We start from the raw sequence: 113913 nt of genomic DNA, 5'->3' as shown, positions 1-113913 counted from the left end.
TTCTATCCTTCCGGCAAAACTGGTGGTGCGCAGCTCGACGGGTATCGCCGGTCAGCAGCAGCGGGATTTGAAGCAGATTGCTGAGCAGCTGCGGCTGCTCGCCAGTCGTCTTGAGTAGCAGAGAACCGGAAGAAGATAAAAAAAGCATAAGAACGCACCGCTGCTATGCTCAGATCAGGATAACGCTTCTGCATGCCGGAAAAATTATCCGATCACTAAATCGGTCAGTGAATGGGCATTCTGCTTCGCGGTAATGCAGCCGACACGTTCAGCCCGGTTTCTCTACCTTCAGGGAGTGACATTATGTTGTGGCTTGAACAGGGGCTTTACCTCAGGATTGAAGAGTTAGCGCATGGCCCCAGGCCACTGCCGCTTTCCAGCGGTTTTACCCCGCAGACGGCTTATCGCGCGCTGGGCTGTTTTAACCCCTCTGAAACATCAGATGCTTACTACATTCTTTCAAATGACCGCGATGAAATATGGTTCATCTGTAACCGTCATCTGAGAACCGTTTTCCTTGATGCCAGCAACACGGCGTTTCGGGTGAAAATGCAGGAGCCAGCAGAGAGTCTGCCGGTACTCGCTGCTGCACCCGATGGTCAAATCGTCTCCTTTGAGCGCTCTGTCTGATGTAGCCTGTTACGCATCAGATAATAAAAAAGCCGCCATCGCTGGCGGCCCTGATTACGTTTAAGTCGATGCGTTATCTGTAAATCTGCCAGTAACGTTTTTTAACTCGCCGTGGCGGTCTTGATTGCCGGGCGCTGGGGCAGTATCACCAGAAGAGCGATGATGATTAGCGCCAGTGTCAGCGAGGCACCGTAGCGGCTTAGAGCGAGTCCGCCTGAGGCAAGGGGTTTGTCCAGAAAGTCGCCGACCACGGCACCCAGTGGTCGGGTCAGGATAAAGGCCGCCCAGAAGAGCCCCGTACGCGAAAGTGATGTAAAGCGACTGGCCGCCCAGATGATTGCCAGCGCGCCAACAAATAGCAGTATCCCGCCATTGTAGCCCAGCCCTTCAGTGTCTGCCGTCCAGTCACCTAAGGCCGTGCCCAGGGTTTGTGAAAACATAATAGTGACCCAGTAAAAACTCTCTGTGACGCCGTTGCTCACTGAACTGACCGCAACCGTACCGCAGGTGATTTTCCACAGGAAAAGCGAGAGGATAAGCAGGGTGCTCAGCAGCAAGGTGCCACCTAAATACCCTATGCCCAGTGAGCGATCGGCAAAATCTGCCATCGTCGTGCCGACCGTGGTTGTGGCCACCACGGTGAACCAGTAAATCCATTTGTTAAAACTGTGGCGATTTATCTGCACAACCACCGCGATCAGAAAGATGATGGCGAAGATCAATGTCCCGGTCAGGTAACCGAGATTCATCGACATGGTCACCGCATCGCCGCCGGTTTCACCCAGGGTAGTCGCAGCGATTTTGGTTAACCAGAAAGCCGCGGTAACGGCCGGAACTTTACTGAGAGCGTGAGAAGCTGTGTTGTTATTTTGCATAGGGTGAGACTCCGGAACAGCCCAACATGGGCTAATACAGAGACGATGTTATAAGATTAATCTTAAGAAAATGTTAAGCTAAAGAAAACTATGACAGGCATTTTGATCACAGCTTGTCACTCACTAAACCGGCATTTACCCTTTGATTTAATGTAATATTTGCTCTGTCGGAGTGCAGTGTTTGGGCTGTTTTCCCTGTTAACCTATAAGAATTAATTCTGAGTTACTCTGTTTTCTTCTTAATTTTCACGCGATGCAAATAGTGATAGCCCGGCGGCTTAATCAGGTAAAAATTGCAGAAAAAGTAGCATCAGGGCGTGCGAGCCATGCCGGGGCAGTATTGCCCTGATAATCAGCATCAGGACAGAGTGGATGGCGTGGCAACCCCGACGCTGTTATCCGGATATCACCAGTTTTGTCTGGTGGGAGAGACGATGAGGTCGTTGACGGTAACGTTCTGCGGCTGATTTAGTGCATACACCACCGCATTAGCCACATCCTGTGGGCTGATAGCTAATTTATTCAGTTCCTGAGCCACTTTACGGCCTTGAGGATCGCCGACTTTATCGGCCCAGCCGGTATTGATTACGCCAGGGCTGATAGTGTTGACGCGTATCCCGTTATTAACCCCCTAAGTCTTTGCGCATCGATTCTGTCATGGCATGGACGAAGAATTTTGTTGCACTGTAAACCCCTGCACCCGCATCCACCTGATGACCTGCAACCGATGCCATATTCAGGATCTGTCCCTCATTTTTCTTCAGCATAACGGGTAACACAGAGGCAATGGCATTCAGATAGCCTTTGATGTTGACGTCGACCATTTTGTTCCACTCTTCCCAGGCAACGTCACTCCAGCTTGAGAACAGCATCAGGCCCGCGTTGTTAATCAGTATGTCTGTCGAGCCGAAGGTGTCACTGGCAAACTTCACCAGCGCCTGGGTATCTTCCAGACGCGTAACATCGGTTACCTGGCCGACAGCGCGTCCCCCCTTCAGCTTCTATCTGGCGTACCAGCGTATCAAGACCATTCTGGTCCAGTGCTGCCGCCACAATATTCACGCCATGACGCGCAAGTTCAAGCGCGGTAGCCGCGCCGATCCCGGAGGATGCACCTGTAATAATGGCTGTTTTCTGTTGCAGGTAATTCATTTTAATTCTCCTTCTGGTGAAAGGGGCGGCTAGTCACCCGCCATAAACCGTTATCAATAGCTGGCTTCCGGCCAGTCGGTGTAACCCTTTGCACCACCGCCGTAATAGGCTTCTTTCGGCGCGATGGTCAGCGCGGCACCGTAACGCAGACGCTTAACCAGATCCGGGTTGGAGATGAACAGGCGTCCAAAGGCAACCGCATCAATAATTCCGGCGTTGCGGCGGCTGATGGCCATCTCAAGGTCATAGTTGTTATTGCCTATAAACGGACCGTTGAACTGTGCGCTCAGCGCGTCCATGTCCACATCGGCAGGCACATCACGAGAGGTGGCCGTCGCGCCTTCAACGAAGTGCAGATAAGCCAGGCTGAACCGGTTAAGTTGCTGAATGAGGTAGCCGTACATCGCCATAACATTGCTGTCTGGCGGGGTGTTACCGGCATCAGGCGTGACCGGAGAGAGGCGGATACCGACTTTGTCATTGCCCCAGATGTTGATGATGGCTTCTGTCACTTCCAGCGTCAGGCGGGCGCGGTTTTCAATAGAGCCACCGTAGGCGTCGGTACGGTGATTGGTGGAATCACGCAGGAACTGATCGAGCAGGTAGCTGTTGGCAGAGTGGACCTCAACGCCGTCGAAACCGGCACGCAGGGCATTTTCAGCTGCACGTTTGTATTGCTCAATGATGCCGGGGATTTCTTCTGTTTCCAGCGCACGCGGCGTCGATACCGGCACAAAGCCGTTTACGGTATAAGTCTGTCCTTCAGCTTTAATGGCAGATGGCGCAACCGGACGCTGGCCGTCAGGCTGCAGTTCCACGCTTGAAAAACGGCCCACGTGCCATAACTGGCAGACGATTTTGCCGCCTTTGGCGTGGACTGCCTCGGTGACCTTTTTCCATCCAGCTACCTGCTCTTCGCTCCATATCCCCGGTGTCGCGGCGTAGCCGCGTCCCTGCGGAGAGATGTTGGTGGCTTCAGAAATAATCAGGCCAGCCCCGGCACGCTGTGCATAGTAGGTAGCATGGAGTTCATCAGGCACACCCTCTTCACCGTAACGGCTACGCGTGACCGGCGCCATGACAATGCGGTTTGACAGCTGAAGGCTGCCCATCGAAACAGGTGAAAATAAATCGGTACGGGTACTGTTGTCAGTCATATAAACCTCTTAATAGTTGACCGGTCGTCTAGTAATCGGATAAAAAAAACCGGCTACCCGAGTAGCCGTGTTGTTGCGTTCATTGCCTGACTGAACGCTTTGTCAGGATCGTGGATTTTCGCCATCAGGGAAGCCCCCAGCCAGAGCTGATAGAGTTCTTCTGCCAGTTCAGTGGCATCCGTTACGGCGGGCAGGGAGCCATCTTCCTGACCGAGCCGGAGACAGGCAGCAATTTTGAGCACAATTTCATGGGTGCCCGTGGCCAGCACATGCCGCATGTTCTCATACTGGTCGCAGACTTCCGCCCCCAGCTTGACCACGAGACATTTGCTTTCAGGCAGGTCTGCACCCTGGGTCGTTTTCCAGAAGGTAAAATAGCGCAGCAGTCGCTCTCTCGCCGTTCCTGTTCCGCCTAACTGATGCTCTACTTCCAGCAAATAGTGGCTGAAGTAGTGCTCCAGCAGCGCCTCTGCAAACGCTTCTTTCGAGGGAAAGTAGTAATAGAACGAGCCTTTTGGGATATCTGCCGCTTTTACAATCTCGGAAATCCCGACGGCGCTGTAGCCTTTGTGAGTAATGATCGCCCTGGCCACATCAATGATGTGCTGCCGCATATCTGTCACGTTTCTTTTCATAATGTGCACACTCTAGTGAAAAACTGACCGGTCGTCTAGTAACTTTTAACCTGTTGCATGCTATCAGTTTCTGATTGTGAGCGGGTGAAGCAGTCGGGTGGCGTGCTGGCCGATCAATTTCAGGCTCTGAAGCGTCGCACCATCTTTCGCCTCTATCGACATGCCTTCCAGCAGCGTATTCAGAACGGTAGCCAGCGCGACGGTATTGGTATCTGCGGGCAGTTGTTTCTCCTGAACCGCTCTGGCCAGCCGTTTTTCAAACAGATCTTTCCCTTCCTGTCTGAGAACGCTAACCGCCCTGACAACGTCCGTCGATTCTGCTGAAACATTGATGGCTGCCAGCACCACCATGCAGCCGCAGGGCGCTGAAGGGGAGAGCAGAATATCGGCTGCTTCGCTAAAGAAACCGTCAATCGCTTCACCAATATCCTGCCTCTCCTCAAGCCGCAGCCAGGTCGCTTTCCAGTACTTCGTTTCGTAGTAGTTCACGGCCTCCAGAAAAATTTTTGCCTTGTTGCCAAAGGCGGAATAGAGGCTGGGTGGGTTGATTTCCATGGCGGCGCATAGTTCGGCAACCGATGCCGGCTCAAAACCTTTGCGCCAGAACAGATCCAGCGCCTTCAGCAACGCTTTATCACGGTCAAAGCTTCGTGGCCGGCCTTTCGGCTTTTCAGTCACGGCAGGCTGGTCAGGCATTTTCATAGACGGCCTCAATCATTCTCTTGACATATTACATAGTGGTCACTATACAATAATAATATTACGTAGTGATCACTACATAATTAAATCGACACAGTGGCTCGCCCTGTTCACGCCTTCGCTCCCCCGGCAGGCTGCTGTCGCGCTGAGTCGGTACATGTCTGTGTCAGAAAATGTCACCCAAAAGCGGGGTGTCTGAAGGGATACCTTGTTAATCAGAACGGAGAGAAAACAGATGAATAACACGACCTATGTGCAGGACTATAACGCCATCGTGGCAGTGCTGAATCAGTATAACGAAGGAGGTAAGCAGGCGAAAAGTGAGCTCATGAAGCCCGCTTTCAGCGACAGGGCGACCATTTTTGGTCTCGACAGTGACGGCAACCTCAGCGGCGGTCCAATTCAGGGATTGTTTGACACCATCGACACCGCATTCCGTCCTTCACCCGAAGCAAAAGCGGCTATCGTGCGCGTAGATATTGTTGGGACTGCCGCCAATGCCCGCATCGACACTGACGACATTTCTGGTTTCCGTTTCACTGATTTTTTTAACCTGCTGAAAGTGAACGATCGCTGGACCGTGGTCAGCAAGATCTATCACACACATACGGCAGACTGATCCAGGTCTGGTCAGTTGACCCTGACCGTTGCAGCCTGCGTTTGCTGCGGGCTGCAAAAAGGTATTAAGAAGACTAAAACAGTAAAGTGATTTTACGCCTGATTATCCGGTTGCTATTAATCAACATAATCATACCCCAGCGCTTTTGGCAGAGGTGGCATCATTAAAGATTCTGGCCCGATCGGCCGATAAACACTGGCTCGTACTTCTGACACTGAATCCCGGGTTCGCTCACTCTTGTGCGGGCAGGGCGGCACCTCAGCAGCTGCAGACGGACAAGCGCAGCGTCAGCCGCCGTCAATGGCGGGTATTCTCGCAATGATGAACCTGTCTCCGGATCCTCCTTCAGCTACAGGCGGACATTAACGGTTATAATCAGGTCTGTAGCGACGAGTACTGAGCCTGTTTAATATCGTCAGCCACGTCGGAGCCGGCCGCCATGAACACAATGATCAAACCCTCTTTTACCGCTGTCTGGTCTACAGACGCCCAGGGTATCTGCGTCGCCAGTCAGGAAAGCCCTGCTGGTCTGATGCCTGAACTGAAGGGTGTGACGCTGAGTTCATGGCTGAGACTGGCACAGGCCGACGACGATGCAAAGATCGCGCTGCAATTGACCGCAGCGCTTGATTTCCTGACGCCTTTTCATATTGAAGTGCCGATCAACTGTCTGGATGGCAAGACGCGTCGGGTCATTGTATCTGGCCTGCCGGATCGCCAGCCTGGCACGTCCCGTCTGCAGTATAACGGCTTCATTCTGGATGTGACCGGACAGCGTAAAGCGCTGGAAGATGCGCTGCGCACGGCGGCAGAATATCGTCTGTTAATTGAAAACAGCACCGATCTGATTGCCCATTGCGACGCGGATGGCCGGTACGTTTCAATCTCGCCCTCTTATAGCGAAATGATTGGCTGGACAGCCGAAGAAGTTGTCGGTCAACTGGTGGTGGATTTCCTGCATCCCGATGACCGCGGCCCCGCTTCTGAAGCTCTCGCCTGCATCTTTAACGGAGGAGTGCTGCCGGACGTCGTTGAGGTGCGCAAGCTGCATCGTGACGGCCACTACATCATTCTGGGCACCAAAGCCTGTGGCGTCATAAATCCCTCTACCGGCAAAAATATCGGTGCAGTTCTGGTGTCGCGCGACATTACGCGAGACAAAGAGAGGATGCGCAATCTGGAGAAGCTGGCAACGCTGGACACACTGACCGGGCTGCATAATCGTACCTGGATCAACGACCAGGTCGGGCGCATGCTGGCGAAGGTGGATGATGAGGCCTACACGACGGTGATGTTTATCGATCTTAATGGCTTTAAGGCGGTGAACGATTTGATGGGCCACGCGACAGGGGATGCCTTGCTGCAGCAGGTCAGTGAACGGCTGCAACGCTGTATGCGTCCGGGCGACTCACTGGCGCGACTGGGCGGAGATGAATTTGTTGTGGCGGCAAAGTGCAGAAATCGCGACACAGCCGCTGCCATTGCCCTGCGTATTATTGAAAGTCTGCACGCGCCATTCGCCATTGATAATATGGACGTGCGCATAGGCGCGGCTATCGGTATCAGCCTTGCCCGCTTTGGGACGGCATCGGCCAAAATATTATTCGAAAACGCGGATAAAGCGATGTACCAGGCCAAAGCCCGACGTGATGGGTCGTATCAGTTTTTTGAGTCAGAAGAGCCTTAGTCGATGCAAATGATTGCTGGTATGACCTTCCGGTTTAACGGTAATGGATCTTACGTTTAACGCTTTGCCGACTGTTCCCGCAAGGACACATTTCCTGAACGCCTGATTAACCCGCCTTATATTCTGAAACCGCGTGCCACGGCAGAAAGGTTTTCTGTTTCAGGCACAAAAAGAAGTCTGTTGCTGATGACCAACATCTATGTGCGAGACAGGCTACTGAATTCCCTCAAACGTCTGTGATGAACTGGCCTGAGTGACTTCGCGGAACTCCGCGTACGGCAATTCATTGTTCCTGCTGAACTCATCTTCTCATTAACCTGACGCTATTGACAGGCAGGAACGCCACCCTGGCGGAGTTCATACAGACTCATCGATATCCCATCCATTATCATAAACCGTCTGCGCCTGTTCCATCGCTCCCCCATGTTGCTTTGCCCAGCTCACCAGCGCAATAAAAGGATCCTGCAACGTTCGGCCCAGCGGCGTAATCGCATATTCCACCGCCACAGGGGAGGAGGCAATCACGTGGCGGCTCACTAATCCGTTGCGTTCCAGCCGTCGCAATGCCTCCGTCAGAGACTTATGTGTGATGGGGTCGAGCCTGCGCTTGATGGCGTTAAAACGTGAGGGCTGGGAGCACAACACGGTCAGGATCAGTACTGACCACTTGTTTGCCACCTGTTCCAGGATAGGGCGCGTGCTGTTGATCTCGGCCAGCACTACGGTGATATCAGTGGTCATTTGGTTTCCTTGAGGATATCTGGTGTACATCAGGTGCGTAATTGACACTAAATATAATAAATATACCATCTGGTGTCTAACCCCTATCCGGAGTTGTAATGATGAAACTAAGTGGAAAGATCGCCCTGGTCACCGGAGGTAGTAGCGGTATTGGCCTCGCTGTTGCTCGCCGTTTTGTTCAGGAAGGCGCACGGGTTTTTATAACGGGTCGACGTGAAGCACAGCTGGCAGAGGCTGTAGCGCTGATTGGCGGTGAGGTCGAGGCGATTGCGGGTGACATCACCCACACAAGCGACCTTGAGCGTCTGTTTGAAACCCTCAATGCCAGGGCTGGCAGACTTGATATCCTCGTCAACTCGTCTGGCGTGTCAGAACCTGCGAGCCTGGAAGCGACCACGGAGGAGCACCTTGATCGCATCTTTGATCTGAATGTGCGTGCCATGGTGTTGACGGTGCAGCACGCGGTACGGCTCATGAGGGAGGGCAGCAGCATCGTACTGGTGGGGTCGATCGCGGGAAGCATTGCTAATCCTGGCTATGCTGCTTATTCCGCCAGCAAGGCTGCGGTGCGATCCTATGCCCGCACCTGGAACAGCGAGCTGGCACCGCGTGGCATCAGAGTTAATACACTCAGCCCTGGCCCAACTGATACACCGATGTTTAGCCAGGCCAGCGATGAAGTCAGGCAGACACTCAGCGAACGGATCCCGGCAAAGCGGCTGGGTAATCCTGATGAAGTAGCGGCTGCGGCCCTGTTTCTGGCCTCCGATGAAAGCAGTTACGTCAGCGGTACCGAACTGGTGATTGATGGCGGGATGACTGCATAGGGGATTAGCGGCGGACGTTGCGGGATAGCTCGATGGCATGGCGGGGAGGGTTTTGACTCATTGAGAAGCTCTCCCCCTGCTATTACAGCTAAGAACATTTCTAAGACTGGTATTTCATTCCTGGGTTTGTTCTGGTCCCCCTTTATTGTTCAGACTCAGAAATAACTTCGCAGCGTAAAATCATATTGCGTCAGTTTATTATTTCTGTTGGTTTTTCACTTTCGGGAGACCAAAATTTAGTACTCATTGTATTCATTGTGAGGCAGAACGCCGGTCCATGATTTCTTTCACGTAATGCTCTATAACAATGTGATGTTCATGGCTTATCTGAGAAATGAATGTTTGCAGGAAATCGGGTGTGGAGTGAAGGGTGTTCGTGACCAGTTTATCGAAGTCTTTCTGGGTAAAGCGGTCATAGCCTGTTAGCGTCGAACGCTGGAGCAAGGTATGCGCAGTAATTTCGAGCACGGCACGTCTGTAATCATCGGAAAGCAGAATATCCAGATCGTGCCGGCTGATCTCAAAGGCAAATTCATAGCTGATAAAACCAGAATCGACAGGCAGTGAGTAGATCTGTTTACCTTCCTCCTGTGTCACATGAGGTTCGTATCCGTCACCCATGAGGCGAACTGATTGCATATTAATCTCCCGCTCTTTCAGACCTGAGTTGTGACTTCAACAGTCTAAACCACCGAAATCGATATTATTCCGCTTCTGACGACGAGCGCAAATACTCACAACATCAGATTGGTCGATAGCGGAAGTTCCCGGTTGTTCACCTGTTCACCTGTTCGCTAACGGCAAAACTGACAAAGTGGTATGCCTGTTACGGAGGGTCATGTCAACCGTGAGCAGTGAGCTAAAGTTTTCCAGGTGACTTTATGAGCCGGTCGCCTCTCCCCACTATTTTCGAGACAAAAAATAGCAGAGAGGAAGTCGTCGCTTACACGTCCTGGAAAAATCATCAGGCGATGCTTCTGAAAGGTCTTTAGCGCCCAGCCCATACCTCCGGTTTTCTTGTCTGCCACGGATAAGCGCTTTCAAGCTGACCCGCCAGTGCCAGCAATAAATGCTCCTGATTAAACCCTGCACAGAACTGCATGCCAATCGGCAGATTATGGGAAGAAAGGAAGCCCAGAGAAACAGACATCGCGGAAGTTCCGCACACGTTCGCCAGCGCAGTAAACGGTGACTGATTGAAAACGTGATGTTAGCGCATCGACTGGCTGCTTTGAGCGAGGAGCGGACATGACATCCATAGGATGGTTTGAATAAGTGTTGTCCCATCACCCGTTTTAGGCTGATGCTTTCTTTAACAGGATGCTTTAAGTTGGTCACATTTATCCTGCAGGATATGACCATGATAACAGTAGAAAAATCAGATCCATTTTCTTCAGAGTCCCATCGCTTAGTCGAAGTTCTATCAGCAGAACTTGCCGCTATTACTGGTGATAACGGCAAAAGCAATTTCACCGTCGAAGCAATGAATGATGACAATGCTTTATGGGCATTAGCAAAGAATTCTCAAGGCAAAGCTGTGGGATGTGGTGCTATACGGCCATTAACCAAAAATATAGCCGAGATTAAAAGGATGTTTTCAGACCGAAGTGCGTCAGGGATTGGCGGTGCTTTACTCACTTTTCTTGAAAAATCTGCAAAAGAGATGGGACATATCGAAATTAGGCTGGAAACCCGACACATCAACTATCGTGCAGTAAATTTCTACATGAAAAATGGTTATGTCCCTATCGAGAATTACGGCCCATATATAGGCAGGGCAGAAGCTGTCTGTTTCTCAAAGGCATTGCGCTGACTATATTAATTGGAACTGATGTCCGCTTCTGGCACAAAGCGTACTGACGGCAGCCCTGGGTCCGCTATGAGCGAGAAGCATCAGTCGCTGCTGCGTAAGCCGGAATAGAGCTTTGGTGGTGCGGCGGGCGAGAAGAACAGTCCGCATTCAAAAAGCTTTCTCGATGGCGTCAAAAAGTTCTTCGACGATTTGACTCGCTAAGCGGAAACGCTGCGGTAAACATAAAAAGCCCCTGCTGTGCGGGGGCTTTTTTTATTGCTGTGCTGTTCAGCAAAACGTATCCGTTAGGCGTACTTAAAAATCTTTCTCATGTTTCCGCTTTCGTTGTCGATAACCTGATTGCTGGCTGAGTGATGATTTCACTCAGCATTTATTTTTTTATTTCAGGCGATAAGGATATTTATGAACAAGCTTTGTGTTGCGGCGTTGTTGGCTCTGAGTTTAACCGGCTGTGCGCAGCAGACTTTCGTAATGAAACAGAATCAAGTTGGCGCGGCGACGAAAACCACCAGCCAGCCGTTCTTTGTTTCAGGTATCGGTCAGCGTAAGAGCATTGATGCGGCGCAGGTGTGCGGCGGCCAGGAAAAAGTTAACCGGGTTGAAGTGCAGCAGACGTTTGTTAATGGCTTACTGAGCGTGGTGACGTTTGGTATCTACACGCCACGTGAAGCGCGCGTTTATTGCGCCATCTGATAATGCCTCAGGCCGGTTCGCCGGCCTAATCCTGCACCTGTTATTAAAATATTGTAACTATTAAATTCTGCTGTCGCACCGCTGCGCGGCTCGCCTGCTGACGACATTACCCGAAACGAGTTCAGGCAACGTCGTCCAGCCTGGTAAAGCAGTGGTAAGCTGTTGAGGCATGTCAGTCCGCTTTGAGCGAGTAACGGACATTGCTAAAAGCGTTCTGTAAGAATTAACAGGGAGCAGGTCAGTCGCCTTTATCACTTATACGCATAAAAAGATCAAGCCTAAGGCATGCATCTGCGCGGGCATCCAGATACGGTTTTCTCACCTCCTCCAGCTAACTCCTCCACACCCCGACTTCAATGATGACGTCGCGTAGCCCCGCACTGGTTAAATCTGACGATAGAGAAAGTAATGTTTTCACTGATGATATGTCCTAAAATCATGATCGTTGAGTAAAAGCGATGACTGCAATCCGATTCATAGCATCATAAGCCGTGAAACAGTAAATCTGCATTTCAATTATTTCTACAAAATGAGCTCAAATTGAGGCCTTTAAGACAAACTGCTACGGAGTGACTGGCATGAGTGAGTTAGTGACAATGGCCTTGAGGGTCCCACCTGATGACGAATAAACAGGGTGTTTTGATTGTTAACCTTGGAACACCAAAAGAACCAACGCCTGTTGAGGTAAAGAAATTTTTATCTAAATTTCTGCATGACTACAGAGTGGTTGACTTACCAAGAATCATCTGGTGCCCCATTCTACATGGCGTGATTATCCCATTACGTGCAAGGCGAGTGGCGAAATTATATTCTTCGATTTGGATGGAGGAAGGTTCTCCTCTCATGGTTTACAGCGTCAGGCAAGCCCGTGCGCTTGAAGAAGTGACAGGTATGCCCGTCGAGCTGGGGATGAGTTATGGCGAGCCGGGTATAGGTGGTGCAATTGACAGGCTACTGGAAAAAGGCGTCGATAAAATTATCGTCATTCCTTTGTATCCCCAGTTTTCATCTTCGACCGTTTCTTCTGTTTGGGATAGCGTGAGCCGTCACCTGCAGATAATGAAGAACCGGTATACTCCCTCCATAAACTTCATCAATGACTATGCCGATCACCCTGCCTACATTGAAGCGTTAAGAGCATCCGTTCAGGCATCTTTCGAAGCTAACGGCATTCCAGATGCATTGTTGATTTCATATCATGGTATACCGGTGAGGTTTGTCAAAGAGGGGGACCGATACCAGGAAAGATGTGAGTTAACGACAAAATTACTCATTGAAGCAATCAATATGCCGTCATTGAAAATATTGATGACGTTCCAGTCAAGATTCGGCAGAGAGCCATGGTTAACGCCTTTTACTGATGAGACAATTAAAAATCTACCGAATGAAGGAATAAAAAGCCTGCATGTAATCAGCCCGGGGTTCGCATCAGACTGTTTAGAAACGCTTGAGGAGCTTGATGAGCAGAACAGGGAGATTTTTATGCATGCGGGTGGTACATCGTTTACTTACATACCGGCGCTTAATGATAAACCGATTCATATCGAGATGCTGCGACAACTTGTGAACCTTAATCGGTTTCAGGGATGATTTTCACACTCTTGTGAGCGGATGTTGCAGGTGTCAACATTCATAGTGAAACCAGAAGTGAGCCCTCCCGGACATGTATGTGATAGGTGCCGGGGCGGCGTTATAGGGGCCGCCTGGAAAACCAGCCACTCCAGCTGCAAGCAACTGTCTTGTACGTGGGTATGAGTCGGAAATTATTCGTGGGCAAGTCAGCTATGAGCGAGAAGCGGACGTTTAGTATTTACGGGTACGCCTGCGCTGGCGCACCCGGTTACACTCAGGGCTTCCAGCGGCGCAGAGAGGTATGGTCTTCATACGGCAGCTTTGAAGGTAAAGAAATCAGTTCAATGACGCTACCCCACGGCGTGCGGCCGTAGCAGAAAAAGTTATTCTCTCCCACCTCAGTTGGAAACATCAGGGGCTGAGGAGAAGTAAACATTTTCCCGCCAGCCTGCTCGAACAGGCTGATAGCCTCATTGATGTCATCAACGTAAACAGCAAAATGCTGCAGGCCATAATCACTGGGTCGCACGGGCTGACTTTGCTCTGGCCCCTTCATTTCAAAAAGTTCCAGTCCCGGGCCGTGCTTCAGCTTCATCATTCTGACCTTGGTAATTTTCGTTCCCGGGAACAGGTTCAGAATATTTTCCGTTTCTTCGCCTTTTACGTCATCGTCTGAAGGCGAGACGGAGTCATAAATAACTTCTGCACCAAAGGCGTCAGAAAAGAAGCGGGTAGCCTCATCAATATCAGAAACGGTAATGCCGACGTGGTCCATACCGCGAATAACGTTGGTAGACATAGTTTTCTCCCTGTGGTTGTTCAGATGTGAGTAATGTTATTAATCAGCCCTGGCGGGCCGCCATTGTCGCGAGCGCACTAAGCTGAGCCGAAATATGGTCACGGGTGTCCGCATCCGTTATGTGGCCGGATTTTGGATCAAGCCGGGATGAGGCCTGTCCAATCATGACTTCTGGCTTGTTAAGCACTCTGCCGTCGAGAAAGACCAGAATCTGGCGCAGGTGATACTGCGCCCTTGCGCCACCTATGGCACCGGGTGACGCAGTGATTATGGCGACGGGCTTACCGGCGACTGGGGTATCCGGAAGACGTGAAAGCCAGTCCAGCGCATTTTTCAGGGCACCCGGCACAGAATAGTTATATTCAGGTGTGACAATAATCAGGCCGTCTGCTGCCGCTATCGCTTGTCCCATTTCCACAACCGATTCAGGAAATCCCTGAGCCTGCAGGTCAGCGTCGTAATGCGGTATTTCCCCGACAGAGCTGAGCGCGCTGACATCCACGCCTGCCGGCGCCAGCAGGCTAAGATTGCGGGCTACGACGGCGTTAAAAGAATCCGCGCAAAGACTGCCCAGCAGTGAGACAAATTTCAAAGGTCTTGCCTGTGACATGACTGCTCCCTGTTTTTTTAATATGGATACGCCGACAGGTGCCGGCACTTTGTTTTCGAACTGACTTAAGCCTGGTATAGAATTACACATCGATAAACACGCTATGAGTCGCCAGAGAGTCAACTTTATGTCTACCGGGTTTACAGCGGAATCCTTGCGAGGAATCACAACTTTTGTCACAACGGCCAGGTCCAGGAGCTTTACTGAAGCTGCGGAGCAATTGGGCATTACAAAATCTGCCGTCGGAAAAAGCGTGGCGCGGCTTGAGGAGAGGCTGGGAACGCGGCTGTTTCACCGCTCAACCCGTAAGCTAAGCCTGACCAGTGACGGAGAGGCCTATCTCACCAGTTGCCTCTCTGCACTGGAAATTCTGGACTCGGCTGAAAATACGCTCAGCCGGCGGCAGGACAATCCTGCCGGAACGGTGCGTATAGACATGCCGGCATCATTCGGACGCAACCTGATGATGCCGGTGCTGCTTGAAGTGATGAATCGTTATCCAGCCCTGCGTCTGGTGTTGACCTTTAACGACCGTCTGATTGATCCGGTTGAGGAGGGCGTTGACCTGGTACTGCGCCTGGGCGAACTGCAGAGTACCGATGAGCTGATTGCGCGTCGTCTGAGCCGACAGCGCCTCATGCTCTGCGCATCTCCCGCTTATGTTGAGCGGCATGGTCAGCCCTTTGATGTCGAAGCGCTAAAAAAACACTGCTGCATTATGGGGTACCGGCGGGGGGCACCGCTTGCCTGGCGGCTACGGCCAGCCGGGGAGCGGGAAATAAAGTTTATCTCGGCCTCGGCACACCAGATAAGCGACGGAGACGCCATGCTTCAGGCCTGCCTTGCAGGAGCAGGTATTGCCCAGTTTCCGGAATCGATGGTGAACAGCCATATTGATGAGGGCAGGCTTGTTGCTGTTATGCCCGATCATATGCCCGTACCCGTCGGGCTGAACGTTGTCTGGCCCCGGACAAGGCATCTGATCCCCAAGGTCAGGCTTATTGTCGATGAACTGCTAAGTAAGGCCGAAAAAGGATACTTTGGCACTCTTAAGTAGAATTTTTGTCACCACTCAGGCGATTTCAGGGCTGTTTATCAACTCTAAGCAAACTTATATCCTGTCTGTCCTGCTGCCATCACCATGTCATGTGCCGGTTCTCTAAACGAAAGCCGGCACGTGTTATGCGCAGCTCAGACAAAAAAATAGGTTAACTGACAGGATATTTGTTATGCCACTTGCTCTCTGGGCGCTGGCGATTGGTACATTCGGTATCGGTACGACTGAATTCATCATTGCCGGCCTGCTTCCCGTTATTGCCGCTGATTTCAACGTTACTATTCCCGTGGCCGGAAATCTGGCAACGGCTTATGCGCTGGGTGTTTTTGTCGGCGCGCCGGCCCTGATTATTCTGGGCTCAAAAGTGCCCCGAAAAGCCATGCTGGTTTTCCTGATGCTGCTGTTTGTAGCGGGTAACCTCGTTACGGCCTTTGCGCCCACGCTGGGCATTGCCATTCTGGGCAGGATCATCACGTCTCTGACTCACGGCGCCTTCTTCGGTATTGGTTCGATCATTGCTGCCGATATGGTTGCGCCGTCTAAGCGGGTAAGGGCGATTGCATTCATGTTCATGGGACTGACCGTAGCAAATCTTATTGGTGTTCCCGTCGGAACCTGGATCGGGCAGCATCTTTCCTGGCGGGATGCTTTTATGGTTATTGCCGCAATTGGAGTTGTTACGGTTATCAGCGTCGGCATGCTTATCCCGCATCAGCCCCGTCCGGAGAACCATAATTTCGCACACGAGTTTAATGCCTTCCGCAACGTCAATGTTCTGCTGGCGATGGGCATAACGGTCTTTGGGCCGGGTGCATTTTTTACCTCCATTACCTATATCGCACCCATGATGATCGGGCTGGCCGGATACAGCGAAAGCAGCCTGGCATGGCTGATGCTGCTGTTCGGTCTGGGGCTATTTGTCGGTAATCAGCTGGGCGGCAGATATGCCGATCGCGCGCTGATGCCGATGCTTTACGTCACCCTGGCCGCTCAGGCCATCGTCCTGCTGGTATTTAACTTTACTGCCCACAGCCAGGTCATGTCAGCGGTCTGTATTTTTCTGATGGCTGCGTTTGGGTTTGCGACCGTGTCCCCCATCCAGAAACTGGTGATGGACAAAGCGCGGGCGGCAGGGGCTCCGACGCTGGCTGCAGCCGTTAACATAGGTCTCTTCAATCTCGGTAATGCCCTGGGTGCATGGCTGGGAGGGGCAGTTATAGCGGCCGGCTTTGGTCTTCAGTCGCCTGACTGGGCAGGCGCGATACTCTCGGTTATAGCGCTGATTCTGGCGGTTATATCCGGACTGACTGACCAAACCGGGCATAGCGCTGCTATGCGTTCTGCTTCTCACAGTGAGTAACGTCCGCTTCTGGCCCGGTACAGACGTGGATGAGTTACAGGCACTGCCAGATGGAGCGGAAAGAAACAGTTTACTGGTAATCCCGTCATTGACAGTGAGATGGTAAAACACCTCACTTAAAGAGCAGCAAGAATAGCGGATTCCATTTTCTCCGGGGTAGTGGTCGGGGCAAAGCGTTTGAGCGGTTTGCCGTTGCGCCCGATCAGGAACTTAGTGAAGTTCCACTTAATACGACCACCCAGCACGCCGGGTAATTCATCTTTCAGGTAGCGAAATATCGGGTGCGTTGAGGTGCCATTGACCTCAATTTTCCCGAACATCGGAAAACTCACACCATAGTTAATGTGGCATGTCTGCGCGATTTCTTCGGCACCGCCGGGTTCCTGCTTTCCGAACTGGTTGCAGGGAAAACCCAGCACTACCAGCCCCTGAGCGGCGTACTTTTTATAGAGCGATTCAAGACCTGCGTATTGTGGCGTGAATCCACAATGGCTGGCGGTATTTACCACCAGAACCACCTTGTCAGTGTAGTCGGCCATCGGGATAAGCTGGCCATTCAGGCTGGTGGCAGTAAGTTGATAAAAGGGAGACATGTCGCAATCCTCAGAGCAAAACCGTATGACGTTAACATTAACACAGAGTGCATAACGACAGCGGGGTCTGGGAAGCAGATGCTTAGTTAGCAGGCCAGCATTCTGACTTCAGGCGCTACCGCCAGGGTTAATGATTATTTTCCACGTCAGATCTGGTTGTTATTCCTGATGAATTTTAACCACGACTTTACCCTTTGCATGTCCCTGTTCAAGGTAAGCCAGGGCATCTTTTGTGTCTGCAAATGGGAACACCCTGTCGATCACCGGTTTGATGTGTTCTGCTTCTATAAGTTTGCCGATTTGGGTGAGTTGATCGCCATCAGGACGAACAAAGAGAAATGAATAATCCAGACCGCGCTTTTTTGAAAGGCGCATAATTTTGCGACTCATCAGGGCAAATATCATCCGCAGGAAGATATTCAGTTGCCTGGCTCGCGCGAAATTAACGTCTAATGGACCGACCAGAGAAAGTATCTTTCCGCCAGGTTTAAGAATCTGCATGGCTTTTTCAATGGAATCCCCCCGCAGCGTGCCGAGTACGAGATCGTAGCCACTTAGCACCTTTTCAAATCCCTGCTTTTTATAGTCAATTACTTCATCTGCGCCCAGCCGACTCACCCACTCTACGTTGGCTGAACTGGTCGTCGTCGCTACCCTGGCGCCAAGATGTTTCGCCAGCTGAATCGCAATAGTGCCAATCCCTCCCGAACCTGCCGGAATAAATACTTTTTGTCCTGGCCGCAGATGTGCTCTCTCTGTAAACGCCTGCCAGGCGGTGAGGCTAACCATCGGCAGCGAAGCAGCCTCAATGAAATCCAGATTTTCGGGCTTAAAAGCCGCGAGACGTTCAGGAATGCGTGCAAAATCGGCGAGTGAACCTGTTCCAATGTCGAAAATGCTGGCGAAGACTTCATCGCCCGGCTTGAAACGTGTCACCCGACTTCCTGTTGCAATAACCACGCCTGACAAATCACTGCCCAGCGTCGCCGGAAGTTTAAAATGCAGAATCGGTTTGAATATTCCGCTGGGGATAATGTTATCAATGGGATTCAGACCAACGGCATAGACTTTTACCAGGATTTCATCGGCACCGGGGGAAGGGTAATCTACATTTTCAAATCCCAGCTCAGGTGATTTCCCGTAGCGTTTAAACGTAAAGGCTCGCATCGTCCTGGTTTTCATTTGGTGTTTATCCTCTGATTTTTAGCACTGAAGTCTTCTCAGGTGCCTCTGTTACTGAGCAAAAAAAGCTCCCGGGAGCAACGTAATAAATAATGGAATAAGGATTTGCCGGTTAATATGCTCATGCCTTCATTCAACGAAACCGGACACGACTGAAATAACAGATAGCGGATACCGGCGGCCAGTCGCGAAAATGTGATTTTTTAATTTCTGGCATCCAGCTGAAGGCTGTTCCGCACGACCTTATCCAGGAGTTTTGCCGGGGCAAATCGGAGGATGAAATTCAATTTTGCGGCCAGCGTTCCTGCCGTGTAGCGTACCTTTGGGCGTAAAGTCTGAGCCGCTTTGACCACCACCTCCGCTACTACCTCCGGACTTTCCGCCTCAGCCATTGCCTTACTGACCACCTTCGTTAACTTAGCGCGGATACGGTCGTACTCTTCAAGTTTTGCATCCGGTTCAATATTGTGAGCTTCGAACTGCGTTTTTATGTATGCCGGTTCGATGACAGAAACCCTGATGCCCAGCGTGCGCAGTTCATGGTCAAGTGCGCCTGTATACCCTTCGACTGCATGTTTGCTGGCCGCATAGAGGGCCACATACGGCAACGGCACGATCCCCAGAATTGAACCGATATTGATGATGCGCCCGCTGCCCTCACGACGCATGTGAGGCAGCACGGCGCGCGTCAGCCTGACAATCCCCAGAAAATTTGTGTCGAAGATCTGCTTCGCCTGTTCAACTGAACTCTCTTCCGCCGCCGCTGGCGCTACCCCAAAACCGGCGTTGTTCACCAGGAGATCGATTCGCCCCTCCAGCCGAATCAACTCCTCAATGGCACTCTTCACCGAAGTGTCATCCGTGACATCCAGCGCCAGTAGTGGAAAGGCGTATTGACCTGGTTGTGGGCCACGCCGGCTGGTGCCATATACCCTGTAACCCGCGGCTAAAAGTTTATTGGCAGAGGCTTCACCGATACCTGAAGAGGCGCCGGTTACCAGTGCTACACGTTGTTGACTCATTAGGGATACGCTCGTGTGATTGGGTTCAGTTTCCCTTCAGAGAAGAGAGACGCATTAAGAGATTCATGGTCGATTTACCGCTCAGCTGAACCCTGAAAAGGTTCTGCTGAGCTGTGCTTAGCTAAAGGGTCTTGTATCGCTCTGCGGCCTCTTCCTGCCTGATGTCCGAGAGGAGACCCTGACGGGAGGCATCAAGAACATCCCAGCGCTCAGCATTATGTAATGGCGGAATCGTCACGCGCTCGCGGCGGTCAAAACCCGCCAGAGCGGCGTCAACCAGTTCACCCACTTCCATCATTTTTGAAGCGTTACTGATGTCGATACCGGCACGATCCCAGATTTCGGTGTATGTACCTGCAGGGAGCACCGCCTGGATATAGATGCCTTTTTGAGAGAGCTCAACGTTCATTCCCTGAGAAAGGAAAAGAACAAAGGCTTTTGTTGCGCCGTAAACCGTCATTGCAAATTCCGGGGCGAGACCGACTACGGAACCGATATTGACGATCGAACCTTCTCCGGCTTCTGCGAACCGGCCCGCTGCAGCAGTGGCCAGTCTCGTCAGGGCAGTGACGTTAAGCGCGATAAGGCGTTCGATGGAATCAGGCGTCTGCTCGGTAAACGTGCCGGACTGAGCGATACCTGCGTTATTGATAAGAGTGCCTATCCGCGTGTCTTCCCGGAGGCGTGCTTCAACAGCAGCTAAATCACTCGCCAGCGTGAGATCGGCAGGCAGCACATCGACGGAAATATGACATTCCTGCCGCAGCCGTTCTGCCAGCGCCTCTAATTTCAATTTGTCGCGAGCAACCAGAACAAGGTCATGTCCACGACGCGCAAAACGCTCAGCGTAAACAGCACCAATACCCGTTGAAGCGCCTGTAATGAGGACTGATGTACGAGTCATAATTTTATCTTCTTCATTTGTTTTATAAAAATCGCCGTTAGCGATGCAGGGTTAACCGTGATATCTAAAGAGTTATTAACTGTTACCGCTAAGCGATGGATAGTCTGTGTAGCCCTCCGCACCACCGCCATACAGTGTTTCAGGATTAAGCGGGGCCAGAGGCGCTCCCGACTTAAGTCTTTGGACGAAATCGGGGTTAGAAATGAAGGGGCGACCGAACGCGAAAAAATCGGCTTTGTCCTGTGCAAGATGGTCAGACGCCAGCGCCAGGTCATAGCCATTGTTACCAATGTAGGTGTTTTTAAAGCGGCGACGCAGCGAAGCGTAATCGAACGGTGAGGCATCACGGGGACCTCCCGTCGCGCCTTCAACGACATGCAGATAAACGATACCTGAAGCATCAAGTTGCTCTGCCAGGTAGTCATATTGTGGCTGCGGATCGCTGCATGAAATTGCATTAGCAGGTGAGACCGGTGAGATGCGAACGCCCGTCCGCGCGGCGCCGATCTCATCTTTCACGGCCTCCACGACCTCTAATAGCAACCGCGCACGATTCTCAACTGAACCGCCATATTCATCGGTACGCTGATTGGCACCATCTTTCAGGAACTGTTCAAGCAGATAGCCATTCGCACCGTGTATCTCTACACCATCAAAACCTGCGGTAATGGCATTGGCTGATGCCTTTCTGAAATCGGCAACAATGCCTTTTATTTCCTTCAGCTCAAGCGCTCTGGGTTCTGAAACATCAACAAAATGGTTGTTCACGAAGGTTTTGGTTTCAGCACGGATAGCTGACGGCGCGCCTGGTGCGGCACCCTCTGGCTGTAAATCGACATGTGAAATTCGACCTGTGTGCCATAACTGCACAAATATACGTCCGCCTTTGTCATGTACCGCATCTGTGACTTTACGCCAGCCCTCAATCTGGGCCTGCGTGTAGATCCCCGGCGTATCCTGATAGCCCTGCGCCTCTGCTGAAATCTGCGTAGCTTCGGTAATCAGTAACCCTGCTGTGGCACGCTGACCGTAGTAAGTCGCTGCCAGTTCACCTGGCACCAGGCCTGCGCCTGCCCGGTTACGTGTCAGCGGGGCCATCACGATGCGATTCGCAAGCGTGACAGATCCCAGTTCATAGGGCTGAAATAAGGATTGATTTGTCATGGTTATTCCTTTGCGGATTAGCGGGTCAGTAAACTGATTTAATGATGATGACCGTAATCATTAAAGTCAACTGGTTTGATTATGATCATCATCAATGTATACTTAAGCTCAGTTTCAGGAGGAAAAGATGAAAGTGTCAAAAGAGCAGGTTCGCGAAAACAGGAACCGAATCGTTGAAACGGCGTCAGAACTTTTTCGTGAGCGGGGTTACGATGGGGTAGGCGTCGCTGAACTGATGTCAGCCGCAGGGTTAACGCATGGCGGGTTCTATAAGCACTTTGGGTCGAAAGCCGATTTGTTAGCCGAAGCGATGAGCTGCGGCTTCGCGCAATCGGCGGAAAAAACTCAGGGTGTGAGTCGGGAAAAGTTCGTTGAATATTACCTTTCCCGGCAGCATCGCGATGATATGGCAAAGGGGTGTGTCATGTCGGCTTTGGGCACCGATGCAGCGCGTCAGTCTGAATCCATCCGCGAGACCTTTGCGGCCGGAATTGAACGACAGCTTGCCGTTTTAGAAACGGAACAGGTCACGCGTGCGGATCTCATCAATACGCTCGCGCATCTTGTGGGTGCCCTGATGCTTTCGCGTGCCTGCCCGGATAATTCCGGGCTTGCTGATGAAATTCTGGAGGTCTGCCGCACGCGTCTGCTTAGCCCGGATAGCTGTAAAGATTGAATCGATGCTCTTCCCGTTCAACCTTACTGAAGCGATTGCGGCATGGACTGAACGCACCAGCCCGCTGGCGTTTATTATGAACGGCGAGAATGCGTAATCCGGACTTCCCGTTTCGGATACCATTCCCATCAACGGGCTATCAATCAGTCGGCCACCCACCAGGTACAGTGACGCATCACTCAGCCGTTGTCGCGGAATCCGGGATAAAGGCTCATTCCACCATCGATAAAAAGCGTGGTGCCATGAACGTAATCAGAGAGATCACTGGCAAGCCAGACGACGGCATTCGCCACATCTTCAGCCGCACCGATACGCCCGTAAGGGATGAGCTTTAACAGCGCTTTGCCCGCTTCACCCTGGGTGCTTTCCTCGTTGATGGCGGTAGCGATAGCGCCGGGTGCCACTGCATTGACACGAATACGTTCTTCACCCACTTCCTGAGCCAGCGTTTTCATCAGCAAGTCAACGCCGCCTTTTGATGCGGCATAGTTGACGTGTCCGGCCCAGGGAATGAGCTGGTGAACCGAACTCATATGAATAATCTTACCGACAGCTTTGCTGATGTCCTTGCGATGCTCCTGACGCTTGAACTGACGCAACGCAGCGCGCGCGCAGAGGAATTGGCCAGTCAGGTTTACGTCCAGAACGGTATTCCAGTCCTCAAGCGTCATCTCTATGGACGGGGCATCTTTCTGAAGTCCTGAGTTCGCCACCAGGATATCCAGCCTGCCAAATTCCCTGATCGTCTGGTCAAAAAGATTCTCTACATCCGCCTCTTTAGACACGTCTCCTTTGACAGCAATTGCACGGCCTCCATCGGCGCGGATTTTCTCAGCCAGCTCCCCGGCCGGTTCCGCCTGGCTATGGTAGTTAATCACCACACAGGCACCTTCTTTAGCGAGTGCTTCTGCGCAGGCATAGCCGAGACCCGAGCTGGCACCGGTAACCAGCGCAACCTGATTCTTGAGAGAAAAGATCATGAGGCATCCTTATTTCTGTAAATGATGAGCGTCTTAAACCCGGCCGGTATCATCCGGGGAGTGAATATCGATGTATCGCTGACACTACGACGTCCAGCCACCCCCTCGCTGATTAATCGGCTAGCCGGATCGGGCGCATGGGCCTGAGTGACTGAATTATAGATGTGAAGTACAGGGTTAGCCGCTAATGCGGTCTGTATTGGAATTGGCGGTTAGTGAAGTCCGTGGAGGTCATAAGTGTGCAGACTGTGCGAGCATCAGGGAGGGGAGGGATCCACAGGCAACTTAAACCGTACTCAGACCAACATGTCAAAGGGCGTAATCGTAACGTACTGCCGACATAACGACCTGTAATTCATACCGACAGCGACTCAATATCGCATTTGAAGGAGGATGCTTTTAGCATCAACTCTTTATATCCTGTCTGTAATAATCAACAAAGGGTATGGGCATGATAACTCTGGAAAAGGCCGATCCTCGCTCGGCTGAATCTCAGCTTTTAATAACAAAACTGTCAGCAGAACTCGCAGCGATTACGGGTGATAATGGCAAAAGCAATTTCACAATGGACTCAATGGATGAAGAGCGATCGCTCTGGGTGCTCGCCAGAAACAATAAGGGTGACGCGGTAGGGTGCGGAGCAATCAGACCGTTAACAGAGCATATAGCCGAACTGAAAAGGATGTTTTCGGATCGTAGTTCCCCGGCTATCGGTAATGCGTTACTTACTTTCCTCGAAAAATCTGCTTTGAGTATGGGATACGACCAAATCTGGCTTGCAACACGATCTGTTAACCATAAGGCTGTGAATTTTTATCAGAAAAATAGTTACGAGCGCATAGATAATTATGGGCCATACGTAAATCGCGATGAGGCTGTGTGTTTTGCAAAAATATTGTCCTTCCGGAGATAATATTTATTCAGGCCAGCCTCATCATGCTGATGACCAGCCTCAGCATCGAGTATTAATATTTTCTACGTATCTAACGTCCTCATGCGAAGGCGGTGTCAGCATAGAATCAGAAGTCAATATTCCCTGGCTATTTTCAGCTATGTGAACGGGCATTCCACTCGTCGCGGGTAATTTCCCAGATCTCAGAATCCAGCCTGCCACTGACATAGTCTTTCTTTTCTGTTCTGATGAGCCGCATGCCGCTTCGGGCTGATATCCGCTGGGATCGGCTATTGAGGGCTGCTTTTGGCGCTCGCAGGACCGTTTTATTCAGGGTGTTAAACCAGTAATCCGTCACTGCAATGCTCGCCTCACGCATATAGCCCTGACGCTGATATTCCGGTGCCAGCCAGAATCCGCGGTTATTATCTTCAACGTCATACAGACAGATTAAACCCATGACCTCGTCTGGCCTTTCATGACGTCTGATCGTCCAGAAACAGGCAACGCCTTTTGCCATATCGGGCAGGGCAACATTATTGACGTAATTCTGTGCCCCGTCTTCAGGGTAAGGCCATGGCACGGAGGCGACCATATAGCGAACAATTTCCCAGCGCGGATAAAGTTTCTGAATCTGAACTGCATCTTCAGAAATTAATGGCTTAAGTATAAGACGTTCAGTTTTGAGCAGGGGAGTCTTCATGCGATCCTCGCTTTGTTAATCATTATCTCCTGACCATTATTTGTCAGGTCGGTTACAAATGCGAATGCTGACTATGGATCTGTCATGCAGCAGCCCGCCATCGACGATGTACTGGCTGCCGGTAACGGACAATGCATCGTCACATAGCAGAAAAAGCGCTACAGCCGCAGTTTCGGCATCATCATGAAAGAGTGATGATACAGATAGTGCCATCGTCACTTCATTAAAAAGATCGCTGAACTCCACGCGTTAACGACATACTCGTCACATAAACCAAGGTAGAGGAATACTTTTTTGTGACAAATAACACAACCTGATTACATCTTCCGGCGGGAAAGAGTTTTTATCGTGATAATGGTTTTACTCAGTACATTACGGTTTTACAGAGTAAAACAAAGCGCTTTGCGGATTGCACGTAAAGCGATGACAAAATTGTGAGGATCATCATGTCTGAAAAACAGCACATCACGACTTTCTCTGCCGATATTGAGCAGCAGACCGTTAAGAAGGTGGTCTGGCGCATTTTGCCCTTCCTGATTGTTTGTTATCTGATTGCTATTATCGATCGCGGCAACATTGGGATGGCTTCGTTGCAGATGAACGAAGATTTAGGGTTGTCGAAAGCGGTATTTGGTTTTGCGAGCAGTCTGTTTTTTGTCGGTTACTTCCTGTTTGAAGTACCCAGCAATCTGGCCATGCAGAAAATTGGCGCAAAGATTTGGATCTCTCGCATCATGGTGTCGTGGGGTATCATCTCTGTCTGTACCGCCTTTGTTGAAAGTGCCAATACACTCTATATATTGCGCTTTTTACTGGGTGCCGCTGAGGCCGGATTTTTCCCTGGCGTCATTCTTTATCTGACTTACTGGATCCCCGGAAAGTACCGTGCACGCGTGATTGCTACCTTTATGGTGGCCATTCCTGCAGCGAACTTTATTGGATCGCCCATTTCTGGTCTGATTTTGTCACTGGATGGCTGGTACGGTATGCGTGGCTGGCACTGGTTATTTATCCTGGAGGGTATTCCGGCGGTCATTCTGGGAATTGCAGCCTTCTTTTTACTGAGCAATCGTCCCACTAATGCCAGCTGGTTAAATCAGGAACAAAAAGCGTGGCTGAACAGCACTCTTGAAGCTGAAAATGCGAAGAAGAAGGCGATAGGTCATATCTCTTTGTGGCAGTTGCTGCGCCACAAACATATCTGGGTGATGGCGCTGATTTATGCAGGCGCGTCTGCGGCGGGCTCAACGCTGAGCGTATGGTCTCCGCAACTGCTTAAATCGTTTGGACTGGATAACTTCACCACCGGTTTAGTCAATGCGATTCCCTACGGCCTGGCCTCCATTCTGATGATTATCTGGGGCAGAAGTTCTGACCGCAGCGGCGAGCGTCGCTGGCACACCGCGTTAACGCTGTTCTTAATTGCAGGTGGCCTGCTGTCAGCCTTTATCACCAATAGTCTGACCGGCAGTGTGGTGATCCTGTCGCTGGTATTAATCGGGGCCTACTCAATGAAAGGACCTTTCTGGGCGCTGGCATCGGGATGGATGTCATCGACTACCGCTGCAGCGGGTCTGGCGGCTATCGGTGCGATGGCGAACCTGATCGGCGGTGGGGTGATGGTCAACGTTTATGGCATTATCAATCAGGCGACCGGCAGCCATACGCTGGCCATGGTGCCTCTGGCTATCCTCTGTGGCATCGGGGGCATTGCCGTGCTGGTCATGGGCCGCAAAAAAGAGTTAACCATCGACGTTGAAAATAGCGCTTCATCAGTCAGTAAATAAAGTAATCTCGCCTGCAGACGCTTATCAGCGCGTCTGCAGGCGGCCTCTTCCGACTTTATCTCTGTCTCCGACAAATGAGAAGGCGATATGATTCAGCGCTTGAAAAATCCTGTGTCATCATCCTACTGGTACATCATTCCTGCTTTGTTATGCAGGCCTTAATCAGTGACATCAAGACAATAACCGTGATATTTGCGCTCATCAAACAAGCCTGGTTAGAATTGTTGCATAGCGCTGATAGCAAGAAAATGGGTCACGTCATGACAGATTTTGACAATAAACGACTGATTCCCTTACATGCGGTGCTAAAGCTAATTAATGTCGGTCAGTTTTGTCTGCAATCAGATATGTGAGTCCATAAACAATCAGGCCAACTATGAGTATGAGCAATGGTCCGATAATGCGCATGGCACCTTCATTCACGGTGACCGCCAGGAATATTCCAACCACCATAGCCATCAAGACAAAACCACCTGATACTTCTGCAATGAGCTTACGGAGCAGTTTAATAGTTTTCGATAGCATAAATAAACTCTCTGGAGGCTGAAGGGTTTTTACGCAGCATTTCGCCCATTTTGATAAAGTTCTGAAGAGGTTCTTCAAACATAAAATAAAGCATGTCGTAATCGTTGATCCGCAGCTTTCTCAACAATTCAGGATTTTGCAACTGTAATCTCCGTGATGCTTCACAGGCTCGTGAGATCATCCCCTGAACAATAACACCGCCGGTCAGACCGCCGGTAAGTCCGCGCAGTGCCACACGGGAAATGAATGACAGCATGACGCCACTAACGACTTAGAACCCAGGTAAGAGGAAAGTGACAGCTGTGTTGCCGTACGACTGGTCATTGAAGTTGCGCCACCAATGAGTGTGTCATAGACCTTTCGGAGCACGGGTTCTGGAAGGTATTGCAGCGAATCATCAATAATGATCTTTACGATTTTAGCTATCTCGTTCCTGTCTTTGAAAGCTTGATAAACAACACGACCTATCCGGATGTCATCATGCATATTACGTGATTGGGTACGTCGTCCACCATCAGAAAGATTCAAATCCTGAAAGGTGCGCTCCAGACCAGAATAGAAATCCATTGGTACAGAAGCAACGCCTGATACGATTGAGCGGGCCAGCATTGTTGCATTTATTCCATTTCTCTCGGTATCCTTTAACTGGTGCCTTCTGGGATATAAACGTTAAAAGATTTCAACTATAAGGACAAGCTATCAACGATTGAAAAACTGAATATTCGTTGAATGGTTCAATTAATGTGCTGCACCAATAGATTGAGATGAAAACTCATAGCAGACATATCTTCGTGAAATATAGACATCAATTAAACTTTTTGATCGTCATCAAACATAACTGCTCAATTCCACAGAGACATGCTTATTTCTGTATGTATTAGCGGGCATCAGGAAGTGTGGAGGCGTAAATGAGAGAGCAGTCAGCTCCAAAAGAGACGCGGAAGTGAGCCACCTCATTCAATACGCGAGAAGAGTCGTTAACGATTGAAGGATAATAAACCCATTAATGTGGGCGAAGGCAAGTAAGCCAGGACGGCATAGAAAAGAATAAGATTCTTATCGGAAACCCTGACAGCTAAGCATTACGCTCTAATGCAGCAGATTAAACCCATTAACCAGCCGACCAGACAGCGCTGTTGCCTGTCTGATCGGCTGGAGAGGGCGGTTCAGGCTACCGGACTTTCATTTTTCAGTGGTTCTGCCAGTACGCTTAATATGTTACTGGCCGCGACGGTACCCATCTTCACGTAGGAGTTATCGCTGACGCCGCCGATGTGTGGCGACAGAATCACATTTCCAACACTCTGCCAGATATGCGGCGCAGTCAGGGGTTCTGTGGCAAAACTGTCCAGTGCGGCCCAGGCGACAGTGCCATTATCCAGCGCCGCTAACAGCGCTTCTTCATCAATGAGACCACCGCGCGCCGTGTTTACCAGGATGGCGCCTTTTTTAAACAGAGCCAGTTTCTCAGCGTTAATCATCTGTTGCGTCTGTTCGGTTAACGGGCAGTGCAGCGAAATGACATCTGCCTGTTGCAGCAGGTCGTCAAGTGAGGAGGATTCACACTCATCAGGAAAGGTTCTGGCAAAAGGATCATAAGCGAGAACCTTCATGCCAAAAGCACGGCCAATGCGGGCAACACGACCGCCTATGGCACCAAGCCCTACCAGACCCAGCGTTCTGCCCTCCAGCTCCACCGACTTATGGGTCGATTTGTCCCAGTGTCCCTGGCGCATGCGCTGATCAAGCGGTATCACCGATTTTGCACAGGCTAAAATCAACGCCCAGGTATGCTCGGCCACGGCCGCTGCGTTGGCACCCGGCGCTGACTGAACACTGATATGACGTTCAGCCGCCGCCTTTTGGTCGATAACGTCAATGCCGCTGCCGTGTTTGGAAATAACCCGCAGGTCAGGCGCGGCATCCATAATGCGGGCGTTGATTTTTCCGTATCGAACGATAATCGCCACAGGGTTATGCTGCTGGCAGAGCTGGAACAGGCTATCTTCGCTGGGCTGTTTGCCGGCATAAACGATGCTGAAGTCACTAAGCAAGCTTACTGCCTGTGGTGCCAGGTCATTGCCCGTCACCAGGATCACGTGAGAAGAGGTTGTCATCAGAGCGTCTCCCCATCGACCAGCATGCCAGCGGTTTGCAGGGCTTTCTCTAACCACGGCGCGCGAAGGTCGCCATCACGAATGGCTGCGATACGGCTGGTTTCGAAATCGAGTTTTTTCTGCGCCAGTTCGAGCAACGCAGGAACGTCTTCACGCGGCAAAACCACCACGCCATCAATATCCCCGATGACGAGATCGCCAGGCTGAATGGCTGCGCCCGCCACAGAAATAGGGTAGTTGACGCGTCCCGCAATAGACTTGGTCGGGCCGCAGGGATTAAGGCCCGCAGAGAAAACCGGGAAGCCGTTTGCGCTCAGTGCATCGGCGTCACGCACCGCACCATCAATAATAATTCCGGCGATGCCGGAGGCTTCTGCCTGGGTGGACATTATCTCACCGATTAATGCACAGCTGATATCGCCTTTGCCATCGACCACAATGACATCGCCCGGCTGGGCAATCGCCAGCGCGGCATGGATCGCCAGGTTGTCGCCCGGTCTCACCTCGACAGTGATAGCCGGTCCGGCGACTTTCATTGTGGGGGACACAGGTTTTACGCGACCGTGCAGCGTTCCGCGTCGTCCGGCAACATCAGCAAGGATCGCCGCCTGAAACTGAGCAGCCTGTTTTACGCGCTCTGGTGCGATACGGATAATGTCACGATTGATGAAGGTATTCTCTGCATGGGGCATAGATTAATCCTCTTTGTTTTACCAGGCACAACTAAGTTGTACAATATAAAACTACTATATCGATGTTAATTGAGTTCGCACCAGTGTTAAGCATTCATTTGTGATGTAAATACGATGTGAATCACAAATTGCGCGGTAAACTGCCTGCCGTCGCAAACAGGAGAACGTACCGATGGGGAATGAAGGCGTAATTGCCGTAGAAAAAGCGCTGGCGCTGCTGGATTGTTTCAGGCCTGGTGAGGAATCACTGACGCTGACCGCGCTGGCGCAGCTTTCGGGGTACCATAAAACGACAGTTTATCGTCTGATGAACTCACTTGAGCGCATGAACTATGTCATTCGTCGCGACAATGGCGTTTATACCCTTGGGCCAAGACTGCTTTATCTGGGCAAGCTCTATGAACAATCCTTTCATCTGGCCAGTATCGTTCAGCCTGAACTTCACGCACTGGCGACTGCGACAGGCGAAAGCGCCACATGGTATGTGATTGAAAACGGTCAACGACTCTGTCTTTTCAGAGCGGAGCCCTCTGAAGGACTGCGTGAAACACGTCTGCCCGGCACTTATCTGCCGCTGGATAATTCTGCCATCGGACAGGTGCTTCGTTACTGGGGGCTGAATGAACCCCTGTTTGACTCTGTACCTGAACTCCCGCTGTTCACGTCAGGTATCCGCGATCCGCATATCGCGGCATTCTCCGTACCGGTGTTTGGTGAAGGTAATAAACTGCTCGCGGCGCTGGCATTAACCGGTCCGGCTTCACGTCTGACGCAGTCGATGCGCGACAGTGAGATGGGAAAACTGATGAAAGAGGCAGCCTGCAGGCTTTCGGTAAAATCAGGCGCACATAAAGTAATGTGTGATAACGTTTATAAAATTTAGTCGTCTTGCCTGGCCATGACCGGGATGTATCAGTTGCCGCATCCGTGCTGCGTTTTAACGCTCTGCGGGTGGGAACCGGTTGATTTCCGCTAAATGTCTAACAGCACGCTGGCGTGCCTGATTATGGGATCATGAAAGCCTCATCCAATAAGTAGAGATGAAAGGTCACGCCACCTCTGACATCTCTTGCTAAGCCCTCTTTATGCGAGGCTTTTTACACCCGGATTTTACCTCAGGTGTTAAAAGGCTCGCAGCCTCATGAGAATTTCCCCGCTTTACTGCCTCAACATGAATTTCCTTCATGTTCATTGAAATTTAATCACTTTTTTTCAACCGGGTGTTGAGGCATAAAGTAAGAATTGTTAATAACTTTGAGTCATATGAATAGTTGTAAAGGGATAGCCACGCTGGATAACCCTTAAAAGCAACAACGCATATCAGCGACCAGGATACCCGATAGCGATGAACAACTTAGCCTTTACCCTCAAGCGCATTCGTTTCGACGAAAACTATAATCCTTCGAAAAATACGCGGGCGACAACTAACTTCGCTAATTTAGCGCGCGGCGAAAAACGTCAGGAAAACCTGCACAACGCCCTGGTGATGATCGACAATCGTTTCAACTCTCTGGCGCACTGGGACAATCCAGAGGGCGACCGCTACTCAGTTGAACTTGAGATTATTTCTGCTGAGCTGAATCTTCGTCCCGGAAGCAGCGACGAATCGTTCCCGGCGATTGAGATTTTAAAAACGCATATCGTGGATCATAAAACCGGTGAGCGCACCGAGGGGATTGTCGGCAATAACTTCTCTTCCTATGTGCGTGATTATGATTTCAGCGTTGTTCTGTCAGAACATAACAAAGGTCAGACTGTATTCAGCCTGCCGGATGATTTTGGTCAGCTGCATGGCAACATTTTCAAAAGTTTCGTGAACTCAGCGGTCTATAAAGAGAACTTCAGTAAATCGCCGGTTATCTGCCTGAGTGTATCGAGCAAAAACACCTACGTGCGCACCGGTAATCAGCATCCGGTATTGGGCATTGAATATCAGCAGGATGAACCTTCCCTGACTGATTTCTATTTCGGAAAAATGGGTCTGAAAGTGCGTTTCTTCATGCCGCAGGGCAGTGTTGCGCCGCTGGCTTTCTATTTCCACGGTGACCTGCTCAGCGATTACACCAATCTCGAGCTGATCAGCACCATCAGCACCATGGAAACCTTCCAGAAGATCTATCGCCCTGAAATTTACAACGCGAATTCTGCAGCGGGACAGTGCTATCAGCCCACGCTGCAGCATCAGGATTATTCGTTAACCCGGATTGTTTACGATCGCGAAGAACGCAGCCGCCTGGCCGTCGAACAGGGTAAGTTTACTGAGACGCATTTTATTAAGCCGAATCAGACACTTCTCGCGCAATGGTCTGCTGAATCCGTTCTTTGATTAATTAAATATAGAAGGTCACCTGCTATGAAAACCTTATTACCGACATCTACTGCTGGCAGCTTGCCTAAACCCTCCTGGATTGCGCAGCCAGAGGTGCTCTGGTCACCCTGGAAACTGCAGGATGAAGAGTTAGTCGACGGCAAAAGAGATGCGTTGCGTCTGTGTCTGGACGATCAGGTTCGGGCTGGTATTGATATCGTCAGCGATGGCGAGCAGACCCGTCAGCACTTCGTGACGACGTTTATTGAACACCTTAGCGGTGTGGATTTTGAAAAGCGTGAAGTGGTTCGAATCCGTAATCGCTATGATGCGAGCGTCCCGACCGTGGTGGGTGAAGTCTCACGTCAGAAGCCCGTGTTTGTTGAAGATGCGAAAATCCTGCGTAAGCTGACCGATCGTCCTATTAAGTGGGCGTTGCCGGGTCCGATGACGATGATCGATACCCTTTATGACAATCACTATAAAAGTCGCGAAAAGCTGGCCTGGGAATTCGCAAAGATTCTGAATCAGGAAGCCAAGGAATTAGAAGCCGCTGGCGTGGATATTATTCAGTTTGATGAGCCTGCGTTTAACGTCTTTTTCGACGAAGTGAATGACTGGGGCATCGCCGCGTTAGAGCGCGCCATCGAAGGTCTGAAGTGTGAAACCGCGGTTCATATTTGCTACGGCTACGGCATTAAAGCGAATACCGACTGGAAGAAAACTCTGGGTACAGAGTGGCGTCAGTACGAAGAGGTCTTCCCAAAATTACAGCGTTCAGCTATCGATATTGTCTCACTGGAGTGTCAGAACTCGCGGGTTCCGATGGATCTGATCGAGCTGATTCGCGGTAAAAAAGTGATGGTCGGTGCCATCGACGTGGCAACTCATGCCATTGAGACACCTGAAGAAGTGGCAAACACGCTGCGCAAAGCGCTGCAGTTTGTGGATGCTGAAAATCTCTATCCTTCAACCAACTGCGGCATGATTCCACTGCCGCGTCAGGTGGCCAATGGCAAACTGCATGCGTTAAGTGCGGGCGCTGAGATCGTCCGCCGGGAAATTCTCGGCAAATAATACCCCTTTCTGCACATCTGAAAAGGCTCAGTCCGACTGTTTTAAAATGAATCGGACTGAGCTATGTAACCTGCGGTATTTTTACAGGATAGTAAATATGCTTTTGGCAAAAAACCTGTAAAACCTGCCGCAGCATTAATTTTTATTTCAGGTGACTATCTTCTAAACATCATTGATTCTTTTGAATGCCAAATAATATTCACCAGCCATCTTTTTCAACAAGCGTCCTATGTTTGCGTATTGGTATTCATTGAGGTTCGCTAATGAAACACGACCAGATGGGTGCTGGCTACCAAAACCTTTACCTGGCAGTAGCACAATTCCCGTCTCGGAAGCAATGCGGAAAAATAATTCATTTTTAGAGAAGTTGCTCCTTATCCATGAGGCGAAGTCGCTATCATAAAGCTCAGTCGCAATTTTTTCTAAATCGAGCAAAGTGTAATAATCTACTGAATATGAATCTTGAGGTACTGATACACCAAGCTCGCGATAAAGAGTAGCTTGACGCTGCCGAATAACCTTTTTAAGTGTATTTTTGTAATTATTATTTTCATCCATTAAGGCAAACAAAGAAAACAACACCATCTGGATTTGTTGCGGCAGAGATAAGCCGGCTGTATGATTTAAAGCCACGGCGCGACTATCAGCAACCAGTCTATCAATGAAATTTAAATCATCCACATTAGTGATAATAGATGAGTAACGTCTGTTTAATTCTTCTTTGTGCTCAAGTGGTAATCCCCTAATCTTATCATCTAAAATGTTGTTGTTATGGATGGCGATCGTTCCCAAACGCCAACCCGTTGCACCGAAGTATTTTGAGAATGAGTAAACTAAAATAGTATTGTTAGGGCATACAGAAAAAAGAGATTTAAAATCATCTGCGAACGTGCCATAGACATCATCTGTAATAATGATCAGATCCTTACGAAAGTCTTCAACTATTCTTTTGATCCTATTCAGGCAGCGTTCGTCAAGTTTTACTGATGCCGGGTTGCTTGGGTTAACACAGAAGAATACTTTGATTGATGGGTCCTTCAATTTATCAAGTTCTGCATCACTGTATTGCCAATTATTATCAGCGTCAGAGTTTATTTTCACTATTTCAAAAGCATACTCATCCAGTTGTGGAATTTCAATATAAGGTGTAAAAACGGGCATACCAATCGCAACTTTATCCCCTTTTTTGACCAGGTGGTTTTTCTTTAATGAATCAAAGATATATGCCATGGCAGCCGTTCCACCTTCAACGGCAAAAATTTTAACATCGTCAGTCGAAGCATCGCTACCTGACATTTCGCGTAGCAAATAATGACTAACAATTTTTTCGCTAATTTCCAACATCCGCGATGGTACCGGATAATTACAACCCAGAATACCTTCTACCAATTCCTGGAGATAGGTCTTGCCTGGCAAACCTAGTTGATCTTTAACATAGCTCAAAGTACTACGCAAAAAGCCCACTTCCGGAAGATGAATGTTTTCATTAGTAAAACGTTCAAAGCGCTCAACAATGCCTTCCCCGTCAGGGATACCGCCGATATCTTGCTTCATGTAGGAGTAAGATAGTTCAGATTCACTCGCGGCAAACAAACCTAACTGGAAAAAGGCACGGCGTGGCAACGTTGCAAGGAAATTAGGATTTCCACGTCCTGCGTTAAACATAATATGATTCTGATTATTCGAAGCCAACTTAATTAGTTCATCTTTAAGTTCAAATGGACTGAGCTGGGCAAGTTTTTTAAAATCGTTCATATTTAGGTCTCTTTATTGTTTATACAAAAGCAACAATTAATGGTCCTAACAGAGTCAGGAATACATTAGCGAGGGCATAGGTGATTGCGAAAGGCGTGGTAGGAACTGAATTACCGGCCTTTGCAAGAATTTCACCAAATGCTGGATTAGCACTACGTGCACCGGATAAAGCGCCAGCGAAAATAGCTGTATTGTCATAACGTAAAATATAACGACCAATTAGCATTGTGATAACTAAAGGAACAACTGTTACCACTAATCCAACCACAAAAATTGATAAGCCATGTTCAGCTATAGTGTGTATTGCTTGTTGCCCTGACTGTAATCCTACAACCGCAACAAACCCAGCCAGGCCTAAGTCTCTTAATAATCCAGAGGCTGCTGTAGGCATATTACCCCTGACCATATGGCGCGAACGATACCAGCCAAAAAGCAGTCCGGAAAACAGTGCTCCACCGCCTGCACCTAAGGTTAAAGGTATTTCGCCGAGATGAACTACACCAAGTCCAACTAATAAACCCGCAGCAATACCTAAACCATGATAGATAAAGTCAGTCTTTTCATTAACCGTAATGATCGGACCTACACTTTGAGCAAGTCTTTGTATATCTTCATCCAGACCATATACGGTGACAACATCACCTGGTTTCACAATAGTTGAGCTTAAGAGTGGAATTGATTTTTGACCTCTGCTTAGGCGCAAGAAGTAAACGCCGTGGCGCAGGGTTTTATTTGTTAAGAGTAATTGAGCAATTGTTTTTTCTGCGTATTCTTTACCAGAGATAATAATATCTCTGATTGCTATTACCATATCCATACCATCCCGGTCATTTGTTTCCGGGCCCATTGTTCCTTCAATTTGAATGATTCCAGAACGACGTCCTACTATTAATAAAACATCGTCTTTTTCAATGATAAGATTAGAGCTTAGGCCAATAATTTTACCATTACGTTTTATTCTCTCAATTGTAATTTTACCGAATGTGCTCAAACTCTCTATTTGTGCAACAGTTCGGCCTGCTGCTTGCCCAGCTTTATATACTCTTCCCACAAGTTCGGGGAGAGCTGACGTTTCTCCGGGACAGTAATTTCTTTGACTATTTAAAAGTTCAGCTTCAGCTTTGACGGCATCTTCTCGCAAGCCGCGCCGCATGAACCAGGGAAGAACATTCACACATAAGATGATGGCGCCGAGCGAACCAAAGATGTAGGTTACGGCGTACCCTATAGCAACATTTGATTGCAGGTTTTGTGTCACTGATGCGCTTAAACCTAATTTATCTATAGCAGAACTAGCGGTGCCAATAATTGCTGATTGAGTTAATGCTCCCGCCGTGATGCCAGATGCAGTCCCTTTGTCCAGGTCATATATCCTGGCCATAATTACGACAGTTGCGAATGCCGTAAGAGCCAGAACAGCAGCAAGAATTATTTCTTTAACCGACTTCAATCCCAATGAACTGAAGAATTGAGGCCCACTTTCGAAGCCAACTGCATAAATGAATAGTGCAAAAAGAACACCTTTGATGCCGTCATCTATAATAACTCCAAACTGACTAAGGATGACAGAAATGACCAATGCGCCAGCAACACTACCAAGCTGGAATTTCCCAAATTTGAATTTACCAATCCAGGCACCTAAAGCTAATGCGAGGAATAATGCTATCTCCGGGCTCATTTGGAAAATAGAATGTATAATAATCACAACGAGAAACCCCTATTAAAGAAAAGTCTGTTAGAAATAATTTAGATATAACACACACTTAAAGATGGAGGGTGGTGCAGCATATTAATATTAAGCAACACCCTGTTTCATAACCGCCGTTTTCGGGAGTGAGTATATTTCTTTGCGGGGATAATAAATTATGATCAGGATCAATTCAGTAGCATGGAATAATTACTAAATAATTGAATTCTTAAAATCATTCGGCTAGCCGGAATGAGTTTGGTTTTCTGGTTCGGAAATCCGAATTTCTATTTTTTTATAACAAAATGGTTTTATATTTTTAATGCTTTAGGGGTAGGGCTTTCCACCAGCGGGTTGGAATCATATGTTCATCCTATTTGTAAAGTTGCTTAATTTAATATGTGTTTAGACTATAATGGGCCGCTTCTACAAAATGATGAGGCGAGATAGGGTGAAAATCAAAATTGGAAAGTTTGACGTTCGCTCTGGATATTTCGTGCGCAGGAGATTTTTATCACCGGTGATAATGATTGTCATTATTATTTGCTCATTGACTATCACTTATTATAGTGTGCACAAACATATAAAATTTCTGAATACTGAACTACACCAGAAGAGTCTTGAGTTAACTTTGAGGGTTAAGCGTTATGAGTTCATACCATACTCTTTGGCGACTAATGAATATATCATCAACTTTTTAAAAAAAATCGATAAAAAAAATGATGATTATGTTGAATTAAATCAATATCTTAGCACGATAAAAAAACAAACACATGCGCTGGCTTTATATCTCTTAGATGAACATGGAGAGGTTGTTGCCAGTAGCGATGATGATGAAGATAAAAGTGCTTTAGGTTACAACTTATCTCACCGTCCTTACTTTAAGCAGGCTGAGCCCAATAAAACTATTGGCTATTTTGGGGTTGGAATATCAAGCTCGGTATCAGGGTATTATCAGGCGAATGGTATTTATATTAATGGCGTTAAAAAAGGAGTGGCAGTTACAAAAATAAATCTAAACAACCACATGAAGAATAACAATAATAACTATTACACAGTTTTGCTGGATAGAAGCAAGATCGTTGCTTATTCCTCCAATCCTGACTGGTCCTATCATGTGGTCAATACTCTATCACTAGAAGATAGTAAGAAAATCATCAATGAAAAAAGATATGATAATGCAGTAATTCAGGGGGAGGATGTGAAATGGGAGCTATCCATGGGTCATCGAGCCGGAATAGCTTTTGTAAATAACGCGCATTATGTTTATTGCTATAACTATATTCCGGAAATAAACATGATTATTGCTGGTCTGGTTCCGCTAAGCCAGATAGTATGGGATGCGCTACCATACATCATTGCTGTAAATTTAATGTTGGCTTTGATACTGATACTAATTTATACAATGAATCAAAGAGGACAGATTATTAAGCTTAAGTTAGAAAAACAGCAAGCACTAGAAATAAAAAAAGAAAAGCTTGAGTTTATTGTTAATCAACGAACGAATGAGTTATTTAAACGAAGTAAACAGCTCGAGGCGGAAATTCAGGAGCGGATGTCAACCGAAAAAGTCCTGAGAGATACACAAAATGAACTATTACATAAAGAAAAGCTAGCTACCATCGGAAAGCTGTCGGTTGGACTAGCACACGAAATTAATCAACCCTTGTCAGCTATCAATATGCTGTCAGCTAATGCGCTGAAACTAATTGATATAGGTGCCGCCGATGAAGCAAAAGATAACCTTTTGAGGGTTTTAAAATCCGTTGACTTTATTGGTCGGCTCAGTAATCAGTTGAGAACTTTTTCCAGATCAAAAGATGATTCAGTCGGACCGGTTTCTGTAAGCGCGAGTTTAGATAATGCAATGTTGTTAATAAGCCATCTTTTCAGGCAGCATGATTGCAGATTTACAAAACTTTCAATAGATGTCGATGTTTGGTGTATGTGTAATAATATAAGATTAGAACAAGTATTTGTGAACATCTTAAGTAATGCACTTGATGCTGTAATCGAAAATCAGACTGAAAAGATCGTAACTGCTGAGTGGGCTATTGAAAATAATTTTGCAGTAATTAAGATTGAAGATAATGGTGTTGGAATTGCAGAAGAAAATTCAGGGAAAATTTTTGATCCCTTTTTTACGACTAAACTAAATCGTGGTTTAGGCTTGGGTTTATCAATTTCTGCCGATATCATCCAGTCTTATAATGGCACTCTCAGTGCGGGGAATGGAAAGGCAGGTGCGTGCTTTGAAATACGTTTGCCGCTAGCTAATATTAACGAAGGTAATTGATTTATGGACAATATAGACGTGTTAGTCATAGAAGATGATTCGGATATTCAGTTAGGTTGTGTTCAGGCCTTAAAACTTGAAAAGTTGCATGCCGTGGGTGTTTCTTCCGTAGAAGAGTCTCGCTATCTTTTACCCGCTTTGCGCCTTCATGGCGTTATAGTGACAGATATGAAACTACCAGGTAAAAGTGGATTTATTTTTCAAAAAGAATTCAATGAGACTGATCCAGATGTACCGGTTATTATCATTACGGGACATGGAGATATTGAGACTGCTGTTGAAGCTATGCATAATGGAGCCTATGATTTCCTGACTAAACCCTTTACTCCCCAGCAACTAATTAATATTGTTACTCGAGCATTGGATAAGCGCCAGTTAATTCATGAGAATAATCAGTTACGTCGTAAACTCGCAGACGCAAATGCACTTGATAACAAGTTAATTGGAAACTCAGTTGCAATTCATGAATTGAAAGAGAAAATAAAAGACGTCGCTGTGACTCCTGCTAACGTAATTGTTTATGGTGAGACGGGAACAGGAAAAGAACTTGTTGCTAAATGTATTCATGAAATTAGCGAAAGGGCAGGCCCTTTTGTAGCATTAAATTGTGGAGCTTTACCCGAGTCAATTTTTGATATCGTTATTTTTGGCTGTGAATCAGGTGCCTTTCCTGGAGCACTAAATGTACGAGTTGGTAAAATTGAATATGCCGACAAAGGGACGCTTTTCCTTGATGAGATAGATAGTCTGCCATTAGCGATGCAAGTTAAACTTGTAAGAGCATTGGAAGAAAAATCTTTCGAAAGAATAGGTTCAAATCAAAATATTCCGGTAGATGTTCGAATTGTCGCTGCGAGTAAAACGAACCTTTCAGAGCTTGTACAATCTGGATTATTCCATGCTGGATTATACTTTAGGCTAAATGTCATAAATATTGAAATACCTCCTTTACGCGATAGAATTGAAGATATCCCCTTACTCTTTAATCTCTTTGTGAGTCAGTTTGCTCTATCCTTTGGACGTCCAGCCCCAGAAGTCAAAAACTACTACCTGCGTAAGTTAATGTCAGAAAATTGGCCTGGCAATGTGAGAGAGTTACGTAATCAAGCCGAAAGATTTGTACTTGGTTTTTATGACATTAATGATAATATCAGTCAAGAAAAGACATTAATGCAAATGGTTGAGGCTTTCGAGCGTAGTGTTATTCTTGTCGAATTGCATCAGCACGGCGGTAACTTAACAAAAACAGCGGATGCGCTAAAAATAGCAAAAAGTACCCTTTTCGATAAAATAAAAAAATATTCACTTAGATATTGAATCAGCTAATGGTTGGCCATGTCCTCAATACATTTATCAAAGTGAATGCCATGCGCTTTTCATAACGGGTTTACTTTGCAACGCTGTACCCAAGCGTCTGTTGAATTACTGTTTCTGAATCAGTATGTAAGCGATTTTGTTAAAGAAGGATCACTAACATTTATTTATTGAAGGGGTTTTAGTTGGTTTTTTTATTAAATATAAATTTTGATAGGGCTTGACGAAATAACTATCAGATCTGATTTTTATTTTTAACTTCCCCTTTCTTGATAGAAAATATGTGCGTTTACACACACTATACTTAAACTAAAGATATTACTGAAAATTGCTTCAGGTTCAGCAGGGGTGTGACTGGGATGTCTTATGGGTGCAGGTAACTTATTGATGTTTAATGGCGTTGTAGTTACAAGCGGCGTTATTATTTCACCAAATGTTGTTAAGAATGTTCAATTGCTTTTCTGGGCACCACCTCGTACTAAAAGTTTCTTTCCGAACGGTAAAAGTACATTCCTGGCTTAATAAGCGTTTGTGAAAAAATTATACCCTCCATTCTGGTCTGTAATATTACATCGTAGCAGCTTACCATTTATTTATACGGTAAGTTTACTAATGTGAGTGATTCCGATATGGGTTTTAACATAATATATAAATTCTGGATTTTCGTATGACAAATACCTGGACGTGCTTGATGAACGCATGAGAACACTTCTTATTCCTGGTATGGAAAGCCTGCAAAATGTTAACGAAATCCTCTTCACGTCAGGTCATCTCCTTCTCGGCGGTGCTGCTTTTGGTGTTGTTATTATCGCATTGCTCTTTTTAACTCCGCAACTTAGGCGTATTTTCATTGCATTCACAACGGGTACGTCACCGCATAACCAGATGGCTGACGTAATGAAGCTAGCATCAGTGAGTATTATTTAATGAATACTGCTCTAAAGAATTTATGCCGTCTGCCTGCTCAGGCAGGCCGGAGTACGATAACGGCATATCGACAGCCCTGAGTCGTTTTATTTCTGAACACGCAATCAGCCGGATCGCCCAGTTCCAGACAGTCGCCAGCAGTCATCTCATAGGTGCTGGAACCTGCTTCAAAAGTCAGTGTCCCTTCAATTACCCATATCAGCTGGCGTCTTGAAACGTATGATATTGCCGGCATCGGCACGGCGGTATTTGCCGGCAGTTCGACGCTGACCAGATCGACCGGCATCTCGCCCGGTGAAACGTGGCGACGCAGATAGCCGGTTTCCGGATCCTGCCACACCGGCTGGTTTTCATGCCTGACCAGCGTCCCGGTTTGCACTTCGGTCTGAGCAAGCAGTTGTGAGATGGTCATATCAAAAGAGCCTGAGAGGCGCGCTAACAGAACCGCCGTCGGGCTGCTCTCCCCACGCTCAATCTTATGGATCATCGCCCGTGAAACGCCTGAGTTATCAGCCAGCTCGGTAAGTGACCAGCCACGTTTTTCCCTTTCCTCTTTTACTTTCTGACCGATGCGGACATTCAGATTGTCTTCTTTGGTGGACTTTTGATCTAACATAATGGATAAGTATCATAGTGAACAATTCATCTACTTTAGTAAATTAGCAAAGGGGTGTCCACCATGATTATCCGTGCGGCTGTTGAAGGCGATGCTGAAATTATCGCAGAGATTTATAACGACGCGGTGCTTAACACCACCGCCATCTGGAATGAAAATCGTATTGATGTGGCTAACCGCATCGCGTGGATAAACAGCCGCCAGCAGGCCGGTTTTCCTGTGATTGTGGCGACAGACAATGATGATACTGTGCTGGGATATGCCTCTTATGGTGACTGGCGTCCCTGGGACGGATATCGTCATACGGTTGAGCATTCGGTTTACGTTCATAAAGATGCACGTGGTAAAGGCGCGGGTGCCGCCCTGATGCAGGGGCTTATCCAGCTTGCTCGCGAAGCCGGGAAGCACGTTATGGTGGCGGCGATTGAATCGGAAAATGCGGCATCCATTGCCCTGCATGAAAAACTGGGATTTATTGAGTCCGGCAGAATGACGGAAGTTGGAACTAAGTTTGGACGCTGGCTGGATTTGACATTTTTGCAGCTGCGTCTGGATGACCGTAAACGACCCTGAGATGTCCCTGAAAGGGAATCCATTGATGCTGCTGCCGACCCTCGCCGGGCAGTCCGCTATCTCTGGAAAACGTTTGATTGCTGCAGACCGTTTAAAGCGAGAAACGAAGCCGCAACGAACCAGGAGATAGCAAATTTGTACGTCAGCCGATATAACAGATTAATAACAATCCATCGCAGAGGACATCATGGCGCTTTCGCACGAATTAATCCTGATCTTCACCACCTACTTTGTCGCTACAGCCAGTCCCGGGCCAAGTAATATGGCGATAATGGGAACGGCAATGAAAAAGGGCAGAGGTGCCGCACTGGCGCTGGCTGCGGGTGTCGTGAGTGGTTCGATGCTCTGGGCGCTGCTGGCCGCCTGCGGTGTGCTGACCGTGCTGGCAACCTTTGCACAGTTGCTGATCGTGTTAAAAATTGGCGGAGGGTTATATCTGTTATGGCTGGCGTTTAAAGCCGGCAAATCTGCTTTACGCCGCACTGAGGCCAGCGATTTTAAAGCCAGCGATGAGCGGGTCGCGTATGGCAGACTGTTTCGTCAGGGTATCCTGATGCATATCGGCAACCCCAAAGCGATTCTTACCTGGGTGGCCATTATGTCGTTTGCACTGAAGCCGGATGTGGTCGCCGCCACGCTGCCGATAATCATCTGCGGCTGTGCGGTGATTTGCGTGGTTGTGTTCGGCGGTTATGCTCTGCTGTTCTCAACCGCCATGATGGGTGCATTTTACCGTCGCATTCGTCGCGGACTCGATGCGCTATTAGCCTGCTGCTTTGCGCTGGCAGGGCTGAAACTGGTATTCAGCCGCAGTTAGTACTGATGAAGGTGTACGAGGGGTTATCCGCTTCTGGCTCAAAACTGCAAAAGATCATGCAATGAGCCGGAGCGGCATTAAATTAACAGGGTTCCGGTAGCGCTTTAGCAGCCCCTTACCCAAACACCACTATGATCAGGCAAGTAGTCAGACAAACCAGCAATCTGAGTGAACAGGATGATGAAATGAAAGGCGCATGTCTGTGTGAAACCGTTGCTTTCGAAATATCAATAACCCCCACGCGCTATTACCGTTGTCACTGTTCTCTGTGCAGAAAACAGAGCGGAACCGGCTATAACCTGGCAACGATCGTAAAAGAGAGTGACTTCAGCTGGATTTCCGGTGAGAGCCAGATCGCGTCATGGCGCAAACCCACAGGTTATCGCAACGATTTTTGCGCCAGTTGTGGCTCCACAGTGCCTAACCGGTTGCGTGGCAGGCCTTATATCTGGCTTCCGGTTGGTTTACTCAGTGAGCCTGCTGATATGCAGTGCACAGGTGATTATTGTACTGATGACGCCATGCCCTGGGACACAACCCGTTCAGAGAAGAATCATGCCGGGTCGGTAGATTCGCTGGACTCTCTTCTGACAAGCTTAATGCTTTTTGATTGATGGCAGTGGTGCTTCTTTGTTTTTCAAAAAAGGTTACTGAGTCAGAGCGACCCCATTAACGGAAAACAGACGTTATTCCGGCAGCCTGCGTTCATCGATCATTATTCGTTAGCTGTAATTCCCAGTAGTCAGAACAGGCTTTAACATCGCGGGGAGAAGGAAGCAGAAGTTTTGGCAGTCTGACCTGGTCGAAAAGCTTTTTATGCCGCTTCCGATTTTGTGGGGCAGTACAGATCATATATTTCAGCATCTCAAGGGTCATCGGCTCTCTGCCAATCTTCAGACCGCCAATACGCGGCGTGGATGAGTAACATCGGCGAATATACCGCAGCAGTGCCACTGTCACTTTTACATCCAGCAGAATTAAGCCGGTGGCACGAGCGAATCGTTCTTCAATGCATTTGGTGTAATTACCCTCCATCACCCATCTTTCCTGACTCACCGCCTCAGCATGCAAACGGAGAAATTCTGCCGGTGCTCTGGGCATCCATTGACTGTCCGGAATATGGTGAAGTTGATCCAGATGAACTGCTGGTAGATCTGTTTTGCGAGCAATGGCCTCAGCTAAGGTCGATTTTCCACTGTTAGATGGACCCATAATACAAATGCGTGGCCCAAGCGCGTCTAATGGAAGTGCACTATTCACAACGTATCCTCTGAATTAACCCTGTCTGAAATGGATAAATGCGCGGCTGCCAATACGCAGACCGCTATGGATGAGTTTGCCGCTGCACTCCATGAGGTGCTGGCTGAAGGCCAGGTGGGCCGTAATCAGTACGACAATTCGGATACCTCGGAAGCCATGGCGCTAACCCTGACGCAGTCTAAGCTCCATAAACTGATAGAAAAATATGTCTCCGGCGATAACCAGAAGCAGGCGAATGAGATTGCTGATGAGATGATAAGCCTCAGAGTCGCCATTCGTGTACGTCAGACGTTGCTGGGAGCACAGGATACGCTGACGTTAGCCATGCGTCATGGAACACGCGACATGCAGGAGAGTGCACGTGACTATCTCAGCCAGGTTGAGAGCGCTACCGCACGGCCACAGGTGGAGCTGACCGGGATGATGGAAGCCATGAAGTCGGGCCGTGATATGGACTCTGTCTTCAGCACCTTTGCCGATTTGATTCGTGCCACGCCGAATCCTGACAACAAAGCACAGCCCTCCATTGATGGCGCACTCAGTCAACTGGAGGTTTATCGTCAGCAGTGGCAGGCGTTCACTGAAAAATACGCCTCCTGATGTTCTTATGATCCTGCAGGCAGCACCTCCGTGCCGGCGAAGCAATTTGCCTGAAAGGGGCGTCTGCAGGATCTCCTCCTGACATTACGCAGTCAGGCGCTGCGCTGAGAGGCTGTTAATCCACGCGCTGTCAGCACGCCACCCAGATAGTGACCTTCTGCCAGAAACCGCAGATACCGCTCCGGACAAAAAGCACAGATTACACATTTACAAATTTAAATGTGTAAATATAATATCGCCTCTTCACACATCAGAGGATTTTTTGTCATGCCGTCACTTTTTACCCCCTTGAGTCTGGGCGACCTTCAGCTTCGTAACCGCATTGTACTGCCGCCGCTGACGCGCTGCCGCAGTGAACAACCGGGCAACATTCCCGGCGAGATGATGGTGGAGTACTACCGCCAGCGTTCCAGCGCGGGACTGATGATCACCGAAGGCACCCAGATTGAGCCTCGCGGGCAGGGCTATGCATGGACGCCGGGGATCCACAGCGAAGCGCAGATCGCAGGCTGGAAAAAGGTTACAGAGGCAGTACATCAGCATGGGGCCACGCTTTTCTGCCAGCTCTGGCATGTTGGCCGCGTGTCGCATAATGAACTGCAGCCGGGCAAGCAGGCACCCGTTGCCCCTTCAGCCATCGCAGCCGATAACGTCCGGGTATTTATAGAAACCGGGCCAGGTGCCGGGATATTGACCGCACCCAGCGAGCCACGCGCACTGACTACAGCGGAAGTTAAAGAGATCGTAGAGCTTTACCGACGTGCGGCGGAGAATGCCAAAGCGGCCGGTTTCGACGGTGTGGAACTGCATTCCGCCAACGGGTATCTGATTAACCAGTTTATTTCTGAGCACACCAACTTCCGTACGGATGAATATGGCGGCTCTGCTGAGAATCGTCTGCGCTTCCTGCGTGAAGTCGTTGAGGCAGTCAGCTCAGTATTTGGCAGCCACCGCGTTGGCGTCAGATTTGCGCCTCTGTTTACCAGTACCGACGAAGAGCGCGTCTATCTCGGCCTGGTTGAAAGTGATCCACACGCGACCTACATCCGCGCAGCAGCACTGCTGAACGAGCTGGAAGTTGGCTATCTCTCCATTGCTGAAGCCGACTGGGACAACAGTCCGGAGATGCCAGAGAGCTTCCGTGTCGCGCTGCGGGAAACATTCCGCTCTCCGATCATCTATTCGGGTCGCTACACGGCTGAAAAAGCGCAGCATGTGCTGGAAAAAGGCTGGGGTGACCTGTTTGGTTTTGGCCGCTCATTCATCGCTAATCCCGATTTGCCCGCGCGGATTAAATCAGGATATCCGCTGAATGAGGTCGATCACGCCTCCCTGTATGGCGGCACTGAGAAAGGCTATACTGACTATCCATTTTACCCATCCTGATATTCTGTGAGGCGGCATGTCCCCCGAAAATGCCCTGAAGTTACTGTCCAACCCGACCAGAGTGGCAGTGCTGAAGTGGCTTAAAAATCCTGACGAAGCGTTTACGGGCTATACCCAGCTCTATCCCTTCGATCAGTATGGCGTCTGTGCCAGCCTCATACAGGACAAGGCGGGCTTATCACAGCCCGCCACCTCGTTATGCCTGAAAGCACTTCACAATGCGGGGCTGGTTGAAGCCAGCAAAGTCGGGAAATGGACTTACTATCGCCGTGCCGAACCGCGCATACGTGAAATAACCGACGCGGTAACCCAATCGCTGCAGGCGCTTTAAAAGCGACGGCGTACAGGGTAATGTAGATGTCTGCGCCATCCTTCTGAGGGTGACTTCACCGAACGCATTAACTCAGGGTCAGAAAATGTTTATGTCAGTTCAGTCTTTCACAACCGTCACCACCACCACCGCCCCTGGCGGCGGCGTGAGCGACTCTGTGACAGGCACCTGACACAACAGATTCTCACTCCCCGCCGAACCGGACGGGGAGCTGTTCTCCGTTCTTAAAACTGAATGGAGACAGGTCATGGTTACATCTGAAAGGGCACTTTTAATTATCGACATGCAGCAGGGCCTTTTTAATGGTCCCGAGGCTCCCTTTGCCGCAAATTCGATCTTGTCGAATATCTCACTTCTCATTACTAAAGCCCGGGCTTCTGCCGTCCCCCTCTTTTTCGCACGCCATATCGGCCCGGATGATTCCCCTTTTAACGAGCAAAGCCCGCTGACGCGCCTGATCCCGGAATTGCAGGTCAACCCGCAGAGTGATGTCATCTTCACCAAAAGATATCCCAGCTGTTTCAGGGATACTGGCCTGCAGCTTCAGCTGAGACAAAAGGGCATTAAGCAACTGGTGATTGCGGGAATGAAAACGGAGTTCTGTGTTGATACTACCTGTCGGGCAGCCCCGGAGCTGGGTTTTAGCGTTGTACTGATTTCCGATGCGCACACCACCGTCGATAATCCCCACCTCTCTGCGGAGAAGATTATTGCGCATCACAACCAGACGCTGGCGGGACCCTTTGTGACGCTGGCAACCGCAACTGACTGGCATTTCGGTTCTGCCGGTTAAGTCCGATTTTCTGACCCGGTTCTATGCAGTCTGCTTGACGAAGCTGTCTGCTTAACTTACAACTAAATCCGTCAGGGGAGTCTCGCCAGAGAGACTGAGAGGCTAATAGCGCACCGCGCGGCTTAGCGACCCTTAGAACCTGACCCAGTTGATACTGGCGTAGGAAGACGGGTATCTCATCAGATACTTGCCGCAGGGGCGCATTCGCGACGTTCCTGCCTTTTCCCTCTGTATCACGGGTCTTCGTTAACTGATAACGAGGCCAAATTGAAAAATCTCATCCTGAATCTTTCTTTTCCTGTCCGGTGGATACCATGAGCCGCTGGTCGGTGCTCGGCAGCGGCGTTGCCGGGCTTTGTGTCGCCACGCTGCTGCTGGAGCGGGGAGAAACCGTCGAAGTTATTACTCAGCCTGACTGTCTTGCGGCCTCGCACTGGGCGGGCGGCATGCTCGCGCCCTGGTGTGAAGCAGAAAGCGCACCGCCACAGGTGATCGAATGGGGCCAGCACGCGGCCAGCTGGTGGGCGAAACGCGTTGATGGCGTGGAACAGCAGGGCACGCTGGTAGTTGCTCCGCCGCGTGACAGCCGCGAACTGACGCGCTTCGCCAGCATGACGCAGCAGCATCAGTGGGTCTCTCCCGGTGACATTGAACCCGCGCTGGAAAACCGCTTTGCCCGCGGCCTGTTTTTCGCCGCAGAGGCGCATCTCGATCCGCGCCGCGCCTTGCAGCAACTGCGCGACAAACTGCAACAGGCTGGCGTCCCCGTTCACAGCGGTAAACCCGGCGGCAAAATCATCGACTGCCGTGGTATCCACGCCACCGATCGGCAGCCAGCCCTGCGCGCCGTGCGGGGCGAAATGGTGATCCTGCACACATCCGACGTACAACTCTCCCGTCCTGTCCGGCTGCTGCACCCGCGCTTTCCCTGCTATCTGGTGCCGCGCGCCGGAGGCCACTTCATGCTGGGTGCCACCATGGTGGAAAGCCACGACAGCAGCCCGATCAGCGCCAGGGCGATGATGGAATTGCTCAGCGCCGCTTACAGCCTGCATCCGGCGCTGGCCGAAGCGCGGATCGTGGAGAGCGGCACCGGTCTGCGTCCTGCTTACCGGCAGAACCTGCCGGAAGTCCGCTACGAAAATGGCCGTTTCTCACTTAACGGCCTCTACCGCCACGGCTTTTTGCTGGCCCCGATCATGGCTGAAAAACTTATGCTGCAACTGACTCAGGAGATAACTCATGCGCGTTGAACTGAATGGACGCACGATTGAAACCAGCGCAACGACGCTGGCGGAGCTTATGGCGGAGCAGCAGATCGATCCGCGGACCGTCGCCACCGCGCTGAACGGGGAGTTTGTACCGCGTAGCCGCTATACCAGCCAGCAACTTGAGGCGGGCAACCAGCTCGAAATCCTGTCACCGATGCAGGGAGGTTAACTATGTTCTATCAATTTACTCCGCAATCCCGATTTCTGCTTGGCACGGCCGGTTATCCGTCACCGGACATTCTGCATCAGGCGATCAACGCGTCTGGCGCGGAGATTATTACCGTCAGCCTGCGGCGGGAAGGCAGTGAAGGCGGCGCTTTCCGCACGCTGCTGCAACAGCTCAACAAACGTATTCTGCCGAATACGGCGGGCTGCCACACGGTGAAAGAGGCGGTGACGACGGCGCAGATGGCGCGCGAACTGTTCGACACACCGTGGATCAAGCTGGAAGTGATTGGCCATGCCGACACGCTGCAGCCCGATCCTTTTGCGCTGGTTGAAGCTGCGCGAATTCTCTGCGCTGACGGGTTCCAGGTGTTTCCCTACACCACGGAAGATCTGATTGTCGGCGAAAAATTGCTGGAAGCGGGCTGTGAAGTGCTGATGCCCTGGGGTGCGCCGATCGGCTCCGGCCAGGGGCTGCGGAATATCGAAGGACTGCGCGCTATGCGTGCGTGGTTTAAAGATGTGCCGCTGATTATTGATGCGGGCATTGGCGCGCCTGGTCAGGCGGCTCAGGCGATGGAGATGGGTTTTGATGGCGTGCTGCTCAACACGGCGGTGGCAAAAGCGCGCGATCCGGTGCGCATGGCCGGTGCCTTTGCTGCTGCGATCCACGGCGGACACGAGGCGTTTCAGGCGGGATTGATGGAGCAGCGCGACATGGCGTCTGCCTCTACGCCCATTTTTGGTCTGGCACAATTCAGTTAAGGAGCAGCGATGGAGCGTTATCAGCGACAGACGATGTTGCCAGAGATCGGTGAAGCGGGGCAGCAGCGGCTGAGCAGGGCAAGGGTGCTGGTCGTGGGAACGGGCGGGCTTAGTGCAACGTTGCTGCCGTTACTGGCAGGCGCGGGTGTGGGATTTATCCGTCTTTACGATGGCGATCGGGTTGAACTGCACAACCTCCACCGGCAGACGCTGTTTGGCGTCGACGATGTGGGTCAGCAGAAAGTATTTTGCGCTCAGCGTGCGCTGGCGCAGCGCAATCCTGACTGCCACGTTGAGGCGCATCCATACGCGCTAAGCGCCAGTCAACTGCCGCAGGCGCTGGAAGGAATCGATCTGGTGGTGGATGCGGCGGATAACTTCGCTATGACTTATCAGCTCTCCGACGCCTGTTATCCGGCAGGCCTGCCGCTGATCTGCGCCTCGGTGCTGGGACGCAAAGGCTATGTTGGCGGATTCTGCGGCGGTGCGCCTGGCTATCGCGCGCTGTTCCCGCAGTTGCCCACGGCCTCGGGTAACTGCAATACGGCAGGCGTAATGGGACCGGCGGTAGCAACGCTGGGCGCAATGCAGGCGCAGATGGCGCTGAGCGTATTGTTAAAACTGACGCCATCGCCGCTCGGCTGCATGATCCACTGTGACTTTGTTGACTGGCATATCAGGCAGTTTCGTTTTGATGACGCACCTGAACCTGACGCGCCCGGCACGCCCTTTATCGATCGGGCCATGCTCATGGAGGATGATTGCATAGTGGAGTTGCGCAGCCTGGAAGAGGCACCGGTCAGTGTGGCCGATCGGGTGGTGCGGATTCTGCCGCAGCAGATAGCGGACTGGCAGCCGCCGGTCGATCAGCGTGTGGTACTGGTGTGTGCCAGTGGCATGCGCGCAGCCCAGGCGGCTGAGAACCTCGCCGCGCGGGGGATTACGCGGCTGGCGCTGGTGGCGGCAAACACGCTGTAGCGTGCCGGTTTAGACTACCTCAACCAGCTGGAACGTCTCGAAGATCAGCTCCATTTCGCTGTGAAAATAGCCTTCACGCTCGAAGTAGCGCTGATGTTCCTGACGCCAGTGGTCGAGGCTCAGATCGCCTTCACCCTCCAGCATCGCCATCTCGGGCGTCACGCGGTCAAAGCGCGTCAGGAACAAGCCGGTGGTGCGGATCACGCAGACGGGTTGCTGTTCGCCGTTGAGAACAATGCTGTAACCGCCCGGTTGAGGCAATGCTTCCTGATCCTGCCAGCTCCGCAACGACCCGCAGGTGGCCACTTTCTTACCGGCAATAATCAGTGTTGCGAGCTCGCTGGCTAATTCCGGGGAGTCACCGAATGCATCTGTGAAGGCACCCGGATATTTGTCCTGCAGTTGTTGCAGTGTCATCGTCATCAGCAAATCCTCAATGAATTGGGCGTGCGGGCCCGGCGTAACGTCAGGTTATCGCCATGCAGGCCAGCGGTGCCGTTAAGATGAACAGCGGCAGCGGCTGTATTCCCACCGTCTGCTGCTGATAGCGGTACAGCTTACCCGGCCTCCACATAGGAAAACAGGCTTAATTATCAGGATATTGAGTTAACACGTGAGTGGGGTCGCAAAGGAGAGAGTCAGTCTGGCGCGGCCAGGCGCAGCCGCGCACTAAGATTAACGAATCAGAAAGCTCGCCCAGTGCGCTATGTCGTCACCGCTGCTGATTTCGGGCTGTACCAGACCGTTAACCATAAAAGTCGGTGAAACGTGAATACCGTTCTGACGCGCATACTTGCAGTGCCATTTAATGGTGTTCTGCAGGTCGGGCTGATCAAATGCGGCGCTGGCATCCACGCCGCTGTACTCTTTCAGGCGGGCGAGGATCTGATTCGGCGTGGTATCGCGGTTTGGACCGGTACAGTGATCGGTGAACTCAAACTCTTCACGGTGATCGGCTACCGCCTGCATGACCTTTTTCGCGGCCTCTTTACTTTCGCAGGCGGCGGCAAGGATATAGCGCACTATCAGCCCGGAATAGAGGTGCCACGGCTGTGATTGCAGACGGATCTTCAGGGTGATGTTCTTTTCACCCGCGTGCGCCAGTAACGCGTCGAATTTATTGAAGGCGCGCACCGAAAAAGGACAGGTGGGTTCCAGAAAGACTTCAAAGATCTCAGGGCCGTGGCCCCATACCAGTACATCAGCGTGCTGACTCATCGACAACTCCTTGAACATTAACGAGACGGGAAACCTGTTTACCCTGGCAAATCCCTCTGACATCAGCCAGTTAAGAATCAGCTGTAATTGTTACAAAAAACAGCAATCAGCTGATGAGTCGCGTGTAATACGCGACAGGCAGGTCCATTAGTCGTTAGAATTACCAACTTTGGCATTTTCAACTGCTGGCACGGCGTAGCCGCCCATGTACAGCTATAGTTGTCAGCAGTGTGCAATCTTTTGCAGGATACAGCCATTTAAGCTGCTTCACTGCTGTTTGTTTGCCCGGAGCTGATAAGCGTTAGAAGAGGTTAATTTTGCATACCGATCTCACCTGGAAAACTCTCCATCACGTCATCAATCAGACGATCTCTGACATGCTTGACGAGCAGCAGACGATTGATGTGTTATCACTGCGCGCCCGGCTGCATGAACTGGCTGAAAAAGAGGAGGATGAGGTCATGCTGCTCTGTTACTGGCAGGCGAGCAAAATTCTGATGCGATTACCTACGACCGTCACCGCCAGTCAGTTAATGACCGCGGCACGCCACGCTTTTCGTACTCCCATAGGTCACGATTTGCTTTGAGCTGACTGGCTCGCGGCATCAGTGAAAATCACGCACGTCAAAAACCTGGTGTGGCTGATGATGTAAAACCCGAGGTGAGCCGCTGCTAATCACCGCTGAGAACTTCCACTATCGCATAATTTCCCCGGCGGCCAACTTATATATTCGCATTCTGGAATGGTTGTATATTTAAGGTTTATATTAATTGTCTTCTTAGTAAAAATATTATTTTCAATAAATAATTTTTCACCTTCTTAAACTGATGTAGATCAAGGAAGACTGCCAATGTATATCTTCTGTGTAAGAACCTAAACGTCTCGTTTAATTTTTATATAGCCGTGAGAGGCTAATATAGCAGCAACATAATAAACCTCGGGTTGTTATGTTGGCGCATTTCTGTAAATGCATATTTATCCATCAGGTGACTAATTACAGCCACTTTGCATGTATTAAAAAGAGACAGGTTTGATGAATATCAGAAAACATATTCTGCCCGTGGCACTGGCTGGCCTTATGGTGTCCGGATCAGCATTAGCCACGCCTGCTGATGGTCCCTCACCGATTACTCCTAATCCGGGAGCAGCAGCCGGTACACAGGGTGCCGGTGGTGAAGTGAAATTTACCGGCGAAATTACCGATGTTTCCTGTGACGTTTCTACCGCCAGTAAAAACCAGAGCGTTGATTTAGGTAAATGGGCGAAATCGTATTTCGAAAGCCGTAACGAAACTACGGAAACGCCATTCACTATCTCTGTGAAGGATTGTCCTTCATCAGTTAAAACGGTGGCTGTCCTGTTTGATGGCGACAAAGATAGCGGTGACAACTCCCTGCTGAAAGTTACCAGCGGTGGCGCGTCCGGCGTGGGAATTAAACTTTATGAAGCTGACCGCAGCACGCCAATTGCGATTGGATCTGTCTCCAAAGCAGTCAACGTGGTGGCGGCTGAAGAGGGAGGTTCTGCCGACTTAAATTTCTTTGCCGATTATAAAAGCGATGGTGCGCCAATTGCCGTCGGTGCTGCCAACTCAGTCTCTAACTTTGTGATGATTTATAACTGATTAATAGCAGGGGTAACCCTGCTTCCCCTCCGAAATATCAATGGCACAAATATCTATGTTTAAGGTAATAAGACTTATTTCACTCTTTTCTGCGTGCATGCTTAGCATGGCTGCCCATGCGGGTGTGGTAATGGGAGGGACGCGTATTATTTTTGTGGAAGGCAAAAAGGAGGCAACACTTTCGGTCACCAATCAGGATAAAAATACGCCGTATCTGGTTGAATCCTGGATAGAGAACTTTGATCAAAATAATCATTCCCGGGTACCATTTATTGTTACGCCACCGCTATTCCGGCTTGATGCGGAAAAAGAGAATCTGTTAAGGATTAATTATCTGGGGATGCCCCTGCCGAAAGATCGTGAATCGGTGTTCTGGCTGAATGTGAAATCTATCTCACCGACGCCGCGCGAGAAAAGTAACCAGCTTCAGGTCAATATTAAATCGAAATTTAAGCTTTTTTATCGGCCAAAAGGATTGCCGGGTAATCCGGCTGATGCCTGGCAGCAACTCTCATTCCGCCATGAAGGCAATCAGCTGATTGTGCATAACCCAACGCCTTACTTTGTCTCATTTTATTCGCTCAGCGTTAATCATCACGAGATACAGGATCCTGGCATGATTGGCCCTGGAGAAGATCGGCACTGGCGCGTCGCTGATTCCGGCGCAGTGACCTGGTCTGCAATCAACGACTATGGCGGCATTACCGAACAACGTACGCGCTAGTTGTTATTTGTAATTTATTTTGTTTTAAACCCGGGACCATCATCAGTGAAAGTTAATCAGCACGCTCAGAGAGGAAACAGAAGGTACGCAAAGCCGCTTTATGCCTCTCCCTGGTTAATGCTGATTTTGTTCTGCCCGCCGCGTGGTGCTCGCGCGGATGACTATTTTGACCCGGCGGCGCTGGAATTTTCATCCGATCAACATCACGCCACCGATCTCCACTATTTTGCTCGTGAGGGCGGACAGCAACCCGGCACGTATCATGTCACGCTGTTGCTCAACAACAGAGTTATTGATAGCCGGGATGTCAGCTTCGTGCAGGGCAGAGCCGGGCTGGTTCCGCAACTGACGGTGGCAGAGCTGGCCGCGATGGGGGTGAACGTCAACGGTTTTTCCGCGCTCACCCATCTGAAGAGAGATGAGACCATCGAAGAGTTAGGCGATTTCATTCCCGATGCATCGACCCACTTTGATTTCGCACATCAGCAGTTAAACCTTTCAATTCCACAAATCGCGCTGATGGTGAAAGATCGCGATTATGTCGATCCTGCACGCTGGGATGAGGGTGTATCGGCTGCTTTTGTGAACTATACCCTTTCTGGCAGCAGCAGCCGCAATCAGCGTGACCGCTGGAACTCGACGCTACTCAGCCTGCGCAGCGGGGCCAATCTTGGTGCATGGCGGCTGCGTAACACGTCCACATGGCGCTACGATCAGGTCAGTCAATGGCAGTCTCAAACCACCTTTCTGGAGCGGGATCTTAAGGCACTGAAAAGCCAGTTTAGGGTAGGAGATACCTATACGACCGGCGATGTTTTTGACAGCGTGCAGTTTCGCGGTATGCAGATCATGTCTGATGACACCATGCTTCCGGAAAGCCAGCGCGGCTTCGCCCCGTTGATCCACGGCATCGCCCATAGCAATGCGCGGGTAACGGTAAGCCAGCACGGCTATGTGATTTATGAAACCGTGGTCGCACCCGGCGCGTTCGAAATCAAAGATCTCTATCCCACGTCCCAGAGCGGTGACCTCGACATCACTATCCATGAAAGTGATGGTTCAGTGCGCTCCTTCACTCAGCCTTACTCTGCCGTGCCTTATATGCTGCGTCAGGGGCATCTGAAATACAGCGTCAGTGGCGGTCGTTATCATTACTCAGGCAGCAGCAACCTGCGTACGCCTGAATTTGTGCAATCCACGCTGTTCTACGGACTGCCACATGATTTTACCGCCTTTGGTGGCCTGCAGGTTGCGCAAAACTATCACGCTGTGGCGGCGGGCCTGGGTAAAAGCCTGGGTGATTTTGGCTCGCTGGGAACCGATGTGACTCTGGCAAAAACCCGTATGCCTGAAGGACAAAGCCGGAGTGGTCAGTCGCTGCGTGCGCAATATCAGAAAAATTTCGCCTCCACCAATACCTCTTTCAGCATGGCAAGCTATCGCTACTCCTCCAGCGGTTTTTACGCCTTCAGCAAGGCCAATACGATGACCAGCCCGGCAAGCTATGTGGCAAATAAACGCAGTCGCTCAGAAATTTCAGTCTCTCAGGGTATCGGTGACTATGGCAGCCTCAGTGCCTCCGCGTATGTGCAGCGCTACTGGCGATCAGACAATGAAGATCGCACATTACATCTGGGCTTCTACAGCAATTACAAAGCCATTTCCTGGGGCTTTGCCTGGTTTTACACCGACTCGACCAGCGCCCGTAAAGCTGATCGTGCGGTCTCTTTTAATGTCTCCATCCCCTTCAGCGCGCTGCTGCCAGACAGCTCCGTCAGCTACAGCATGAATGCCACCAATGATGGCGATGTGTCTCAGCAGATCAGCCTTTCGGGCAGCGCGTTGCAGGACGATAACCTGCACTACAACCTGCAACAGGGCCATGACAGTCAGGGACAGAACGTGAACAGCAACGGCTCGCTGGATTATCGCGGCAGTCGCGGCAGCGTCAGTGTCGGGGTCAGTCACGATCGGCGCAGCAGCCAGTTTAACTATGGCCTGTCGGGCGGGATCGTCGCGCATGAAAACGGCATTACGTTGAGCCAGCCGCTGGGCGATACCTTCGCGATTGTCCGGGTACCGGATACGGCAGATGTGGGCATCCGGAGCGGCAGCAAAGTGGTCACTGATGGCCGTGGTTATGCGATTGTGCCTTCACTCTCGCCCTACCAGGAAAACGCTATTGAACTGGAAACGGATACGCTGCCCGACAACGTTGACGTCGAACTGGATGGGCAAAAGGCTATCCCTACGCGTGGAGCGATTGTGATGGCGGACTATGCCACCCACGTAGGTAACAGGGTGCTGTTCACCCTTACCTGGCACAACACATTTCCGCCCTTCGGTGCGGCTGGCCAGGTCGCACTTGCCGCCGCGGGTAAACAGAGCAGTACCAGCGGCATCGTGGCCGAAAAAGGGGAACTTTATCTGAGCGGTGTACCGGCTAAGGGCGTCATCGTGGTGAGCTGGCAGGATGAGGGAGGGCAGAAAAGCTGTCACGCACCATTCCGTCTGCCAGCAGCCACCGGTACTAATCCGGTCAGACTGGTCTCTGCGGCTTGTCAGTAATGCACAGGAAGTTAAGATGAAATCAGTTCAGCGACTAATGACAGGGATCATAGTGATGATCCCGGCGCTGGTTTGTTTGCAGGCGCTGGGGCAGGAGTCCTGTCAGGGTATCAGTCAGGTTGTGGTACAGGTGCAAAACGTCAACTATGTGCCGGGCGCAGCCGATGGCACGGCCATCTCGGCGCAGATGCCTCTGCAAAGCAGTAATGCCTTTACCTGTAATAAAAACAGCGGTGAGCAGGGCTATAACTACAAGGATCTGGGGTTTGAGATTAACGCCGAAGAGTCCGGCTTACAGACGAATATTGCGGGCGGTCATAATACGCCAATATATCGTGTGCCGGGAGCAGACAGCATCGGATTCGCTATCGGTTTCAGGGAGCCATCCTGGTGCGCCGGTACCTTCTCTGATACCAGCGGCAAGGGCAAAATCAGCTCGATCTGTAATTCACAGACCGGCCCACAGTTGAATTCTGCTCATGACATTACACTTCAGTCCTATGTGGTCTTCTATAAAATCCCGGGCCAGCAATCGCCGCTTAATCCAGGCAATCAACCGGCCAATGTCGGTCAGGTGAATATTGGCAATGCCAGCTTGAAGGTGGGGGATAGTGCAGCCAGTAGTCAGCCGATCAATGATAAGCCGCAGATCTTCCTCTCCAGCTTTACCGTGCAATATGGCAGCTGTGCTGTTGTCACCTCCCGGTCCGTGATTAATGTAGAGATGGGAAAAGTGAGTAAGGCGGAGTTTAGCGGTATCGGTAGCCGGGCGGAAAGTGAAAAAGGTTTTCAGATTCAGGTGATGTGTGAACACAGTGCAGCGGTTAAAGTGGGCTTCTTCGGTATGACTACCGCGGGTGATAAGGATGCCCTTAGCCTGACGCCACAGAGCAACTCTGCTTCAGGTGTGGGCATTGCCCTGACCTATGGGTCGGGCCTGCAGGTTCCTGAAGGCCAGCGGGTCCCTCTGAATGTGCCGACCGATCAACTGCCGGTGCTGACGACGATCTCCTCACCCAATCAGACGAAGTCGATGGCGTTTAACGCGCAATATATTCAGACCGACGGGCAGGTTATGGCGGGCAAAGCGGACAGCACAGTGACCTTTAACCTGGTTTATAACTAGGTTGTTCAGACTGTGCATTACAGGTGGGAACGGTGTGATGCATGCTGAATGCGCCACACTTTTCTACCCTGAGCGCTGACACAATCATTATCCGGGCTATCTCCTGCAGCAATCGTTAAAACCGGCACACCCGACCCGCTGTTTTCCCCAATCTCTGTTAAAATTGAACCTCTGCGCCACTTTGCAGGATGCATGTTCGGGAGAAACTATGTTGTGGATTTGGAATGCCCTGATTGTTCTGGTCACTGTTATCGGAATGGAGATAACGGCTGCACTGGCGCACAGATACATTATGCATGGCTGGGGTTGGGGCTGGCATCTGTCACATCATGAACCGCATAAAGGCTGGTTTGAGGTTAACGACCTCTATGCCGTGGTGTTCGCGGCTCTGTCGATTTTGCTCATTTATCTGGGCAGCACGGGTGTCTGGCCCTTGCAGTGGATCGGTGCGGGTATGACGCTCTACGGCCTGCTCTATTTTATTGTGCATGATGGCCTGGTGCATCAGCGCTGGCCATTCCGCTATGTTCCGCGCCGGGGTTATTTACGCAGGCTTTATATGGCGCACCGCATGCATCATGCGGTACGAGGCAAAGAGGGCTGTGTCTCGTTTGGCTTTCTTTACGCGCCGCCGCTGTCAAAACTGCAGGCGACGCTGCGAGAACGTCATGGCGTTAAACGGGGCGCTGCCAGAGGTCAGCGGGGCGTGGAGCGTGACGCGCCACCCGGGAAGTAACCGCCTGACCCGATGCCGCCACCAGCAGTGCCAGTTTCTCTGGCGTGCTGGTGGACTGGCGTTGATCCCACGCCTGTGAACCCGCCTGAACCACCTTCATACCGATTTTACGATAGACCTGCTGCGCGGTAGCAATCGCCCATGCTGAACGCAGCGGTAAACCCGGCAGGCCAGCCGACGCCGATCGATAATAGGGCTCTGCCGTTTCCACCAGCCGACGGGCGACGCGGCTTAGTGCCTGGCGATTTTGCGGATCGGCGAGATTCTCTCGGGTCAGCCCCTCTTCAGCCAGCCACGCAGCGGGCAGATAGCAGCGTCCCGCTTCAGCATCTTCAACGATATCGCGCGCAATATTGGTTAGCTGAAAAGCCAGACCGAGATCGCAGGCGCGATCCAGCGTGGCGTTGTCGCGTACGCCCATAATCTGCGCCATCATCAGGCCAACCACGCCCGCGACGTGGTAACAGTAACGCAGCGTATCATCCAGCGTCTGATAGCGTGTCTCATGCACATCCATCGCGAATCCCGCCAGATGATCAAAAGCGTAAGCAGGCAGAATATCGTGTGCCATTGCCACCTCCTGAAAGGCCGCAAAGGCGGGCTCATGCATCTGCGATCCGGCATAGGCCTGACGCGTTTTCATCTCCAGCTGCGCCAGGCGCTGTTCGGCGGATTGCAGCGATGGCGTATCGTTGCTGAATCCCAGGACCTGATCGTCAATCACATCATCACAGTGACGGCACCAGGCGTAGAGCATCAGCACGCTACGTCGGGTTTTGGCATCAAACAGTTTTGACGCGGTGGCAAAGCTTTTCGATCCTACTTCCATAGTGTCTACGGCATGATCGAGCAGTGACGGACTATTCAAGCCAGATCCTCCAGCATTAATCCTGCGGTAGCCTTGGCCGAGCCAATCACGCCAGGAATGCCCGCACCAGGATGGGTGCCTGCACCGACCAGATAGAGATTATTAATATTTTTATCGCGGTTGTGAGGCCGGAACCAGGCGCTTTGGGTCAGGATCGGCTCCACCGAGAAGGCCGAGCCCTGATACGCATTCAGCTCATCGCGGAAATCAAACGGCGTGAAGATGCGATGCGTCACCAACTGGCTGCGCAGGCCCGGCATGTAGTGCTGTTCCAGATAGTCGAAAATGCGATCGCGCAGGCGCGGACCTTCAACGGACCAGTCAATATCGGCGGTGCCGAGATGCGGTACCGGCGCCAGCACGTAGTAGCTGCCGCAGCCTTCCGGTGCCAGTGAGGGATCGGTCACGCAGGGCGCATGCAGATAGAGCGAGAAGTCCTCTGCCAGGCCATCTTTGTTAAAGATCTCATCAATCAACTCATGATAGCGCGGACCAAAGCAGACCGTGTGGTGCGCCAGCTGATCGTGATGATGATTCAGGCCAAAATAGATCACAAACAGCGAGTTGCTCATGCGTTTGTTCTGCAGTGACCGTCCCTGCGCTTGCGAAGCGGGATGCTGGCTCAGCAGTTCGCGGTAGGTGTGAACCACATCTGCGTTGGAGGCAACCGCGCGGGTCGGGAAGACCCGGCCATCTTTCAGGTGCACCGCGGTGATCCTGTTTTCCTGGGTCTCCAGCCGGGCAACGCTGGCATTAAGTTCCACTTCGCCGCCCAGATCTTCAAACAGTTTCACCATGCCCTGCACCAGCGCGCCCGTGCCACCGCGCGGGAACCAGACGCCCCATTCACGTTCCAGCGCATGAATCAGGGTATAGATTGAGGAAGTGGCAAACGGATTTCCGCCCACCAGCAGTGAGTGGAAAGAGAAGGCCTGACGCAGATGCTCATCTTCAATGTAGCTCGCCACTTTGCTGTAAACGCTGCGCCACGCCTGAAGTTTTGCCAGCTGAGGCGCGGCCCGCAGCATGTCGCGGAACGACAGAAACGGCACGGTGCCAAGTTTCAGATAGCCTTCAGCAAACACCGCTCTGGAATAGGCCAGAAAGCGCCGATAACCTTCAACGTCACGCGGATTAAACGCGGCAATCTGCGCTTCCAGCGCGGGCTGATCGTTGTCATAACTGAACACCTTGCCGGACTCCCAGCAGAGGCGATAAAACGGCTTCACCGGCATCAGCTCGACATAGTCAGAGAGCTTTTTACCCGCCAGGGTGAACAGCTCTTCAATGGCGCTGGGATCGGTGATTACCGTGGGGCCGGCATCAAACGTGAAGCCCTGATCCTGATAGACATAAGCCCGGCCGCCAGGCTTGTCACGCTGCTCCAGCAGTCGGGTGGGAACGCCTGATGCCTGAAGGCGAATTGCCAGGGCCAGACCACCAAAGCCTGCGCCAATTACTGTAGTTCTATTCATTGCATCGCCTGTTGACGGTGAGGAGTCATAATAGCCTGTAACGCCGCCAGAACGGGGACCGGGGGCTTGCCGCTTAAGATGCGCAGCCGATCAGGCAAAGTGAGTTTTCCCGCATAAAAACGGGCGATCAGACCTTCGGGAAGGCCGTAAAAACGTTGCATCACCTGCCAGCGCTGGTCAGCCGGGCCCGCCAGAAACAGCATACGGTTCAGCATGCGGAAGAAGCGCTGTTGCTGCCAGGCCTGACTGGCGAATTGCTGAATGGTGGCGTGCAGGGTCTCAGAGGTAAACGTCTGCATCTGCGCCAGCCGGTCAGCCAGCGCGACCGCCAGCGGCAGAGAGTAGCCGGTAGTGGGATGGAATAAACCGGCACGCAAACCGCTGCAGGGCAGATCGCGTTCCTGCCAGAAGGCGGCCACGTCGCCGGTCAGCGTAATCGGCAATGCGCCTTGCTCTTCGCGTAGCAGCCGGTCTAATCGCCACCCCTGCTGCGTGGCATAGTCGCGGATATTCTGACGGGCGCGATCGCCTTCCAGCGTGGCGTTATCAATGTAGTGGGTATCTTCAATCAGCAGGGTGTCTGCAGAAAAGGGCAGGCTGTAGACAAAGCGATAGCCTGCCTGCTGATCTACCGTGGCATCCATGATGATAGGCGCGGTCAGGCCATGTGGCTCGCTGAGCTGCCACTCCTGTCCGACAAACGACTGGAAGCCCATGCGCAGTGCGGCATCGGGCTGGTAGCCACGGCCATCAATCACTGCGTCACTCTCCAGCACCCGGCCATCGTCCAGCGTGACTGCGCGTGAAGCGATGCTCGCAACCCGGGTATTCAGCAGCAGATCCGGCGCAAACCCGTCGCGGATGACCTGCGCGAAGCGCTCCGCAGTCACGCAAAAATAGCCACTGTTCAGGCTGCGACTACGTTGGGGAAAGCGGACCTCATAGCCAGGCCAGTGATGTACTACCAGCGGAGCGATCCAGCGATGCTGCGTTTCGGTGAGATCTTCCGCATGAAACGACCAGGTGTGATTGGCACCCGGTTCACGTTCGGCATCAATCAGCAGAATACGCAGGGAGGGCCGCTGCTGTCTCAGGCGCAGGGCGATCAGCCCGTTGGCCAGTCCCGCGCCCACCAGAATCAGATCATACCGCGGCATAGTCTCTCCTGGTGAGCACCGGCTGGCGGGTCAGCATCGCCTGTTCGACAATGCCCGCCGCCAGGGTGGTTCCGCCCGCCTGACGAAGTGCGCTACGCAGCGTTTTCATCTGCTGAACGTAGCTTTCATCAGCCAGTAAGGTCTGGAGCTGACGCGCCATGGAGTGGCTGGTGGTAAAGCGTGAGGCGCGACGTCCGATACCGTGCCAGACCACTCTGGCAGCCACACCCGGCTGATCAAAGGCCAGCGGGATCGTCAGCAGCGGCGTCAGATGGTTAATCCCATCCAGCACCGTATTCATGCCGCCGTGCGTAATGGCAAGATCGGCCTGCGCCAGTGCAGCCGCCTGGTCGGCAAAATCGACCACCTGAACATGGCTGGCCTGCGCCAGTTTCTCCGCCTGGAAAGGTGACAACCGACCGCAGTGCGCCAGCAATAACTGAGCATCGATCTCCTGGCAGGCGCGGACGATGGTTTTAAACAGGCCGTAGCGATGTCCCTGCAGCGTGCCGAGTGAAGCAAAAATGCGCGGTCTGTCGCCATGCGTGAAGTAGCGAGGCTGCGCCTCGGCGGGTGCCGGTTCAGTGGTACGCAGCGGGCCAACCGAATGGAAATGATCGGGCAGCGCCTGGCGGGGAAAATCCAGTTCCGGGATTAGCTGGCTGATCTGCGCCAGCGGTGAAAAACAGTGATGCAGTTTTTCCCGGGGTGCTAATCCCATCGCATGAGCGTTGCGGGCGATCACCCGATCGTGACGCCGCATCAGCCAGTCATAGATTTTTTCACTGGTGCGATAGCGTTCCCGTGCCTGATCGGTCCTGGCATAGTCAAACGGCATCACGGCCAGCGGGAAATCCGCTTCACGGTTAAGTGGCAGCGCACAGGCAACCGAAACATAAGGCAGGTTTAGCGCTTCCGCCGCCAGTGCACCGGCAGGCTCCATCTGATCCACGATCACGCCATCAATCGCCAGGGTGCTCAGCACTACGGGCAGTTCACGACAGAGCATATCGGTGCTGCGGGCCATCTCATTGATCAGTTTCAGCATTGAGGGGCCGAGAGGATGTGCCGCCAGTTGCAGGGTGTGTGCCAGACTGCCCGCCGGATGCGAGGCTAAACCCAGCGGGAAAAAGCCGATCCGGCTATCGGTGAGTAGCGCGCTAACGTCCGTCTGCTGGATGAAAGTAATCTGGTGTCCGCGTGCGATTAAGGCCTGGCTAAGGTGCTGAAGCGCCTGCACATGGCTGTAGAAGGGCGGTGCAATGACCGCAAAGTGGCTCATGCAGCATCCTTAACTGACGGCAGCGAGTTTTTTCTCAAACCAGGCCTGAACAAAATGGTGTGTGGCATAACCGTCCTGGCAGGCCGATAACAGATGCTCGCTGGCGCAGCGCAGATGATCGCGCAGTCGCGTTTCAACCGCCTGTGGTCCCAGCAGATTCACCAGCGTTGATTTCCCGTCATCCTGATGGGCATCTTTACCGGTGTCGGCCATGCCGTCAGTGAGATCGTCCAGTAGCTGGAAAGCCTGACCAAGATTAAGCGAAAAACGGTGCAGCTGTTCGCGGGCTTCACCTGAGGCTTCAGCCACGATAGAGGCCATCTGCATGGAGGCGCAGAACAGCGTGCTGGTTTTATAGTGATTGGTCATCAGAATGGCGTCAGCGCTGCGTGGCTTGTCACCTTCGGAGAGATCCTTAAATTGCCCCTGCACCAGCCCCTGCATGCCGACTGCGTGGGATAATTCTGCCACAGCGTCGGCTCTGGCGGTTGCCGTTAAGCCTTCTGCCGCAGCGACCACGCCGAATGCCTTACTCAGCAGGGCCACCGCGGCCAGAATCGCGACATGTTCACCATACTGGCAATGAATGGTCGGACGTCCACGACGCAGTTGCGCATCATCCATGCAGGGCATGTCATCCAGAATCAGTGATGCGGCATGCACCATCTCTACCGCGCAGGCGAGATCAAGCAGGCCGGCAGGCGTGGCGTTGCAGCCCAGATCGCGCGCTGCCAGCAACAACAGCAGTGGACGGATACGCTTTCCTGGTGCCAGCGCACCGTCGCGCATTGCAGCGCCCACTAAGTCACGTTCGCTTTCAACCGGTAAAAGCCGATCAAGCCGTTGCTCAATGTCGTTCAACAGGCTGGCTGCATCGCTGTGTATGAAATTGACGTGTTGTTCTGCACAGACCGTCATCATGGCTGTCCTTATCTATAGAGGAAGTCACAGCAGGTCGAATGATTCGATGCCATCTTCAATAATCGTCCCCGACTGCCATAGCATAGTTGGCAGGTTTTCAAAGAACGGCGGGTTAATCCATTACAACTAAGAGTAGTTCACGATAATAAAAATGTCGGAGAATTCAGCAGCCTTCCGCGTTTTGCGGCGATAGCCGGACGGGCATTATGCGTGAATTAACCCAGTAATGCGCGCAGCTGTTTCATCACGCTGGCGACATCCTCCGCAGATAATGCGCCATCTTTAGCAAAGCGCACAATGCCTGCCGGATCAATCACCACCACGGACGCGCTTTCCGGCTTAAGATGCCAGCTGTGCGCGGTTACGCCACTGCTGTCGATTATGAATTGCTGCCACGGTGCCGCTTTTTTACTGGAAGCGATGCTGCGCACCACAAAAATGGCACTGCCAGGCAGCGCATCGTCAGTATTCACGATGGTGGTGGTCTGAAAACGGTCACGCGGCAGGCTGGCCTGCTGAATGGCTTCGATTAATCGTGCACTCTGATCCTTCGCTGAAAGACGACCCGCCACATGAATCACCAGACGCACTTTTCCGGTCAGGGTCTGACTGTTCCAGCGCAGATAATTTATGTCGCCCTGATTCAGCACCATTTCGCCTTTATCGGCAACGAAGACAGGTGGTACAGGCTGACCGGGGGTCAGGGTGTGGGCGGTGGCAAAGCCGGAAAACAGCAGGGCAATCATCAATCCATAATGGCGCACGGGTTCCTCACTTCTTTCACGGTTTGCGTCAGGCGCGGTGAACGCTTTCATTAGCAGGCAGAAGATTAGTACCACATCTATGTTTCAGATCAATAAAAGCATTCAGGATTTGGCCTGAAAATGCAGGGGAGAATGTGTTTACAGGAGGTGGGAAATGAGTACAGCATTGATGACATTACCTGAATTTGCCCGTTATATCGGCATTGCCACCCCAACGCTGGCACGCGCCTTTTGCTGTCGGGGATCGCTGGCGGGTGTGCCGCTGCCGCAGGCGCTGGATGATGCACCGCTGACGCAACGCCACTGGCTTCGCGATGATGTACGTCAGTTCGATCATGCATATAAACGGGTTCAGGCGATGCAGCAACGTAGCGCGCTTTAATCTGTATTAAGCAGGACCTGAGCGCGGGAAAGCCCCCGCGCTTTGTTATGCAAAATTATCGGGCTTTACCAGGAAGCAGACCAGATTGGCATCCCGATCGCCCACGATCTCAATGCTGGAATCCAGCCCGCTGACGGCATCACCGCGACCCAGTCGCTGATCGCCGACGCGAATAATCCCTTCAAGCACGGTGAGATAAGCGACAAAGCCCGGCATCGACGGCACGTCCAGCGTATGGTTGCGCTCCAGCAGTGTGTCGAAGATGTAGACTTCCTGGCGCAGTTCCAGCGGCGCATCAGACTCTTCCGGCCCGGCCAGTTCGGTCCAGCCATTAGTCATAATGCCCTGATCGCGCTCCAGCACCTGGGTCATCGCTTCACCGCCCTGCTGTGCAGGCCGGATTACCGCCTGTAACAGTTCCGCTTCATACAACGGCACCGACTCTTCGTATTGAACGCCATCACCCGCATTCACCACCATCACGCGTTTAGCAGAGAGCTGGGTACGTTCGCCATTACTGTCCTGATGCTGCATCGAACCACGCCACAGGTAGGTGAAAACTTCTTCATCCTGATGCTGCTGCATCGGAATCCGGGCATCGAGTTTTAGCGACATCAGATCAACACTGACCAGCGGGCTTAACGCCTCGCCAGGACGCTGGCGACGGACGGTAAAAGGACCGTACTCAAACAGTTGTTCAGGATTAGCTCGCACAATGTTCATGATTTGCTCTCAAATAAAGTGACTCATAACAACGATCATAGACCTCAGGCGGAGAATGAGAAGCCGGGAGTTTTGCCCGGCTTCGTCAGTTATTTTGAATAATAGAGTTTAGGGTGTCTTGCCAGCTTACTTGCCCTGTTCGTCGCTCTCACCGAGGAAGAAATACCAGAGTGGAATCGACAACAGCCCGGTAAAGACCGTGGAGTAGAGCAGGATCATCATCGCCTGGGTGATATACATGGTCAGCGACCAGTGACTAAAGGGGATCTGATACTGATCAATCACTCCGCCAATCATCGCATTCGCCATCACCGTAATGACAATCAGCGCCAGCACCGTCACGCTGCGCAGAAAATAGCGCATCTCTTTGCGCTTCCCGGCAAAACGCGACTGGACGATGGCCAGCGGCGACTGCTTGTCCGGGGCGACATCCACGCGGACGACTGCGGCGCGCTGTGCGCTGCGCCAGCGCTGAATATCCAGCAGCACCAGCGCCAGCAGGCTGATACCCATAACAGGCAGGGCATATCCCAGCGCCAGCATCACTATCAGACTGGTGCCCTGCGCATAGCGGGGCAGCGCCAGCCAGGCGGATAACAGCGTCTGCGAGGGGTTGAGCTGCGGAACAGCCGGGCGACGAATCCACCACATGCGGTAGCCCAGCACAATCATTGTGCAGAGTCCAAAGCCAGACAGCGCCAGAATCAGCTGATTAGGCAGGCCAAACAGCACGCCCATATGCGCATCCACGCCCCAGCGGGTCAGTTTCGCCACCAGCGGGAAGCTGGCAAACTCAACGCGGTCGACCACGCTAAAATCAGTCGGATTAATTGAAACCGCATCGACCTGGCTTGGCCAGCTGCGGTCAATCTCCGAAACCGTCCACGCCTGTTCAGCGTTCTTAGGCTGGCGTAGTTCCAGTTTCGCTGCATGCAGTCCGGCCTGACGCGCCGCTGCCAGCGCCTGATCCCAGCTGGCATTCGGCTGATTGAGAATCACAGGCGCGGCGGTTTTGGCCGGCATGGTCATTCCGGACATCGTCATCCCTTCCATTGCGCCGCGATGGTCAGCATGGGGATCGGCGGCTTCAGCGGGCGCGTTGCCGTTTAGCGCGGTATTAACCTGCGGCGTTTTCCAGCCAAAGTCACTGCGCATCTTTTCAATATTATTGCCCGCCCACTGTGACCAGGTCAGCCCGGTTACTGAAAAGAACACCAGACCGATTGCCAGCAGCAGCCCCAGCGTGACATGCCAGTGACGGGTTGCCGCGAAGCCGCTCCGTCCTTTACTGCGGGTGCGCGGCGGCCGGGTGCCGGACCATAAGACGATCCCACCCAGCGCGGCGACCCACAGCCAGGAGGCTGCCAGTTCACTGTAGTTTCGGCCAAAATCACCCAGCAACAGGCCGCGATGCAGCTGATCCAGCCACATGCGCAGCGGCAACACACCGCTGGTGCCATATACCGTCATATCGCCTTTCACCTGCAGGGTGTAGGGATCAATAAACAGCGATCGTGATTCCGATGGGCCAAGCTGTGGCACGGCAAACTGCACTCGGGTTGTATCCTGCGGGCCGGGTGCCGGACGCACAGCGTAAATGCGTGCTGATTCACCGGCACGGGCTCGCGCAGCGGCAATCTGGGCGGACAACGGTTGGGCCTCACCCTGGGCGTCGGTGGTCAGGGCATCATGGTAGATAGCCTGTTCCAGTTGCGGCGTCAGAACGTAGAGCGTGCCGGTGAGTGCCGCGACAAAAATAAACGGCGCAATAAACAGGCCGATATAAAAATGCAGGCGGCGAAAGAGATTAAACACCGTGCCGCGCGGTGCAGGGGACATTTCCTGAGAAGAGGACATAGCATTCCACACTTTTCAAAAGACAAAGACGATCAGGTGACGTTGTCACGCAATCGGATTAGTAAGCAGTGAGTGTGACGCGATAAAGGGTGGCGCGCGCGGTCGATGAAGACGCAACAGCCGTCGCCATTGGGGTGGATTGATAGCCGCTGGCGGCGGGGCGCGGCTGATCAGGCACATCCACCAGATAAACGGGATAAAAACCCAGAGCATCAGCGGAACATGCACCAGCAGATCGCAGTAGCCACAGGCAAAGCCCGGGCCCATCATCATCCCGTGGTCCGCAATCGACATCTCGCTGTGATGATCTATCATCGGCATCTCTGCGCTCATGATCGAAGCGCCTTGCATCTTGGCATGATGCTCAGCGAGATTCTTTGAGATCATCGGTGCAACAAACAACAGCAGCACGGCCAGTATCGCAATACCGGCGGTGAGTCGTTGTCTGAGTGAAGATCCCGGCATGATTTCAACGGTCGTATGAGGTCAGAATTCAGGGCGGCAGTGTAACGCGAAGGGGATAAAAGGGTTAAATAAAGTGGCATCTGTTCCGAAAAAATTCGCACTCTTTGAACATTTTCACTTTAATTTCAGCATCATTTAACTTATTTGTTACTCGCAGCGTACATACAAATAACATTAATGATTCGCCTGCGGTTTAACCAAACCCGATGAAGGAGTAAACATGAAAATTTTAATGCTGGATGGTGGCACGCTGCCGGTACCCCTGCCGACCGGTCAACAGCCGGCTGACTGGGAGATTCGCGCGCAGACCCCGGCTGATGACATTGTGTCTTCGCTGGCGGGCGCAACGGTCGCTATCACCAATAAGGTGCCGTTGCGGGCAGACACACTGCAACAACTGCCTGAACTGCGTTTTATCTGTGTCGCAGCGACGGGCTATGACTGTATCGATCTTGATGCTTGTCGCGCACGCGGCATCGTGGTCAGTAATGTTCCAGGCTATTCGACTCAAAGCGTTTCAGAGGCGGTGATAGCCGCGATTTTTGCCCTGCGCCGTCAACTGATGGCTTATGCCAGCAATACCCGCATCGACTGGCCCCAGGCTAAGCACTTCTGTGTGCATCATCAGCCGATAGGGGATATTGGCGGAGCCACGCTGGGCATCGTGGGCAAAGGCGACATCGGCCAGGCGGTCGGAAGGTTGGCCCAGGCGCTGGGAATGCAGGTGCAGTACGCCGAGCGAAAAGGCAGTGAAAGGGTGCGTGACGGTTATGTCAGCTTTGAGCAGATGCTGGCGACCAGCGATATCATTTCGCTGCACTGCCCGCTGAGTGACATCACCCGCCAGATGATTGATCGCGAGGCGCTGGATAAAATGAAACCACAGGCGCTGCTGATAAACACGGCACGTGGCGGACTGATTAACGAGGCCGATCTTGCTGCCGCCTTAAAGCAGGGGCAGATTGGTGGTGCGGCGCTGGATGTGCTGAGCAGCGAACCGCCCGCTCCGGATAATCCGCTGCTGGCGGATCTGCCAACTCTGCTGCTGACACCGCACATCGCCTGGGCAAGTCGCAGCGGCGTGGAGAATCTGGTGGCTGGTGTGATGGCCAATATCGCGGCCTTTATTCAGGGCGAGCCAGTTAATGTGGTGAACTGAGTCAGGTGGCATAGTTTTTAATGCCCAACATGGGTTGATATTCAGAGCAACCTCGTAGAATTCAGGTAAAGCGTTTTACGCGGTTTAGTCATCAGGGTATTAATTTCATTTTTTCCATCAGGCCTTTAAACGTTCGTGCGCTACAGGAATTAGCGCCTTTAACTGGCTGAATCATCCGTTGTAAGCACTTCAGGAACAGAAAGGATTCTGGCCAGTGAAAAAGAAGAACAGCACGCCTGTGCCCCATGATGCCACATTCCGGCAATTTCTGACTCAGCCGGATATTGCCCGGGATTTCATGGAGCTGCATTTGCCGCCAGAGCTGCGCGTACGCTGTGATCTCAGCACGCTGAAGCTGGAGTCGGGGTCATTTGTCGAGGATGACCTTCGGCAGTACTTTAGCGACGTGCTTTACAGTCTTAAAACAACCGCTGGCGATGGATATATCCATGTACTCATTGAGCATCAATCTGTACCAGACAAACATATGGCATTTCGGCTGATGCGCTATGCAGTGGCTGCCATGCAGCGCCATCTTGAAGCAGGGCATAAGCGTTTGCCGCGCTGGTGATTCCCGTCCTGTTTTACACTGGCAAACGCACTCCCTATCCCTATTCGACCCGGTGGCTGGATGAGTTCGATGACCCGGCGCTGGCGTACAGGCTATACAGCCGCAGTTTTCCGCTGGTCGATGTCACGCTGATCCCTGACGATGAGATCATGCAACACCGCAGCATGGCGGCTCTGACCCTTTTGCAGAAGCATATCCGGCAGCGTGATCTGGCTGAAATGATGGACAGGCTGGTAACCATTTTGCAGGCTGGCTATCACTCTTCATCACAGGTGATAACGCTGGTACACTACATCGTACAGGCGGGCGAAACATCGGACGCCAAAGCCTTTGTACGGGAGCTGGCATTGCGTGTGCCACAACATGAGGATGTACTTATGACTATTGCACAACAGCTTGAGCAGATAGGGCTTGAGAAAGGTATTGAACAGGGACGGACTGAAGGTAGTCGTGGAGCAAGCCTCAGAATTGCCCACACCATGCTGAAGAGTGGCATGGATCGCAATACCGTTATGCAGATGACTGGTCTGAATGAAGAGGACCTGGCGCAGATTTCGCACTAATAAATTTTTTGAGTTCTGATTATCGCTGACGACTCAAATTGCCAGCACACTACACGGAAAATGCAAAATCAGCCTCCCGAAATCAAGGGAATCCCGCCGCATTTCATCACGGCGAGCCTGTGACTTGCGCGCTCAGCCTCAGAATATCGATCGCCCCAGCTTCTCAGTCAGCAATTCCAGCACTGCGGTACCCGCTAGCGAATTACCCGCGCTATCCAGCCCAGGCGACCAGACGGCAATGCTCATCTCACCAGGGATAATGGCAATAATCCCGCCACCTACGCCCGATTTAGCCGGCATCCCGACCCGCCACGCGAATTCGCCTGCGCCGTCGTACATCCCGCTGGTGATCATCAGTGCGTTAATCTGCCGCGCCTGACGTGGTGTAATCATCTGGCTACCGTCCAGCGTTTTGCCCTGATTCGCCAGATAGATAAACGTGCGGGCCAGCTCAACGCAGTTCATCGACAGCGAGCAGTAGTGGAAATAGGTCTGCATCACGCCGGTGACATCGTTATCGAAATTACCAAACGACTTCATCAGCCAGGCGATGGCTGCATTGCGGGCCGAATGTTCAAACTCGGAGCGGGCAACGTGGCGATCATAATTGATATCGGACTGCTGACTCAGCTGGCGCACAATTTCCAGCATTCGCTGACGCGGGGCGGTCAGTCGGGTTTCCAGCAGATCGCAGATCACCAGCGCACCGGCATTAATAAACGGATTACGCGGCTTGCCCTGTTCCAGCTCCAGCTGAACCAGTGAATTAAATGGCTGGCCAGAAGGCTCTTTGCCGACCCGCTGCCATATTTCGCTGTCTTCATAGCGGGTCAGTGCTACGGTCAGAGAGAGCGCCTTGGAGATCGACTGAATCGAAAAGCGCGTCTCAGCATCGCCCGCCTGAAAAAGGGTGCCGTCACGCAGGCAAACTGCAATCGCCAGATTATCGGCAGCCACATCCGCCAGCGCAGGGATATAGTCAGCCACCTTTCCCTGATGGATCAGTGGACGTACCTGATCCAGGATCTCCTGCAGCAGAGCATTATTCAGTTCAGACACGCACATTCTCCCGTCGATTCCCGCTGACCCGTGATGCTAAGTATCCGTGATCGGCGAGTCATTTATTGTTAACGGCTCCGCCGCATATTCAGCTAATGGTTTTTGACTGCGCTGCCAGCGGAGCCAGCAACATCTGTAACAGGCTCAGCATTGCCAGCACGCTAAAGGGCAGCGTCCAGTTACCGCTCTGCTCATGGAGCACACCAAAGAACAGCGGGCCGAGTGCCGCCAGCGCATATCCGACACACTGTGCCATGCCCGACAGCTGTGACGCCTGACGGTGATGAGTGGCTCGCAGATTAAACAGTGAGAGGCAGAGCACCAGTGATGCGCCTGCACCCAGCCCGGCCAGAGTCAGCCAGATGACGGCCCACTGCGGATTGAGCAATAAGCCCAGCATGCCGAGGAAAATGCCTGATGAAGCAATGAACGCGGTAAGCCGGGCATCTTTTACCCGCTTCAGCGCCACCATGCAGCCCAGGTTAGCGACGATCGCAATTGCCTGATACCAGAACAGCAGCCAGCCTGCGTGGGCCTGACTGAAGCCGTTATCCTGGGCAAACAGCGTAAACCAGTCAATCAGGGTATAAAACGCCAGCGATTGCAGCGCCATAAACAGTGCAATTTGCCAGCCGCCTGCCGTTCGCCACGGATGGCGATATGCAACGGGCGCATCTGCGGGCGCTGCGGTTGACCGTCGGTGACGTAACAGCGGCAGCCAGGCGAGCAGCGCAACCAGCCCGGGTAGCGCCCAGACAAACAGCGAGAGTCGCCAGCCTGCCGCTGAAAGCTGGCTCAGCGGAACGGCAATGCCTGATGCCAGGCTGGCAGTAATCGACATGGTGGCGGCATAAAGGCCAATATATTTAGCGGTGTGGGCGGTGAAATCGCGTTTAATCAGTGGCGGCAGCAGCACGTTGGCGGCGGCAATACCTGCGCTGAGCAGCAGCGTTCCGCTCCACAATGCCGCTTCAGCAGGCTGCCAGCGCAACAGCGAACCGGCAGTGATCAGGCATAGCGCGCCCCATAAACTGCGCTCAAGCCCGACGCGATTTCCCAGCCAGGCGGCCAGTGGGGCGAGCAGGGCAAACAGCATCAGTGGAATAAAGTTAAACAGGCCCGCTTCACCGACACTCAGGCCAAAGGTCTGGCGGATATCCTGCAGTACCGGGCCGATGACAGTAATGGGCGCACGAAGATTAGCCGCGGTCAGCAGCAGGACGAACAAAAAAAATGTGGCGCTGGAATACTCAGCGAGAGGTTTAGCTGGGTGTTGTACAGGCATCATGGCAGGGATCATCACATGCAGCAGTGCTGCGGGGGCGTTGGTTGACGTTAACGCTTACGCATCAGAATTGATGTCTGGGCGCTACTTTACTGACCGGTTAGCAGCGTGTAAAGCCTTGTTATGCGATGAAATAGCGCAATTGAGATCTCGCAGCAGCGATCGCCTTGTGACAGGATCAATGGAATTCAGGTTCAGGGAAATGACCGCAGTCGTTCTGGCTGGGATTGGAGCCTGGCTGGAAGGTCTGCTGGCGGGTTTCGGCCGCCGGAACCGGTTTTTCAGCGTGCCACGGGGCACTACAGGCACTGAGAAGAGAAAACAGAATTATCACACTGATAACGCGCATATCCGCTCCTTATTAACCGTCATGAACAAGGCCACGTCGGTGATCGGCGGTTTGCAGGTCAGGGACGTCTTACCTGAGTGTGGTATCTAAGGGGATAATGTCAATTAAAACAGAGCAAACATCAGCGCGACAGGAAAACTCATCGGCCAGGTGGCACCCACCAGAAAGGCGCTCAGCAGTTTGATGCTCAGCTTATCTTTGGCGATGAAGAACGTGATCAGCGTAGCGATCAATGCAACAACGGCATAGAAAATTAGCATACCCTGGTACAGTGTCATTGATATCTCCGCAGCGGCATTAAGGTTTTCGCTGCGCATGATGCGGATTTTTGTGATCCAGATCAAGTGAATCAGGGTTTAGCATCTAAAGAAATCATGGGTAAGGGCAGTTGGTTCGCTCGCTGAACTTCAGCGTAGCAGCGGGCGATTTCAGGCTGAAACCAGGCGAGGAAAACACGGCTAAAACCTTGGCTGATGCCGTCAGCCAGACTCAACAACCTCTGGCGAATGCTCCCTGATTAAGCGTTGCCATGACGTTAAAAAAAGCCCGCCAGCGTGGACGGGCCTGTTATCGGCACTGCATCACTAAAGGGTATGCGCTTTAACTCTGGCGGTATAACGCTATCACGTCCTCCAGGTCCGGCGTACGTGGGTTGCCGCCGGTACAGACATCATCCAGCGCGGCCTGTGCCAGTGCAGGAATATCCGCCTCTTTTAAGCCTACTTCACGCAGCGAGCGGGGAATACCCACATCGCGACAGAGCTGACGCACCGCGGCGACCGCCGCTTCCCGCGCCTGATCCAGCGATAATGACTCGACCTGTTTCACACCCATTGCGCGGGCAATGTCGCGATATTTTTCGCCAGTGCTTGAGGCATTCCACGCCATCACCTGCGGCAGCAAAATGGCATTGGCTACGCCGTGCGGGACATTGTAAAAGGCGCCCAGCGGGTGTGCCATGCCATGCACCAGACCAAGGCCGACATTAGAGAAACCCATACCGGCCACATATTGTCCCAGCGCCATCTGCTCAACCGCCTCAATATTTCCTGCCACCGATTCGCGTAGTGACTGTCTGATAATCTCAATGGCTTTGAGGTGCAGCATATCGGTCAGGGTCCAGGCTCCGCGTGTGATGTAGCCTTCAATGGCATGAGTAAGGGCATCAATACCGGTCGCAGCCTTCAGCGACGCTGGCATGCTCGCCATCATCTCCGCATCAATGATCGCCACTTTCGGAATGTCATGGGGATCGACACAGACAAACTTACGGCGATTCTCTTCATCGGTAATGACGTAATTAATCGTCACTTCTGCGGCGGTGCCTGCCGTGGTCGGGATGGCGATGATCGGCACGCACGGATGGCGGGTGGGGCTGACGCCTTCCAGACTGCGGACATCTTCAAACTCAGGATTATTAATAATAATGCCGATCGCCTTGCTGGTATCCTGTGGTGAGCCACCGCCAATGGCGATCAGGTAGTCGGCACCTGACTCTCTGAACACCGCAACACCCTGCTGCACAACCCGAATGGTAGGATTCGGCACCACCTCATCATAAACCGCCCAGTCAAGCTGATGTTGCGCCAGCAGATCGGTCACCCGCTTCAGCGCACCCGCCGCGACCAGCGCTTTGTCAGTGACGATCAGTGCTTTTCGCATCCCGCGACGTTGTACCTCTTCCGGCAAATGGCGCAAAGCACCAGCACCAAACCAGGCGGTTTCATTGAGAATCATACGTTGGGTCATTAAAACATCCTCTGTTAACAAATGAATTTTTACCATCCGTGATCCCCGGTTCATGTTCTGCGCAGAACCTCTCACTTTCAGGTAAAGACATTTGATAAAAATCAATCAATTAGTAAAAGTCACTGTACCTGTGCCCGCTGGTTTTCGTGCGGTATGTCTGAAATCAGGCTACAGACCTGTTGATGGATTTCTCACTGTCGTCAGAGGTATGTAACACTGGGTCATCAGCAAATCCGCATGCCTATGAGGAAAGAAGACATGACCCGATTCGTAATGAATAAAAAGGATGATCTCGTCGACAGCGCGTTAGATGGCATGATTTACGCCAGCCCGTGGCGCAATCTGGTCCGGTTGCAGGTCGATCCGCGCATTCGCATCGTGATGCGTAATGACTGGCAAAAACAGCAGGTCGCGCTGATTTCCGGTGGCGGTTCAGGCCATGAACCGGCCCATGTCGGTTTTATCGGCAAAGGGATGCTGACGGCTGCCGTCTGTGGCGATGTTTTTGCTTCTCCCAGCGTTGACGCGGTGTACAACGCCATCATCAATATTACCGGTGAGGCGGGATGTCTGCTGATTGTGAAAAACTACACCGGAGATCGCCTCAACTTCGGTCTGGCGGCAGAAAAAGCGCGCAAAGCGGGATTCAGCGTCAATATGGTGATTGTCGGTGATGATGTTGCGTTGCCCGATAACCCTCAGCCACGCGGCGTAGCGGGCACGTTGCTGGTGCATAAAGTGGCGGGCTTCGTTGCAGAGCGGGGTGATGACCTGGCGGCGGTGACCGAAGCAGCAGAGGCAGCCAGTCGTGCTATCGCCACCATGGGCGTTGCGCTTTCAAGCTGCCATCTGCCGGATGAACAGACCGGCCAGCGGGTGCCAGACGGCAGCGTTGAAATGGGGCTGGGGATTCACGGCGAACCGGGCGTTGACGTCATGCAGACGCAAAACAGTCAGCAGATTGTGCAGCATCTGCTGGAGAAAGTGATGCCGGGCAACGATCAGCCACGTGCGCTGTTAGTCAATAATCTTGGCGGCATGTCCGCGCTGGAGATGAGTCTGGTCACGCGGGATCTGATTGAGTCGCCGCTAAGCCGTGGCAGTGATTATCTGATTGGCCCGGCTCCGCTGATGACCGCGCTGGACATGAAGGGCTTTTCCGTCACCGCCATGACGCTGACGCCGTTGTTCGAGGAGGCGATCTGCGCGCCGGTTGAGGTCACCGGCTGGGTTCAGGCGGTTAAAATCGCACCGCTGCAGCCGGTTAATGCGACAAAAGAGGCAACAGCGCATCCGGCGCAACCCTCAGATAACCCGACCGTCGCTGCGTTTGTTAACAGCATCTGTGAAACGCTGATCGCCAGCGAAAGCGAGCTGAACAAACTGGATGCGCAGGTCGGTGATGGCGATACCGGTTCGACCTTTGCTGCTGGCGCACGTCAGATCCAGCGCGAATGTGCAGATAATCAGCTGCCGTTAAATGCCTTGCCCGATCTGCTCGCGGTGACGGGTGAGCGACTGGCGACCGTGATGGGCGGCTCCAGCGGCGTACTGATGGCGATCTTTTTCACCGCTGCTGCGCAGCAGCTGGCCGAGGGGGATGCGCTGCCCGCGGCCCTGCAGCAGGGTCTTGAGAAGATGAAGCAGTATGGCGGGGCACAACCAGGAGATCGTACGCTGATTGATGCGCTGCAACCCGCAATCGAGGCGCTGGTGGCGGGTAAATCGCTGGCAGAGGCGGCTGATGCGGCACAGCAGGGCAGTGATGCAACCGCCAGCATGGGGAAAGCAAAAGCGGGCCGATCATCTTATCTTAACAGTGCTAACCTCAACGGCGTGTCTGATCCGGGTGCCGTCGCTGTCGCCAGAGTCTTTGCGGCATTAAAAAAACTTTAGTGCTGTCACGACGCTAAACGCGCCTGGAGAAAGGCCAGTAACTGGCGGTTTACTTCGCTGCGCTGACGGTGCTGCGGGTAAACCGCATTCAGGGAGAGCGGGGGCGGCAGATAGTCGTCCAGCACGGTCACCAGCTCACGGCGTTGCAGGGCTGTCTCAACGATAAAGGCGGGTAACAATACCAGTCCTAATCCTGCCAGTGCGGCATCACGCAGGACCTCGCCATTGTTACTCACCATCGGTCCCTGAACCGCCAGCCACTTCGGTTTACCATTGACCTGCAGTTCCCAGCCATTCTGACCTTCACGTCCGTAGCGAAGACAGGCGTGTTGCAGCAAGGCTTCTGGCTGCTGCGGCGTGCCAGCCCGTTCCAGATAGCGGGGGCTGCAGCATATAACCCGCTTCAGCTCGCCGAGCGGACGGGCAATCAGCGTGGAATCCGCCAGCGTACCGATGCGAATCGCCATATCAACGCCTTCGCCAATCACATCGGCATAGCGGTCAGCCAGCTCAATATGAAACTGCAATGATGGATGGTGGCTCAGAAATTCGGCAATCAGGGGGGAGAGGTGGCTCATGCCAAAGGACATCGGCAGATTGATTCGGAAGGTGCCGCGCAGCGCCTGCTGCTGCTCTGACACCGCCAGTTGCGCTTCCTGAATCTCATCCAGAATGCGCTGAGCATGTTGCGCGAACAGTAAACCTGCATCCGTTACAGACAGCTTACGGGTGTTACGGATCAGCAGTCGTACCCCCAATGATGCCTCCAGCGCAGCCATGCGGCGGCTGACATACTGTTTCGATAGCATCAGATGCTCAGCTGCTGCAGTAAAGTTACCAGCATGCATTACCGCAACGTAAATCCGGAGATCTTCAATCTGCATAGTGTCCACTTATCGGTGACAGTGACAATGATTCAGGCGTAACTTCAGCCAGAGGCGTTAACTTATATCGGGTAATGCGTCACAGGGCAACGCGTCAGCTTTATCAGCCAGCGCGACGGAGATCATAGATTTGCCGTTTCCTTACCCCTGAACTGGTGGTCAGTCGGATCAATCGCGTTAAAGCCGTTATAGTAATCAGGCAGTGACGCAATCCATCCGGAACATAATCTCTTGATTAATCTGATAAGGAGTAGCTGGTGAAAAAATTACTCTGCGCGACGGTGCTGGCCGTTTTGCCAATGACCACGCTGGCGGCGTCGGTATTTACGCTGCAATCACAGGACTTCAGCGATAATGCGCTACTGGATAAAAAGTTTGCCGGTGCCAATAAAAGTAATCCTTCCTGTACCGGTGAGAATATCTCTCCCGAATTGAACTGGTCTGCAATTCCGGCTGGCACCCGCAGTCTGGCCCTTCTGATGACCGATCCGGTCGGGGCCAAAGGGCTCGGCGTTACCCACATGGTGGCCTATAACATTCCCGCCAGCCGCTCGTCATTTGCGCAGGGGGCGCTGACAAAGGGCAAGGACTACACCGGCGGAAAAAATACCCCAGGGACGCTGCACTATTATGGCCCATGCCCGCCTGCAGGCAGTGGTCTGCATCACTATAACTTTGTGCTGATCGCCACCGATTTGCCGGTGGGTCAGTTGAAAGCGGGGTTAACCCAGGCAGAGCTGGTGGCACAGCTGAAAGGCCATGCGCTGGGCGCGGCCAGTACCGTCGGCCGCTTTAGCAATGAATGACCTGCACGTTGGCAGAGGCAGCGCTGAATAGCCTGCCTCCGCGCGCAGCGGGTCAGTCGCCACTGAACATCTCGCGGATGTGCGACGCAATGTGATGGGTGTGGGTCTCCAGCGCGAAGTGGCCGCTATCCAGTATCTCGACCACTGCCTGTGGATTATCGCGCTGCCAGGCCACGGCGCCCGGTGGTATAAAGAACGGATCGTGCCTGCCCCAGATCACCAGCGTTGGCACCTGCTGCTGCCGAAAGAATGCCTGAAATTCCGGATAACGTTTCAGATTACTGGCGTAATCCAGAAACAGGGCCTGCTGAATATCTTTGTTACCGGGGCGCTCCATCAGCAGGGTATCCAGGGTATAGGTTTCCGGGGCGATCTGCTGCGGATCGCGCACCCCATGCAGATACTGCCATTTCACCCCTTCCAGCGTCAGGATGGCGTCACGGATCACCTGACCATTTGCTTCGCTGGGATCGTCCCAGTAGGCGCGGACCGGCGCCCAGGCCTCTCCTAATCCCTCCAGATAGGCGTTACCGTTTTGTGATATCAGTCCGCTGACGCGATCGGGGTAAGCCAGCGCCAGTCGCAGACCGGCAGGTGCGCCATAGTCGAAAACATACATCGCATACCGTTCCAGTCCCAGTGCATCGACAAAGGCGGTCAGCGTCTGGCCAAGCGCATCGAAGGTCCAGGAATAGTTGCGCTCAGCAGGCACTTCAGTGAAGCCAAAGCCCGGCATATCGGGTGCGATGAGATGAAATTTATCGGCCAGAAGCGGGATCAGATTGCGGAACTGATGTGAAGAGGTGGGAAAGCCATGCAACAGCAGCAGTACCGGCAGGGAAGGATCGCCTGCTTCGCGATAGAAAATATTGACTCCATCGGCCTGCTGGTAACGGTACGAAATGGATTGATCACGCATGCTGAACTCCTGTAACTGGTTAAATGGTATTTATATGGTTACTCAGGGTCATTATGCAGCCAAGGTGTAACCTGTCAAATCAATTTTTTATGGTTACAATAAGTGCGGTGTAACTACTCAAATAGTCTTCTGTCGGTTACAGTGGTATTAGCAGAGTTAACAAGGGAGGCAATATCATGGCGGAAGCGCAATCACACCCCGCCCAGGGGCCGTGGTTTCTGGCCGATCATCCGGCGCTGGATTTCATCAATACCCTGGCCATCGTGGAGGGCCAGCCGCACGACTTCTGGCAAACCGATCAGGATGTTGAAGCCTGGCTACAGCAGGCCGGACTGGCACCAGATGCCCCGGCTCCGCAGCATGAACCGGGTGCGCTGTTGGAAGCAGCGCGTCACTTACGTCAGATCATTCGTGACAACGTGCAGCAGCACAAAGCGGGAGAGGGCGTTGATATTCAGGCGCTGAACGCCTGGCTGGATGAAGCGACCAGCCATCTACAAATAACCGGGGAGCCGGGCGCCTTAAAAATAAGGCGGGTTTATGCGGGCCAGAGCGTGATGCAGCGGCTGGGACAGGTTGCGGAACAGGCTGCGATGTTGCTGGCGCAGGAGGACTTCAGCAGAGTCCGTGGCTGTGAACATCCCGCCTGTACACTGTGGTTTTACGATCGCACCAAAGCGCATCGCCGCCGCTGGTGCAGCATGGCGCTGTGTGGCAATCGGGCGAAAGTCGCGCGTTTCAGGGCAGTTAAATCAGCTGGGTAAACAGATCGGACGGCAGATAAAAAAACACCCTGCAGAGCAGGGTGTCAGAGCAATTATTTCGCGGCGGTCGCTGATGGCTTGTGCCGCTTACGCAGCTTGTCGATCAGGCGATGCGCTTCCGCTTTGGTCGCCACCGCCGGGGATGAACCGGTCAGTGGTTGACGGGCCGTTTCACGTACCGTCAGGATAGTGAGCAGGCCAATCACGCCCGCGCCCATCATGTAGTAAGCCGGCATCATATTGTTTTTAGTGGTATCCACCAGCCACGCGGTAATCAGCGGTGTCGTACCCCCAAACAGCGAAACCGACAGGTTGAAGCCGATGGCCAGCGCACTGTAACGGATATCGGTAGTAAACAGCGCGGGCAGTGTCGAAGGCATAGTGCCGCTGAAGCAGGTGTGCAGTACACCCAGAATCATCAGGCCGCCAAATACCGCCCACATATTACCGGACCCGATCAGCATAAAGCTTGGGATGGCGAGCAGGATCAGACCCACAGCACCAAACGCAATTACCGGACGACGACCGATGCGGTCAGTCCAGCGACCCCACAGCAGCGTCAGCGGCATCATTACGAACATCGCCACCATCACCAGCAGCAGGCCACTTAACTCTGGCAGACCCAGCACGCCGGTCAGATAGCTCGGCATGTACGAGGTCAGCATGTAGTTAGAGACGTTAAACAGCAGCACCAGACCGATACATTTCATCATCGGTGCGCGGTATTTGCTCAGCATCTGCATCAGCGTCAGACGCGGCTTGCTTTGCTCCAGCGCTTCCTGTTTTTCCATGTGCTGCTGGAAAGCCGGAGTCTCTTCCAGCTTCAGTCGCACATAAAGACCAAACAGGCCCAGCGGCGCGGCGATAAAGAACGGCACGCGCCAGCCCCAGGACATCATCGCCTCATTCGACATCACGGTGGTCATCACCGTGACCAGGCTGGCACCCATCAGATAACCGCCGATAGTGCCGAATTCCAGGAAGCTGCCCATAAAGCCACGGCGTTTATCGGTGGAGTACTCCGCGATAAAGGTCGCTGCGCCGCCATATTCACCGCCGGTTGAGAAGCCCTGAATCAGACGTGCCACCAGCAGCAGAATCGGTGCCATGATGCCTATTGAAGAGTAAGCCGGGATCAGTCCGATACAGAACGTACCAATTGACATCATGATCATCGTCATCGCCAGCACTTTCTGCCGTCCGATGCGGTCACCCAGCGGGCCAAATACCAGGCCGCCAATCGGACGGACCAGGAAGGCCGCCGCAAACGTACCAAAGGTGGCGATCAGCTGCACCGCGTTGTTGGCATCCGGGAAGAAGACTTTGCCGATGATCACGGCGAGATAGCTGTATACGCCAAAGTCGAACCATTCCATCGCATTACCTAACGCAGCCGCGCCAACTGCCCGCTTCAGCATGTCGTTGTCGATTACGGTAATGTCGTCAACAGTCAGCTCTTTTTGCTTCCTGTTCCAGAAATGTTTCTTTGGGTGTTCAGACGATGAGTTTCTGGTGTCCATATTCTCCTCAGGTGCATCAATGAAGGAGTCTTATAGCTTTCGCAGCCGCAAACAATGTTCAGAAGAAACCGTGGAAATGAAAGCTATAAGAAGCCGAATAATTTTAAGTGAAGCGGCAGAAACCGCAGCCGGTAAACTCTAGACTACGATTGTAAGTTTTTGCAAGTTTTTAGCCGAAATAACTGCATTTACTGACAAAACCAGCATAGTGAACTTATTCACGCCTGCTTACGGGTCTGAATATTTGGTAATATTGTGCGGTTAGGGCTCTTCTTTTAGCTGGATCTTTTTTGCTCGGTTTGCAGTGCAATAGCCACCGAAATATATGAGCTCCGGCGCAGAGTAATCTGCGGGTTTATAGCCCGCGGCGTGGTGGGATATTCCCATCCGTCGCATATCCATAGCAGGATTAGTTGGTAGTTAACGCATAAACGAAATGGCAGTGTAAGGCGATTACATGCCAACAGAGTGTCAATCATGAGCGCGTTAACCACAGCAGAATTGCCGGTAATTGATTTCGCATTATTGTCAGGTAATCAACAGCAGCAGCAGCAGGTCCTGGAAAAATTAAGCCAGGCCGCGCGTGATGTCGGCTTCTTCTATTTAATCAATCACGGCATTGACCGTGAATTATTAGATGAGGTTCAGCACGTCGCGCGGAAATTTTTTGCCCTGCCACAGGCGGATAAATCCGCGGTGGCGATGGCTAACTCGCCGCATTTTCGCGGCTATAACCTGGCGGGCGTGGAAATAACCCGCAGCCAGCCCGACTATCGCGAGCAGTTTGATATTGGTGCGGAACGGGAAGCGCTGCCCGTTACCGCCGATTCACCCACCTGGCAACGGATGCAGGGGCCGAATCAGTGGCCTGAAGCCTTACCTGAACTGCAAACGGTGGTCACCCGCTGGCAGCAGCAGATGACAGCGGTGGCGCTGGAGCTGCTGCGCGCCTTTGCCGGGGCACTGAATCTGCCGCGCAACGCCTTCGATAACCTCTATGGCGACTATCCCAACGAACATATCAAACTGATCCGTTATCCGGGCCGCACGGAGGGTGAATCACGCCAGGGGGTTGGCGCGCACAAAGATTCAGGCTTTCTGACGATGTTACTGCAGGATGACCAGCCGGGCTTACAGGTGGAAGTGACGCCGGACAACTGGATCGATGCCTCACCACTGCTGGGCGCGTTTGTGGTGAACATTGGCGAGCTGCTGGAGCTGGCGACCAACGGTTATCTGCGCGCGACTGTGCATCGTGTGGTGTCGCCACCGCAGAGCAGCGAACGCTTATCCATCGCCTTTTTCCTTGGCGCACAACTCGACGCCGTGGTGCCGATCTATCAACTGCCTCCTCAACTGGCTGAACTGGCACAGGGACCGAGCAGCGATCCGCTTAACCCGCTGCTGCGCGAAGTGGGCTGGAACTACCTTAAAGGCCGGTTGCGTTCGCATCCGGAAGTCGCCCGGCGTTTCTACCCTGAACACAACACCCACTGATAACGATAAGAGATAAATGATGATGATTAAAAAGCGCTTTCTGACCCTGGCCGGTCTTTCACTGCTGATTGCCCAGAGTTTACAGGCCGCGCCGCTGCGCGTAGCGGCCGATCCGCTGCCCCATGCGGAAATCCTGGAGTATGTCAAAACCCTGGACCCGAAACTGGATCTCAAAATTGTTGAGCTGAGCGGGGGCGTGAATGCCAATGAGCTACTGGCCGCCGGGGATGTGGATGCCAACTACTTCCAGCATCTGCCTTACCTGAAAGATCAGGAGAAGGCGCTGGGGAAAACCTTTGCCGTGGCCGCCAGTGTTCACATCGAGCCGCTGGGTATCTATTCGCGTAAGGTGAAAAGTTTAGCGGCGCTACCTGAAGGGGCCAGCATTGCGGTACCGAACAACAACACTAACCTGAGCCGCGCACTCTGGCTGTTGCAGGACAAAGGGGTGATCAAACTCAACGCGCAGGGTGAAACGGGTTCGACGCTGGTGACGCCGAAAGATATCAGTGAGAACCCGAAGAAAATTAAGATCGTTGAGATTGAGTCGCCACAGCTGCCACGCTCGCTGGATGATGTGGATGCCGCAATTATCAACGGCAACTACGCGCTGGAAGCCGGTCTGACCCCGGCGAAAGATGCGCTGGGACTGGAGTCTGCAGCACATAATCCCTACGCCAACCTGCTGGTAACGACGCCAGAACTGGCGAAAGATCCCCGCGTGTTACAGCTGGCGAAAGATCTGCGCTCGCCGCAGGTAGCGGAGTTTATCCGTAAAAATTATCAGGGCTCAGTGATTCCGGTCGCGGACCAGCAGCATGATTAAACTCAGTCATCTCAGCAAACAGTATCCTGGCGCATCTGCGCCAGCGTTAGAGGACATCTCACTCACCATCGAAGAGGGGACCATCTTTGGCATCCTCGGCCGGAGCGGAGCGGGCAAAAGTACACTATTGCGCTGCCTCAATCGGCTGGAGAGTCCCACCAGCGGCCTGATTGAAATCGACGGGCAGGATCTCGCCGCGATGAGCCTGGCGCAACTGCGTCAGCAGCGACAGCAGATGGGGATGATCTTCCAGCACTTCAATCTGCTGCATTCGCGCAACGTGCAGGACAACGTCGATCTGGCGCTGGAGATTGCCGGTGTGCCTGCAGTTGAACGCCGCGAGCGGGTCGCATCGCTGCTGAAACTGGTGGGTCTGGCCTCTTTTGCGGCGGCCTGGCCGTCGCAGCTCTCCGGTGGACAGAAACAGCGCGTCGGCATCGCCCGCGCGCTGGCCGCCCGACCCCGTTATCTGCTGTGTGATGAGGCGACCAGCGCGCTGGATCCCGAAACCACCACCTCGATTCTCGATCTGCTGGCCGATATTCAGCAGCAGCTCAATATCACCATTGTATTGATCACCCATGAAATGGCGGTGGTGAAGCGGATTTGTGACGGAGCGGCGCTGCTTGAAAATGGCCAGCTGGTTGAGAGCGGCAGCCTGAGCCAGATCATGGGACGTGAAGAGGGACGTCTGCGCAAAATGCTGCTGAAGGATGGCGAAGCAGACCGGGCGTTTATCGAAAAATATCAGCGTGAGGCATTAACCCGATGCGTAGCATGAGTAGTGAGCGGTTTCAGGAACTGCTGCTGAACGCCACTGGCGAAACATTGTACATGGTGTTGCTGGCGGCCCTTTTCACGGTCGCGATAGGGCTACCGGTGGGCGTGCTGCTGTTTCTGACCCGGCCAAAAGGCATTCTGCCCAATCGCGCGATTTCACTGCTGCTGAATACGCTGGTAAATACCGGACGCGCCTTGCCGTTTGTGGTGCTGCTGATTGCGCTGATCCCCTTTACCCGTCTGCTGGTCGGCACCACGCTGGGCAGCACTGCCGCCATTGTGCCGATTACGCTGGGGGCATTTCCCTTTTTTGCCCGCATCGTGGAGAACGCGCTGGATGAGGTCGACCGCGGCCGTATAGAAGCGGTGGTATCAATGGGCGGCACCCTGTGGCATATCGTCAGCCGTGTGCTGCTGCCGGAAGCGCTTCCCGCGCTGGTGGCGGGCGTTACCCTGACGATTGTGATGCTGATTGGCTTCTCGGCGATGGCGGGTGTGGTTGGCGGTGGCGGGCTGGGCGATCTGGCAATTCGCTACGGTTATCAGCGCTTCGATAACCAAATCATGGCGGCCACCATTGTGGTGCTGCTGGCGCTGGTGATGCTGATTCAGAAACTCGGCGACCGGCTGGTGCGCTCGCTGGCATATCGTCGATAAGGAGCAACCATGTTTCGCGTGATGTCGCCACAAGGCTATCTGCAACGGCCAGGGCTGCGGGCCGGGGTGGGAGAAATTATCCGGCCGCTTGCCTCGCATATTCACATCCTTACCTCGCCGCGCGCCTGGCAGGCGGTGAATCCTGACATGAGCATAAGTCTGGAACAGGCGGGGATCCGCTGGCAGCTCGACACCCTGACCGGTGAGTGTACCGATGCGGCGATTGCTGCCCTGCAACAGCAGGTGCAGACGCACGGCGCTACCCTGATTCTGGCAGTCGGCGGCGGGCGGGTTCTGGACTGCGCCAAAGCGGTCAACGATGCGCTGCCGGATATCCGGCTGGTTAACTTCGCCACGCTGGCCGCCACCTGTGCCGCCTGGTCTCCGCTGGCAATTATCTATGATGAGCGCGGCGGCCATCTGCGCAGCCAGCCGCTAAATGCCATGCCGGAGCGGATTCTGGTGGACAGCGAGGTCATCGCCCGCAGCGAGGTACGCTATCTGCGGGCCGGGATCGTGGATGCGCTGGCCAAATGGTTTGAATTTGAGCCTTATCAGCGACAGACGCCGCACCAGCTGGCGCTGGATCTTAAAGTCGCAGCCGCCTGGCAGGCGGTTACGGTGCTGAAACGCTGGGGCGAAACGGCGGTGGCCGATAACATCAGGCAGCAGGTCACCCCGGCGCTGGAGAAAGTGATTGAAGCCAACATTGTGCTGGCGGGGCTGGCTAACAGTATTCAGGATGCGATGGCGACCCCCGGCTTTGCCCATATCATCCACGATCGTCTGACTCACCAGCCGGAACTGCATCACTGGCTGCATGGCGAAAAGGTCGGCTTCAGCTTGCTGGTACAATCCTGGATTGAACAGCAGGGTAAGCAGGTAGAGCCTGAACTGCTGGCGTTGCTGCGCCGTTTCCACTCGCCCCTGACGCTGCCTGCGGCGATTAACGCGGACAGGGTGAGACAGATTGCGCAGCAGATCCATTTCCCCTCTGCCAGCCTGGCGCATCTTCCCTTTACGTTCGATCAGCATCTGCTGGAGCAGGCCTTGCTGGTGACGGCTTCGTTTAAACAGTAAATGCGGTCAGCGAATCGTTCAGACATTGTCGCTTGCTAACCTACCAATAGTAACTTACCTTTAGTAGCTTAATGGCTAATCAGGTAAGGTGACGACGATGCATGCATTAATAGTGACTTCCCATCCTAATCAGGACGCTCACACCCACCGCGTGGCGGACCAGCTGGCGCAGGGCATTATCGCGACAGGCCACCATACGGCTGAACAGGCCGATCTTGCAGCAGAAGGGTTTGATCCGCGTTTTACGCTCAGCGATCACAGACATTTCAACGGCCTGGTGCCGACGCCGCCCGATGTGCTGGCAGAACAGCAGCGGCTGGATCGTGCCGATGCGCTGGTGCTGGTCTATCCGGTCTACTGGTGGTCATTTCCGGCACAGCTTAAAGGCTGGATAGACCGCGTCTTCATCGCGGGCTGGGCCTTTGATGAGCAGGATGACCATATCGTAAAACGCCTCGGCCATCTTCCCGTGCATCTGGTTGCGATTGGCGCGGCGGATACCCGAACCTTTCTGCGGCGCGGCTATTTCGCCAGCATGCGGAATCAGATCGATCACGGCATCTTTGACTATTGCGGTGCGCCGGTGGTGACCAGTGAACTGTTGCTTAGCGGCGATGAAGGTTATCCTGAGTCACACTATCAGCTGGCGCATCAACTGGGCCAGCGTCTGTTCGCCCATCAGGAAAAACATGACCGTTGAAAAAACACCCCGTAAGCGTCTGTCACGCGAAGCACGACGCAGGCAGTTATCAGACGTCGCGTGGCAGATAATGCAAACCGAAGGCAGCGAGGCACTGACGCTGGCCAGAGTCGGCGACGCGGCGGGGGTCAGTAAACCGGTGGTTTATGACCACTTCACCACCCGTCATGGATTGCTGGCGGCATTGTATGACGATTTTGATCGTCGCCAGACCGAAAAGATGGAAGCGGCGATGAATGCCGCACCGATGGTGATGCAACAAAAAGCGGAAGTGCTTGCGGCCTGTTATGTGGATTGTGTGATGACCGAGGGGCGTGAGATTCCTGAGTTGCTGTCAGCGCTCAGCACCTCACCGGAACTGGCTGCCGTCAAACGCCACTATCAGCTCGATTTCATCGCCCGCTGTCAGCGCTGGTTTGCCCCTCTGGCAGGCAGCAGCGGTATTCCGGAAGCAGGCATGTGGGGCTTGCTGGGGGGCGCGGATGCCATCGCAGGCGCGGTGGCACGGGGCGATGTCAGCAAACCGGAAGGAGAGCAGGCGATCACTGCCATGGTTGTGGCGCTGGTGGCAGGCAGCCGTGCGTCGGAATCGGATTAGCATAAAAAAGGCGGCCCGCAGGCCGCCGAATCCTTCAACCACAACAGGCGTTGTGTAAGTAGTGGCAACGTACAATGATGATCGTTTTAGCCTTTCACCCCGCCCGCGGTTAAACCGCTCACCAGCCAGCGCTGCGCCAGCAGGAAAACCAGTGTGATCGGAATCGCGGAGAGCACCGCCGCGGCGGCGAAATCGCCCCATAGATAGTTCTGCGGATTGAGGTACTGCTGCATCCCGACTGCCAGGGTGTAGCTGTTAACATCGCGCAGCAGCAGCGAGGCGACAGGCACTTCAGTCACCGCAGCGATAAACGCCAGAATAAACACCACCGCCAGAATCGGCACCGACAGCGGCAGCAGCACCAGCCGGAACGCCTGCCACGGCGTTGCGCCATCCAGCGCAGCGGCCTCTTCCAGTGACCCGTCAATAGTTTCGAAATAGCCTTTGATGGTCCAGACATGCAGCGCGATACCGCCCAGATAGGCGAAGATCACCCCACCGTGGGTATTCAGCCCGATAAAGGGCAGATACTGGCCGAGACGATCAAAAAGGGCATAGAGCGCCACCAGCGACAGCACCGCCGGAAACATCTGGAAAATCAGCATCCCTTTCAGCAGGCTGGCACGGCCGGTAAAGCGCATACGGGCAAACGCATAGGCGCAGGTGGTAGAGAGCGCCACAATGCCCAGCGCACTGATAGCTGCAATCTTGATGGAGTTCCATAACCAGAGCAGCACCGGGAAGGGCGGCGGTGTCACCCGGCCATCCGCATGTTCCACGCTGAAACCCAGCGCCAGCCGCCAGTGCTCCCACGAGATCTGCTCCGGGATCAGGCTGCCGGTGGCGAAGTTCCCGGCACGCAGCGAAATCGCAATCACCATCAGCAGGGGAAAGAGAATCGCCGCGATAAATAACAGCAGCAGCAGATGCGTGGTGAACAGACGCAGCCGTTGCGATTTTGGTTGTACCATAGCCATAACAACTCCTCAGAGCCTGGTCCATCAGGCTATTTTATTTGTCAGTCTGAACCCGGGCAGTGCTCACAATCCTCACATCCCAGGTTCCGATTGTTCCGCGCTCTTTGCGTCCGGACTGCCTGCAACCATGACGCCTGTCGGGCCAGGCGCTTAGTCGAATTTCATCCGCGAGGCTTTGAGGTTAATTACCGCCAGCGCACCCACCAGCAGGAAGATCAACGTGGCAATGGCAGCAGCCAGACCAAAGTCCTGCCCGCCGCCGCCTTCAAAGGCGATGCGCCAGGTGTAGTTCACCAGCAAATCGGTATAACCGGCTGGCGTGGTGGTGCCGAGGCGATCCGGCCCGCCGTTGGTGAGTAACTGCACCAGCACAAAGTTATTAAAGTTAAAGGCAAAGCTGGCGATCATCAGCGGCATCAGTGGTTTCAGCAGCAGCGGCAGGGTAATCAGGAAGAAGTTCTGCAGCGGTCCCGCACCGTCCATCGCCGAGGCTTCATAGAGATCGTCCGGAATCGCCTTCAGCAGCCCCATACAGAGGATCATCATGTAGGGATAACCGAGCCAGGTGTTGACGATAATCAGCATGGTGCGCGCCAGCGTCGGGTCGCTGAACCAGGCGGGCTTCACGCCAAACAGCGCGCTGAGCATCACATTGATTTCACCAAAGCTCTGGTTAAACAGTCCTTTGAAAATCAGGATCGAGATAAACGCAGGCACGGCATAGGGCAGAATCAGCATCACCCGATAGACCGCTTTGCCGCGCAACGCCTCCCACTGCACCAGACAGGCCAGCACCATGCCCACCGCGACGGTCAGCACCACGGTGATCAGCGAGAAGAGTAGCGTCCAGCCAAATATCGCCAGGAACGGCTTCTGAATCCCTTCGTCAGTAAACACCCGCACGAAGTTTTTCCAGCCGGTATTCACGGTAAAGCCGGGACTTAAGGTTTCGTTCGCCCAACTGCCGTCGGCGTTAATCGCCTGGTAGAAACCAGTCTGCGGATTTGCGCGATAGCGCGCGTTATTCTGCTGGTTGATCAGCTCATCCTGCGCGCCAACCCGATAGAGTGGCTGGGTGCCGGAGAACTGGCGCAGTGAACTCATCCGCAACTGACGACCATCCGGCAGTTCCGCCCGGATCTGACTCAGTGCCTGACGATGGGTCGTAATCGCTCTGAAGTTCGCCCGTTCACCTGACGGTGGTGCGGCAGGGGTCATTTTCAGCGTCTGTTCAGCGCCAAACTGAAACGGCGGTGAAACATAGTCTTTGCCATCGTTCAGCACTAACTGCCAGCGATCGCCGGCCGGGAACAGAGAAAAACTGACTGCTTCACCCGACTGGAAGGTGCGGCCCAGCAAAACCTGCTGCGCCCGTTCAAAGGTGAGTTGGTTGCTGCTGCTGTAGTTGGTAAAGGCAATGGCAATCGTGCAGGCGAGAGGGAACAGCACAAACAGCGCCATTCCCGCCACGCCGGGATAGACATAACGCCACGCGTACGCGCGACGGTTAGCAAAAATCCACAGTCCGGTCGCACTGAGGATCAGCGTCAGCAACGCAAACAGATATTCGCCCTGCGCGTACATCAGCACCAGCAGATAGCCGACCAGCAGACAGCAGATCCCGATGAGAACGCTTTTCAACAGCACACTGCGCGTTTTCGGTTTTCCTGACATGATGCGGTTTTCCTTAACGGTCACTCAAGCCGGGTTGCCCCGGCTGCAAGGGGAGAATTACTTCTTCAGACGAGCCTGAGCATCTTTCAGTGCGGCGTCGACGCTCTGACGACCGCCCAGCGCGTTCAGGGTGGCGGTGCGCATCGCATACCAGAATGCCGCCATCTGCGGGATATTCGGCATGATGTCGCCCTGACGGGCGTTGTTCATGGTGGCGGCGATACGCGAATCTTTTTCCAGCGTCTGCTGGAAAGATTTCAGCGCCACGGCACCCAGCGGCTTATCTTTGTTGACCGCCTCCAGACCGGTGTCAGTCAGCAGATAATTCTCCAGGAACTCTTTCGCCAGCTCTTTGTTAGGACTGGCGGCGTTGATCCCGGCACTCAGCACGCCGACAAAAGCTTTCGACGGTTTACCGTTCAGGGTTGGCAATTCGGTGACGCCATAGTCGATGCCGCTTTTGTCGAGGTTGCCCCACGCCCACGGACCATTAATGGTCATGGCGGTTTCGCCCTTGTTAAAGGCGGCCTCAGCAATCGAATAATCGGTGTCCGCATTCAGGGTTTTGGCTTTAACCTGATCGACCAGGAACTGCATACCCGCCTTAGCTCCGGCGTTATCGACGCCGACATCCTTCACGTCATAATGACCGTCGGTGAGCTTAAAGGCGTAAGCCCCGCCTGCGGCCAGCAGCGGCCAGGTGAAGTAGGGTTCCTGCAGGTTAAACATGATGGCGCTTTTGCCTTTGGCGCGCAGTTGCTTGTCGAGACCGGCGATCTCTTCCCAGGTTTTTGGCGGGTTCGGCAGCAGCTTTTTGTTGTAGATCAGTGACAGTGACTCAACGGAAATCGGGTAGCCAATCAGCTTGCCGTCAAAGCGCACCGCGTCCCAGGTGAACGGGAAAATCTTCTCGCGGAAGCTGGCATCCGGCGTGATCTCAGCCAGCAGGCCGGACTGCGCATAGCCGCCGAAACGGTCATGTGCCCAGAAGATAATATCCGGGCCATCGCCGGTCGCTGCGACCTGCGGATACTTCTCTTCCATTTTGTCAGGATGTTCGACCGTAACTTTGATGCCGGTCTCCTGCTCAAATTTCTTACCCACTTCGGCAAGGCCGTTGTAGCCCTTGTCACCGTTGATCCAGATGACCAGTTTACCTTCCTCAATTTTTGCCATCGCGCTGGCCGAAAAGAGCACGGCAGAGAGGGCTGAAAGGGCCAGAATTCTTGCTCCGGTTTTCATCGTCATAAATCCATCCTGTTAGCGGAAGTGGTGAATGCTGTACCGGCATCATTGTGCTTATCCGCCAGGGCTTCTCATCCTCCTCTGCTCTACGCCCCTCGGCCTGCCGCTGTGATCGCGCTGGCAAAACGCCCCTTAACCGGGCGCTTACGCGGCAAAAATTCCTGCGGGTCTGCGTTAGCGATCACAAAAAAGCACGGCAGCGTGCGGGCCGCGGCGTCAGCCCGCGTTTCTCCTCCTCCCGCCTCCTCCCCCAGTGGATTGCATTGCGGTGGAGGATGTTACCGTCTGTTTCCTCTTGCATAGTGAGCCCCGGAACTCGTCTGCCGCTGGGCAGACACGACTATGCAGCTAAGAGGGAAGGGATCATGGCGAGCGTTGTGTTACGCAATGTCACGAAAGCCTGGGGCGATACGGTGGTGTCGAAAGATATCGATCTCACTATTCGTGAAGGGGAATTTGTTGTTTTCGTCGGCCCATCAGGCTGTGGCAAATCGACGCTGCTGCGCATGATTGCCGGACTGGAGACTATCACCAGCGGCGAGCTGTTAATCGGCGACCGGCGCATGAATGAAGTGCCACCTGCCGAACGCGGCATCGGCATGGTGTTTCAGTCCTATGCGCTCTATCCCCATCTGTCGGTGGCGGAGAACATGTCTTTTGGCCTGAAACTGGCCGGGGTGAAAAAAGCGGAGATCCATCAGCGGGTCAATCAGGTGGCGGAGATTCTGCAACTGGCGCATCTGCTCGATCGCCGGCCTAAAGCCCTCTCTGGCGGGCAGCGTCAGCGCGTGGCGATTGGCCGCACGCTGGTGGCGGAACCGCGCGTCTTCCTGCTGGATGAACCGCTGTCGAACCTTGACGCCGCGCTGCGCGTTCAGATGCGGATTGAGATCTCCCGTCTGCATAAGCGCCTGAAGCGCACCATGATTTACGTGACCCACGATCAGATCGAAGCGATGACGCTGGCCGACAAAATCGTGGTGCTGGACGCCGGACGTATTGCGCAGGTCGGCAAGCCGCTTGAGCTGTACCACTATCCCGCCAACCGCTTTGTCGCCGGTTTTATCGGCTCACCAAAAATGAATTTCCTGCCGGTCAAAGTGACCGCCACCGCCATCGATCAGGTTCAGGTGCGGCTGCCGAATCAGCAGCTGGTCTGGCTGCCGGTTGACAGCGCCGGTGTACAGGTCGGCAGCAACATGTCACTGGGTATTCGCCCGGAACATCTGCTCTCCAGCGATATCGCCGACGTCACCCTGGAAGGGGAAGTGCAGGTGGTGGAACAGCTGGGGCATGAAACACAGATCCACATCGAGATTCCCGCTATCCGTCAGAACCTGGTCTACCGCCAGGAGGACGTCGTGCTGGTAAAAGAGGGCGCCATCCTCGGTATTGGCCTGCCGCCCGAGCGTTGTCACCTGTTCCGCGAGGACGGGAGCGCGTGCCGCAGGCTGTATCAGGAGCCGGGTGTATAGCCCTGCCAAAAACAATAAAAGCAATGACCTCAGGAGATAGAAAATGTTAACTCTGCGCAAACTTCCCATCGCCGTTGCCGTCGCGGTGGGAACCCTCTCCGCCCCGACGATGGCGGTTGATTTTACCGGATACGCCCGTTCCGGCATTGGCTGGACCGGCAGCGGTGGTGAACAGCAATGTTTCCAGGCCACCGGCGCCCAAAGTAAATACCGTCTGGGCAACGAATGTGAAACCTACGCCGAACTGAAGTTAGGCCAGGAAGTGTGGAAAGAGGGCGACAAAAGCTTCTATTTCGACACCAACGTGGCTTACTCCGTGGCACAGCAGAATGACTGGGAAGCCACATCACCCGCCTTCCGTGAAGCCAACGTAAAAGGTAAAAACCTGATAGACGCGCTGCCAGGCTCTACCATCTGGGCCGGTAAGCGTTTCTACCAGCGTCATGACGTCCATATGATCGACTTCTACTACTGGGATATCTCGGGCCCAGGTGCCGGTCTGGAAGATGTCGATCTTGGCTTTGGTAAACTCTCTTTCGCCGCAACCCGTTCGTCTGAAGCGGGCGGCTCTTACACCTTCTCCAGCGATCGTATCCGTGACTTCGCCACCAGCACTGCTAACGACGTGTTTGATGTGCGTCTGGCCGGTCTGGAAACCAACACCAACGGCGTGCTGGAGCTGGGTGTCGACTACGGTCGTGCCAACGCCCGTGACGACTATCGTCTGGAAGAGGGTGCCTCCAAAGATGGCTGGATGTTCACTGCTGAACATACCCAGAGCATGCTGAAGGGCTACAACAAATTCGTGCTGCAATATGCCACCGATGCGCTGACCTCTCAGGGCAAAGGCGTGCCGCAGGGCACCAGCCTCAACAACAATGGTGACATGTATCGCATCCTCGACCACGGTGCGATCTCACTGGCCGAACGCTGGGATCTGATGTACGTCGCTATGTACCAGAACATCGATCTGGACAACAACCGCGGCACCGAGTGGTACACCGTGGGTGTGCGTCCGATGTACAAATGGACGCCGATTATGAGCACGTTGCTGGAACTGGGCTACGACAACGTCAAATCGCAGCAGGCTAACGAGCGCAACGGCCAGTACAAAGTAACGCTGGCGCAGCAGTGGCAGGCGGGCGACAGCATCTGGTCACGTCCGGCTCTGCGTCTGTTCGCGACCTACGCCAAATGGGATGAAAAGTGGGGTTACAACAAAGATAACTCAGGCGATCTCACCACCTTCGCCTCTGCGGACACCAGCGGCAACGGCATCCTGACCAACAGCCGTGGTAAAGACGATGAAGTGACCTTCGGCGCGCAGATGGAAATCTGGTGGTAAGCCAGCACCTTTTCTGACGGGCGCGCCTGCGCCTGATGGATCTCTTTGGTCGCGGTGTGCCATTGCCTGGTTCACGCCGCGACCTGCAATAAGGTAGACATAATGAAAATGAAAAAACTGGCTGCACTCTGCCTGAGTGCGGCGTTACTGACAGGACACGCGCTTCCCGCCCTGGCGGATGTCAATCTGGTGCCGCAGGATCTCTCGTCCGCACCGGTCGTGGAACCCGAGACACTGCAACGCCTGAGCTGGCAACCGCTGGCTGCTTCTCAGACACAGACCACAAAACTTGCTAACAGCGGACAGACGCTGAATGCGCCACACATTGCCGGTCCGGTCGCGGCCTACAGTCTGCCCGCCAATATCGGCGAACTGACGCTGACGCTGAGCAGTGAAGTGGCGAACGGTCAGGTTTTCGCACCGAACGTGCTGGTGCTTGATGAAAACCTGCGTCCTGCGGCCTGGTTCCCCAGCCGCTACTTTACCTATCAGAAGCCGGGCGTGATGGCGGCAGATCGGCTGGAAGGGGTGATGAAATTAACCCCGGCGCTGGGTCAGCAAAAAATCTACCTGCTGCTGTTCACCACCGACAGCGATCTGACACAAACCACCACGCTGCTTGACCCGGCCAAGGCCTACGCCCAGGGCACCGGTCATGCGGTACCGGATATCCCCGATCCCGTCGCCCGCCACAGCCGGGAAGGGACAATCAAGCTGAAGATGCAGACCAGCTCCGGTTCATCCATTCTGGTCGGGCCGCTGTTTGGTTCATCCGGCCCGAGCGCGGTGACCGTCGGCAATACCGCACCTGCGGCAGCGTACAGCGCAGCACCGGCGCCTGCACCCGCAGCAGCGCCCGCGCCAAAAGCCCGTGCGGAACCGATCATGAGCGATACCGAGAGTTACTTTAACCAGAAGATCAGACAGGCGGTGAACAGCGGTAATATTGATAAGGCGCTGAAACTGCTGGATGAAGCCGAGCGGCTGGGTTCCACCTCTGCCCGGCAGACCTTTATCAGTAGTGTTAAAGGCAAGGGGTGAAGCTACCCCGACAATACTGATGTTGTTCCATCTGGTGCGCTGCGGCGCACCTTTTTTTGTTACAGAGATCCTGATTGCAGGGCTTTGCTGTTAAAGCAATCTCAGGATTGGGCGAATACAAATTCTTAAGCTCATTAAATCCTGAACAGAATACGGTTTGGTTTTCAGACGCTCGTACTCAGGGATATCTTATCACTGTTGAGAGGCGCTGATTACAGTAGCAGCGTGCGAGCCGTTGCCGTCCCGCACGCTGTAATAACTGAAAATTATGTAAAACAGGCTGCGTCAGAGACGCGTCTGAGTCGCGCATTAACCTTCAATTGCGCAGTAGTCGCTTCCGGCGTGCCGTCAGATCACGCAGCAGCGTGTCAGTGGCAGGATCGCTGAACAGCGTTTCAAGCGTGGCGCTGAGCTTGCGTCGCCAGTTCGGATATTCATCGCTGGTGCCCGGAATATTGACCGGCGTCGCCATATCCAGCCAGTCCTCCGGTTGCAGTCCCAGCAGGGCGCTGTGACTATCAGCCAGATAGCGCTGCATCGCCCGGTTTAATGCCTTGCTCATGCCGGTGCGACATGCATCGCGTCCGGCACGTTTTGGCAGGACACCAACGCGATGCAGACTCTGCAGCAGCGCCTGCTTCGCCCGCAGCCGATCCTGATACAGCCCGGCCAGCACCACCTTGTCGGGATAGAGGCCGAGTTGCGCGCCAGTGGTCAAATCATCGCTCTGCCACCAGCCACGCAGCGTCGGAAGATCGTGAGTGGTCGCGACCGCCATTGCCTGCCGTGGCCATTCGGCGGGCGGACGAAAACGCTGGCCTGACTCCTGCTCAAAATAGAGCACCTTATAGGAGTAGACCCCGCCGTCCCGCAGCTTACCGACAATCGCTTCCGGCACGGTACCGAGATCTTCACCAATTACCATGCAGCGATGACGCTGACTTTCCAGCGCCAGAATCGCCAGCAGATCGTCGATGGGATAGTGCACGTAGGCACCGTGCATGGCACGCTCACCTGCCGGAATCCACCACAGCCGCATTAGCGCCATCACATGGTCAATGCGCAGTGCGCCGCAGTGGCGCATGCTGGCGCGCAGCAGGGCGATCCATGGCTCCCAGGCGCGCTGACGCATCACCTGCGGATCCATGGGCGGCAATCCCCAGTCCTGGCCGCGCGGGCCGAGAATATCGGGCGGCGCACCGATGCTGGCATCCATGCAGTAGAGATCGCGCTCGCTCCAGGTCTCTGCGCCACCCTGCGCAACACCCACCGCCAGATCGCGGTAAAGTCCAATCGGCATCTGCTGCTGCTGGCAGATGTCCCAGCAGTCGGCAAACTGCTTCGCGGCCAGCCACTGCAGCCAGAGCCAGAAGCGCAACTGATCGGCGTGCTGTTGCAGGAAGGCCTGCACGGCCGGACTGCCGGGATCCTGCAACGCCTCCGGCCACACCGGCCAGCCCCAGCGCTCACTATCCTGCGCTATCTGATCGGCGTGCAGCGCATCAAACAGCGCCTGATGCTGAAGACTCTCGCCTCCTTCACGTATAAATCTATTAAACGCCTGCACCTCGGGATCGCTGGCGTCACGCTGAGTAAACTGCGGCCACGCCAGCCTCAGCCCGTCAATTTTCAGCCGGGTCACCGCCGCATAATCGACCCATTCTGCTGCGCGAGCCTGCTCCAGCGCCTGCTCTGTTTCCGGACGATGCCACCAGGCCTGAGCGGCAGCGCTCTGCCGGAAATCAGTGACTGCACCCACATCGATGTAGAGCACATTGAGCCAGCGCCTGGACGAGGGGCTGTAAGGGCTGGCACTCTCCGGGCTGGAGGGGAACAGCGCATGGATAGGGTTAAGACCGATAAACGCGCCGCCGCGTGCAGCGACCTCCGGCAGCATCCGGCGCAGATCGCCAAAGTCGCCTATTCCCCAGTTTTCCGCCGAACGCAGGGTATAGAGCTGCACGCAGGCGCCCCATAATGACTCACCTGCCAGCAGGGCCGGGGGTTCATAACAGCGGGCCGGGGCAATTATTATCCGGCACGACCACTGCTGCGCGCCCTGTTGCAGCGTCAGCTGATGATAGCCTTCCGGCAGCGGCGGCAGATGCAGCGGCTGAGCGGGCTGGCAGCGACCTGAGCTGATTTCACCCGCTTCACTGGTGAGATGCCAGTGGGCATCGTCAGCGAGCTGTGGCGACAGGCTCAGCAGATCGCCGCTGCGAAAAATCACTACCGGTGGCAGCGGCGTGCTCAGCGAATGGGAAGGCTGCATCACCGCCAGCAAACGCTGGCGGGTCAGAGTCGGGATCGCCTGTGGCTTACCGTGAGCATTGATGAACTCAGCAGCGATGCCCGCCCGGGAGAAATCGTCCATAACCGGATCTGTTTTCATGGCGTTCCTTAGCGTTTCGCTTGCCAGATGCGCTGCTGGTAATCGCGGATAGCGCGATCGGAGCTGAACATGCCACAGCGTGCGGTATTAAGGATGGTGGCACGTGTCCAGGCCTCCTGATCGCTCCACAGCGCTTCTACCTGCGCCTGTGCGTCAAGGTAGGGCTGGAAGTCAGCCAGTACCAGATAAGGATCACCGCCTTCCGGGCCGAGACTCTGCAACATCGCATCAAAGGCGTGGCAGTCGCCCTGGCTGAAGGTGCCATCTTCCAGCACCTGTAAGACCTGATTGAGCTGCGGATCTTTTTTACGCCACTGCGCCGGAGCATAGCCACTGGCTTTTAACGCCACCACCTGCTCCACGGTATGCCCGAAGATAAAGATGTTTTCGCTGCCGACCTGCTCAGCGATCTCAACGTTCGCTCCATCCAGTGTGCCGATGGTCAGTGCGCCATTCAGCGCCAGCTTCATATTCCCGGTGCCGGACGCTTCTTTACCGGCAGTGGAGATCTGCTCGGAAAGGTCGGCGGCGGGAATCAGCCGCTCGGCGACGGAGACGTTGTAATCGGGAATAAACACGACTTTCAGACGGTCACCGATGCGGGGATCCTGATTGATCACCCCGGCCACTTTGTTGATGGCATAGATGATGTTTTTCGCCAGTGCATAGCCGGGCGCGGCTTTGGCTCCAAACAGCACCACGCGCGGCGTCCGGTTAGCCTGTGGATCGGTGACCAGCGTCTGCCACAGCGCAATGATGTGCAGCAGGCTCAGATGCTGACGTTTGTACTCATGCAGTCGTTTGATCTGTACGTCAAACAGCGCAGTGGGGTCAATCTCAATGCCGGTCCGCTGTTTCACCCAGTGCGCCAGCGCGACTTTGTTCTGCTGCTTAATGGCGCGATATTCCGCGCAGAAGGCGGCGTCATCCGCAAACGCTTCCAGCCCCTGCAAGGCATCGAGATCGTTCAGCCAGGGTTTTTGCAATGTCCGGGTGATCAGGGCACTCAGCGCCGGGTTGCACTGATTGATCCAGCGGCGCGGCGTAATGCCGTTGGTCACGTTGTGGAATTTCTCCGGCCACATCTGGTGATATTCCGGGAAGAGATCCTGCACCACCAGTTTCGAGTGCAGCGCCGCCACACCGTTGACCGCGAACCCGCTGGTCACGCAGAGGTTCGCCATCCGCAGCTGGTTATTATGCACCAGCGCCAGTCTGGCCCACTTCGCTTCATCGTCCGGCCAGCGCGCCGTGACAGCCGTTTTTAGCTGCGCGTTAAGGGTATTGATGATCATCATATGGCGCGGCAGCAGGCTGCGCACCAGACGCACATCCCAGCACTCCAGCGCTTCCGGCATCAGGGTGTGGTTGGTATAGGCAAAAGTGTGCTGCGTGATTTGCCAGGCGCGATCCCAGCTCAGCTGATGCTCATCCAGCAGCAGACGCATCAGCTCCGGGATGGCCAGCGTTGGATGGGTGTCATTAAGCTGGATCACTTCATGATCGGCCAGGGTTTCGATGCTGCGTCCTGCCCGATGATGGCGACGCAGAATGTCAGCCAGTGCGCAGGCGCACTGAAAATATTGCTGCATCAGACGCAGTTTTTTACCATTCTGATGATTGTCATTGGGGTAGAGCACTTTGGTGAGTTTTTCAGCATCAATACCCTGTTGCTCTGCGCGCAGAAAGTCGCCGTCGTTAAAGCGACTGAGGTTAAACGGCTGGGCATGTTTCGCCTGCCAAAGACGCAGTGGCTGGCTGATACCATTCTGATAACCCACCACCGGCAGATCCCAGGCTTCACCGAGCAGTTCAAAGGCCGGTTGCCACTGTGGCTGACCCTCAACCGTCACCACTTTACCGCCCAGTCCGACCCGCACGTTAAGCGCGGCGTTATGGTTAAACCACGGATAGCGATCGCGTTGCCAGTCATCCGGGCCTTCAATCTGCGCGCCCTGTTCGAAGCGCTGCCGGAACAGACCGTACTGATAGTTCAGACCGTAGCCCGTAGCGGGCTGACCCACATTCGCCATGGAATCCAGGAAACAGGCTGCCAGACGACCCAGGCCGCCATTACCCAGCGCCGGGTCGGTTTCGGTTTCCAGCACGTCCGTGAGTGAAATATCCCAGGCGGCCAGGGCCTCGTTGACCGCGTCATACCAGCCCAGGTTCAGCAGGTTGTTGCCGGTCAGGCGACCGATCAAAAACTCCATCGACAGATAGTTAACATGGCGTAGTTCTGTCGGGGCCGGGGGAGCAGGCTGCGCGGCCAGCATATCGGCCAGCGCACCGCTGAGTGCCTGCCACCACTGTGTCGTGGTCATCTCCTGCGCATCGCGCAGGCCAAAACGCTGCCACTGACGGGTCAGGGCAGCATTGAACTGAATCGGGTTGAAATCGGGCTGTGTCATGGTTGATGTCCTGTAAAAACGGAAAATGGGTCAATGTGGCGACAGTCTGCCCGCGCGGAAACCCTCGCTCATCCTCCTGCAAAGAATTAGCGGAGGAGGATGGGGAGGGTGGAGAGGATGAGGCTAATCCGAAATCGTTGAAGGAGTGTGATTGCGCACGCTTTTGTAAAGTTTAATTAATGGGTTTGCTTGCATTCATCTGACGAAATGCTGAACCTGTGTAAGGAATAATTACGAAGCGTAAAATAATGATGCGCTCGACAAATGGAGAAACGCGCGCCCATGTTAATACCCGCTAAACTCAGCCGCCCGGTGCGTCTTGAAGGCACTGTGATTCGGGAGAGATTGCTGCAAAAACTCACCGCTGCCGGTAACTATCGGCTGGTGCTGGTCACCAGTCCGGCGGGCTACGGTAAAACCACACTGGTGTCGCAGTGGGCGGCAGGGAAAAGCGATCTGGGCTGGGTTTCTTTAGATGAGGGCGATAATCAGCCGGAACGCTTTGCCGATTACCTGATCGCTGCACTGCAACAGGCCACCCACGGTGGCTGTCCGCGCAGTGAACTGCTGGCGCAGAAGCGGCAGTATGTGAATCTCAATGCGCTGTTTTCTCAGCTCTTTATCGAGCTGGTGGAGTGGCAGCAGCCGCTATGGCTGATCGTTGATGACTACCATCTGATTACCAATCCGGTGATCCACGACGCGATGCGCTTTTTCCTGCGCCATCAGCCTGAAAATCTGACGCTGATTCTGATGTCACGTAATCTGCCGCAGCTCGGTATCGCCAACCTTCGGGTGCGTGAGCAACTGATTGAGCTGGGCAGCCAGCAGCTGGCTTTTACCCACCAGGAGGCGCGACAGTTTTTTGACTGCCGACTGGCGGCCCCGCTGGAAAGTGAAGAGAGCAGCCGACTCTGTGATGATGTAGCGGGCTGGGCTACTGCGCTGCAACTGATCGTACTGTCGGCGCGACAGGGTGCCAGTTCGGCTCAGCATTCCGCACGGCGTCTCTCCGGCATTAATGCCAGCCACCTCTCCGATTATCTGGTTGAAGAAGTCCTGGATAATGTCGATCTGCCTACCCGCCATTTCTTACTGAAAACCGCGCTGCTGCGTTCAATGAACGATGAGCTGATCGCCTGCGTCACCCGCGAAGAGAACGGCCAGATGCGGCTGGAAGAGATTGAGCGTCAGGGTCTGTTTCTGCAGCGCATGGACGATTCCGGCTGCTGGTTCAGCTACCATCCGCTGTTTGGTAACTTCCTGCGTCAGCGCTGTCAGTGGGAACTGGCGGCGGAGCTGCCCGCGCTGCATCGGGCTGCGGCAGAGAGCTGGATGGCGCAGGGCTTTCCAGGCGAGGCGATTCATCATGCGCTCGCCTCTGGCGACGCCACTATGCTGCGGGACGTGCTGCTGAAGCACGCCTGGACGCTGTTTAATCAGAGCGAGCTGCCGCTGCTGGAGAACTCCCTGAAAGCACTGCCGTGGGAGATGATGCTGGAAAATCCAATGCTGGTGCTGCTGCAGGCGTGGCTGATGCAGAGTCAGCATCGCTTCTCCGAAGTCGACAGTCTGCTGGCGCGTTTTGAACAGGCCAGCCGCTGCGAGATCGATGCAGCACTGCGTGGTGAATTTAATGCGTTGCGCGCCCAGGTGGCGATTAACGATGGCAATACCGATGAAGCGGAGCGGCTGGCGAAAGTGGCGCTTGACACTCTGCCAGCGAGCCGTCACTACAGCCGCATTGTGGCAACCTCCGTGCATGGTGAAGTGATGCACTGCAAAGGCGAGCTGGATGATTCGCTCAAACTGATGCGGCAGACCGAACAGATGGCGCGGCGCGATGAAGTCTGGCACTACGCCCTCTGGAGCCTGATTCAGCAGAGCGAGATTCTGTTTGCTCAGGGTTTTTTGCAGGCAGCGTATGAGATCCAGAGCCGCGCCTTTGTGCTGGTCGACGAACAGCACCTGGCGCAGTTCCCGCTGCACGAGTTTCTGCTGCGCATTCGCGCTCAGTTGCTGTGGGCCTGGGGACGACTGGAAGAAGCGGAGCAGGCGGCCCGGGAAGGCATCAAAGTACTGAACGGTTTCCAGCCGCAGCAGCAGATTCAGTGTCTGGGATTGCTGGTGCAGTGCTCACTGGCACGCGGCAATCTGGATAACGCTCGCAGCTACCTGAACCGGCTGGAAAACCTGCTGAACAATGGCAACTGGCACAGCGACTGGATAGCCAATGCCGACAAAGTCCGGGTGATTTACTGGCAGTTGACCGGCGACAGCCAGAACGCCCGCGACTGGATGCGGCAGACGCCTAAACCTGCCTTTGCCAATAACCATTTTCTGCAGGGACAATGGCGGAACATCGCCCGCGCGCAGATCCTGCTGGGTGATGTCAGCCAGGCGGAAGTGGTGCTGGAGGAGCTGAATGAGAATGCCCGTGCCCTGCGCCTGATGAGCGATTTAAACCGTAATCTGCTGCTGCTGAATCAGATCTACTGGCAGACCGACCGCAAAGCGGAGGCGCAGCGTGTCCTGATAGAGGCGCTGAAACTGGCGCGCAGCACCGGTTTTATCAGCCATTTCGTGATTGAAGGCGAGATGATGGCGCAGCAGCTACGGCAATTGATTCAGCTGAATACCCTGAATGAGCTGGACAGCCACCGCGCCCGGCGCATCCTGCTGGAGATCAACAAATATCACCGTCACAAATTCGCTCATTTCGATGAAGGCTTTGTCAGCCGTTTGCTTAACCACCCTGACGTGCCGGAGCTGATCCGAACCAGTCCCCTGACGCAGCGTGAATGGCAGGTGCTGGGATTGATCTATTCGGGCTACAGCAACGATCAAATCGCCGGTGAGCTGGCGGTGGCCTCCACCACCATCAAAACTCATATCCGCAATCTCTATCAGAAGCTGGGCGTCACCCACCGCAGCGAAGCGATGAATCAGGTTCAGTCGCTGCTGAAAATGATGGGATACGTCTGACGACAGGCGTTTACAGGGGCGGCTTTAGCCCGCTCCGCCGCATAACAGCACACCGTCGAAACAGGCGGTCTGTATCAATGGTAAGCGCATAACTACTCCTGACTACTCATAGGGGCATTCCCGGTAAGGATGAAAGGGTAAATGCCCTTTTAAGGGCTATATCGTCAGTATCACTAAACTCAGCCTGAAATATGCAGCCTGAATACGGAGCACCTGATGATCACCACACACGTTTTTATCGCAGTTAGTCTTGATGGTTACATCGCCCGACAGGATGGCGATATAGACTGGCTGTTGCAGCGCGCGGATCCGACAGAAGATCATGGCTATGCCGCATTCATCGCGGATAAAGATTGGATTGTTATGGGCCGGGGGAGCTATGAGAAGGTGCTGACCTTTGATGTGTGGCCTTATGATCAGCCCGTGCTAGTGCTTTCCCGACAGCTAGCCGATACCCCGGTGCCCGAGGCATTAAAAGGCAAAGTGCAGTTCACCCGCCGTACTCCAAAGGAGGTGATTAATGACCTGGCAGCACAGAACGCACATCGCATCTATATCGATGGCGGGCAGGTGATACAGTCGTTCCTGCGTGAAGGACTAGTCGCCGATATCGTTATCACTACCGTTCCTGTCCTGCTTGGTTCGGGAAAATCCCTGTTCGGCTCCCTGCATCAGGATATCGATTTGACACTGCTATCAAGCCGCAGCTTCCCTTCGGGTCTGGTGCAGTCGCACTATCGGCTGGCGTCATAAACCCCACATAGACATAGCGGCGGCCTGCGGTAACGCGAGATGACCGCCCCTGAGGCCAGGGCGGCCATTAATTAAAGGATGAAACTTCTATGTCAAAGCTACACAACACGCTGATTTTTTTCCACTATCTGCAGGGCTGCTCCTTTCCCTACCGGTATTCAGTCAGACACACCCGCAGGACACTACTCAGCTGTCTGCCTGTGAGAGCCAGAACGGACAGGATGGGAACGGCAGTTCGCCTGATGGAGAAAAGGGTAAAGACGGCGTGCCCGGTACAGGCTGTATGAACGGAGGTAACGGCGGTAATGCTGACACAGGCTCCAATTCAAATGGCGGAGATGGCGAAAATGGCGGCACAAACGGAGCCGATGCGGGTCCTGGCGGCGTCGGCGGGCAGGGTGGTAGTGGCGGGAATGAGGGAGGACATGATGGTTCTCCCGGGATGAGTGGAGCTAAATAGTTATCCCTATGCCGTTAACGTGGTTTGCCGGAGATGGATTACCCCGGCGACCTCATAAACACAGACTAAGCAGACAGCAAGGCAATGCTGAGACACCGTGCCGCAAGGCCTGAACTGCAAAGCCGGTGAAGTCATATCAGTCGTTTTTACCGGCACCAGTAAATCCCGATCTTCCTTAAAAGACATCGCATAGTGTCAGCCTGAGTGATGGCAGTTTATCCGGCACCACCAACGATCCATTTCCCGCCCGGCCTCTGCCGACTCCTGTGACATAACCCCGGCCTCTTCTGCAGGGGAACGGGTTGAATCGCGGCATGCTGGTCACAGATGTTATGTTGCATTAGAGCTGAAAGCCGTTCGTATCAGGCCAGGATATTAAGGATCGCAACATAAAAAGAAGATACAGGCGGTGAGTGTCCGCTATGAGCAAGGAGCGGACGTTCCGTTCTTAATGACTGACTGTTACCATTGCATCCAACATAGCACCCGGCTCATCCAACCTTACCCACAACAAAAATTAATATCCATAAATCAGCTCTATACACGTATGACATCACCAATTCCTCAAGTCACAAAATATTTTGCCGATAACGATTTTTTAACGATCCAAAGTCCTGGAAGACAGATATGAATAAATTTGTTTATTGTATGATTGCTGTGTGTTTTTCCGGTTTATGTTCCGCAGCTGAAGGTTTAGGCTTGGGGACATATTTGTGTGATGTCCGGATAACCAGCTCTCATACAGAGACGCAGCTTTTGCCAAAAGCTGCTGTCGTTGAAGACAATGGAAGTAACTACAAAGTGAAAATGCTGGGTAATGAGGTAGCATCCCCAGCGCTTGAAAGTGTCATGGGTGGTATTAAACAGCAGGCTACTGTTAACGGAATAACCTTCGTAAGACGTCCAAATTACGATGATCGTTTTATCATCGAAAATGCGCATTCCGGCTTCTTTTATAAAATGAGAAACTGCAAAAAAAAACTAATATTTTTTCAGCTGATGCTTTAAGCATTAGTATAGGATGGCTTTTAAATTAATTGTGTTTTAAAAGTCCCTGTTTACTATATTATCTTGATTGTGAACCTCATATCTTTGCAGCCATGTTATGATTAAAATGCTTCGACAAATTGCTGTCACCTATTCGGCCGATGAGCAATTTAAACTGCTATCATGTCCGTATGCCTTCCAGTTTAACGTTCAAGCTGTATTACCTTTGTATTAATTTCTGGCAACAGCAATGAGGCGGGCCAGACTAAGTTCAGATTTATGTCCGCTATGAGTGAGGAGCAGCCATGACCCCAGGGATGGTTTGAATAAGTGATATCCCTTTACCCGTTTTGAGCTGATGCTTTTCTTAGCAGGATGCTTTATGTTGGTCACACTCATCCTGCAGGGTATAACCATGATAAAAGTAGAAAAATCAGATCCATTCTCTTCAGAATCCCATCGTTTAATCGAAATGCTATCAGCAGAACTTGCCGCTATTACTGGTGATAACGGCAAAAGCAATTTCACCACCCAAGCAATGGGTGATGACAAAGCTTTATGGGCATTAGCAAAGAATTCTCAAGGCAAAGCTGTGGGATGCGGTGCTATACGGCCATTTACCCAAAATATAGCCGAGCTTAAAAGAATGTTTTCAGACCGAAGTGAGTCAGGGATTGGTGGTGCTTTACTCACTTTTCTTGAAAAATCAGCAAAAGAGATGGGATATATCGAGGTTAGGCTGGAAACCCGCCACATCAACTATCGTGCTGTAAATTTCTACATGAAAAATGGTTATGTCCCTATTGAGAATTACGGCCTATATATAGGCAGGACAGAAGCTATCTGTTTCTCAAAGGCATTGCGCTGACTATATTAATTGGAACTGACGTCTGCTCCTGTCACAAAGTAAACTGTCATCGGGCTGATGACCGCTATATGCCAGAAACGGACACTGTTTTTAATGTGATTTATTTATTTGATGCTGCCTTTGCTGGAGCACAAAGGAAGTCAGGCTACGTTGCGATTACTGCTATCCCCGCTAGGGATAAAACTCCATTAGCTAAGCAAACGTACCGCGCCTGGAGACTTGCCCGTTACACGCTTAAAAGCCCGGCTGAAAGCAGCCTGAGAGGAGTATCCTAACCGTTGCGATGCGGTGTCGACGGTGATGTTTTCTGACGACAGCCAGCGGACAGCGAGATGCATCTTTACCTCCGTTGCATACCGTAGCGGTGGGACGCCGATAGTGGTCTGAAACCTTTCGGCGAATGCGGAGCGGGATATATGCGATTCGGCGGCGAGTTCTGCCACGCTCCAGTCCCGGCCCGGTTCACGATGAATCGCCAGGATGGCCTGAGCCAGACGTGGATCGCGCAGTGCTGCAGCCAGGCCAGGGCTATTGCCGCAACCGTCTTCCACCCATCCTCTGATAAACATCGCTCCAGCAACATCGGCAAGCCTGGCGAGAATACCTGCATAGCCCACGCGTCCTGAGCATATCTCACGCTTCATCGCATCAAAGATATGCATGAGTCCCGGCCACTGAATCCCCTTTGCATCGGCATGCATAATTTCAGGCAGCACATCCGCCAGCCGCTGCATGCTTCCCAGATCAATTTTCATGCAACCAAAAAACAGCACAGCGCCTGGCGTTTCCTGGGTACTCGGGCAGGTATCAATCCCACTCACTTTTTCATCCAGTGGTGCCGTTTCAATATTGTCGATATCCAGCACGTCGGCGGCTGTTGCCGACAAAAGCTGATGCCGTTCGCCGTGGGGAAGAAATACAGCCTCTCCGGCTGAAAGCGTAAGAACTTCGCCGTTTGCACTATGAAGCACCATCTCCCCCACAGCGACGTAGTGCAGATAAGCATGACCAGGCCTGCTTGCGAAGTTCAGGCCAAACGTATCACCCGTCTGGATACGCTGATATCGCACTCCGTATAGCCGCAGGCCGGAAAGTAGCTCGCTGATGAGTTCTGATGACAGAGCGAAGGATGAAGTCATAGGCATATTCGGGTTTTGGGTAAAAAAGTGAGGGGTTCAGAGCATAGATCATCCAGCTCCGCCTGAATAGACTTCTTCTCCTGAAACGACTTTCCAGGAGACTTAAAATGACGGATGAAACTTCTATCAGGGTTCACAAAGAAAGAGTGCAAAGAGATGAGAAAATCCAGCCAGCCTGGCTTGCGGTTTTTTCGTTAACCATGGGTGTTTTTGGCCTGCTCACCGCAGAGTACCTGCCTGCCAGCTTATTAACGCCTATTGCACGGGATTTGGGGGTGTCAGAGTCTCTTGCAGGACAGGCCGTAACAGTGACGGCGGTGATTGCGTTATTTGCCGGATTACTGATACCGCGATTAACGCGTGCGCTGGACCGGCGCGTCGTGTTGTTGAGCTTTACTGCCCTTATGATCTTCTCAAATCTGCTCGTGGCGCTCTCTTCAGGTATTGTCATGCTGCTGGCAATGCGCATCCTGCTGGGTATTGCGCTGGGTGGATTCTGGAGTATGGCAGCGGCGGTTGCGATGAGGCTTGTGCCGGAGAGGCTGGTACCGCGGGCGCTGTCGATCATTTTCAGTGGAATCGCGGTAGGTACTGTTGTTGCCGTACCGCTGGGAAGTTATCTGGGCGAGATGTCTGGCTGGCGTAGCGCGTTTATTGCCGCTGCTGCGGTTGGCGCACTCTCTTTCATTTTTCAGTGGCTGACGCTGCCCGGAATGCCGCCGGTAGTCAGGACCAGGACGGCATCCGTATTTTCTCTGCTCCAGAGGCCGGGCGTGAGCGTGGGCATGCTGGGGTGCGTGCTCGCACACACCGGCCAGTATGCGCTGTTTACCTATATACGGCCGGCGCTGGAAGGGCTGGCACACATAGACGCAAAAGGGCTGGCGTTAATACTTCTGGTGTTTGGCGTTGCTAACTTCATTGGGACACTGTCGGCAGGGTGGCTGATGGAACGCAGCCTGCGTTTTACGCTGATTATTATGCCTGCTCTGGTGGGAGTAGCGGCACTGGGTATGATCACTCTGCCGTTATCAATCGCCGGGCTTACTGCGCTGGTCATGCTGTGGGGGCTGGCATTTGGTGGCATACCGGTGGCGTGGTCAGGTTGGGTCGCCCGGACGCTTCCCGATGAGGCCGAGAGCGCAGGGGGTATGGTGGTCGCCGCCGTTCAATCCTCCATTGCCGCGGGTGCAGCCATAGGTGGCCTGATATATGGCCTCAATGGGGTGACGGGGGTATTCATTACTGCAGCCTGTATCATGCTTACTGCCGCGCTGGTTATTGCATTCCGGGTCAGAGTCTCGTCATCAGCTGAAGGAACGCAAAGCATATAATTTCAGAGACATTTTAAGATGTCAGGACACCTCAATCACACAGCGTAAGATCCCCGGACCGCGCAGCGTTCCGGGCCTGCTGACTGAGTGTGATGGCAAAGGGGCTGGTTAACTTCTGAAGCTGGTTAACAGGCGCTACGGCAAAAAGCGGAGCTTAGCAATAATCAGTAAGTGCCGTTTTACTCACTATTCTGGAATATCACCATTCTCAGTGGTGATTCATACGTGCAGAGAAAATATTCCTTAACAGAGAAGCTTGAAAAACAGTTTCCAGGTGATATCTTCAACACATAACTACCTCATCAGGAAGATAGTGTGATTACTCTCAGGAATATGAATGAAGAAGAATTCAAAAATTATCGTTCTCTTTTCATCCATGAATATTCGCAGGATCTGCAAAACAATCGGGGATATCTCTCCGAAAAAGCACGAATCAAAGCCATAGAATCTATTGATACAGTGTTAACAAAGGGCGTTGTGACCCCGGCTAATCAGCTATGGTGTATCCAACAGCCTGATGAACCAGAGGAAGTTATTGGCATCCTCTGGCTGTCGATCACCGGGTCATCAGCCTGGATAAGTGATTTCTACATTTATCCTGACTGGCGCGGCCGTGGATTCGGTGGTCTGGCCTTATGCGAAATGAAAAGATTGCTAAAAATAATGAACATCGATGAAGTCGGACTTAGGGTAGCTCCGAATAATGCCTCAGCCAAAGCACTGTATCAGAAGAATGGCTTTCATATTACCGGCATTAATATGTCTCAAAATTTAAACTAAATAATTTAAGAAAGCGTTTTTACCAATAGCCAAAGAAAATATCTTTTTTAAAGACTCCGCGGTGCAGCACCTCATAATACACATTTGAGGAAATATTTTTACGATAGGTCGCAGACTCACTATGCTTGCGGAACAGGAGTTATTCAGACATCACGAAATTGCCTGGCTGGAAACCGAAGAAAACAGCCGTGCGGCAAAATTTTACATGCAACTCGGCTGGGGTAATAAAGCAAATCTGGATGGCACTTTCATCCGGTTAGAAAAGCAACGTGATAGTTGACCTTCTTCATCTCTCATCGAGTTCCGCTTTTGCACGCAGCAGCTCTACGCTCTGGAAGGGCCGCTATAAGCGAGAAGCGGACGCCCGGTGTCCGCTAATGTGAACTCGCCAGGTTACTTAAACCGTCTCCCTGCCTCATCAGTCACCTTTTCCCCATCCTCTTTGGTGAATGAACCTTTCTGACCTTCAGGGAGAATATCCAGCACAATTTCTGAGGGACGGCAAAGTCGTGTCCCTAACGGCGACACTACTACTGGCCTGTTAATCAGGATCGGGTGCTGAAGCATAAAATCGGTCAATTGCGCATCAGAAAATTTATCTTCATCCAGACCCAACTCCTCATAAGGCTCAACGTTCTTACGCAACAATGTACGTACAGAAATCCCCATTTCTGAAATCAGCCTGGTAAGCTCTTCTCGTGTCGGTGGCGTATCGAGATAATAAATAATTGTTGGTTCGGTGCCGCTGTTACGGATCATCTCCAGCGTGTTACGTGAAGTACCACAGGCCGGGTTGTGATAGATAGTAATGTTGCTCATATCAGTATCTCATTACAAAGTGACAGAGAGCCGCCATACCAGCGCGGCCAGAGTGACGAACAGCACCGGCAGGGTCATAATTATGCCTGTCCGGAAGTAATATCCCCAGGTAATGCTCATGTTTTTCTGTGCCAGTACATGCAGCCACAGCAGGGTTGCCAGACTCCCGATTGGGGTAATTTTGGGACCTAAATCGCAGCCAATCACATTGGCGTAAATCATTGCTTCTCTGACGACGCCAGTCGCAGTACTCCCGTCAATGGACAGCGCACCAATCAGCACCGTCGGCATATTGTTCATCACCGACGACATGAAGGCAGTCAGGAAGCCGGTGCCGAACGTGGCAGCCCATAAACCGTTGTCTGCCAGCATATTGAGTACGGCAGAAAGATACTCAGTGAGTCCGGCATTACGCAGGCCATAGACGACCAGATACATACCCAGCGAGAAAATCACGATCTGCCAGGGCGCACCACGAAGCACTTTCCCGGTATTAATGGCCTGGCCCCTCTTTGCCACCACGAACAGCACCGCTGCGCCAACTGCTGCTATAGCGCTGACAGGGATCCCCAGCGGCTCAAGAACAAAGAAACCGACCAGCAGGAACAGCAGAACAATCCAGCCAGCCCTGAACGTCGCAGGATCCTTAATCGCACTGCCAGGAATCTTCAGCAGTGAGACGTCATATCTGGCAGGGATATCGCGGCGGAAGAAGAGATGCAGCATGACCAGCGTGGCAGCAATGGCTGCCAGATTCACAGGAACCATCACGGAGGCGTACTGCGTAAAGCCCAGGCCAAAGAAATCCGCCGAGACAATATTTACCAGGTTAGAGACAATCAGCGGCAGGCTGGCGGTATCAGCGATGAATCCTGCAGCCATGACAAATGCCAGTGTCGTTCCCTGGCTGAACCCCAGAGCGAGCAGCATCGCAATCACAATCGGTGTCAGTATCAGTGCTGCACCGTCGTTAGCAAACAGCGCAGCAACAGCAGCGCCAAGCAGTACAATCCACGTAAACAACAGGCGACCGCGCCCGTTACCCCAGCGGGAAACATGCAGTGCGGCCCATTCAAAGAAACCAGACTCATCGAGCAGCAGGCTGATGACGATTACCGCAATGAACGCCGCTGTTGCATTCCAGACGATATTCCAGACGACAGGGATATCTTCAAAGTGGATGACTCCCGTTCCCAGCGCCAGCACGGCTCCGATACTTGCGCTCCAGCCAATGCTGAGGCCTCTGGGCTGCCAGATGACCAGGACCAGCGTGAGTATAAAGATACTTCCTGCCAGAAACATGTTCAGACTCCTTTATATATGCCTATGTGTATGTGATTAAGCTTGTCAGCAAGAAGTACATGCGGATTTTTCCAGTCGTTCACGCACATCATCGCGCAGGCAGTGCCATGCCGTCGTTATCGTCTCGCCGGCCCATGCGGGCATGTGGGGTGAGAGACGGTAGTGAATCCATTTTCCTTCCCGACGGTCCAGTACCAGTTCAGCCTCACGCAGGATAGCCATGTGACGGGAAATTTTAGGCTGTGATTCAGTGGTAGCCGCACATATATCGCATACGCACAGTTCGCCCGATTCCCGGAGAAGCATGACAATTGCGAGCCGGGTTTCATCCGACAGGATCTTAAAAAGCTGAACAGGCTGTAGCATTTATTACTCCATTCCCTTTAGAATACATATATGTTAAATCATATGTGTTTATTTTGAAATCACCAGAGCCACCCGAAGGAGAAAAAATGGAGCACTTTCCTGCCCTGAACGCTGATTGCTTCGATCTGCATATTGCTGAACGTCTGCAGCTCCATGAGCCGCCACGCATTCTGATTCTGTATGGCTCGGTAAGAGAGCGTTCTTACAGTCGTTTTATAGCAGAGGAAGCAGGTCGCCTGCTGGAGGCGATGGGAGCGGAAGTCAGACTGTTTAACCCTTCAGGTTTACCCCTGCCGGACGACGCCCCGGATACGCACCCAAAAGTCACCGAGTTGCGCGGGTTGGTCAGGTGGTGTGACGGGATGGTGTGGAGTTCCCCGGAGCGGCATGGGGCAATGAGTGCCGTGATGAAGGCACAAATCGACTGGATTCCCTTAAGCGAAGGGGCCGTTCGCCCATCCCAGGGAAAAACTCTGGCGGTCATGCAGGTATGCGGCGGTTCGCAATCTTTCAACGCCGTGAACCAGATGCGAATTCTGGGACGCTGGATGCGGATGTTTACGATCCCCAACCAGTCTTCCGTGGCCAAAGCATGGCAGGAATTTGATGAGGACGGGAGAATGAAACCCTCGTCCTGGTATGATCGTATCGTCGATGTCGCCGAAGAGTTGTTTAAAATCACCCTCATACTCAAGGGACAGACCGGTTACCTTGCCGATCGCTACAGTGAACGAAAAGAGAGCCATGAGGAGCTTTCATCCCGCGTTAATCAAGACAAAATATGACGTTCCTGTTTTCATGAATTCATGCTCTGTGAACTCAACAACGTCCGCTCCTGGCATAGATCAGTCTGACATCGGATAATGTCCGCTATGAGCGAAGAGCGGACCGTCAGGCTTGCAGCAAGACGGCCAGTTAACTGGCA

General features: G+C 52.9%; 112 protein-coding genes, 4 pseudogenes and 1 riboswitch (1 of these 117 only partly in view). Of the genes and pseudogenes, 62 read left to right on the top strand and 54 right to left on the bottom strand.

The genetic code is table 11. The annotated features are described in order from the left end of the window. Together EPG66_RS19415 and EPG66_RS19410 are read left to right on the top strand one after the other, a co-directional pair. Positions 1-118, top strand: partial view of a LacI family DNA-binding transcriptional regulator gene (locus EPG66_RS19415; protein WP_062759094.1) — the 3' portion only. 953 nt of this gene lie to the left of the window's left edge; only the last 118 of its 1071 coding nucleotides appear in the window; the start codon falls outside the window, past its left edge; it ends in the stop codon at positions 116-118. 185 nt (positions 119-303) lie between these two features. Then, complete coding sequence (locus EPG66_RS19410) at positions 304-630, top strand: hypothetical protein (protein ID WP_010670656.1); 327 nt, start codon at positions 304-306, stop codon at positions 628-630. Positions 631-731: 101 nt separating this feature from the next. Here the strand turns inward: EPG66_RS19410 and EPG66_RS19405 are convergent, their stop codons facing one another. The 6 genes and pseudogenes from EPG66_RS19405 to EPG66_RS19385 form a co-directional block, all read right to left on the bottom strand. Further along, positions 732-1505, bottom strand: coding sequence for a COG4705 family protein (locus EPG66_RS19405; RefSeq protein WP_182687861.1), 774 nt, complete (start codon positions 1503-1505; stop codon positions 732-734). 406 nt (positions 1506-1911) lie between these two features. After that, complete coding sequence (locus tag EPG66_RS23175) at positions 1912-2091, bottom strand: SDR family oxidoreductase (protein ID WP_343055309.1); 180 nt, start codon at positions 2089-2091, stop codon at positions 1912-1914. A gap of 37 nt (positions 2092-2128) precedes the next feature. Continuing rightward, positions 2129-2657: pseudogene (locus EPG66_RS19400) on the bottom strand (SDR family oxidoreductase). 53 nt (positions 2658-2710) lie between these two features. Further along, complete coding sequence (locus EPG66_RS19395) at positions 2711-3814, bottom strand: alkene reductase (RefSeq protein ID WP_069026624.1); 1104 nt, start codon at positions 3812-3814, stop codon at positions 2711-2713. 53 nt (positions 3815-3867) lie between these two features. Beyond that, positions 3868-4449, bottom strand: coding sequence for a TetR/AcrR family transcriptional regulator (locus tag EPG66_RS19390; protein WP_031594338.1), 582 nt, complete (start codon positions 4447-4449; stop codon positions 3868-3870). Positions 4450-4512: 63 nt separating this feature from the next. Next, a complete protein-coding gene (locus tag EPG66_RS19385; protein WP_182687859.1) occupies positions 4513-5151 on the bottom strand; it encodes a TetR/AcrR family transcriptional regulator in 639 nt (212 codons plus the stop codon). A gap of 232 nt (positions 5152-5383) precedes the next feature. On the opposite strand from EPG66_RS19385, the gene EPG66_RS19380 reads away from it, so the two are divergent. Further along, positions 5384-5767 carry a nuclear transport factor 2 family protein gene (locus EPG66_RS19380; RefSeq protein ID WP_182687857.1) on the top strand — a complete coding sequence of 128 codons (384 nt, stop codon included), beginning with the start codon at positions 5384-5386 and terminating at the stop codon, positions 5765-5767. Positions 5768-6206: 439 nt separating this feature from the next. Further along, positions 6207-7454, top strand: coding sequence for a sensor domain-containing diguanylate cyclase (locus EPG66_RS19375; protein WP_033780070.1), 1248 nt, complete (start codon positions 6207-6209; stop codon positions 7452-7454). 357 nt (positions 7455-7811) lie between these two features. Here the strand turns inward: EPG66_RS19375 and EPG66_RS19370 are convergent, their stop codons facing one another. Beyond that, positions 7812-8195 carry a winged helix-turn-helix transcriptional regulator gene (locus tag EPG66_RS19370; protein ID WP_182687855.1) on the bottom strand — a complete coding sequence of 128 codons (384 nt, stop codon included), beginning with the start codon at positions 8193-8195 and terminating at the stop codon, positions 7812-7814. Between the two features lie 98 nt (positions 8196-8293). Here EPG66_RS19370 and EPG66_RS19365 point away from each other — a divergent pair, with 98 nt between their 5' ends. Beyond that, a complete protein-coding gene (locus EPG66_RS19365; RefSeq protein ID WP_069026627.1) occupies positions 8294-9022 on the top strand; it encodes an SDR family NAD(P)-dependent oxidoreductase in 729 nt (242 codons plus the stop codon). 252 nt (positions 9023-9274) lie between these two features. Here the strand turns inward: EPG66_RS19365 and EPG66_RS19360 are convergent, their stop codons facing one another. Together EPG66_RS19360 and EPG66_RS19355 are read right to left on the bottom strand one after the other, a co-directional pair. Beyond that, the gene (locus EPG66_RS19360) at positions 9275-9661 is read right to left on the bottom strand and encodes a hypothetical protein (protein ID WP_182687853.1); all 387 of its coding nucleotides are present in this window, start codon (positions 9659-9661) and stop codon (positions 9275-9277) included. 349 nt (positions 9662-10010) lie between these two features. Next, positions 10011-10172 (bottom strand): hypothetical protein, encoded by a 162-nt coding sequence (locus EPG66_RS19355; RefSeq protein ID WP_246379495.1) that lies wholly within the window; start codon positions 10170-10172, stop codon positions 10011-10013. 210 nt (positions 10173-10382) lie between these two features. Between EPG66_RS19355 and EPG66_RS19350 the strand changes: the two genes are divergently transcribed. The 4 genes and pseudogenes from EPG66_RS19350 to hemH all read left to right on the top strand — a co-directional run bounded on the left by EPG66_RS19350 (position 10383) and on the right by hemH (position 13118). Further along, positions 10383-10835 carry a GNAT family N-acetyltransferase gene (locus EPG66_RS19350; protein WP_182687851.1) on the top strand — a complete coding sequence of 151 codons (453 nt, stop codon included), beginning with the start codon at positions 10383-10385 and terminating at the stop codon, positions 10833-10835. 66 nt (positions 10836-10901) lie between these two features. Then, positions 10902-11036 (top strand): annotated as a pseudogene (locus tag EPG66_RS19345) (molecular chaperone DnaJ); the annotation flags it as partial. Between the two features lie 201 nt (positions 11037-11237). After that, on the top strand, positions 11238-11528 hold the full coding sequence (locus tag EPG66_RS19340) for a Bor family protein (protein ID WP_010259114.1): 291 nt from the start codon (positions 11238-11240) through the stop codon (positions 11526-11528). Positions 11529-12146: 618 nt separating this feature from the next. After that, positions 12147-13118, top strand: coding sequence for a ferrochelatase (gene hemH, locus EPG66_RS19335; RefSeq protein WP_031594330.1), 972 nt, complete (start codon positions 12147-12149; stop codon positions 13116-13118). A 256-nt stretch (positions 13119-13374) separates the two neighbouring features. Here hemH and EPG66_RS19330 read toward each other — a convergent pair whose 3' ends face one another. Together EPG66_RS19330 and EPG66_RS19325 are read right to left on the bottom strand one after the other, a co-directional pair. Continuing rightward, positions 13375-13899, bottom strand: a complete 525-nt coding sequence (locus EPG66_RS19330; protein ID WP_083069471.1) for a VOC family protein — start codon at positions 13897-13899, stop codon at positions 13375-13377. 43 nt (positions 13900-13942) lie between these two features. Then, on the bottom strand, positions 13943-14509 hold the full coding sequence (locus EPG66_RS19325; protein WP_182687849.1) for an NADPH-dependent FMN reductase: 567 nt from the start codon (positions 14507-14509) through the stop codon (positions 13943-13945). Positions 14510-14636: 127 nt separating this feature from the next. Between EPG66_RS19325 and EPG66_RS19320 the strand changes: the two genes are divergently transcribed. Then, entirely contained in the window at positions 14637-15566 is a 930-nt protein-coding gene (locus EPG66_RS19320) for a LysR family transcriptional regulator (protein WP_182687847.1), read from the top strand. A 172-nt stretch (positions 15567-15738) separates the two neighbouring features. Further along, a complete protein-coding gene (locus tag EPG66_RS19315) occupies positions 15739-16926 on the top strand; it encodes an MFS transporter (RefSeq protein ID WP_182687845.1) in 1188 nt (395 codons plus the stop codon). A gap of 116 nt (positions 16927-17042) precedes the next feature. On the opposite strand, the gene EPG66_RS19310 is transcribed toward EPG66_RS19315, so the two are convergent. The 5 genes from EPG66_RS19310 to EPG66_RS19290 form a co-directional block, all read right to left on the bottom strand. After that, positions 17043-17519, bottom strand: a complete 477-nt coding sequence (locus EPG66_RS19310; protein ID WP_182687844.1) for a glutathione peroxidase — start codon at positions 17517-17519, stop codon at positions 17043-17045. A gap of 159 nt (positions 17520-17678) precedes the next feature. Next, positions 17679-18701, bottom strand: coding sequence for an NADP-dependent oxidoreductase (locus EPG66_RS19305; RefSeq protein ID WP_064703014.1), 1023 nt, complete (start codon positions 18699-18701; stop codon positions 17679-17681). A 203-nt stretch (positions 18702-18904) separates the two neighbouring features. Next, positions 18905-19723 (bottom strand): oxidoreductase, encoded by an 819-nt coding sequence (locus tag EPG66_RS19300; protein ID WP_083069481.1) that lies wholly within the window; start codon positions 19721-19723, stop codon positions 18905-18907. A gap of 121 nt (positions 19724-19844) precedes the next feature. Continuing rightward, entirely contained in the window at positions 19845-20627 is a 783-nt protein-coding gene (locus EPG66_RS19295; RefSeq protein WP_182687842.1) for an SDR family NAD(P)-dependent oxidoreductase, read from the bottom strand. A gap of 75 nt (positions 20628-20702) precedes the next feature. Beyond that, positions 20703-21791, bottom strand: a complete 1089-nt coding sequence (locus EPG66_RS19290; RefSeq protein WP_182687840.1) for an alkene reductase — start codon at positions 21789-21791, stop codon at positions 20703-20705. Positions 21792-21918: 127 nt separating this feature from the next. On the opposite strand from EPG66_RS19290, the gene EPG66_RS19285 reads away from it, so the two are divergent. After that, positions 21919-22467 carry a TetR/AcrR family transcriptional regulator gene (locus EPG66_RS19285; protein WP_182687839.1) on the top strand — a complete coding sequence of 183 codons (549 nt, stop codon included), beginning with the start codon at positions 21919-21921 and terminating at the stop codon, positions 22465-22467. 179 nt (positions 22468-22646) lie between these two features. Here the strand turns inward: EPG66_RS19285 and EPG66_RS19280 are convergent, their stop codons facing one another. Then, entirely contained in the window at positions 22647-23447 is an 801-nt protein-coding gene (locus EPG66_RS19280) for an SDR family oxidoreductase (RefSeq protein WP_039387810.1), read from the bottom strand. Between the two features lie 451 nt (positions 23448-23898). On the opposite strand from EPG66_RS19280, the gene EPG66_RS19275 reads away from it, so the two are divergent. Beyond that, on the top strand, positions 23899-24360 hold the full coding sequence (locus EPG66_RS19275) for a GNAT family N-acetyltransferase (RefSeq protein ID WP_083069491.1): 462 nt from the start codon (positions 23899-23901) through the stop codon (positions 24358-24360). 133 nt (positions 24361-24493) lie between these two features. On the opposite strand, the gene EPG66_RS19270 is transcribed toward EPG66_RS19275, so the two are convergent. After that, a complete protein-coding gene (locus EPG66_RS19270; protein ID WP_069026636.1) occupies positions 24494-25042 on the bottom strand; it encodes a GNAT family N-acetyltransferase in 549 nt (182 codons plus the stop codon). Positions 25043-25488: 446 nt separating this feature from the next. Between EPG66_RS19270 and EPG66_RS19265 the strand changes: the two genes are divergently transcribed. Both EPG66_RS19265 and EPG66_RS23285 read left to right on the top strand, forming a co-directional pair. Continuing rightward, a complete protein-coding gene (locus EPG66_RS19265; protein WP_033768614.1) occupies positions 25489-26829 on the top strand; it encodes an MFS transporter in 1341 nt (446 codons plus the stop codon). 78 nt (positions 26830-26907) lie between these two features. Continuing rightward, a pseudogene (locus EPG66_RS23285) lies at positions 26908-27041 on the top strand (IS30 family transposase); the annotation flags it as partial. Between the two features lie 103 nt (positions 27042-27144). Here EPG66_RS23285 and EPG66_RS19260 read toward each other — a convergent pair. The 4 genes from EPG66_RS19260 to EPG66_RS19245 all read right to left on the bottom strand — a co-directional run bounded on the left by EPG66_RS19260 (position 27145) and on the right by EPG66_RS19245 (position 30163). Then, positions 27145-27354, bottom strand: coding sequence for a hypothetical protein (locus EPG66_RS19260; protein ID WP_182687837.1), 210 nt, complete (start codon positions 27352-27354; stop codon positions 27145-27147). Next, entirely contained in the window at positions 27335-27610 is a 276-nt protein-coding gene (locus EPG66_RS23090; RefSeq protein ID WP_223265962.1) for a hypothetical protein, read from the bottom strand. The genes EPG66_RS19260 and EPG66_RS23090 overlap by 20 nt, the downstream gene beginning before the upstream one ends. A gap of 910 nt (positions 27611-28520) precedes the next feature. Continuing rightward, complete coding sequence (locus EPG66_RS19250; protein ID WP_182687835.1) at positions 28521-29471, bottom strand: hydroxyacid dehydrogenase; 951 nt, start codon at positions 29469-29471, stop codon at positions 28521-28523. Then, positions 29471-30163: an RraA family protein gene (locus EPG66_RS19245; protein ID WP_143990939.1), complete on the bottom strand. Its 693-nt coding sequence runs from the start codon at positions 30161-30163 to the stop codon at positions 29471-29473. Before EPG66_RS19245 ends, EPG66_RS19250 begins: the two co-directional genes overlap by 1 nt. 172 nt (positions 30164-30335) lie before the next feature. Here EPG66_RS19245 and EPG66_RS19240 point away from each other — a divergent pair, with 172 nt between their 5' ends. From EPG66_RS19240 to EPG66_RS19230, 3 genes are all read left to right on the top strand, one after another. Beyond that, positions 30336-31046, top strand: a complete 711-nt coding sequence (locus tag EPG66_RS19240; RefSeq protein ID WP_010247520.1) for an IclR family transcriptional regulator — start codon at positions 30336-30338, stop codon at positions 31044-31046. A gap of 462 nt (positions 31047-31508) precedes the next feature. After that, the gene (locus tag EPG66_RS19235) at positions 31509-32489 is read left to right on the top strand and encodes a DUF1852 domain-containing protein (protein WP_182687833.1); all 981 of its coding nucleotides are present in this window, start codon (positions 31509-31511) and stop codon (positions 32487-32489) included. Between the two features lie 27 nt (positions 32490-32516). Further along, the gene (locus EPG66_RS19230; protein WP_069026641.1) at positions 32517-33548 is read left to right on the top strand and encodes a methionine synthase; all 1032 of its coding nucleotides are present in this window, start codon (positions 32517-32519) and stop codon (positions 33546-33548) included. Positions 33549-33710: 162 nt separating this feature from the next. On the opposite strand, the gene EPG66_RS19225 is transcribed toward EPG66_RS19230, so the two are convergent. Together EPG66_RS19225 and aspT are read right to left on the bottom strand one after the other, a co-directional pair. Then, on the bottom strand, positions 33711-35303 hold the full coding sequence (locus EPG66_RS19225) for a bifunctional aspartate transaminase/aspartate 4-decarboxylase (RefSeq protein WP_182687831.1): 1593 nt from the start codon (positions 35301-35303) through the stop codon (positions 33711-33713). Between the two features lie 19 nt (positions 35304-35322). Continuing rightward, positions 35323-37008 (bottom strand): aspartate-alanine antiporter, encoded by a 1686-nt coding sequence (gene aspT / locus EPG66_RS19220; protein ID WP_182687829.1) that lies wholly within the window; start codon positions 37006-37008, stop codon positions 35323-35325. Positions 37009-37441: 433 nt separating this feature from the next. Between aspT and EPG66_RS23200 the strand changes: the two genes are divergently transcribed. The 3 genes from EPG66_RS23200 (at position 37442) to EPG66_RS19205 (ending at position 41527) form a co-directional block, all read left to right on the top strand. Then, positions 37442-39286: an ATP-binding protein gene (locus tag EPG66_RS23200; protein ID WP_182687827.1), complete on the top strand. Its 1845-nt coding sequence runs from the start codon at positions 37442-37444 to the stop codon at positions 39284-39286. 3 nt (positions 39287-39289) lie between these two features. After that, entirely contained in the window at positions 39290-40603 is a 1314-nt protein-coding gene (locus EPG66_RS19210) for a sigma-54-dependent transcriptional regulator (RefSeq protein ID WP_182687825.1), read from the top strand. A 696-nt stretch (positions 40604-41299) separates the two neighbouring features. Continuing rightward, positions 41300-41527, top strand: coding sequence for a hypothetical protein (locus EPG66_RS19205; protein WP_182687823.1), 228 nt, complete (start codon positions 41300-41302; stop codon positions 41525-41527). 37 nt (positions 41528-41564) lie between these two features. Here EPG66_RS19205 and EPG66_RS19200 read toward each other — a convergent pair whose 3' ends face one another. Next, positions 41565-42143 (bottom strand): helix-turn-helix domain-containing protein, encoded by a 579-nt coding sequence (locus EPG66_RS19200; RefSeq protein WP_182687821.1) that lies wholly within the window; start codon positions 42141-42143, stop codon positions 41565-41567. A gap of 63 nt (positions 42144-42206) precedes the next feature. Here EPG66_RS19200 and EPG66_RS19195 point away from each other — a divergent pair, with 63 nt between their 5' ends. The 3 genes from EPG66_RS19195 (at position 42207) to EPG66_RS19185 (ending at position 44147) form a co-directional block, all read left to right on the top strand. Beyond that, positions 42207-42716, top strand: a complete 510-nt coding sequence (locus EPG66_RS19195; RefSeq protein WP_182687819.1) for a GNAT family N-acetyltransferase — start codon at positions 42207-42209, stop codon at positions 42714-42716. A 187-nt stretch (positions 42717-42903) separates the two neighbouring features. Next, entirely contained in the window at positions 42904-43533 is a 630-nt protein-coding gene (locus EPG66_RS19190; protein WP_010247507.1) for a LysE family translocator, read from the top strand. Positions 43534-43718: 185 nt separating this feature from the next. Continuing rightward, positions 43719-44147, top strand: a complete 429-nt coding sequence (locus tag EPG66_RS19185) for a GFA family protein (RefSeq protein ID WP_083069509.1) — start codon at positions 43719-43721, stop codon at positions 44145-44147. 91 nt (positions 44148-44238) lie between these two features. Here EPG66_RS19185 and EPG66_RS19180 read toward each other — a convergent pair whose 3' ends face one another. After that, complete coding sequence (locus EPG66_RS19180; RefSeq protein ID WP_343055305.1) at positions 44239-44793, bottom strand: P-loop NTPase family protein; 555 nt, start codon at positions 44791-44793, stop codon at positions 44239-44241. Positions 44794-44859: 66 nt separating this feature from the next. Between EPG66_RS19180 and EPG66_RS19175 the strand changes: the two genes are divergently transcribed. From EPG66_RS19175 to EPG66_RS19140, 8 genes are all read left to right on the top strand, one after another. Further along, positions 44860-45393 (top strand): hypothetical protein, encoded by a 534-nt coding sequence (locus EPG66_RS19175; RefSeq protein ID WP_246379491.1) that lies wholly within the window; start codon positions 44860-44862, stop codon positions 45391-45393. Between the two features lie 267 nt (positions 45394-45660). After that, a complete protein-coding gene (locus tag EPG66_RS19170) occupies positions 45661-46779 on the top strand; it encodes an alkene reductase (RefSeq protein WP_182687815.1) in 1119 nt (372 codons plus the stop codon). A 16-nt stretch (positions 46780-46795) separates the two neighbouring features. After that, positions 46796-47110, top strand: coding sequence for an ArsR/SmtB family transcription factor (locus EPG66_RS19165; protein WP_182687813.1), 315 nt, complete (start codon positions 46796-46798; stop codon positions 47108-47110). A gap of 247 nt (positions 47111-47357) precedes the next feature. Next, positions 47358-47903: a cysteine hydrolase family protein gene (locus EPG66_RS19160; RefSeq protein WP_182687811.1), complete on the top strand. Its 546-nt coding sequence runs from the start codon at positions 47358-47360 to the stop codon at positions 47901-47903. Between the two features lie 63 nt (positions 47904-47966). Next, positions 47967-48086: riboswitch (TPP riboswitch) on the top strand. Between the two features lie 131 nt (positions 48087-48217). Next, positions 48218-49156, top strand: coding sequence for an FAD-dependent oxidoreductase (locus EPG66_RS19155; protein WP_182687809.1), 939 nt, complete (start codon positions 48218-48220; stop codon positions 49154-49156). After that, on the top strand, positions 49146-49343 hold the full coding sequence (thiS, locus tag EPG66_RS19150; protein ID WP_031593393.1) for a sulfur carrier protein ThiS: 198 nt from the start codon (positions 49146-49148) through the stop codon (positions 49341-49343). Before EPG66_RS19155 ends, thiS begins: the two co-directional genes overlap by 11 nt. Positions 49344-49345: 2 nt before the next feature. Then, a complete protein-coding gene (locus EPG66_RS19145; protein ID WP_010247482.1) occupies positions 49346-50104 on the top strand; it encodes a thiazole synthase in 759 nt (252 codons plus the stop codon). Between the two features lie 9 nt (positions 50105-50113). Beyond that, on the top strand, positions 50114-51082 hold the full coding sequence (locus EPG66_RS19140) for a HesA/MoeB/ThiF family protein (RefSeq protein WP_182687807.1): 969 nt from the start codon (positions 50114-50116) through the stop codon (positions 51080-51082). A gap of 9 nt (positions 51083-51091) precedes the next feature. Here EPG66_RS19140 and EPG66_RS19135 read toward each other — a convergent pair whose 3' ends face one another. Both EPG66_RS19135 and EPG66_RS19130 read right to left on the bottom strand, forming a co-directional pair. Further along, entirely contained in the window at positions 51092-51505 is a 414-nt protein-coding gene (locus EPG66_RS19135) for an ASCH domain-containing protein (protein WP_010247476.1), read from the bottom strand. A 252-nt stretch (positions 51506-51757) separates the two neighbouring features. Beyond that, positions 51758-52300 carry a DsbA family protein gene (locus tag EPG66_RS19130; RefSeq protein WP_182687805.1) on the bottom strand — a complete coding sequence of 181 codons (543 nt, stop codon included), beginning with the start codon at positions 52298-52300 and terminating at the stop codon, positions 51758-51760. 317 nt (positions 52301-52617) lie between these two features. Between EPG66_RS19130 and EPG66_RS19125 the strand changes: the two genes are divergently transcribed. From EPG66_RS19125 to EPG66_RS19100, 6 genes are all read left to right on the top strand, one after another. After that, a complete protein-coding gene (locus EPG66_RS19125) occupies positions 52618-52887 on the top strand; it encodes a hypothetical protein (protein WP_031593389.1) in 270 nt (89 codons plus the stop codon). A 447-nt stretch (positions 52888-53334) separates the two neighbouring features. Next, positions 53335-53925 (top strand): fimbrial protein, encoded by a 591-nt coding sequence (locus EPG66_RS19120; RefSeq protein WP_031593387.1) that lies wholly within the window; start codon positions 53335-53337, stop codon positions 53923-53925. A 55-nt stretch (positions 53926-53980) separates the two neighbouring features. Then, entirely contained in the window at positions 53981-54649 is a 669-nt protein-coding gene (locus tag EPG66_RS19115) for a fimbrial biogenesis chaperone (RefSeq protein WP_069026655.1), read from the top strand. Between the two features lie 117 nt (positions 54650-54766). Then, the gene (locus tag EPG66_RS19110) at positions 54767-57217 is read left to right on the top strand and encodes a fimbria/pilus outer membrane usher protein (protein WP_246379486.1); all 2451 of its coding nucleotides are present in this window, start codon (positions 54767-54769) and stop codon (positions 57215-57217) included. Positions 57218-57233: 16 nt separating this feature from the next. Beyond that, entirely contained in the window at positions 57234-58343 is a 1110-nt protein-coding gene (locus tag EPG66_RS19105; protein ID WP_182687803.1) for a fimbrial protein, read from the top strand. A gap of 208 nt (positions 58344-58551) precedes the next feature. Then, positions 58552-59079, top strand: a complete 528-nt coding sequence (locus EPG66_RS19100) for a sterol desaturase family protein (RefSeq protein ID WP_031593382.1) — start codon at positions 58552-58554, stop codon at positions 59077-59079. On the opposite strand, the gene crtB is transcribed toward EPG66_RS19100, so the two are convergent. The 6 genes from crtB to EPG66_RS19070 form a co-directional block, all read right to left on the bottom strand. Beyond that, positions 59018-59947, bottom strand: a complete 930-nt coding sequence (gene crtB, locus EPG66_RS19095) for a 15-cis-phytoene synthase CrtB (RefSeq protein ID WP_031593381.1) — start codon at positions 59945-59947, stop codon at positions 59018-59020. The two genes, EPG66_RS19100 and crtB, sit on opposite strands and share 62 nt — an antisense overlap. Continuing rightward, a complete protein-coding gene (locus EPG66_RS19090) occupies positions 59944-61422 on the bottom strand; it encodes a phytoene desaturase (protein ID WP_182687801.1) in 1479 nt (492 codons plus the stop codon). Before EPG66_RS19090 ends, crtB begins: the two co-directional genes overlap by 4 nt. Then, complete coding sequence (crtY, locus tag EPG66_RS19085; RefSeq protein WP_115758209.1) at positions 61419-62579, bottom strand: lycopene beta-cyclase CrtY; 1161 nt, start codon at positions 62577-62579, stop codon at positions 61419-61421. The genes EPG66_RS19090 and crtY overlap by 4 nt, the downstream gene beginning before the upstream one ends. After that, on the bottom strand, positions 62566-63861 hold the full coding sequence (locus EPG66_RS19080) for a glycosyltransferase (protein ID WP_115758208.1): 1296 nt from the start codon (positions 63859-63861) through the stop codon (positions 62566-62568). Before EPG66_RS19080 ends, crtY begins: the two co-directional genes overlap by 14 nt. A 9-nt stretch (positions 63862-63870) precedes the next feature. Continuing rightward, on the bottom strand, positions 63871-64779 hold the full coding sequence (locus EPG66_RS19075) for a polyprenyl synthetase family protein (RefSeq protein WP_031593376.1): 909 nt from the start codon (positions 64777-64779) through the stop codon (positions 63871-63873). 218 nt (positions 64780-64997) lie between these two features. Next, complete coding sequence (locus EPG66_RS19070) at positions 64998-65528, bottom strand: YtfJ family protein (RefSeq protein ID WP_069026661.1); 531 nt, start codon at positions 65526-65528, stop codon at positions 64998-65000. Between the two features lie 172 nt (positions 65529-65700). Between EPG66_RS19070 and EPG66_RS19065 the strand changes: the two genes are divergently transcribed. After that, complete coding sequence (locus EPG66_RS19065) at positions 65701-65928, top strand: hypothetical protein (RefSeq protein ID WP_069026662.1); 228 nt, start codon at positions 65701-65703, stop codon at positions 65926-65928. A gap of 45 nt (positions 65929-65973) precedes the next feature. Here the strand turns inward: EPG66_RS19065 and EPG66_RS19060 are convergent, their stop codons facing one another. The 3 genes from EPG66_RS19060 to EPG66_RS19050 form a co-directional block, all read right to left on the bottom strand. Beyond that, positions 65974-66651 (bottom strand): pirin family protein, encoded by a 678-nt coding sequence (locus EPG66_RS19060; RefSeq protein WP_031593374.1) that lies wholly within the window; start codon positions 66649-66651, stop codon positions 65974-65976. 126 nt (positions 66652-66777) lie between these two features. Continuing rightward, positions 66778-68508, bottom strand: a complete 1731-nt coding sequence (locus EPG66_RS19055; RefSeq protein WP_182687799.1) for a DUF2534 family protein — start codon at positions 68506-68508, stop codon at positions 66778-66780. Between the two features lie 45 nt (positions 68509-68553). Beyond that, on the bottom strand, positions 68554-68973 hold the full coding sequence (locus EPG66_RS19050; protein ID WP_182687797.1) for a DUF2946 domain-containing protein: 420 nt from the start codon (positions 68971-68973) through the stop codon (positions 68554-68556). A 220-nt stretch (positions 68974-69193) separates the two neighbouring features. Between EPG66_RS19050 and EPG66_RS19045 the strand changes: the two genes are divergently transcribed. Together EPG66_RS19045 and EPG66_RS19040 are read left to right on the top strand one after the other, a co-directional pair. Continuing rightward, positions 69194-70132 (top strand): D-2-hydroxyacid dehydrogenase, encoded by a 939-nt coding sequence (locus EPG66_RS19045; RefSeq protein WP_182687795.1) that lies wholly within the window; start codon positions 69194-69196, stop codon positions 70130-70132. A 214-nt stretch (positions 70133-70346) separates the two neighbouring features. Beyond that, positions 70347-71266 (top strand): annotated as a pseudogene (locus tag EPG66_RS19040) (Rpn family recombination-promoting nuclease/putative transposase). A gap of 138 nt (positions 71267-71404) precedes the next feature. On the opposite strand, the gene glsB reads toward EPG66_RS19040, so the two are convergent. From glsB to fucO, 5 genes are all read right to left on the bottom strand, one after another. Further along, positions 71405-72331, bottom strand: coding sequence for a glutaminase B (gene glsB / locus EPG66_RS19035; RefSeq protein ID WP_039387742.1), 927 nt, complete (start codon positions 72329-72331; stop codon positions 71405-71407). 82 nt (positions 72332-72413) lie between these two features. After that, positions 72414-73613 carry a CynX/NimT family MFS transporter gene (locus EPG66_RS19030; RefSeq protein WP_182687793.1) on the bottom strand — a complete coding sequence of 400 codons (1200 nt, stop codon included), beginning with the start codon at positions 73611-73613 and terminating at the stop codon, positions 72414-72416. Positions 73614-73788: 175 nt separating this feature from the next. Continuing rightward, positions 73789-73959 (bottom strand): YdgH/BhsA/McbA family protein, encoded by a 171-nt coding sequence (locus EPG66_RS19025; RefSeq protein WP_182687791.1) that lies wholly within the window; start codon positions 73957-73959, stop codon positions 73789-73791. A gap of 104 nt (positions 73960-74063) precedes the next feature. Next, complete coding sequence (locus EPG66_RS19020) at positions 74064-74237, bottom strand: GhoT/OrtT family toxin (protein WP_010247416.1); 174 nt, start codon at positions 74235-74237, stop codon at positions 74064-74066. 322 nt (positions 74238-74559) lie between these two features. Continuing rightward, the gene (gene fucO / locus EPG66_RS19015) at positions 74560-75708 is read right to left on the bottom strand and encodes a lactaldehyde reductase (RefSeq protein ID WP_182687788.1); all 1149 of its coding nucleotides are present in this window, start codon (positions 75706-75708) and stop codon (positions 74560-74562) included. A 258-nt stretch (positions 75709-75966) separates the two neighbouring features. Between fucO and EPG66_RS19010 the strand changes: the two genes are divergently transcribed. After that, positions 75967-77604: a dihydroxyacetone kinase subunit DhaK gene (locus tag EPG66_RS19010; protein ID WP_039388962.1), complete on the top strand. Its 1638-nt coding sequence runs from the start codon at positions 75967-75969 to the stop codon at positions 77602-77604. Positions 77605-77609: 5 nt separating this feature from the next. Here EPG66_RS19010 and EPG66_RS19005 read toward each other — a convergent pair whose 3' ends face one another. Then, a complete protein-coding gene (locus tag EPG66_RS19005; RefSeq protein WP_039388964.1) occupies positions 77610-78488 on the bottom strand; it encodes a LysR family transcriptional regulator in 879 nt (292 codons plus the stop codon). Between the two features lie 257 nt (positions 78489-78745). On the opposite strand from EPG66_RS19005, the gene EPG66_RS19000 reads away from it, so the two are divergent. Beyond that, on the top strand, positions 78746-79294 hold the full coding sequence (locus tag EPG66_RS19000; RefSeq protein ID WP_010247409.1) for a YbhB/YbcL family Raf kinase inhibitor-like protein: 549 nt from the start codon (positions 78746-78748) through the stop codon (positions 79292-79294). Positions 79295-79346: 52 nt separating this feature from the next. Here EPG66_RS19000 and EPG66_RS18995 read toward each other — a convergent pair whose 3' ends face one another. Continuing rightward, the gene (locus EPG66_RS18995) at positions 79347-80213 is read right to left on the bottom strand and encodes an alpha/beta fold hydrolase (RefSeq protein WP_182687786.1); all 867 of its coding nucleotides are present in this window, start codon (positions 80211-80213) and stop codon (positions 79347-79349) included. Between the two features lie 176 nt (positions 80214-80389). On the opposite strand from EPG66_RS18995, the gene EPG66_RS18990 reads away from it, so the two are divergent. Next, positions 80390-80977, top strand: a complete 588-nt coding sequence (locus EPG66_RS18990; protein ID WP_182687784.1) for a CGNR zinc finger domain-containing protein — start codon at positions 80390-80392, stop codon at positions 80975-80977. 53 nt (positions 80978-81030) lie between these two features. On the opposite strand, the gene proP is transcribed toward EPG66_RS18990, so the two are convergent. Continuing rightward, a complete protein-coding gene (gene proP, locus EPG66_RS18985; protein ID WP_031594435.1) occupies positions 81031-82497 on the bottom strand; it encodes a glycine betaine/L-proline transporter ProP in 1467 nt (488 codons plus the stop codon). A 477-nt stretch (positions 82498-82974) separates the two neighbouring features. Here proP and EPG66_RS18980 point away from each other — a divergent pair, with 477 nt between their 5' ends. The 7 genes from EPG66_RS18980 (at position 82975) to EPG66_RS18950 (ending at position 88635) form a co-directional block, all read left to right on the top strand. Continuing rightward, positions 82975-83994: an isopenicillin N synthase family dioxygenase gene (locus EPG66_RS18980; RefSeq protein ID WP_182687782.1), complete on the top strand. Its 1020-nt coding sequence runs from the start codon at positions 82975-82977 to the stop codon at positions 83992-83994. Between the two features lie 22 nt (positions 83995-84016). Next, positions 84017-84820 carry a MetQ/NlpA family ABC transporter substrate-binding protein gene (locus EPG66_RS18975; RefSeq protein WP_182687890.1) on the top strand — a complete coding sequence of 268 codons (804 nt, stop codon included), beginning with the start codon at positions 84017-84019 and terminating at the stop codon, positions 84818-84820. Then, on the top strand, positions 84813-85601 hold the full coding sequence (locus EPG66_RS18970; RefSeq protein ID WP_052259238.1) for a methionine ABC transporter ATP-binding protein: 789 nt from the start codon (positions 84813-84815) through the stop codon (positions 85599-85601). The genes EPG66_RS18975 and EPG66_RS18970 overlap by 8 nt, the downstream gene beginning before the upstream one ends. Continuing rightward, on the top strand, positions 85589-86257 hold the full coding sequence (locus EPG66_RS18965) for a methionine ABC transporter permease (protein WP_022624728.1): 669 nt from the start codon (positions 85589-85591) through the stop codon (positions 86255-86257). The genes EPG66_RS18970 and EPG66_RS18965 overlap by 13 nt, the downstream gene beginning before the upstream one ends. A gap of 9 nt (positions 86258-86266) precedes the next feature. Next, a complete protein-coding gene (locus EPG66_RS18960) occupies positions 86267-87337 on the top strand; it encodes an iron-containing alcohol dehydrogenase family protein (RefSeq protein WP_182687780.1) in 1071 nt (356 codons plus the stop codon). A gap of 97 nt (positions 87338-87434) precedes the next feature. Further along, positions 87435-88037 carry an NAD(P)H-dependent oxidoreductase gene (locus EPG66_RS18955; RefSeq protein ID WP_069026673.1) on the top strand — a complete coding sequence of 201 codons (603 nt, stop codon included), beginning with the start codon at positions 87435-87437 and terminating at the stop codon, positions 88035-88037. Continuing rightward, positions 88027-88635, top strand: coding sequence for a TetR/AcrR family transcriptional regulator (locus EPG66_RS18950; RefSeq protein ID WP_062759185.1), 609 nt, complete (start codon positions 88027-88029; stop codon positions 88633-88635). Before EPG66_RS18955 ends, EPG66_RS18950 begins: the two co-directional genes overlap by 11 nt. An 86-nt stretch (positions 88636-88721) precedes the next feature. Here the strand turns inward: EPG66_RS18950 and malG are convergent, their stop codons facing one another. From malG to malE, 3 genes are all read right to left on the bottom strand, one after another. After that, entirely contained in the window at positions 88722-89612 is an 891-nt protein-coding gene (gene malG, locus EPG66_RS18945; RefSeq protein ID WP_010247369.1) for a maltose ABC transporter permease MalG, read from the bottom strand. Positions 89613-89762: 150 nt separating this feature from the next. Further along, a complete protein-coding gene (malF, locus tag EPG66_RS18940; protein WP_069026675.1) occupies positions 89763-91286 on the bottom strand; it encodes a maltose ABC transporter permease MalF in 1524 nt (507 codons plus the stop codon). 57 nt (positions 91287-91343) lie between these two features. Further along, positions 91344-92534, bottom strand: a complete 1191-nt coding sequence (gene malE / locus EPG66_RS18935) for a maltose/maltodextrin ABC transporter substrate-binding protein MalE (protein WP_031594249.1) — start codon at positions 92532-92534, stop codon at positions 91344-91346. A 362-nt stretch (positions 92535-92896) separates the two neighbouring features. Between malE and malK the strand changes: the two genes are divergently transcribed. From malK to malM, 3 genes are all read left to right on the top strand, one after another. Continuing rightward, positions 92897-94006 carry a maltose/maltodextrin ABC transporter ATP-binding protein MalK gene (malK, locus tag EPG66_RS18930; RefSeq protein ID WP_031594250.1) on the top strand — a complete coding sequence of 370 codons (1110 nt, stop codon included), beginning with the start codon at positions 92897-92899 and terminating at the stop codon, positions 94004-94006. Between the two features lie 43 nt (positions 94007-94049). Then, a complete protein-coding gene (locus EPG66_RS18925) occupies positions 94050-95351 on the top strand; it encodes a maltoporin (protein ID WP_033760237.1) in 1302 nt (433 codons plus the stop codon). Positions 95352-95453: 102 nt separating this feature from the next. Beyond that, a complete protein-coding gene (gene malM, locus EPG66_RS18920; protein WP_182687778.1) occupies positions 95454-96392 on the top strand; it encodes a maltose operon protein MalM in 939 nt (312 codons plus the stop codon). Between the two features lie 316 nt (positions 96393-96708). On the opposite strand, the gene malQ is transcribed toward malM, so the two are convergent. Both malQ and malP read right to left on the bottom strand, forming a co-directional pair. Then, positions 96709-98784, bottom strand: a complete 2076-nt coding sequence (gene malQ, locus EPG66_RS18915) for a 4-alpha-glucanotransferase (RefSeq protein ID WP_182687775.1) — start codon at positions 98782-98784, stop codon at positions 96709-96711. Positions 98785-98792: 8 nt separating this feature from the next. Further along, entirely contained in the window at positions 98793-101195 is a 2403-nt protein-coding gene (gene malP / locus EPG66_RS18910; protein WP_182687773.1) for a maltodextrin phosphorylase, read from the bottom strand. Between the two features lie 282 nt (positions 101196-101477). Here malP and malT point away from each other — a divergent pair, with 282 nt between their 5' ends. From malT to EPG66_RS18890, 4 genes are all read left to right on the top strand, one after another. Next, entirely contained in the window at positions 101478-104180 is a 2703-nt protein-coding gene (gene malT, locus EPG66_RS18905; RefSeq protein ID WP_033760251.1) for an HTH-type transcriptional regulator MalT, read from the top strand. Positions 104181-104396: 216 nt separating this feature from the next. Further along, positions 104397-104933: a dihydrofolate reductase family protein gene (locus tag EPG66_RS18900; RefSeq protein WP_182687771.1), complete on the top strand. Its 537-nt coding sequence runs from the start codon at positions 104397-104399 to the stop codon at positions 104931-104933. A gap of 1087 nt (positions 104934-106020) precedes the next feature. Then, positions 106021-106401, top strand: coding sequence for a hypothetical protein (locus EPG66_RS18895; RefSeq protein ID WP_182687769.1), 381 nt, complete (start codon positions 106021-106023; stop codon positions 106399-106401). Positions 106402-106762: 361 nt separating this feature from the next. Next, the gene (locus EPG66_RS18890; protein WP_033768522.1) at positions 106763-107248 is read left to right on the top strand and encodes a GNAT family N-acetyltransferase; all 486 of its coding nucleotides are present in this window, start codon (positions 106763-106765) and stop codon (positions 107246-107248) included. A gap of 188 nt (positions 107249-107436) precedes the next feature. On the opposite strand, the gene EPG66_RS18885 is transcribed toward EPG66_RS18890, so the two are convergent. Then, positions 107437-108387: an AraC family transcriptional regulator gene (locus EPG66_RS18885; protein ID WP_182687767.1), complete on the bottom strand. Its 951-nt coding sequence runs from the start codon at positions 108385-108387 to the stop codon at positions 107437-107439. A gap of 107 nt (positions 108388-108494) precedes the next feature. Between EPG66_RS18885 and EPG66_RS18880 the strand changes: the two genes are divergently transcribed. From EPG66_RS18880 to EPG66_RS18870, 3 genes are all read left to right on the top strand, one after another. After that, the gene (locus EPG66_RS18880) at positions 108495-109721 is read left to right on the top strand and encodes an MFS transporter (RefSeq protein ID WP_083069553.1); all 1227 of its coding nucleotides are present in this window, start codon (positions 108495-108497) and stop codon (positions 109719-109721) included. A 333-nt stretch (positions 109722-110054) separates the two neighbouring features. Next, a complete protein-coding gene (locus tag EPG66_RS18875; protein ID WP_220495243.1) occupies positions 110055-110501 on the top strand; it encodes a GNAT family N-acetyltransferase in 447 nt (148 codons plus the stop codon). A 121-nt stretch (positions 110502-110622) separates the two neighbouring features. Continuing rightward, on the top strand, positions 110623-110781 hold the full coding sequence (locus EPG66_RS18870; RefSeq protein ID WP_223265966.1) for a hypothetical protein: 159 nt from the start codon (positions 110623-110625) through the stop codon (positions 110779-110781). Between the two features lie 113 nt (positions 110782-110894). Here EPG66_RS18870 and arsC read toward each other — a convergent pair whose 3' ends face one another. Genes arsC through EPG66_RS18855 form a run of 3 tightly spaced genes read right to left on the bottom strand, consistent with a single transcriptional unit; the run spans position 110895 to position 112988 of the window. Then, on the bottom strand, positions 110895-111320 hold the full coding sequence (arsC, locus tag EPG66_RS18865) for a glutaredoxin-dependent arsenate reductase (protein WP_115758188.1): 426 nt from the start codon (positions 111318-111320) through the stop codon (positions 110895-110897). A 12-nt stretch (positions 111321-111332) separates the two neighbouring features. Beyond that, positions 111333-112622, bottom strand: a complete 1290-nt coding sequence (locus EPG66_RS18860; RefSeq protein ID WP_115758187.1) for an arsenic transporter — start codon at positions 112620-112622, stop codon at positions 111333-111335. A gap of 45 nt (positions 112623-112667) precedes the next feature. Beyond that, entirely contained in the window at positions 112668-112988 is a 321-nt protein-coding gene (locus tag EPG66_RS18855) for a transcriptional regulator (protein ID WP_022624488.1), read from the bottom strand. A gap of 86 nt (positions 112989-113074) precedes the next feature. Here EPG66_RS18855 and arsH point away from each other — a divergent pair, with 86 nt between their 5' ends. Continuing rightward, a complete protein-coding gene (gene arsH / locus EPG66_RS18850; protein ID WP_182687764.1) occupies positions 113075-113773 on the top strand; it encodes an arsenical resistance protein ArsH in 699 nt (232 codons plus the stop codon). Positions 113774-113913: the final 140 nt, after the last annotated feature.

Source organism: Pantoea pleuroti, assembly GCF_014156615.1.
Taxonomy (GTDB): Bacteria; Pseudomonadota; Gammaproteobacteria; order Enterobacterales; family Enterobacteriaceae; genus Pantoea; species Pantoea agglomerans.
This window is presented reverse-complemented; position numbering and strand designations above follow the sequence as displayed.

Bases quoted from the DNA above. Each gene is read 5' to 3' on its own strand.
- EPG66_RS19410 (WP_010670656.1), top strand. From the start codon at position 304: ATGTTGTGGCTTGAACAGGGGCTTTACCTCAGGATTGAAGAGTTAGCG.
- EPG66_RS19405 (WP_182687861.1), bottom strand. From the start codon at position 1,505: ATGCAAAATAACAACACAGCTTCTCACGCTCTCAGTAAAGTTCCGGCC.
- EPG66_RS19395 (WP_069026624.1), bottom strand. From the start codon at position 3,814: ATGACTGACAACAGTACCCGTACCGATTTATTTTCACCTGTTTCGATG.
- EPG66_RS19390 (WP_031594338.1), bottom strand. From the start codon at position 4,449: ATGAAAAGAAACGTGACAGATATGCGGCAGCACATCATTGATGTGGCC.
- EPG66_RS19385 (WP_182687859.1), bottom strand. From the start codon at position 5,151: ATGAAAATGCCTGACCAGCCTGCCGTGACTGAAAAGCCGAAAGGCCGG.
- EPG66_RS19380 (WP_182687857.1), top strand. From the start codon at position 5,384: ATGAATAACACGACCTATGTGCAGGACTATAACGCCATCGTGGCAGTG.
- EPG66_RS19375 (WP_033780070.1), top strand. From the start codon at position 6,207: ATGAACACAATGATCAAACCCTCTTTTACCGCTGTCTGGTCTACAGAC.
- EPG66_RS19370 (WP_182687855.1), bottom strand. From the start codon at position 8,195: ATGACCACTGATATCACCGTAGTGCTGGCCGAGATCAACAGCACGCGC.
- EPG66_RS19365 (WP_069026627.1), top strand. From the start codon at position 8,294: ATGATGAAACTAAGTGGAAAGATCGCCCTGGTCACCGGAGGTAGTAGC.
- EPG66_RS19360 (WP_182687853.1), bottom strand. From the start codon at position 9,661: ATGCAATCAGTTCGCCTCATGGGTGACGGATACGAACCTCATGTGACA.
- EPG66_RS19355 (WP_246379495.1), bottom strand. From the start codon at position 10,172: ATGTCTGTTTCTCTGGGCTTCCTTTCTTCCCATAATCTGCCGATTGGC.
- EPG66_RS19350 (WP_182687851.1), top strand. From the start codon at position 10,383: ATGATAACAGTAGAAAAATCAGATCCATTTTCTTCAGAGTCCCATCGC.
- EPG66_RS19340 (WP_010259114.1), top strand. From the start codon at position 11,238: ATGAACAAGCTTTGTGTTGCGGCGTTGTTGGCTCTGAGTTTAACCGGC.
- hemH (WP_031594330.1), top strand. From the start codon at position 12,147: ATGACGAATAAACAGGGTGTTTTGATTGTTAACCTTGGAACACCAAAA.
- EPG66_RS19330 (WP_083069471.1), bottom strand. From the start codon at position 13,899: ATGTCTACCAACGTTATTCGCGGTATGGACCACGTCGGCATTACCGTT.
- EPG66_RS19325 (WP_182687849.1), bottom strand. From the start codon at position 14,509: ATGTCACAGGCAAGACCTTTGAAATTTGTCTCACTGCTGGGCAGTCTT.
- EPG66_RS19320 (WP_182687847.1), top strand. From the start codon at position 14,637: ATGTCTACCGGGTTTACAGCGGAATCCTTGCGAGGAATCACAACTTTT.
- EPG66_RS19315 (WP_182687845.1), top strand. From the start codon at position 15,739: ATGCCACTTGCTCTCTGGGCGCTGGCGATTGGTACATTCGGTATCGGT.
- EPG66_RS19310 (WP_182687844.1), bottom strand. From the start codon at position 17,519: ATGTCTCCCTTTTATCAACTTACTGCCACCAGCCTGAATGGCCAGCTT.
- EPG66_RS19305 (WP_064703014.1), bottom strand. From the start codon at position 18,701: ATGAAAACCAGGACGATGCGAGCCTTTACGTTTAAACGCTACGGGAAA.
- EPG66_RS19300 (WP_083069481.1), bottom strand. From the start codon at position 19,723: ATGAGTCAACAACGTGTAGCACTGGTAACCGGCGCCTCTTCAGGTATC.
- EPG66_RS19295 (WP_182687842.1), bottom strand. From the start codon at position 20,627: ATGACTCGTACATCAGTCCTCATTACAGGCGCTTCAACGGGTATTGGT.
- EPG66_RS19290 (WP_182687840.1), bottom strand. From the start codon at position 21,791: ATGACAAATCAATCCTTATTTCAGCCCTATGAACTGGGATCTGTCACG.
- EPG66_RS19285 (WP_182687839.1), top strand. From the start codon at position 21,919: ATGAAAGTGTCAAAAGAGCAGGTTCGCGAAAACAGGAACCGAATCGTT.
- EPG66_RS19280 (WP_039387810.1), bottom strand. From the start codon at position 23,447: ATGATCTTTTCTCTCAAGAATCAGGTTGCGCTGGTTACCGGTGCCAGC.
- EPG66_RS19275 (WP_083069491.1), top strand. From the start codon at position 23,899: ATGATAACTCTGGAAAAGGCCGATCCTCGCTCGGCTGAATCTCAGCTT.
- EPG66_RS19270 (WP_069026636.1), bottom strand. From the start codon at position 25,042: ATGAAGACTCCCCTGCTCAAAACTGAACGTCTTATACTTAAGCCATTA.
- EPG66_RS19265 (WP_033768614.1), top strand. From the start codon at position 25,489: ATGTCTGAAAAACAGCACATCACGACTTTCTCTGCCGATATTGAGCAG.
- EPG66_RS19260 (WP_182687837.1), bottom strand. From the start codon at position 27,354: ATGCTATCGAAAACTATTAAACTGCTCCGTAAGCTCATTGCAGAAGTA.
- EPG66_RS23090 (WP_223265962.1), bottom strand. From the start codon at position 27,610: ATGCTGTCATTCATTTCCCGTGTGGCACTGCGCGGACTTACCGGCGGT.
- EPG66_RS19250 (WP_182687835.1), bottom strand. From the start codon at position 29,471: ATGACAACCTCTTCTCACGTGATCCTGGTGACGGGCAATGACCTGGCA.
- EPG66_RS19245 (WP_143990939.1), bottom strand. From the start codon at position 30,163: ATGCCCCATGCAGAGAATACCTTCATCAATCGTGACATTATCCGTATC.
- EPG66_RS19240 (WP_010247520.1), top strand. From the start codon at position 30,336: ATGGGGAATGAAGGCGTAATTGCCGTAGAAAAAGCGCTGGCGCTGCTG.
- EPG66_RS19235 (WP_182687833.1), top strand. From the start codon at position 31,509: ATGAACAACTTAGCCTTTACCCTCAAGCGCATTCGTTTCGACGAAAAC.
- EPG66_RS19230 (WP_069026641.1), top strand. From the start codon at position 32,517: ATGAAAACCTTATTACCGACATCTACTGCTGGCAGCTTGCCTAAACCC.
- EPG66_RS19225 (WP_182687831.1), bottom strand. From the start codon at position 35,303: ATGAACGATTTTAAAAAACTTGCCCAGCTCAGTCCATTTGAACTTAAA.
- EPG66_RS19210 (WP_182687825.1), top strand. From the start codon at position 39,290: ATGGACAATATAGACGTGTTAGTCATAGAAGATGATTCGGATATTCAG.
- EPG66_RS19205 (WP_182687823.1), top strand. From the start codon at position 41,300: ATGAGAACACTTCTTATTCCTGGTATGGAAAGCCTGCAAAATGTTAAC.
- EPG66_RS19200 (WP_182687821.1), bottom strand. From the start codon at position 42,143: ATGTTAGATCAAAAGTCCACCAAAGAAGACAATCTGAATGTCCGCATC.
- EPG66_RS19195 (WP_182687819.1), top strand. From the start codon at position 42,207: ATGATTATCCGTGCGGCTGTTGAAGGCGATGCTGAAATTATCGCAGAG.
- EPG66_RS19190 (WP_010247507.1), top strand. From the start codon at position 42,904: ATGGCGCTTTCGCACGAATTAATCCTGATCTTCACCACCTACTTTGTC.
- EPG66_RS19185 (WP_083069509.1), top strand. From the start codon at position 43,719: ATGAAAGGCGCATGTCTGTGTGAAACCGTTGCTTTCGAAATATCAATA.
- EPG66_RS19175 (WP_246379491.1), top strand. From the start codon at position 44,860: ATGGATGAGTTTGCCGCTGCACTCCATGAGGTGCTGGCTGAAGGCCAG.
- EPG66_RS19170 (WP_182687815.1), top strand. From the start codon at position 45,661: ATGCCGTCACTTTTTACCCCCTTGAGTCTGGGCGACCTTCAGCTTCGT.
- EPG66_RS19165 (WP_182687813.1), top strand. From the start codon at position 46,796: ATGTCCCCCGAAAATGCCCTGAAGTTACTGTCCAACCCGACCAGAGTG.
- EPG66_RS19160 (WP_182687811.1), top strand. From the start codon at position 47,358: ATGGTTACATCTGAAAGGGCACTTTTAATTATCGACATGCAGCAGGGC.
- EPG66_RS19155 (WP_182687809.1), top strand. From the start codon at position 48,218: ATGAGCCGCTGGTCGGTGCTCGGCAGCGGCGTTGCCGGGCTTTGTGTC.
- thiS (WP_031593393.1), top strand. From the start codon at position 49,146: ATGCGCGTTGAACTGAATGGACGCACGATTGAAACCAGCGCAACGACG.
- EPG66_RS19145 (WP_010247482.1), top strand. From the start codon at position 49,346: ATGTTCTATCAATTTACTCCGCAATCCCGATTTCTGCTTGGCACGGCC.
- EPG66_RS19140 (WP_182687807.1), top strand. From the start codon at position 50,114: ATGGAGCGTTATCAGCGACAGACGATGTTGCCAGAGATCGGTGAAGCG.
- EPG66_RS19135 (WP_010247476.1), bottom strand. From the start codon at position 51,505: ATGACGATGACACTGCAACAACTGCAGGACAAATATCCGGGTGCCTTC.
- EPG66_RS19130 (WP_182687805.1), bottom strand. From the start codon at position 52,300: ATGAGTCAGCACGCTGATGTACTGGTATGGGGCCACGGCCCTGAGATC.
- EPG66_RS19120 (WP_031593387.1), top strand. From the start codon at position 53,335: ATGAATATCAGAAAACATATTCTGCCCGTGGCACTGGCTGGCCTTATG.
- EPG66_RS19115 (WP_069026655.1), top strand. From the start codon at position 53,981: ATGTTTAAGGTAATAAGACTTATTTCACTCTTTTCTGCGTGCATGCTT.
- EPG66_RS19110 (WP_246379486.1), top strand. From the start codon at position 54,767: ATGCTGATTTTGTTCTGCCCGCCGCGTGGTGCTCGCGCGGATGACTAT.
- EPG66_RS19105 (WP_182687803.1), top strand. From the start codon at position 57,234: ATGAAATCAGTTCAGCGACTAATGACAGGGATCATAGTGATGATCCCG.
- EPG66_RS19100 (WP_031593382.1), top strand. From the start codon at position 58,552: ATGTTGTGGATTTGGAATGCCCTGATTGTTCTGGTCACTGTTATCGGA.
- EPG66_RS19090 (WP_182687801.1), bottom strand. From the start codon at position 61,422: ATGAATAGAACTACAGTAATTGGCGCAGGCTTTGGTGGTCTGGCCCTG.
- crtY (WP_115758209.1), bottom strand. From the start codon at position 62,579: ATGCCGCGGTATGATCTGATTCTGGTGGGCGCGGGACTGGCCAACGGG.
- EPG66_RS19080 (WP_115758208.1), bottom strand. From the start codon at position 63,861: ATGAGCCACTTTGCGGTCATTGCACCGCCCTTCTACAGCCATGTGCAG.
- EPG66_RS19075 (WP_031593376.1), bottom strand. From the start codon at position 64,779: ATGACGGTCTGTGCAGAACAACACGTCAATTTCATACACAGCGATGCA.
- EPG66_RS19070 (WP_069026661.1), bottom strand. From the start codon at position 65,528: ATGATTGCCCTGCTGTTTTCCGGCTTTGCCACCGCCCACACCCTGACC.
- EPG66_RS19065 (WP_069026662.1), top strand. From the start codon at position 65,701: ATGAGTACAGCATTGATGACATTACCTGAATTTGCCCGTTATATCGGC.
- EPG66_RS19060 (WP_031593374.1), bottom strand. From the start codon at position 66,651: ATGAACATTGTGCGAGCTAATCCTGAACAACTGTTTGAGTACGGTCCT.
- EPG66_RS19055 (WP_182687799.1), bottom strand. From the start codon at position 68,508: ATGTCCTCTTCTCAGGAAATGTCCCCTGCACCGCGCGGCACGGTGTTT.
- EPG66_RS19050 (WP_182687797.1), bottom strand. From the start codon at position 68,973: ATGCCGGGATCTTCACTCAGACAACGACTCACCGCCGGTATTGCGATA.
- EPG66_RS19045 (WP_182687795.1), top strand. From the start codon at position 69,194: ATGAAAATTTTAATGCTGGATGGTGGCACGCTGCCGGTACCCCTGCCG.
- glsB (WP_039387742.1), bottom strand. From the start codon at position 72,331: ATGTGCGTGTCTGAACTGAATAATGCTCTGCTGCAGGAGATCCTGGAT.
- EPG66_RS19030 (WP_182687793.1), bottom strand. From the start codon at position 73,613: ATGATGCCTGTACAACACCCAGCTAAACCTCTCGCTGAGTATTCCAGC.
- EPG66_RS19025 (WP_182687791.1), bottom strand. From the start codon at position 73,959: ATGCGCGTTATCAGTGTGATAATTCTGTTTTCTCTTCTCAGTGCCTGT.
- EPG66_RS19020 (WP_010247416.1), bottom strand. From the start codon at position 74,237: ATGACACTGTACCAGGGTATGCTAATTTTCTATGCCGTTGTTGCATTG.
- fucO (WP_182687788.1), bottom strand. From the start codon at position 75,708: ATGACCCAACGTATGATTCTCAATGAAACCGCCTGGTTTGGTGCTGGT.
- EPG66_RS19010 (WP_039388962.1), top strand. From the start codon at position 75,967: ATGACCCGATTCGTAATGAATAAAAAGGATGATCTCGTCGACAGCGCG.
- EPG66_RS19005 (WP_039388964.1), bottom strand. From the start codon at position 78,488: ATGCAGATTGAAGATCTCCGGATTTACGTTGCGGTAATGCATGCTGGT.
- EPG66_RS18995 (WP_182687786.1), bottom strand. From the start codon at position 80,213: ATGCGTGATCAATCCATTTCGTACCGTTACCAGCAGGCCGATGGAGTC.
- EPG66_RS18990 (WP_182687784.1), top strand. From the start codon at position 80,390: ATGGCGGAAGCGCAATCACACCCCGCCCAGGGGCCGTGGTTTCTGGCC.
- proP (WP_031594435.1), bottom strand. From the start codon at position 82,497: ATGGACACCAGAAACTCATCGTCTGAACACCCAAAGAAACATTTCTGG.
- EPG66_RS18980 (WP_182687782.1), top strand. From the start codon at position 82,975: ATGAGCGCGTTAACCACAGCAGAATTGCCGGTAATTGATTTCGCATTA.
- EPG66_RS18975 (WP_182687890.1), top strand. From the start codon at position 84,017: ATGATTAAAAAGCGCTTTCTGACCCTGGCCGGTCTTTCACTGCTGATT.
- EPG66_RS18970 (WP_052259238.1), top strand. From the start codon at position 84,813: ATGATTAAACTCAGTCATCTCAGCAAACAGTATCCTGGCGCATCTGCG.
- EPG66_RS18965 (WP_022624728.1), top strand. From the start codon at position 85,589: ATGCGTAGCATGAGTAGTGAGCGGTTTCAGGAACTGCTGCTGAACGCC.
- EPG66_RS18960 (WP_182687780.1), top strand. From the start codon at position 86,267: ATGTTTCGCGTGATGTCGCCACAAGGCTATCTGCAACGGCCAGGGCTG.
- EPG66_RS18955 (WP_069026673.1), top strand. From the start codon at position 87,435: ATGCATGCATTAATAGTGACTTCCCATCCTAATCAGGACGCTCACACC.
- EPG66_RS18950 (WP_062759185.1), top strand. From the start codon at position 88,027: ATGACCGTTGAAAAAACACCCCGTAAGCGTCTGTCACGCGAAGCACGA.
- malG (WP_010247369.1), bottom strand. From the start codon at position 89,612: ATGGCTATGGTACAACCAAAATCGCAACGGCTGCGTCTGTTCACCACG.
- malF (WP_069026675.1), bottom strand. From the start codon at position 91,286: ATGTCAGGAAAACCGAAAACGCGCAGTGTGCTGTTGAAAAGCGTTCTC.
- malE (WP_031594249.1), bottom strand. From the start codon at position 92,534: ATGACGATGAAAACCGGAGCAAGAATTCTGGCCCTTTCAGCCCTCTCT.
- malK (WP_031594250.1), top strand. From the start codon at position 92,897: ATGGCGAGCGTTGTGTTACGCAATGTCACGAAAGCCTGGGGCGATACG.
- EPG66_RS18925 (WP_033760237.1), top strand. From the start codon at position 94,050: ATGTTAACTCTGCGCAAACTTCCCATCGCCGTTGCCGTCGCGGTGGGA.
- malM (WP_182687778.1), top strand. From the start codon at position 95,454: ATGAAAATGAAAAAACTGGCTGCACTCTGCCTGAGTGCGGCGTTACTG.
- malQ (WP_182687775.1), bottom strand. From the start codon at position 98,784: ATGAAAACAGATCCGGTTATGGACGATTTCTCCCGGGCGGGCATCGCT.
- malP (WP_182687773.1), bottom strand. From the start codon at position 101,195: ATGACACAGCCCGATTTCAACCCGATTCAGTTCAATGCTGCCCTGACC.
- malT (WP_033760251.1), top strand. From the start codon at position 101,478: ATGTTAATACCCGCTAAACTCAGCCGCCCGGTGCGTCTTGAAGGCACT.
- EPG66_RS18900 (WP_182687771.1), top strand. From the start codon at position 104,397: ATGATCACCACACACGTTTTTATCGCAGTTAGTCTTGATGGTTACATC.
- EPG66_RS18895 (WP_182687769.1), top strand. From the start codon at position 106,021: ATGAATAAATTTGTTTATTGTATGATTGCTGTGTGTTTTTCCGGTTTA.
- EPG66_RS18890 (WP_033768522.1), top strand. From the start codon at position 106,763: ATGTTGGTCACACTCATCCTGCAGGGTATAACCATGATAAAAGTAGAA.
- EPG66_RS18885 (WP_182687767.1), bottom strand. From the start codon at position 108,387: ATGACTTCATCCTTCGCTCTGTCATCAGAACTCATCAGCGAGCTACTT.
- EPG66_RS18880 (WP_083069553.1), top strand. From the start codon at position 108,495: ATGACGGATGAAACTTCTATCAGGGTTCACAAAGAAAGAGTGCAAAGA.
- EPG66_RS18875 (WP_220495243.1), top strand. From the start codon at position 110,055: ATGAATGAAGAAGAATTCAAAAATTATCGTTCTCTTTTCATCCATGAA.
- EPG66_RS18870 (WP_223265966.1), top strand. From the start codon at position 110,623: ATGCTTGCGGAACAGGAGTTATTCAGACATCACGAAATTGCCTGGCTG.
- arsC (WP_115758188.1), bottom strand. From the start codon at position 111,320: ATGAGCAACATTACTATCTATCACAACCCGGCCTGTGGTACTTCACGT.
- EPG66_RS18860 (WP_115758187.1), bottom strand. From the start codon at position 112,622: ATGTTTCTGGCAGGAAGTATCTTTATACTCACGCTGGTCCTGGTCATC.
- EPG66_RS18855 (WP_022624488.1), bottom strand. From the start codon at position 112,988: ATGCTACAGCCTGTTCAGCTTTTTAAGATCCTGTCGGATGAAACCCGG.
- arsH (WP_182687764.1), top strand. From the start codon at position 113,075: ATGGAGCACTTTCCTGCCCTGAACGCTGATTGCTTCGATCTGCATATT.